Origin of the sequence: Mucilaginibacter sp. R-33, assembly GCF_049949235.1 — a bacterium.
Lineage (GTDB): Bacteria > Bacteroidota > Bacteroidia > Sphingobacteriales > Sphingobacteriaceae > Mucilaginibacter.
In genome coordinates, this window is the sequence record NZ_CP188089.1 from 4,729,065 (window position 1) to 4,844,407 (window position 115,343).

General features: G+C 43.9%; 89 protein-coding genes, 3 tRNA genes and 3 rRNA genes (2 of these 95 cut by a window edge). 26 read left to right on the forward strand and 69 right to left on the reverse strand.

Annotation, left to right across the window (positions count from 1 at the left end):
- From ACP26M_RS19390 to ACP26M_RS19400, 3 genes are all read right to left on the reverse strand, one after another.
- On the reverse strand, positions 1 to 1,020 hold the 5' portion of the coding sequence (locus ACP26M_RS19390) for an ATP-dependent DNA ligase (protein ID WP_426582441.1). The gene continues 597 nt to the left of window position 1, outside the view; only the first 1,020 of its 1,617 coding nucleotides appear in the window; its start codon is at positions 1,018 to 1,020; its stop codon lies off the left edge, out of view.
- A complete protein-coding gene (locus tag ACP26M_RS19395; RefSeq protein WP_426582443.1) occupies positions 1,017 to 2,114 on the reverse strand; it encodes a ligase-associated DNA damage response exonuclease in 1,098 nt (365 codons plus the stop codon). Before ACP26M_RS19395 ends, ACP26M_RS19390 begins: the two co-directional genes overlap by 4 nt.
- 270 nt (positions 2,115 to 2,384) lie before the next feature.
- Positions 2,385 to 3,287 carry a S66 peptidase family protein gene (locus ACP26M_RS19400; RefSeq protein WP_426582445.1) on the reverse strand — a complete coding sequence of 301 codons (903 nt, stop codon included), beginning with the start codon at positions 3,285 to 3,287 and terminating at the stop codon, positions 2,385 to 2,387.
- 137 nt (positions 3,288 to 3,424) lie between these two features.
- On the opposite strand from ACP26M_RS19400, the gene metG reads away from it, so the two are divergent.
- The 3 genes from metG to ACP26M_RS19415 all read left to right on the forward strand — a co-directional run bounded on the left by metG (position 3,425) and on the right by ACP26M_RS19415 (position 6,741).
- Complete coding sequence (gene metG, locus ACP26M_RS19405) at positions 3,425 to 5,494, forward strand: methionine--tRNA ligase (protein ID WP_426582447.1); 2,070 nt, start codon at positions 3,425 to 3,427, stop codon at positions 5,492 to 5,494.
- A 137-nt stretch (positions 5,495 to 5,631) separates the two neighbouring features.
- Positions 5,632 to 5,703, forward strand: a tRNA-Arg gene (locus ACP26M_RS19410).
- Between the two features lie 168 nt (positions 5,704 to 5,871).
- A complete protein-coding gene (locus ACP26M_RS19415; RefSeq protein WP_426582448.1) occupies positions 5,872 to 6,741 on the forward strand; it encodes a DUF7003 family protein in 870 nt (289 codons plus the stop codon).
- Positions 6,742 to 6,874: 133 nt separating this feature from the next.
- Here the strand turns inward: ACP26M_RS19415 and ACP26M_RS19420 are convergent, their stop codons facing one another.
- Both ACP26M_RS19420 and ACP26M_RS19425 read right to left on the reverse strand, forming a co-directional pair.
- Positions 6,875 to 8,509 carry an ABC-F family ATP-binding cassette domain-containing protein gene (locus ACP26M_RS19420; protein WP_426582450.1) on the reverse strand — a complete coding sequence of 545 codons (1,635 nt, stop codon included), beginning with the start codon at positions 8,507 to 8,509 and terminating at the stop codon, positions 6,875 to 6,877.
- 328 nt (positions 8,510 to 8,837) lie between these two features.
- On the reverse strand, positions 8,838 to 9,602 hold the full coding sequence (locus ACP26M_RS19425) for a DUF4382 domain-containing protein (RefSeq protein WP_090534736.1): 765 nt from the start codon (positions 9,600 to 9,602) through the stop codon (positions 8,838 to 8,840).
- A 349-nt stretch (positions 9,603 to 9,951) separates the two neighbouring features.
- Here ACP26M_RS19425 and ACP26M_RS19430 point away from each other — a divergent pair, with 349 nt between their 5' ends.
- The gene (locus ACP26M_RS19430; protein WP_426582452.1) at positions 9,952 to 10,992 is read left to right on the forward strand and encodes a methyltransferase; all 1,041 of its coding nucleotides are present in this window, start codon (positions 9,952 to 9,954) and stop codon (positions 10,990 to 10,992) included.
- Positions 10,993 to 11,048: 56 nt separating this feature from the next.
- Here ACP26M_RS19430 and ACP26M_RS19435 read toward each other — a convergent pair whose 3' ends face one another.
- Entirely contained in the window at positions 11,049 to 11,825 is a 777-nt protein-coding gene (locus tag ACP26M_RS19435) for an SDR family oxidoreductase (RefSeq protein ID WP_426582454.1), read from the reverse strand.
- A 363-nt stretch (positions 11,826 to 12,188) separates the two neighbouring features.
- On the opposite strand from ACP26M_RS19435, the gene ACP26M_RS19440 reads away from it, so the two are divergent.
- Both ACP26M_RS19440 and abc-f read left to right on the forward strand, forming a co-directional pair.
- Positions 12,189 to 12,803 carry a DUF1349 domain-containing protein gene (locus ACP26M_RS19440; protein WP_426582456.1) on the forward strand — a complete coding sequence of 205 codons (615 nt, stop codon included), beginning with the start codon at positions 12,189 to 12,191 and terminating at the stop codon, positions 12,801 to 12,803.
- A 240-nt stretch (positions 12,804 to 13,043) separates the two neighbouring features.
- Positions 13,044 to 14,633 carry a ribosomal protection-like ABC-F family protein gene (gene abc-f, locus ACP26M_RS19445; protein WP_426582458.1) on the forward strand — a complete coding sequence of 530 codons (1,590 nt, stop codon included), beginning with the start codon at positions 13,044 to 13,046 and terminating at the stop codon, positions 14,631 to 14,633.
- A gap of 69 nt (positions 14,634 to 14,702) precedes the next feature.
- Here the strand turns inward: abc-f and ACP26M_RS19450 are convergent, their stop codons facing one another.
- On the reverse strand, positions 14,703 to 17,321 hold the full coding sequence (locus ACP26M_RS19450; protein WP_426582460.1) for a ligase-associated DNA damage response DEXH box helicase: 2,619 nt from the start codon (positions 17,319 to 17,321) through the stop codon (positions 14,703 to 14,705).
- A gap of 123 nt (positions 17,322 to 17,444) precedes the next feature.
- Between ACP26M_RS19450 and ACP26M_RS19455 the strand changes: the two genes are divergently transcribed.
- Positions 17,445 to 18,116, forward strand: a complete 672-nt coding sequence (locus ACP26M_RS19455) for a hypothetical protein (RefSeq protein ID WP_426582462.1) — start codon at positions 17,445 to 17,447, stop codon at positions 18,114 to 18,116.
- A gap of 163 nt (positions 18,117 to 18,279) precedes the next feature.
- On the opposite strand, the gene ACP26M_RS19460 is transcribed toward ACP26M_RS19455, so the two are convergent.
- From ACP26M_RS19460 to nagB, 4 genes are all read right to left on the reverse strand, one after another.
- A complete protein-coding gene (locus tag ACP26M_RS19460; RefSeq protein WP_426582464.1) occupies positions 18,280 to 21,141 on the reverse strand; it encodes a M16 family metallopeptidase in 2,862 nt (953 codons plus the stop codon).
- A 71-nt stretch (positions 21,142 to 21,212) separates the two neighbouring features.
- On the reverse strand, positions 21,213 to 21,758 hold the full coding sequence (locus ACP26M_RS19465) for a DUF2059 domain-containing protein (protein ID WP_426582466.1): 546 nt from the start codon (positions 21,756 to 21,758) through the stop codon (positions 21,213 to 21,215).
- Position 21,759: 1 nt separating this feature from the next.
- Entirely contained in the window at positions 21,760 to 22,872 is a 1,113-nt protein-coding gene (locus ACP26M_RS19470) for an acyltransferase family protein (RefSeq protein ID WP_426582468.1), read from the reverse strand.
- A 201-nt stretch (positions 22,873 to 23,073) separates the two neighbouring features.
- Positions 23,074 to 24,993 carry a glucosamine-6-phosphate deaminase gene (nagB, locus tag ACP26M_RS19475; RefSeq protein WP_426582470.1) on the reverse strand — a complete coding sequence of 640 codons (1,920 nt, stop codon included), beginning with the start codon at positions 24,991 to 24,993 and terminating at the stop codon, positions 23,074 to 23,076.
- Positions 24,994 to 25,433: 440 nt separating this feature from the next.
- Here nagB and ACP26M_RS19480 point away from each other — a divergent pair, with 440 nt between their 5' ends.
- Complete coding sequence (locus ACP26M_RS19480; protein WP_426582472.1) at positions 25,434 to 26,627, forward strand: anhydro-N-acetylmuramic acid kinase; 1,194 nt, start codon at positions 25,434 to 25,436, stop codon at positions 26,625 to 26,627.
- An 82-nt stretch (positions 26,628 to 26,709) separates the two neighbouring features.
- Here the strand turns inward: ACP26M_RS19480 and ACP26M_RS19485 are convergent, their stop codons facing one another.
- The 10 genes from ACP26M_RS19485 to ACP26M_RS19530 all read right to left on the reverse strand — a co-directional run bounded on the left by ACP26M_RS19485 (position 26,710) and on the right by ACP26M_RS19530 (position 40,402).
- The gene (locus ACP26M_RS19485) at positions 26,710 to 27,612 is read right to left on the reverse strand and encodes a sugar transferase (RefSeq protein WP_426582474.1); all 903 of its coding nucleotides are present in this window, start codon (positions 27,610 to 27,612) and stop codon (positions 26,710 to 26,712) included.
- 120 nt (positions 27,613 to 27,732) lie between these two features.
- Positions 27,733 to 29,685 (reverse strand): OmpA family protein, encoded by a 1,953-nt coding sequence (locus ACP26M_RS19490; protein ID WP_426582476.1) that lies wholly within the window; start codon positions 29,683 to 29,685, stop codon positions 27,733 to 27,735.
- Between the two features lies 1 nt (position 29,686).
- On the reverse strand, positions 29,687 to 30,685 hold the full coding sequence (locus tag ACP26M_RS19495) for a PorP/SprF family type IX secretion system membrane protein (RefSeq protein ID WP_426582478.1): 999 nt from the start codon (positions 30,683 to 30,685) through the stop codon (positions 29,687 to 29,689).
- Positions 30,682 to 32,601 carry a gliding motility-associated C-terminal domain-containing protein gene (locus ACP26M_RS19500; protein ID WP_426582480.1) on the reverse strand — a complete coding sequence of 640 codons (1,920 nt, stop codon included), beginning with the start codon at positions 32,599 to 32,601 and terminating at the stop codon, positions 30,682 to 30,684. Before ACP26M_RS19500 ends, ACP26M_RS19495 begins: the two co-directional genes overlap by 4 nt.
- 648 nt (positions 32,602 to 33,249) lie before the next feature.
- Complete coding sequence (locus tag ACP26M_RS19505; RefSeq protein WP_426582482.1) at positions 33,250 to 34,734, reverse strand: lipopolysaccharide biosynthesis protein; 1,485 nt, start codon at positions 34,732 to 34,734, stop codon at positions 33,250 to 33,252.
- Complete coding sequence (locus tag ACP26M_RS19510; RefSeq protein WP_426582484.1) at positions 34,731 to 35,867, reverse strand: glycosyltransferase; 1,137 nt, start codon at positions 35,865 to 35,867, stop codon at positions 34,731 to 34,733. Before ACP26M_RS19510 ends, ACP26M_RS19505 begins: the two co-directional genes overlap by 4 nt.
- A gap of 1 nt (position 35,868) precedes the next feature.
- Positions 35,869 to 36,636: a class I SAM-dependent methyltransferase gene (locus ACP26M_RS19515; RefSeq protein ID WP_426582486.1), complete on the reverse strand. Its 768-nt coding sequence runs from the start codon at positions 36,634 to 36,636 to the stop codon at positions 35,869 to 35,871.
- Between the two features lie 275 nt (positions 36,637 to 36,911).
- On the reverse strand, positions 36,912 to 37,919 hold the full coding sequence (locus ACP26M_RS19520) for a LamG-like jellyroll fold domain-containing protein (protein ID WP_426582489.1): 1,008 nt from the start codon (positions 37,917 to 37,919) through the stop codon (positions 36,912 to 36,914).
- Between the two features lie 102 nt (positions 37,920 to 38,021).
- Complete coding sequence (locus ACP26M_RS19525) at positions 38,022 to 40,028, reverse strand: TonB family protein (protein WP_426582491.1); 2,007 nt, start codon at positions 40,026 to 40,028, stop codon at positions 38,022 to 38,024.
- Between the two features lie 2 nt (positions 40,029 to 40,030).
- Positions 40,031 to 40,402, reverse strand: coding sequence for a BlaI/MecI/CopY family transcriptional regulator (locus ACP26M_RS19530; RefSeq protein ID WP_426582493.1), 372 nt, complete (start codon positions 40,400 to 40,402; stop codon positions 40,031 to 40,033).
- 156 nt (positions 40,403 to 40,558) lie between these two features.
- Between ACP26M_RS19530 and ACP26M_RS19535 the strand changes: the two genes are divergently transcribed.
- A complete protein-coding gene (locus ACP26M_RS19535; RefSeq protein ID WP_426582495.1) occupies positions 40,559 to 41,962 on the forward strand; it encodes an MBL fold metallo-hydrolase RNA specificity domain-containing protein in 1,404 nt (467 codons plus the stop codon).
- Between the two features lie 124 nt (positions 41,963 to 42,086).
- Here the strand turns inward: ACP26M_RS19535 and ACP26M_RS19540 are convergent, their stop codons facing one another.
- From ACP26M_RS19540 to ACP26M_RS19595, 12 genes are all read right to left on the reverse strand, one after another.
- Entirely contained in the window at positions 42,087 to 42,953 is an 867-nt protein-coding gene (locus tag ACP26M_RS19540; RefSeq protein WP_426582497.1) for an NAD(P)-dependent oxidoreductase, read from the reverse strand.
- 82 nt (positions 42,954 to 43,035) lie between these two features.
- Positions 43,036 to 43,608, reverse strand: coding sequence for a Crp/Fnr family transcriptional regulator (locus ACP26M_RS19545; RefSeq protein ID WP_426582499.1), 573 nt, complete (start codon positions 43,606 to 43,608; stop codon positions 43,036 to 43,038).
- Positions 43,609 to 43,755: 147 nt separating this feature from the next.
- A complete protein-coding gene (locus ACP26M_RS19550; RefSeq protein ID WP_426582501.1) occupies positions 43,756 to 44,181 on the reverse strand; it encodes a hypothetical protein in 426 nt (141 codons plus the stop codon).
- Between the two features lie 105 nt (positions 44,182 to 44,286).
- Positions 44,287 to 45,039 carry an SDR family oxidoreductase gene (locus ACP26M_RS19555; protein WP_091175750.1) on the reverse strand — a complete coding sequence of 251 codons (753 nt, stop codon included), beginning with the start codon at positions 45,037 to 45,039 and terminating at the stop codon, positions 44,287 to 44,289.
- 154 nt (positions 45,040 to 45,193) lie between these two features.
- The gene (locus ACP26M_RS19560) at positions 45,194 to 45,934 is read right to left on the reverse strand and encodes an SDR family oxidoreductase (protein WP_426582504.1); all 741 of its coding nucleotides are present in this window, start codon (positions 45,932 to 45,934) and stop codon (positions 45,194 to 45,196) included.
- Between the two features lie 710 nt (positions 45,935 to 46,644).
- Positions 46,645 to 47,577, reverse strand: coding sequence for a helix-turn-helix domain-containing protein (locus tag ACP26M_RS19565; protein WP_426582506.1), 933 nt, complete (start codon positions 47,575 to 47,577; stop codon positions 46,645 to 46,647).
- 118 nt (positions 47,578 to 47,695) lie between these two features.
- On the reverse strand, positions 47,696 to 49,162 hold the full coding sequence (locus ACP26M_RS19570) for a hypothetical protein (RefSeq protein WP_426582508.1): 1,467 nt from the start codon (positions 49,160 to 49,162) through the stop codon (positions 47,696 to 47,698).
- A complete protein-coding gene (locus ACP26M_RS19575; RefSeq protein ID WP_426582510.1) occupies positions 49,143 to 49,718 on the reverse strand; it encodes a hypothetical protein in 576 nt (191 codons plus the stop codon). Before ACP26M_RS19575 ends, ACP26M_RS19570 begins: the two co-directional genes overlap by 20 nt.
- A complete protein-coding gene (locus ACP26M_RS19580) occupies positions 49,715 to 50,275 on the reverse strand; it encodes an RNA polymerase sigma factor (protein WP_091175659.1) in 561 nt (186 codons plus the stop codon). Before ACP26M_RS19580 ends, ACP26M_RS19575 begins: the two co-directional genes overlap by 4 nt.
- A gap of 253 nt (positions 50,276 to 50,528) precedes the next feature.
- On the reverse strand, positions 50,529 to 51,062 hold the full coding sequence (locus tag ACP26M_RS19585; protein ID WP_176628788.1) for an AAA family ATPase: 534 nt from the start codon (positions 51,060 to 51,062) through the stop codon (positions 50,529 to 50,531).
- 404 nt (positions 51,063 to 51,466) lie between these two features.
- Positions 51,467 to 52,774, reverse strand: a complete 1,308-nt coding sequence (locus ACP26M_RS19590) for a M28 family metallopeptidase (protein WP_426582513.1) — start codon at positions 52,772 to 52,774, stop codon at positions 51,467 to 51,469.
- A 2-nt stretch (positions 52,775 to 52,776) separates the two neighbouring features.
- Complete coding sequence (locus tag ACP26M_RS19595; protein WP_426582515.1) at positions 52,777 to 54,651, reverse strand: M61 family metallopeptidase; 1,875 nt, start codon at positions 54,649 to 54,651, stop codon at positions 52,777 to 52,779.
- Positions 54,652 to 54,775: 124 nt separating this feature from the next.
- Between ACP26M_RS19595 and ACP26M_RS19600 the strand changes: the two genes are divergently transcribed.
- Entirely contained in the window at positions 54,776 to 55,087 is a 312-nt protein-coding gene (locus tag ACP26M_RS19600) for a hypothetical protein (protein WP_426582517.1), read from the forward strand.
- Positions 55,088 to 55,184: 97 nt separating this feature from the next.
- Here ACP26M_RS19600 and radA read toward each other — a convergent pair whose 3' ends face one another.
- The gene (radA, locus tag ACP26M_RS19605; RefSeq protein ID WP_090534660.1) at positions 55,185 to 56,597 is read right to left on the reverse strand and encodes a DNA repair protein RadA; all 1,413 of its coding nucleotides are present in this window, start codon (positions 56,595 to 56,597) and stop codon (positions 55,185 to 55,187) included.
- A gap of 378 nt (positions 56,598 to 56,975) precedes the next feature.
- Here radA and ACP26M_RS19610 point away from each other — a divergent pair, with 378 nt between their 5' ends.
- The 3 genes from ACP26M_RS19610 (at position 56,976) to ACP26M_RS19620 (ending at position 60,889) form a co-directional block, all read left to right on the forward strand.
- Positions 56,976 to 57,212, forward strand: coding sequence for a Blp family class II bacteriocin (locus ACP26M_RS19610; RefSeq protein ID WP_426582519.1), 237 nt, complete (start codon positions 56,976 to 56,978; stop codon positions 57,210 to 57,212).
- A gap of 353 nt (positions 57,213 to 57,565) precedes the next feature.
- Positions 57,566 to 58,732, forward strand: a complete 1,167-nt coding sequence (locus ACP26M_RS19615) for an HlyD family secretion protein (protein WP_426582521.1) — start codon at positions 57,566 to 57,568, stop codon at positions 58,730 to 58,732.
- 3 nt (positions 58,733 to 58,735) lie between these two features.
- A complete protein-coding gene (locus ACP26M_RS19620) occupies positions 58,736 to 60,889 on the forward strand; it encodes a peptidase domain-containing ABC transporter (protein WP_426582523.1) in 2,154 nt (717 codons plus the stop codon).
- A 101-nt stretch (positions 60,890 to 60,990) separates the two neighbouring features.
- On the opposite strand, the gene ACP26M_RS19625 is transcribed toward ACP26M_RS19620, so the two are convergent.
- The 4 genes from ACP26M_RS19625 to ACP26M_RS19640 all read right to left on the reverse strand — a co-directional run bounded on the left by ACP26M_RS19625 (position 60,991) and on the right by ACP26M_RS19640 (position 65,115).
- Positions 60,991 to 63,276 carry a hypothetical protein gene (locus tag ACP26M_RS19625; RefSeq protein WP_426582525.1) on the reverse strand — a complete coding sequence of 762 codons (2,286 nt, stop codon included), beginning with the start codon at positions 63,274 to 63,276 and terminating at the stop codon, positions 60,991 to 60,993.
- Complete coding sequence (locus ACP26M_RS19630) at positions 63,206 to 64,231, reverse strand: hypothetical protein (RefSeq protein ID WP_426582527.1); 1,026 nt, start codon at positions 64,229 to 64,231, stop codon at positions 63,206 to 63,208. Before ACP26M_RS19630 ends, ACP26M_RS19625 begins: the two co-directional genes overlap by 71 nt.
- Positions 64,232 to 64,367: 136 nt before the next feature.
- Entirely contained in the window at positions 64,368 to 64,823 is a 456-nt protein-coding gene (locus ACP26M_RS19635; RefSeq protein WP_426582529.1) for a hypothetical protein, read from the reverse strand.
- A gap of 124 nt (positions 64,824 to 64,947) precedes the next feature.
- Positions 64,948 to 65,115, reverse strand: a complete 168-nt coding sequence (locus ACP26M_RS19640) for a hypothetical protein (RefSeq protein WP_354486956.1) — start codon at positions 65,113 to 65,115, stop codon at positions 64,948 to 64,950.
- 132 nt (positions 65,116 to 65,247) lie between these two features.
- Between ACP26M_RS19640 and ACP26M_RS19645 the strand changes: the two genes are divergently transcribed.
- The gene (locus tag ACP26M_RS19645; protein WP_176628780.1) at positions 65,248 to 65,487 is read left to right on the forward strand and encodes a hypothetical protein; all 240 of its coding nucleotides are present in this window, start codon (positions 65,248 to 65,250) and stop codon (positions 65,485 to 65,487) included.
- Positions 65,488 to 65,634: 147 nt separating this feature from the next.
- Here ACP26M_RS19645 and ACP26M_RS19650 read toward each other — a convergent pair whose 3' ends face one another.
- The 5 genes from ACP26M_RS19650 to ACP26M_RS19670 all read right to left on the reverse strand — a co-directional run bounded on the left by ACP26M_RS19650 (position 65,635) and on the right by ACP26M_RS19670 (position 70,071).
- Positions 65,635 to 65,874: a hypothetical protein gene (locus tag ACP26M_RS19650; RefSeq protein WP_176628779.1), complete on the reverse strand. Its 240-nt coding sequence runs from the start codon at positions 65,872 to 65,874 to the stop codon at positions 65,635 to 65,637.
- A 65-nt stretch (positions 65,875 to 65,939) separates the two neighbouring features.
- Complete coding sequence (locus ACP26M_RS19655) at positions 65,940 to 66,623, reverse strand: hypothetical protein (protein WP_426582532.1); 684 nt, start codon at positions 66,621 to 66,623, stop codon at positions 65,940 to 65,942.
- 430 nt (positions 66,624 to 67,053) lie between these two features.
- Positions 67,054 to 68,604, reverse strand: a complete 1,551-nt coding sequence (locus ACP26M_RS19660; protein ID WP_426582534.1) for an Rne/Rng family ribonuclease — start codon at positions 68,602 to 68,604, stop codon at positions 67,054 to 67,056.
- 303 nt (positions 68,605 to 68,907) lie between these two features.
- Complete coding sequence (locus tag ACP26M_RS19665; RefSeq protein WP_426582536.1) at positions 68,908 to 69,762, reverse strand: tetratricopeptide repeat protein; 855 nt, start codon at positions 69,760 to 69,762, stop codon at positions 68,908 to 68,910.
- A gap of 12 nt (positions 69,763 to 69,774) precedes the next feature.
- Complete coding sequence (locus ACP26M_RS19670) at positions 69,775 to 70,071, reverse strand: HU family DNA-binding protein (protein ID WP_090534644.1); 297 nt, start codon at positions 70,069 to 70,071, stop codon at positions 69,775 to 69,777.
- Positions 70,072 to 70,543: 472 nt separating this feature from the next.
- On the opposite strand from ACP26M_RS19670, the gene mutY reads away from it, so the two are divergent.
- Entirely contained in the window at positions 70,544 to 71,590 is a 1,047-nt protein-coding gene (gene mutY / locus ACP26M_RS19675; protein WP_426582539.1) for an A/G-specific adenine glycosylase, read from the forward strand.
- 24 nt (positions 71,591 to 71,614) lie between these two features.
- On the forward strand, positions 71,615 to 72,025 hold the full coding sequence (locus ACP26M_RS19680; RefSeq protein ID WP_426582541.1) for a single-stranded DNA-binding protein: 411 nt from the start codon (positions 71,615 to 71,617) through the stop codon (positions 72,023 to 72,025).
- A gap of 90 nt (positions 72,026 to 72,115) precedes the next feature.
- On the opposite strand, the gene ACP26M_RS19685 is transcribed toward ACP26M_RS19680, so the two are convergent.
- Both ACP26M_RS19685 and ACP26M_RS19690 read right to left on the reverse strand, forming a co-directional pair.
- Positions 72,116 to 72,610, reverse strand: a complete 495-nt coding sequence (locus ACP26M_RS19685; protein ID WP_426582543.1) for a hypothetical protein — start codon at positions 72,608 to 72,610, stop codon at positions 72,116 to 72,118.
- A gap of 112 nt (positions 72,611 to 72,722) precedes the next feature.
- On the reverse strand, positions 72,723 to 74,912 hold the full coding sequence (locus tag ACP26M_RS19690) for a S9 family peptidase (protein WP_426582545.1): 2,190 nt from the start codon (positions 74,910 to 74,912) through the stop codon (positions 72,723 to 72,725).
- A 102-nt stretch (positions 74,913 to 75,014) separates the two neighbouring features.
- Here ACP26M_RS19690 and ACP26M_RS19695 point away from each other — a divergent pair, with 102 nt between their 5' ends.
- Positions 75,015 to 76,547: a serine hydrolase gene (locus ACP26M_RS19695; protein ID WP_426582547.1), complete on the forward strand. Its 1,533-nt coding sequence runs from the start codon at positions 75,015 to 75,017 to the stop codon at positions 76,545 to 76,547.
- Between the two features lie 633 nt (positions 76,548 to 77,180).
- On the opposite strand, the gene ACP26M_RS19700 is transcribed toward ACP26M_RS19695, so the two are convergent.
- Positions 77,181 to 78,551, reverse strand: a complete 1,371-nt coding sequence (locus ACP26M_RS19700; protein WP_426582549.1) for an NHL repeat-containing protein — start codon at positions 78,549 to 78,551, stop codon at positions 77,181 to 77,183.
- Positions 78,552 to 78,774: 223 nt separating this feature from the next.
- Here ACP26M_RS19700 and ACP26M_RS19705 point away from each other — a divergent pair, with 223 nt between their 5' ends.
- Entirely contained in the window at positions 78,775 to 79,239 is a 465-nt protein-coding gene (locus ACP26M_RS19705) for a DUF4920 domain-containing protein (protein WP_426582551.1), read from the forward strand.
- Positions 79,240 to 79,262: 23 nt separating this feature from the next.
- On the opposite strand, the gene ACP26M_RS19710 is transcribed toward ACP26M_RS19705, so the two are convergent.
- Positions 79,263 to 79,910, reverse strand: coding sequence for a hypothetical protein (locus ACP26M_RS19710; protein ID WP_426582553.1), 648 nt, complete (start codon positions 79,908 to 79,910; stop codon positions 79,263 to 79,265).
- Between the two features lie 99 nt (positions 79,911 to 80,009).
- Positions 80,010 to 82,826, reverse strand: a complete 2,817-nt coding sequence (carB, locus tag ACP26M_RS19715) for a carbamoyl-phosphate synthase large subunit (protein ID WP_426582555.1) — start codon at positions 82,824 to 82,826, stop codon at positions 80,010 to 80,012.
- Positions 82,827 to 83,155: 329 nt separating this feature from the next.
- Between carB and ACP26M_RS19720 the strand changes: the two genes are divergently transcribed.
- A complete protein-coding gene (locus tag ACP26M_RS19720) occupies positions 83,156 to 83,683 on the forward strand; it encodes a hypothetical protein (RefSeq protein WP_426582557.1) in 528 nt (175 codons plus the stop codon).
- A 2-nt stretch (positions 83,684 to 83,685) separates the two neighbouring features.
- Here the strand turns inward: ACP26M_RS19720 and ACP26M_RS19725 are convergent, their stop codons facing one another.
- From ACP26M_RS19725 to panC, 3 genes are all read right to left on the reverse strand, one after another.
- Positions 83,686 to 84,657 (reverse strand): TonB family protein, encoded by a 972-nt coding sequence (locus ACP26M_RS19725; protein ID WP_426582559.1) that lies wholly within the window; start codon positions 84,655 to 84,657, stop codon positions 83,686 to 83,688.
- A gap of 25 nt (positions 84,658 to 84,682) precedes the next feature.
- Positions 84,683 to 85,033, reverse strand: a complete 351-nt coding sequence (gene panD, locus ACP26M_RS19730) for an aspartate 1-decarboxylase (protein WP_090534618.1) — start codon at positions 85,031 to 85,033, stop codon at positions 84,683 to 84,685.
- 128 nt (positions 85,034 to 85,161) lie between these two features.
- Positions 85,162 to 85,992 (reverse strand): pantoate--beta-alanine ligase, encoded by an 831-nt coding sequence (gene panC, locus ACP26M_RS19735; protein WP_426582562.1) that lies wholly within the window; start codon positions 85,990 to 85,992, stop codon positions 85,162 to 85,164.
- 153 nt (positions 85,993 to 86,145) lie between these two features.
- Here panC and ACP26M_RS19740 point away from each other — a divergent pair, with 153 nt between their 5' ends.
- The 4 genes from ACP26M_RS19740 to ACP26M_RS19755 all read left to right on the forward strand — a co-directional run bounded on the left by ACP26M_RS19740 (position 86,146) and on the right by ACP26M_RS19755 (position 91,270).
- Entirely contained in the window at positions 86,146 to 86,970 is an 825-nt protein-coding gene (locus ACP26M_RS19740; protein WP_176628769.1) for a glycogen/starch synthase, read from the forward strand.
- A 66-nt stretch (positions 86,971 to 87,036) separates the two neighbouring features.
- Positions 87,037 to 88,389, forward strand: coding sequence for a DUF4270 domain-containing protein (locus ACP26M_RS19745; protein ID WP_426582565.1), 1,353 nt, complete (start codon positions 87,037 to 87,039; stop codon positions 88,387 to 88,389).
- A 190-nt stretch (positions 88,390 to 88,579) separates the two neighbouring features.
- A complete protein-coding gene (gene glmS, locus ACP26M_RS19750; RefSeq protein ID WP_426582567.1) occupies positions 88,580 to 90,415 on the forward strand; it encodes a glutamine--fructose-6-phosphate transaminase (isomerizing) in 1,836 nt (611 codons plus the stop codon).
- A gap of 84 nt (positions 90,416 to 90,499) precedes the next feature.
- A complete protein-coding gene (locus tag ACP26M_RS19755; RefSeq protein WP_426582569.1) occupies positions 90,500 to 91,270 on the forward strand; it encodes a TerC family protein in 771 nt (256 codons plus the stop codon).
- A gap of 710 nt (positions 91,271 to 91,980) precedes the next feature.
- Here ACP26M_RS19755 and ACP26M_RS19760 read toward each other — a convergent pair.
- The 6 genes from ACP26M_RS19760 to ACP26M_RS19785 form a co-directional block, all read right to left on the reverse strand.
- Positions 91,981 to 94,398, reverse strand: coding sequence for a TIM-barrel domain-containing protein (locus ACP26M_RS19760; RefSeq protein ID WP_426582571.1), 2,418 nt, complete (start codon positions 94,396 to 94,398; stop codon positions 91,981 to 91,983).
- Between the two features lie 537 nt (positions 94,399 to 94,935).
- Positions 94,936 to 95,047: ribosomal RNA gene (gene rrf / locus ACP26M_RS19765) — 5S ribosomal RNA — on the reverse strand.
- A 276-nt stretch (positions 95,048 to 95,323) separates the two neighbouring features.
- A 23S ribosomal RNA gene (locus tag ACP26M_RS19770) occupies positions 95,324 to 98,203 on the reverse strand.
- 269 nt (positions 98,204 to 98,472) lie between these two features.
- A tRNA-Ala gene (locus ACP26M_RS19775) sits at positions 98,473 to 98,546 on the reverse strand.
- An 82-nt stretch (positions 98,547 to 98,628) separates the two neighbouring features.
- Positions 98,629 to 98,703 (reverse strand) — tRNA-Ile (locus ACP26M_RS19780).
- A gap of 211 nt (positions 98,704 to 98,914) precedes the next feature.
- Positions 98,915 to 100,435, reverse strand: a 16S ribosomal RNA gene (locus tag ACP26M_RS19785).
- The 16S, 23S and 5S rRNA genes sit together here with 2 tRNA genes alongside, the layout of an rRNA operon.
- 1,022 nt (positions 100,436 to 101,457) lie before the next feature.
- Here ACP26M_RS19785 and ACP26M_RS19790 point away from each other — a divergent pair.
- Both ACP26M_RS19790 and ACP26M_RS19795 read left to right on the forward strand, forming a co-directional pair.
- Positions 101,458 to 103,173: an IlvD/Edd family dehydratase gene (locus tag ACP26M_RS19790; RefSeq protein WP_426582573.1), complete on the forward strand. Its 1,716-nt coding sequence runs from the start codon at positions 101,458 to 101,460 to the stop codon at positions 103,171 to 103,173.
- Positions 103,174 to 103,322: 149 nt separating this feature from the next.
- Positions 103,323 to 104,090 (forward strand): SDR family NAD(P)-dependent oxidoreductase, encoded by a 768-nt coding sequence (locus ACP26M_RS19795; RefSeq protein ID WP_426582575.1) that lies wholly within the window; start codon positions 103,323 to 103,325, stop codon positions 104,088 to 104,090.
- A 68-nt stretch (positions 104,091 to 104,158) separates the two neighbouring features.
- Here ACP26M_RS19795 and ACP26M_RS19800 read toward each other — a convergent pair whose 3' ends face one another.
- The 10 genes from ACP26M_RS19800 to ACP26M_RS19845 all read right to left on the reverse strand — a co-directional run bounded on the left by ACP26M_RS19800 (position 104,159) and on the right by ACP26M_RS19845 (position 114,238).
- On the reverse strand, positions 104,159 to 105,013 hold the full coding sequence (locus tag ACP26M_RS19800) for an NAD-dependent epimerase/dehydratase family protein (protein WP_426582577.1): 855 nt from the start codon (positions 105,011 to 105,013) through the stop codon (positions 104,159 to 104,161).
- Between the two features lie 3 nt (positions 105,014 to 105,016).
- Entirely contained in the window at positions 105,017 to 105,316 is a 300-nt protein-coding gene (locus ACP26M_RS19805; protein ID WP_090534590.1) for a GNAT family N-acetyltransferase, read from the reverse strand.
- Positions 105,317 to 105,373: 57 nt separating this feature from the next.
- Positions 105,374 to 106,861 carry an alpha-amylase gene (locus ACP26M_RS19810; protein WP_426582580.1) on the reverse strand — a complete coding sequence of 496 codons (1,488 nt, stop codon included), beginning with the start codon at positions 106,859 to 106,861 and terminating at the stop codon, positions 105,374 to 105,376.
- Positions 106,862 to 106,896: 35 nt separating this feature from the next.
- Positions 106,897 to 107,043 carry a hypothetical protein gene (locus ACP26M_RS19815; protein WP_426582582.1) on the reverse strand — a complete coding sequence of 49 codons (147 nt, stop codon included), beginning with the start codon at positions 107,041 to 107,043 and terminating at the stop codon, positions 106,897 to 106,899.
- A gap of 64 nt (positions 107,044 to 107,107) precedes the next feature.
- A complete protein-coding gene (locus ACP26M_RS19820) occupies positions 107,108 to 107,941 on the reverse strand; it encodes a universal stress protein (protein ID WP_426582584.1) in 834 nt (277 codons plus the stop codon).
- An 86-nt stretch (positions 107,942 to 108,027) separates the two neighbouring features.
- Entirely contained in the window at positions 108,028 to 108,987 is a 960-nt protein-coding gene (locus tag ACP26M_RS19825) for a zinc-dependent alcohol dehydrogenase family protein (RefSeq protein ID WP_426582586.1), read from the reverse strand.
- Positions 108,988 to 109,128: 141 nt separating this feature from the next.
- Positions 109,129 to 111,576 carry a TonB-dependent receptor domain-containing protein gene (locus ACP26M_RS19830; protein ID WP_426582588.1) on the reverse strand — a complete coding sequence of 816 codons (2,448 nt, stop codon included), beginning with the start codon at positions 111,574 to 111,576 and terminating at the stop codon, positions 109,129 to 109,131.
- A gap of 422 nt (positions 111,577 to 111,998) precedes the next feature.
- Complete coding sequence (locus ACP26M_RS19835) at positions 111,999 to 112,877, reverse strand: sulfotransferase (protein ID WP_426582590.1); 879 nt, start codon at positions 112,875 to 112,877, stop codon at positions 111,999 to 112,001.
- Positions 112,878 to 112,884: 7 nt separating this feature from the next.
- Entirely contained in the window at positions 112,885 to 113,448 is a 564-nt protein-coding gene (locus ACP26M_RS19840; protein ID WP_426582592.1) for an adenylyl-sulfate kinase, read from the reverse strand.
- 175 nt (positions 113,449 to 113,623) lie between these two features.
- Positions 113,624 to 114,238, reverse strand: a complete 615-nt coding sequence (locus ACP26M_RS19845; RefSeq protein ID WP_426582594.1) for a class I SAM-dependent methyltransferase — start codon at positions 114,236 to 114,238, stop codon at positions 113,624 to 113,626.
- 104 nt (positions 114,239 to 114,342) lie between these two features.
- Between ACP26M_RS19845 and ACP26M_RS19850 the strand changes: the two genes are divergently transcribed.
- Entirely contained in the window at positions 114,343 to 114,669 is a 327-nt protein-coding gene (locus ACP26M_RS19850; RefSeq protein ID WP_426582596.1) for an MmcQ/YjbR family DNA-binding protein, read from the forward strand.
- A 29-nt stretch (positions 114,670 to 114,698) separates the two neighbouring features.
- Here the strand turns inward: ACP26M_RS19850 and ACP26M_RS19855 are convergent, their stop codons facing one another.
- Both ACP26M_RS19855 and tsaD read right to left on the reverse strand, forming a co-directional pair.
- Positions 114,699 to 114,884 (reverse strand): hypothetical protein, encoded by a 186-nt coding sequence (locus ACP26M_RS19855; protein WP_091176516.1) that lies wholly within the window; start codon positions 114,882 to 114,884, stop codon positions 114,699 to 114,701.
- A 77-nt stretch (positions 114,885 to 114,961) separates the two neighbouring features.
- A protein-coding gene (gene tsaD / locus ACP26M_RS19860) for a tRNA (adenosine(37)-N6)-threonylcarbamoyltransferase complex transferase subunit TsaD (protein ID WP_426582599.1) crosses the window boundary here: on the reverse strand, positions 114,962 to 115,343 show its 3' portion. It continues 620 nt past the right edge of the window; only the last 382 of its 1,002 coding nucleotides appear in the window; its start codon lies beyond the right edge, outside the window; it ends in the stop codon at positions 114,962 to 114,964.

A 115,343-nucleotide genomic window follows, 5' to 3' on the forward strand; every position in this document is an offset into this window, starting at 1 on the left:
TTGGGATTTATAGCGGATATCTTCGCCTTTATGTTCCAGACAATCATAAGCAATAACGGCTACCGGGCTTTCTTCCAGAATTTTTTTGCTGAGGTTTTTTCTGCCAATACGCGTTTGCAGCACGTTAAACGGCATAGGCAAGCCATTTTGGAAACTGAGGATCTCACCGTCAATCACCGTACCATCGGGCAGGGCATTTAAAAAGAGATGCAGCTCAGGAAACTTTTCAGTAGCCAAATCTTCTCCACGGCTCCAGATAAAAATCTCGCCGCCGCGCTTTATCATTTGCGCACGGATCCCATCCCACTTCCACTCAGCCTGCCAATCGGATGCATCACCGAGGGTGATCCCTACTTCAGCGGGAGTTTTTTGTTTTTCGGACGTTTCCTGGATAGGATAAGCCAGGAAAAAAGGATAAGGCCGGGAGATATTAGCTTCGGCATCCTGCTCTGCCATCAATTGCGAAAACTGATGGGTTTCGGGCAGCCAGCTCCCCATAATGCGATGGGTAAGTACTGCGGGTTCGAGTCCGGAAATATCCGCCAGCGCCTTGATTACCAAATTTTGTGATACGCCAACCCTGAAACTGCCGGTTAGCAGTTTATTAAACACAAAGCGTTCCTGGCTATCCAGCATGGCCCATGAATCCATCAGCCATTCTTTTTTTTGCTCTTCAGTTTTATCGTTAAGGGCATTAATCTCGGCTATCCATTCGGTAAGCGTTTTGCTGCTGCTTGCGTCACTTTGAGGCATAAGTAGCGCCATAGTTTCGGCGAGGTCACCTACTACATGATAGCTTTCCTCAAAAAGCCAGGCCGGGATGTGTGATGCCTCGATGGCCCAGTTTCGTACCAGCGTTGAATTGATCTGCCGTTTTGGCCGGCGACCGGTAAACAAAGCAAGCATGTGCATTTTATCGGTATCGGGCACCGTATTAAAATAGTCTTTTAATACTTTAACCTTTTCGTTGGTTTTATTGGTTTCGTCAAGCGAAAGAAAGAGTTGGGCGAAGGCTTTCATGAATCGGCCCCTCCAACCTCACCTAAATCCTCTCCAAAGGAGAGGACTTCCTTTTCTGGTTCTCCCGCGCTTGGAGCCTCCCCTTCGGGGAGGTTGGACGGGTCCTCTTCTCCTCCATACAATGTATGCACCTCCCGGGCATTAAAACCAATCTCATTTAAATATCTCGAAAACGTGGCTGTGTATCCATGGGTTAGATAAACGCATTCACAGCCAGTAGCGTCGATAGCACTAATCAAACCGTCCCAATCAGCATGATCGGACAGAACAAAACCCCTGTCGGCAGCGCGACGGCGTTTAGCCCCGCGGATCGCCATCCAACCGGAGCAATAACCAAAACTATAAGGATGAAACTTCCGCATCCAGGGCGTACCTACCGATGAGGGTGGCGCTATAATAATACCCTTGCGTACCTCTTCTTTTGAACTTTCGGCGGTTATCCGCTCGGTTGGGTTTAACAATACACCATTACGGCGCAGGGCTTCATTGGTATTTTCGATAACACCATGAGTATAAACCTTGCCATTAAACAGATCGAGGTTTTGCAATATTCGTTGTGCTTTTCCTAAAGAATAACCCACCAATACGGTGGCCAGTCCGTTATCAAGGTTATTACGCCACCAGCTATTGATTTCGTTAAAAATTTGTACCTGCGGCTTCCATTGGTAAACCGGCATGCCAAAAGTACATTCAGAAATAAAATGATGGCATTTAACCGGCTCAAAAGGTGTGGAGATCCCATCGTTTTCTACTTTGTAATCGCCGGAAACTACCCAAACTTCGCCCTTGTATTCAACACGGATCTGTGCTGATCCAATTACGTGACCTGCCGGATACAAAGAAATACTTACACCATTCTTAAGCACCGTTTCACCGTATTCAACAGTTTGCAGATTAATCTCGCCCAAGCGATACAATAAAACCTCGCGCGAAAGGTGATGGGCAAGGTAATGTTTATGGCCCCAATAAGCATGGTCGGCATGGGCGTGGGTTATTACAGCATCATCAACCGGCTTCCAGGGATCGATATAAAATTTGCCTTGCGCGCAGTAAATTCCTCTATCAGTAAACTCAAGCAACGGTTTTTTAGTCATGATATATAAACTACTGATACGCGAATTGGTTTGCCCCGCCCCCCCAAGCCCCCTAAAGGGGGAGCTTTAAAAGCAGGGGAATGTGCGATTCCCCTCTTGAGAGCATAGCCGTCAATTTAAGGAATTAAAAAGCGGGGACCGTGCGATTCCCCTCTTGAGAGGGGCGAAGGGGTGTGTTTATGCAAAGCGCTGATGAACGCAGCCGAAACACACCCCTTCTATCGCTCATTCCTCCGCACCCCCTCTCAAGAGGGGAACTTTTTAAAACCTTTATTTAAACCACAATTTAGCCTGCTTTTCATCAACCAGCAATCCTACCTCTCGCCCCAACACCAAACTATTATTATCCGGAATATGCCCGGCCGGGAAATCGAAACACACGGGATAATTATATCCTTTTACAATATCCATCACTATTTGCGATACGGTTTGGCCAAAGGGGATATCATTATCTTTAATATCCGTAAAACCACCTACTACCAAACCTGATAGGCTTTTTAGCTTCCCTGCCCTGTCCAACATCCGCAGCATTCTATCTACCGAATACAGATATTCGCCAACGTCTTCAATAAACAGGATTTTCTCCGTATAATCTAAATCAGATACTGAACCTGCAGAAGCCACCAGCAGCGATAAATTGCCGCCTACAATAATACCCGTAGCTTCGCCGGGCTTGTTGGTATCGTGTGTTGCAAATTCATAACTTAAGTCTTCGCCAAATAACGCCCGCCTTAATGTATCTATAGAATGTTTCGATGCATCAGGAATATTAACAGGCATTTGCCCATGTATGGTTTGCGCACCATAATTAGTGAACAGGTGAGTGTGTAATAGCGTTATATCACTAAAGCCGATGAGCCATTTTGGATTTTGTGCAAAACGGCTAAAGTCAACCTTGTCAATCATCCTCACGGTTCCATAGCCCCCGCGGGCGGCAATGATGGCTTTGATACTGTCATCGTCAATAAAACGCTGCATATCGGCTGCCCTAAAATCATCATCGCCGGCAAATTGATGAAATGAGGCTTCTACAGTATCTCCCAAAACAACTTCCAGTCCCCAGCTCTGCAGAAGCGCGATAGCATCTGTCATGGGGTTGGGCAGTTTTTTGGCAGGGCAGGTGATGGCTATTTTGTCGCCTTTTTTGAGGTATGGGGGTTGAGTTTGAACCATGATTTTAAAGATTGAACGATTACCTTGATAATAAGAGAAAAAAATCAGGAAATCCTTAAATCATGAGCCTCATGGTTCAGGCATTTTTCCCACTTAAATCAATTATCTTTGCACACTATTTACCAAGGCGATATTTAATGTCACAACTCAACAAATATAAACGATTCACCATTACATCGGCCCTGCCTTATGCCAACGGCCCCTTACATATCGGTCACCTTGCTGGTGCTTACCTGCCGGCAGATATTTTTGTGCGGTATTTAAGGCTGAAAAAGAAGGACGTGGTGTACATATGCGGCTCGGATGAGCACGGTGCTGCTATTACCATCAAAGCCAAAAAAGAAGATACTACCCCGCAGGCCATTATCGACAAATACCACAAACAGATAAAAGATAGTTTTGAAGAGTTCGGTATCGCATTTGATATTTATCACCGTACCTCGTCGCCTATTCATCATGAGCTGAGCCAGGAGTTTTTTCTGAACCTGTATGAAAAGGACGAGTTTATTGAAAAATTCTCCGATCAGTATTTTGATGAAGATTATCAGCAGTTTCTGGCCGACCGTTATATCATTGGAACCTGCCCTAATTGCGGTAACGAAAATGCCTACGGCGACCAGTGCGAGCGCTGCGGTACCTCCCTTAGCCCTACCGACCTCATCAACCCAATCTCAACCCTGAGTGGCAAAACGCCCGTGCTTAAATCAACCAAACACTGGTACCTGCCTTTAGATAAATACCAGCCATGGCTGGAGCAATGGATAGATGCCAAAGAAGGCAGCTGGAAAGTGAATGTTTTTGGCCAGTGCAAATCATGGCTAAAATCGGGCTTGCAGCCACGCTCCATGACCCGCGACCTTGACTGGGGTATTGACGTTCCATTAGCCGAAGCCAAAGGCAAAAAGCTTTACGTGTGGATGGATGCGCCTATCGGTTATATTTCGGCCACCAAACAATGGGCTATTGATAATAAAAAAGACTGGAAACTATACTGGAAAAAACAAGCCGACGAGCAGGATGATGCTTGCTTATTGCATTTTATCGGTAAGGATAATATCGTATTCCATTGTATTATTTTTCCATCGATACTGCATGCGCACGGCGAATATATTTTGCCGCAAAACGTACCGGCCAACGAGTTTTTGAATTTAGAGGGTGATAAACTTTCCACTTCACGTAACCACGCGGTTTGGCTGCATGAGTACCTGGAAGAGTTTCCGGGCAAACAGGATGAATTACGCTATGTACTAACCTCCATCCTACCCGAAACCAGCGACAGCGAGTTTACCTGGAAAGATTACCAGGCCCGGGTAAATAACGAGCTGGTAGCCATATTAGGTAACTTTGTGAACCGCGTAATGATTTTGATGCACAAATTTTACGATGGTAAAATTGAGGCTGATACTGAAAAGATAGAATTTACCGACGTAACCCTGAGCAACGGCATAGGCGAGTATTACGATGAGATAGAGAAAAACCTTGAAGCTTACCGCTACCGCCAGGCTTTACAGGCAGTAATGGATATGGCCCGCTTAGGTAACCGCTATCTTACCGAAAAGGAGCCATGGAAAACCATTAAAACGGATCCTGCCGCTGCCAAAGAAGCGCTGCACAACTGTTTGGTATTGATCGGTCATCTGGCTACAGCCGCACAGGCCTTTTTACCTGCAACGGCTAAAAAGATCATTACCATGCTTAACCTGCCCAATGAGCCTATAGCTTATGATCAGGAAATGTATTTCAACAACGGGCACCAGTTGAACCCGGCTGCGTTGTTGTTTGAAAAGGTAGAGGACGATGTGATAGAAGCCCAGCTTAAAAAACTTGCAGATAAAAAGGTTGTAGCTCCACCAAAATCAGCAGATGTGCTGCCTGCAAAGGAAAACGTTAATTACGAAACCTTTGCCACCATGGATATTCGCACCGGTACCATTTTAGCAGCCGAAAAGGTTGCCAAAACCAAAAAGCTGTTGAAACTGACCATTGATACAGGAATTGACGAGCGCACCGTAGTATCCGGCATTGCCGAATATTATGAGCCGGAAAACATCATAGGCCAAAAAGTAAGCATACTGGTAAACCTGGAGCCGAGAGAGATCAAAGGCATCGTATCGCAAGGCATGATACTGATGGCCGAAAATAGCGAAGGCAAGCTGAGCTTTGTTGCCCCTACTGAAGATTTCCACAATGGCGCAGTAATCCGTTAAATGTGCAGATTTAAGATGCGAAGATGCGCAAATGAGCAGTTTTTAAATTTTGAATTTTAGGGTGTGATTTTTCATTGAAAAATTGCACCTTTGCAAACTAAATAAAAGATCGGCCTTTTTGAGGCTGATTTTTAAACGGTCCCGTAGTTCAACGGATAGAATAGGAGTTTCCTAAACTCTAGATATGAGTTCGATTCTCGTCGGGACCACATCCTAAGACAAAAGCCTTTAGACGGAAGTCTCAAGGCTTTTGTCGTTATTGGAACGTTAAAGTAGTTCGGTGATAACACCGAAAGCGAGAAAAAATAATATGAGAAGCTTTAGATGAAAGTTCAAAAGCTTTCGTAATTCTTACTGAATAAATTAACTTTAGTATCATGAAACCGATTCTTATCATTGGATTATTGACACTTGCTTTATTGTTTTCAGGCGTCACTAATACTTCTTTTAAAACAAGCTTCACCGAAAAAGAAATACTTACTCAGTTGGATCTTGCCTTTAAAGGTATTCCGAGCGAATATTACCCGGCTGGGAAGAAAGATGATATTAAATACAATTTCTTTTTTGACCTTGAACATGGCTATTTTGCTACAGCGGGTAATCGTATCCATCTTTATGCGGATGCAAGTCGTTGGGCAATTGTTTTTGAAAAAAACGGTTACGCAAACCGTGGTGGTGATGCCGAGATCGAATTGGACTATATAGGAAACTGCATTAATTATCCTATAGATAAGTACCCTGAACGGAATTATATTACCAATGCAAGTCGTATAATATTAATTACTAGAGAAGAATACGAGCGAATACAAAACAAAAGCGGGTCGGAAATGGAACAGTTCGAGTTAGTTGATCCAAACGCTAACTATGTTATTGTGAGAGGTCATAAAGTTAAGATTGAACACATTGAAAAAAAACATACTCATTTTGGGATTAAGCCAAGGGCCTTCGATAACCCGAAGCGCCTAATAAATTTTGAGGGGTTAGTACGATACCTCAGCGAAACTCACCCCTTAATTATGAATGCAACCGAAGACGATATCAAAGCACATTTGCCAAGTGACCTGCCTGAAATATCGATTATAGATAAGTTTCATTTTGAGAGTGTTTATCAAAAACACATTTTGCCAAGTAACCAGGAAACCTATCAGTTGATTGCAAAAGTGCTTGTAACTGGAAATCCTGGTTTTTGGAAACCGAAAAACAAACCAAACAACCATTGGTCAAACTGGGAGTCGGGGAATTTATGATGGCTCCCTCACACTGCTTTTAAAACTTTCGTTAAGTATTCAACTCACGTATCGACTACTCAAAACAATATTGTAAAAGGAAAGCCTGCAAATATTTGCAGGCTTTCCTTTTACAGCAAAAATGCACTAATTTTTACCCCTGCTCAATCTGCTTCAAACTATCCATCTTTTTATAGGCCAAAAACCCTTTGATATCCTCAAAATGTTCACGAACGCGTTTGTTGCCAAACTCGAATACTTTTTGCACCAGCCCGTCAAGAAAATCACGGTCGTGAGATACCAGGATCAGTGTTCCGTCGAAATCTCTTAGGGCATCTTTGATGATATCCTTGGTTCTCATATCCAAGTGGTTGGTTGGCTCATCCAGGATCAATACGTTTACAGGTTCCAGCAACAGTTTGATCATTGCTAAACGTGTTTTCTCACCGCCCGAAAGTACCTTAACCTTTTTGGTAGTATCATCGCCGCTGAACATAAATGCACCCAAAAGATCTTTGATCTTTACTGTGCCATCGCTTAGGGGGATCTGGTCGATAGTATCAAACACAGTCAAATTCTCGTCTAACAAAGCTGCTTGGTTTTGGGCAAAGTAGCCGATCTTGGCGTTGTGACCTACTTTTAAGGAACCTTCAAAATCAATCTCGCCCATAATAGCTTTAATCATGGTCGACTTACCTTCACCATTTTTACCAACAAAAGCCACTTTTTCTCCCCGCTCAATCACCATGGCTGCCTTTTGGAACACCACATGATCGCCATAGGTTTTTGTCAGGTCTTCAACCATTACCGGGTACTGACCAGAACGTGGCGACGGCGGAAATTTCAAGCGCAATGCCGAAGTATCCACTTCGTCGATCTCAATAACCTCAAGCTTTTCGAGCATTTTTACGCGGGATTGTACCTGCAATGTTTTGGAGTACGTGCCTCTGAACCGGTCAATAAATTCCTGGTTATCGGCTATAAAACGCTGTTGTTCTTCGTATGCTTTTAATTGATGTACCCGGCGGTCAGCACGCAACTGGAGATAATGGGTGTACTTGGCTTTGTAATCGTAGATCCTACCCATGGTAACCTCGATGGTACGGTTGGTGATGTTATCCACAAAGGTACGGTCGTGGGAGATAACCATCACTGCCTTTGCCGAGTTTACCAGGAAATCTTCCAGCCATTGTATACTCTCAATATCCATGTGGTTGGTAGGCTCATCCAGCAAGATCAGGTCTGGTTTCTTTAATAGAATTTTGGCCAGCTCGATCCGCATGCGCCATCCGCCCGAAAACTCGGAAGTTTGGCGGGTGAAATCCTTGCGCTCAAAACCCAAGCCCTTCAATACCTTTTCAACCTCTGCATCATAATTCACCTCCTCCTGCGAATAAACTTTCTCGCTCAGCTCCGATACCCGCTCAATCAGCTTCATGTAGTCGTCACTGTCGTAATCGGTACGAATATTAAGTTGCTCATTCACTTCGTCCAGCTCTTTCTGCATCTGATTAGCCTCGTCAAAAGCTTTCATCGTTTCCTCAAAAACGGTAACGTTATCCTGGGTAAGCAAATGTTGCGGCAAATACGCTATTACCGCGTCCTTTGGTCCGGTTACGTTGCCTGTAGTAGGTTTGGCTGCGCCGGCGATGATCTTGAGGATGGTCGACTTGCCTGCGCCATTCTTACCCATCAGGGCTATCTTATCGTTCTCGTTGATGGAGAAGGTTACGTCACTAAATAAGGTGGTTCCGCCAAATGAAACGGAGATGTTGTTGACATTGATCACTGTATGCTAAAATTGAATTGCGCGCAAAGATAAGCGAAAGACATAGAATTATAGCAGGAAGTATGAAGAGACCCTATCGAACCGCGATTGACTATACCGATGTTGAAGATTTGCAGTCCACCTATATCAAAAAAATAAATAGCAAATAGCCCAATTTAGGAAACGCTGCAAGCTATGAGCTTAGAAATATCCTCACTGAGGCCAAATTTCAACTAAAAAGCCTTTAATCTGAAGATCAAAGGCTTTTTACAAGATATAGGTTAACGGTGCGGAGATCATCTAACCATCCGCTGAATCTCCGCTGTTTCCTTTTAATGATAGAGCAGGGTTACTGGGTAATGTTCACCGTTCCCATATCAGTGACGGTGCCGTTTGTTACCGAAATGTTGGTTACTGTTTTGATGGCATAGGGGCTAACCGGCACAAATTTCACCTGGTAACTGCCCGCTGCCAGGCCAGGGAAATAATATTTACCGGTGGCATCTGTAGTTGAGCCAATGGTGTCGGCACCCGTAATAGCATATACCTTCGGTGAGGATGCGGCAGGACTAACTACACCGGTCAGTGCACCTGAAGCGGCAGTGGCAATTGCGCGGATCACTGGTTTGAGGATGTACTTGCCGTTACCGGTAAGTACTACGGATTGCGCGGCGTCAAAGTCCAAACGCATAGTATAGGCAATACCGGCGGTAAGCTTATCATGAACGTTCAGCTTCACACCTGAGGTCTGACCGCTTGGCGTGGTCAGGTCATATGACACACCGGCTACAATCACGCGGTTACCACTGTCGTTCAACACCAGGCGCACCTGCTGGATGGTCCCTGCTGGGATATCCTGGTCGGCCAGCACAGTATCACGGCCCGAACGGAACCGCAGAATATCAACGGCGCCTCCATCCACATTGAGCGTTTGTTCACCCTTATCGGTTACAATGATCACACTTTTGATATTCAGGATCACGGCATCAAAAGCGCCGGGTGCATCAGTCATTTTCACGGTCACGTGGGCGGTACCCCCGTTATTTGTGCTATCCTTTTTACAGGAAAAGAGCATAAGGCTTAGGGCTGCGGTAAATAAAAATAGCTTTTTCATAATTTAAAAAGTTTGTTTATTGAGGGAACAAATCCGCGTATTTTTTGTGCCAATGTGACGATGAATGATGTGATTGTGTCGACGAATAGGCTCATAGCAGTTTGCAGCAATGCTTTATCACCTTTTGCCGGAAGCACAGCTCATTCTCTTCGCAAAAAATTATCATGCCATCTCCCCATTCGGCCCGAACAGAAAAAGGTATAATCAATTAACATAAATACATTCTTCATAATTATCAATTCCTCTTTCTTCTTAAATTAAATACCTGTATTTTAGATAATTAATTTCTCCCGCCCGGGTAGAATTCGCCGAAAGGCATCACCAGTTTTAAACCGATAATTACTAAAAAATGGAACAGCAACCTAACCAGCCATCACCCGAAAACATTATGAAAATTGGCACAGGATTTTGGGCCTCAAAAATCCTTTTAACCGCCGTAAGTTTTCAATTGTTCACCCGACTTGCCGAAAAGAAAACCATGAAAGCCAGCGACATCAAAAACATTTTAGGGCTTAAATGTACCGACAGGAATGTTTACGATTTTTTAGATGCGTTAACCATTTTTGGTTTTTTAAAGCGTGAAGGTATTTTGGATACGGCTATTTATTCAAATTCTCTCGACACAGATACATTTTTAGATAAAAATAAGCCATCATACATTGGCGGCATCCTTGAAATGATGAACAATCGTTTATATACATTTTGGGGTAGCCTGGGCGAAGGGCTGCTTACCGGGCTTCCGCAAAACGAAATAAAAAAGAGCGAGGATTTTTTTGGCCTAATATATTCAGATCCTGAAAAATTGAAAGGGTTTATTAATGCAATGAGTGGCATTCAAATGGGGAACTTTATGGCCTTTGCTCAAAAATTTGATTTTACCAAATATAAAACGCTGATTGATGTAGGCGGTTCGGCCGGGCTGCTTTCATTGATGATTGCCAGGCATAATGCCCATATGCGTTGCACCAGTTTTGACCTCCCGCCGGTTGAACCCGTTGCAAACGCAACTATACAGCAATTCGGGCTATCCGACCAGGTAAACACAGCAAGCGGCGACTTCTTCACTATGCCGATACCCAATGCAGATGTTGTTGTAATGGGAAATATCCTGCATGATTGGGACGAGAAAAATAAAATATCATTAATGAAAAAAGCTTATGACGCGCTCCCCGCCAACGGAGCATTTGTAGCTATCGAAAACATAATAGATAGCGAGCGAAAACAAAATGTTTTTGGAATGATGATGAGCTTGAATATGCTTATTGAAACAGGTACCGGATTTGATTACACATTTGCCGACTTTAACAGGTGGGCAAATATTGTCGGGTTTAAATCAACTTCAATCATTCCATTAACCGGGCCATCAAGCGCGGCAGTTGCATACAAGTAGATGAGTGGTTCGATGTTACTGAGAGTGAAAGAAATACAGGCAACAGTTCGACCTTATTAAAAAATAGCACGGCTGGCACCTCCGTCTACCTGTATGGTTGTCCCGCTGATGTATGCCGCCTGGGCAGATGAAAGGAATGCTACCAGGGCTGCAAACTCTTCTGGCTTACCAATGCGCCCGAGCGGAATGCTTTTAGCTTTTTCCCTAATTGCCTCTTCGGGGTCCACGTCCTGAGGCAGTGTGTGCCTGATCCGATCTGTCAGAATAAGGCCCGGCGCAATGTTATTGACGGTAATTCCGTAAGCGCCTAATTCGTCGGCAAGCATTTTTGCCGTACCAACTACGCCCATACGCATTGCGGTAGACAGCACTGAGTTGGTCAATACGGACTTGACGGAACCGCTAACGATATTGATAATACGACCGCTGCCTGCCGTTTTCATGAACGGCAATACCAACCGGGATGTGCGAACGAAACTGAGCATGTTTTGTTCATAGGCCTGCTGCCATTGTGTGTCGTCAAAGCTCTCAAACTTCCCAAACGGTGGTCCGCCGGCATTATTAACCAATATATCTATCCGTCCATATAAGCTGCCCGCCCGATTTATAAACGAAGTCAATTGCTCGCTATCGCAGACGTCTACCGGGAAGCAGGACACTTCATTACCCGTTTTTGAGCTAATGTCTTCCGCGGCTTCGTTAAGTTCTGCCGCGTTCCGCGAACCGATGATGACTTTAGCGCCTTCTGCTGATAACGCCATTGCCGAGGCTTTTCCTAATCCTTTACTTGCAGCCAGCACTACAGCTACCTTTTGATCTAATCCGAGGTTCATAGGCAAATCTTTTAAGAAGCAAATCTCCTGAATTTTTAACTATAAGGACTGCTGTTCCGAAAAATTGACGGTTAGCCCACAGTCAAGCAACTATTCAGTTTTTTGCGAAAGATTACAAGTACTCCGTGTAGTTATTACTTTGATTTGGCTGATTTTTCTTTCAGCCATTTGCCTGCTCAGTTTCCGTCTAAACCTTGAGGCTAAAGATTCCAAATCACGTTTCTGGATGTCTTCAGGCCTATTTTAACAATTAGTAATATCACATCCTCTGTGGCCTTATAAGGCGTGGCGTGACCCGACCAACGAAGTAAAAGTTTATAAACTTAAACGACCTTCATTCTTTATTATCATAAATTTACCTCCATGAAAAAACTAACCTTTTTAATCTTATTTGCCCTGCTCAGCAAATTTGGTTTCGCACAAAACTTAAACAGTATGCAGTGGTACAGTAAACCTCAAAAATCATTAATAGAAGGCAGTACGCTGCACATGACCGTTGACCCCGCAACCGATTACTGGCGGGTAACACATTATGGCTTTATCAGGGATAACGGTCCATTTTATTTTACCGAACAGGAAGGTGATTTTGAAGCCAGCGTAAAAATTACCGGGGCCTACAAAGAGCTGTTTCACCAGGCCGGGTTAATGGTAAGGATAGATAACAAAAACTGGATCAAAACCGGAATTGAATATGTTGACGGCGTACAAAACGTAAGCGCTGTAGTTACCCGCGAAGTTTCGGACTGGTCGGTAGTGCCGAGGCATGACAGTCCCAAATCGGTTTGGCTGAAACTGCTGCGCAAAGGCGATTTCGTAGAAATCAAATATTCGTTCGATGGTGAAAAATATGATATGCTCCGCCTGGCTTATTTTCCGCCCAATGTAAAAGCGATGATAGGAATGGTGGCGGCGGCGCCCGGCAAACAAAGCTTTGATGTAAAGTTTGAAGATTTTAAAGTACAGAAGATCGGCAAATAATTTTGTCGGAAGATTGATATAGAATTAAGCCTTTGAACTGACGTTCGAAGGCTTTTTTGAGCTGATTTCTGGTAGAAAGAGGATGGAATATCTCCCTCATTGCATTTCAACCATTTTTATTATTTTTGCCGCGGTAAACAACCATTCCCTTTATGTGATAAATAATTTCTTTCAGAACAAATAAACAGCGCCGTCACCACAACACACGCTGTAATTATTCACGCTTTAAAGAAAGAAATTATGCTTATTCTGCACGATATCACTTATATACACCCTAACCGTGATCTTTTATTTGCCGGTATAGATCTCGTAGTTAATAAAAACGATAAAATAGCCCTCATAGGCAACAACGGCACCGGGAAATCAACCCTGCTTAAAATATTGGCCGGAAACTTACAGCCCGCAAGCGGCGTGGTAAAAACCGGTGCGAAACCATATTATGTGCCCCAGATTTTTGGACAGTACAATGCGTTTAGCGTTGCCGAAGCCCTGCAAATAGCGGATAAACTAAATGCCTTAAAGCAGATCCTTGAGGGCAATGTTACCGATGAAAATATGGCCCTGCTCAATGACGACTGGGCCATTGAGGAGCGCTGCCGGGAAGCGTTTATCCATTGGCAGCTTAAGGATATTGATCTTTCGCAAAAAATGGGCACGCTTAGCGGCGGGCAAAAAACAAAAGTATTTTTAGCAGGCATCGTCATTCATCGCCCCGAAATAGTTTTGCTGGATGAGCCGAGCAACCATTTGGATAACACAAGCCGGGAACTGTTGTATAATTATATCCAATCAACCAATAATACGCTGGTGGTGGTTAGTCACGACCGTACCTTACTCAACTTACTTACTACGGTTTGCGAACTTAGCAAGCGAGGTATAACCGTTTACGGCGGAGATTACGATTTTTATGCCGAACAAAAAATGATGGAGGGCGATGCCCTGAACCAGGATGTAAAAAGCAAGGAGAAAGCGCTCCGCAAGGCTAAGGAAACAGAAAGGGAATCAATTGAACGGCAGCAAAAGCTGGATGCCCGCGGTAAAAAGAAACAGGAAAAAGCCGGTGTGCCAACCATCATGATGAAAACGCTTAAAAACAGCGCCGAAAAAAGCACCTCGAAGATGAAGGGTGTCCATGCCGAAAAAACTGATGCTATCGCACAGGAACTAAGCCAGCTGCGTACACGGTTGCCGGATATTGATAAAATGAAGATGGGTTTTGACAATTCGACACTTCATAAAGGGAAGGTACTGATTACCGCTAAGGACCTTAACTTTGGATACGAAGATCAGCAGCTTTGGACCCCGTCGTTAAGTTTTCAAATCGCCAGCGGCGAAAGACTGGTGATCAAAGGGGCAAACGGCTCGGGCAAAACAACGCTGATAAAGATGCTGCTGGACTCACTGAAACCACAATCCGGCACAATTGAACTTGCGGCGGTCAAAGCCATTTATATCGACCAGGATTATTCACTCATCAATAATAAGCTCAGTGTTTATGAACAGGCGGAAGAATATAATTCGGGCGTATTGCAGGAACATGACATCAAAATTCGCCTCAACAGGTTTTTGTTTACTAAGGAGTATTGGGATAAACCATGCAGCGCCCTGAGCGGCGGCGAAAAAATGCGGCTGATGCTCTGTTCATTAACCATCAGCAACCAGGCACCAGATATGATCATCCTGGATGAGCCCACCAATAACCTCGATATTCAAAACATCGAAATTTTAACAGCAGCTATTAACGATTACCGGGGAACGCTCATCGTTGTATCGCACGATGAATATTTTTTAAAGGAGATCAACGTAGAACAGGAGATTTTGTTAGGGTAAAAAGATAGAAAAAAGAGGGGGCTACCTGTTTGCTTTGCATACAGCTGGCCTGCTTTTGTTTTTCATTATTTAAAACCCTTTCTTCCTTGTAATTCCCGGCTTCCTGCTTTTGCGTTCTGCTGGTTCCGGAACACCTTCGGCACCATAGCTGCGGGCCATCTTGGCTATGCGCTCTTCCATGGTCTCGGTAGTCAGTCTTTCCCGGCCAAGGCTGTCAACCATGATCGGAAAGGCGAAAGGTGTTGGTCGCTCAATCACTTTCAAAATGATATTTTGTGTTTGGATCCGTTGCAAAGCAGCCCTTAGCCTGAACTCTTCCAATTGAAAGGCCAAAGCCTCGTTATAGGCCTGGCGTACCAGTAAGTTATCCGGCTCATACTCGCTGAAAACTTCAAACAGTAATGAAGTTGATGCCTGCAAATGCTTATTCTTAACCTGCTGACCGGGATAACCCGTAAACACTAAACCTCCAATATGTGCTATATCCCTGAAACGGCGGCGGGCCATTTCATTGGCATTTAAACTGTGCTGAATATCATCTATCAGGTTATCTATCGAAAAAAAACCGGCATCTTCCAGTGCTTCTTCAATAGGTATATCTTCGTCGGTAAGCAATTCAAAACCGTAATCATTCATGGCGATAGAAAAACTTGCAGGCCTTATTTTACTGATGCGATAAGCCAGCAGCGATGCCATACCTTCGTGAACCAACCGCCCTTCAAAAGGATAAAACAACAAATGGTGCCCTTCTCTCGATTTAAATGACTCGATCAAAAATTCATGGCTTTGCGGTAAGTGCGATAATTGCTGCTGCAAATCAAAAAGCGGTTTCAAAGCTTTAACTTCTACATCTTTTTCAATTCCATGCGCCACCTCATCCAGCTTAAGCCTGAACACGGCAGCCAGTTGCGATGACAGCGGCATGCGTCCCCCGTTCCAACTCGGAATGATGCCTTTGGTTGAGTTGGATTTTTTAACGTAGGCTGTCATTTCCTTCACGCGTACAAACTCCAAACTCCTGCCTGCAAACCAAAAAGTATTACCGGGTTTTAACTTCGATACAAAGGACTCTTCAATAGTACCGAGACTACCGCCGCTGAGCCATTTTACTCGGATGCTTAATTCACTGGTAATAGTACCAATACTCAGCCGGTGCCGCATGGCTACTCTGCGGCTATTTACTTTATACAATCCGTTTTCAACCTCAACTTTTAGAAATTCATCATATTGGGCAAGCGTTTTGCCGCCGCTGGTGATAAAATCAAGTAGCTGACCAAATTCGTTCCTGCTCAGATCAGCAAAGGCATAGGTGGTTTTAACCTCCTCAAACAATTCTTCGGCACGAAAACCGTCCGAAACAGCTAATGTAACCATGTACTGGATCAGCACATCCATGGTGAGCAGCATTGGGTCGCGGCTTTCAAAAATCTTATCCTTAATAGCTTCCTTTAGCGCTGCCCCCTCCAATAATTCGAGCGAATGCGTAGGCACAAAATAGGCCAGAGATGTGGCTCCCGGATGGTGCCCGCTTCGCCCCGCGCGCTGCATAAATCGTGCTACTCCTTTCGGGCTTCCTACCTGCACTACGGTATCTACCGGCCTAAAATCCACCCCCAAATCCAAACTTGAGGTGCATACTACCAGTTTTAGCGCTTCGGCATGCAGGGCGGCTTCTACCCAGTTGCGCAGCTCGTTATCCAATGAGCCATGGTGCATAGCCATGATGCCCGCATACTCGGGGTAATTATCCAAAATGGCATGGTACCAGATCTCCGATTGAGAGCGGGTATTGGTAAATATCAGTGTGGTTTTACTTTTGGCAACTATTTCCATCACCTCGGGCAGCAGCTTTAACCCGATATGCCCCGCCCAGGAGTAATTTTCAATATTCTGTGGAATAATAGACCGGATATCCAGCTTCTTCTCCAGGTTAGCGCGCACCATTTTAACCTGTTCCGACGGAAAATCATTCCCTAATAAAACTTCGGCGGCCTGTTCAAGATTACCGATAGTTGCGGAGATGCCCCAGATTTTGAGTTGACAGTTTTGAGTTGGAAGTTGGCAGTTTTTGGTTCCGTTTACACTCTCGTTTGGCACCCTATTCCCTGCAAACGGCAAACTGTCCACTGCAAACTGATTATTACTGCCTACTGCAAACTGCTCACTGAAAACTGTAGCGAGGGCCTTAAGGCGGGATAGGCCCAGCTCCACCTGCACTCCCCTCTTCGTACCCAACAACTCGTGCCATTCATCAATTACAACCACCTGCAGCTGACTGAACAGTTTAGGATATTCCTTTTGGGCAAGCATGAGGTGCAAGCTTTCGGGGGTAGTAAGCAGCACTTCGGGCAGCTTTTTTTTGAGGGCCTGTTTTTCGGCAGCGGGGGTATCTCCGGTTCGGGTAGCTATGCGCCATGGTAAACCTATCTCATCGCAGGCTTCCTGCATGGCTTTACGGATATCGTTGGTAAGCGCCCGTAATGGCGTTATCCAAAGCATCAGCAAACCGTTATTTTGTTTTGTTTTATAGGTATCGGGATGTGTGTTGATGAACCCCGCTAAAAAAGGCAGGAACAGGGCAAAAGTTTTACCGCTGCCAGTGGGAGCATTCAACAAGCCTGAATAGCCGCCAAGGTACGCCTCCATCATTTCGGCCTGGAAAGGGAACTGCTCCCAATTTTTTTCCATGTACCATTGCTGTATAACCTGTTGGCCTTTGCTTGTCATTATCCTGTTAACAAAATTTTTGTTGTTTGGTTATTGCACAAATAATCGAACCAACAAAATAACTATTAAATTGGTTATGGTTATATGACGATCAGAAATAGCTTAATAATCATTTCGATAGCCATCTGCCTTTTGGCCTGCGGCAACAATTCAAAAAAAGAAACAACTTTAGCCGATACCAATCACATACCCAGGGATACCACAGGCCAGCATTCAGGCAATAAAAACGATACCTCCGTCCACCATACCATGGCACTCGATACTAACACGGCCAACACCGTTCACTCGGACTGGCTGATAACTCCCGGCAAAAGCATCGGGCATATTATTTTAAATGATGATGTGCAAAATGTGATAAAGCAATTGGGCAAGCCTGATAGCTCCGACGCGGCCATGGGCAGTTCATTGATGGTCTGGTTTGCCAAACATGATATTACCCGTTATCGTACCGCAGTTTTTTCGCACCGCAACATGGGCGGTAAGGATGAATTAATAAGTCATATACAAAAGATCCTCATAACATCGCCGCGGTTTAAAACCCGCGAGGGCGTAGGTGTAGGTTCACCCAAACAGGATATTCAAAAATATTATTCATTAAAGCCAACCTCTACCTACACCAACAATGGCGATAAGGTGCAGATTTATACTGATTTGGCTAAAGGGATCTCTTTTGAAATAGGTGGTAGCGGCCGTTGCGTTGGCGTGGTAGTGCATAAAGCCAATAACACTGCAGTGGCTTATTTGAATATGCATTGATTGTTTTCGACGTAGAAACACATAGTTGCGTCCTGGGCATACAAATCACGATAATTAAGCAAAGCCGCTTGTCCTCCGGAAGACGCAAATGTGATGCGTCTCTACAAATAAAGAAGGCCTTCCCAAAACGGAAAGGCCTTCTTTATTATGATATCGACTATCCTTATTTCTTTTCGGGCATCAATATCAGTTTAATCAAATTTTTACCGCTCAGGTATTTATTGGCGGCATCTTTGGTGCTTTGAGGGGTTATTTGTTCAAGGCTGCTTACATGCCCCAGGATCTGATCAGGATTTTCGCCGTTCTGCGATGTAGAGGCAAGATATCCTGCCCAGAAAACGTTTTGCTTTAGCTGCTGCTGGGTTGAACGGGCTTCTTCGGCAACAAATTTCTGGATATCTGCCGGTAAGGCGCCGTTCTGTTTAATTTTGGCTATCTCCTCCATGGTAGCGTTGATCAGCTTATCCACATTTTCGGGTGCGCAACCAAAAGATATGGTAAAAGTGTAACGGCCTCCCGGAATTTTATGATAGCCGGCCCTTACCCCGGGAGCATATACACCGCTTTCCTGCTCACGTAGCCGTTCAATCAGTTTAATGTTCAGTACTTCTTCCAGCGCATCTACCTGGATATTGTTAGCTTCATTGTAATCATAATCGCCGCTAAAAACCAATTGTACTGTGCTTTTTTCACCTACCCCTTTATTCACCGTTTTGGTGATCAATCCTGCAGGCGGCTCAATATTCATGTTTTTGTAAGTTTCCTTGCTGTTGGTTGAGGGCAAACCGCCAAGGTAATGCTCAAGGTATGGCTTAATTGTTTCTATGTTAAAATTACCCACCAGTGTAAAGGTAAAACCACTGGCATCGGCAAAGCGTTTTTTGTAAAAATCGTAAGCTTTATCAAGTGTTGCCGCATTTAACCTTGGTAAGGTAGTTACCATACCACGGAAATTATAGTTACTTAATACAGCCGATACCGTATCCTGGTAAACACTTCCAGGATCAAGCCCGCGGGTACTCAATATAGACCTGGTTTGATCGATGTTGGCATCCCAGATGTCTTTGTCTTTACGCGGCTGGGTAAAGTACAGGTAAATCAACTGAAGGGCTTTTTCAAAATCGGCTGGTGAGGTATTTCCCGAAATACCCTGTGCGAACTCACTGATATACGGCGAAATACTCAGGTTTTTGCCGGCCAGTTTTTTATCAAGCATACCCTGGTTAAATTGCGCTATACCGCTACCGCTGATGATAGATGAAGCCAGGTTTGCCGACGTAAATTCATCGTCACTTGCCAGTGATGTACCGCCAAAAGCATAACCGTTTATCAGGATCTGATCGTTACGGTATTCAGTAGGTTTTAAGATCACCTTTAAACCATTGCCTAAAGTAAGCGTGGTTGTACCAAGGGCCTCATCTGTTTCTTCTTTAGCAACTTTAGTACCTTCAGGAACTTTGGCCAGCAGTGGGTCACTTGATACATTATCAATATAGGCAGTTACATTTTGGCCGCCTGTGGCAATCCAGTTGAGCAAGGTTTTTTCATCGGGCAAATTAGCTTTTTCTTTATCCGGGGCCTGTACTACCACCACACGGTTTTGATCGCTGATAAATTTACCGGCCATAGCATTCATATCGGCCAGGCTTACTTTATAGATATTGCCTATATAAAAATTGTATTCATAGCTAATACCCGGGATAGCTTCGCCGGTCAAAAAGTTAGCCTGGTATTCACGTACAAAATTTGCCGAAGGGGTTTTATCCCTCTCCCTGTAAGCATTCCCAATACCAACCAGTGCATCCTGCTTGGCGCGTTCCAGTTCGGTAAGGGTAAAACCAAATTTGCGGGCGCGTTCAGATTCGGCCACTACGGCTTTAACCGCTTTTTCAAGTTCGCCAGGTTTGGCGACAACCAGTGAAGTATACGCATCCTGGTCGCCAATAAAATTACCATAGCTGGTACGGCCATATAAAAACGGTGGATTAGGTTTTTGCAGCAACTCGTTTATGCGCGAGTTAAGCATCTGGTTAAACAACTGTATCCTTACCTGCTGCATGTAGTCGCCGGTAGTTTTAGTAACCGTGCCGGGATGTTTTACAATTATCTGTGCAACAGTGTATGGATACTCGGGATCCGTAACAATTTTTACCGTGGTACCCGGTGTTGCAGGTACGGAATATTTTGTCCTCGGCTTTTCGGCGGCCGGGTTTTTAAGCTGTGAAAAGTTTTGTTTAATGAGCGCCTCAACACGTTTTGGGTCAAAATCGCCCACGGCAACAACAGCCTGCAAATCCGGGCGATACCAATCCTGGTAAAAAGCTTTGATGGTTTCCGGCTTAAAGTTTTTCAGGATGTCTTCTTTACCTATAGGCAAGCGCAGCGCATACCTTGAGTTGTTAAGCAGCACGGGCAATGTTTGCTGTTGCAGGCGTTCCTGGGCATTTTTGCCACGAAGACGTTCTTCTTCCAAAACAACGCCCCGCTCTTTATCAATTTCGGCAGGATCAAAGCTTACATAACCGGCCCAGTTAGCCAGTATATTAAAGCCTTTTTCAAACACGCTGACGGTATCAGTTGGCAGAGGTAATTGATATACAGTTTCGTTAAATGAAGTGTAAGCGTTTAAATCGGCGCCGAATTTTACGCCTGCTTTTTGCAGGTAGTCAACCATCTGATTTTTTGGAAAATCGCGTGTACCGTTAAAAGCCATGTGCTCGGTAAAGTGGGCCAGGCCCTGCTGATCGTCATTTTCCAAAACAGAACCGGCTTTATTAACCAGGTAAAGTTCGGCCCTGCTTTTAGGCTCAACATTGGCACGGATATAATAAGTTAAGCCATTGGGTAATTTACCAATGATCACATCCTTGTCAACCGGTAATATATCGCTCTTGGCAGCAATGGCCTGGGTGCCGGGTTTATTTTTAGGCGACGGAACAGGTTTCTTTTTTACTTGTGCAAAAGCACTTCCGCCCGAAAGTGTTAAAGCCAATAGGGCCAGCGGAACGTATTTGTTCAGGTTCATTATAAAGTTTAAATAGTCAGGGTACTAAGATGCAAAACGAAAGTCTTAGTTACAAAGTATTGTTATGAAAATTAATGTTTTGTAGCTGATTTTGAGGCTGGTTTTTTAGCGGGAGCCTGATTAGCCGGAGCCTGGTTAGAAGAACCAAAAGCATCCTGCATCATTTGTGTTAGCTCATCTTTATGTTCTGCAACGGCATTCTGGCCAACCATCATCCCCCTTTGCATTAACGCAGGCAATTTTGAGCTTACTTTTTGTCCTATCGGTGAGCTATAAAACACAGAAATCTGATTAAGTTCATCTTCAGTAAATTCTTCAGCATAAATAGCTGCCATCTTATCTTTAAGCAAATCCCAGGTAAAGTATTTGTTCATAAAGGTTTTCATCACATCAATGAATTTGGCACGCTGCTCTGCAGGCATTTGACTACTTGAAGTGCTAATGATATTATCCATCATTCCGCCAAACTGTTTATCTATACCAATAGAAACTAACAATTGCTCAACGGCCTTTAAATGTGATTGGGTAATAGTTTGAGTGGTTGTTTGCGCTTTTAAGCTTGAAAAAGAAAACAGGATGATTCCTGTTAATGCGATAAGTTTAAGTTTTAGGTTCATATTAAATTTTGATAAAGATCTTTTTGATGTAGAGCACCCACATCACTACCCATAAAATGAGTACCGTAAATATAGCGCTAATCAACGAAGCATTTACAGGTGAAAAATAAGGAGCAAAAAAAGTTTGATAAATAGATGAGCCGTTTATTTTAATCATCCCCATATAATGCGGAATAAAGCCCGACAGCACATAAGCTGTTATGGCATTTGCACCAAATACCACAAAGGGATAAGTAAAGCGTTTGCACCCTTGTACGTCAATAAGCCAGTAGCATAAAGCCAGCCCAATGGTTGCCAGGCCGCCGGTATAAAGCACAAAGGAACTTGTCCACAAGGCTTTGTTAATAGGAAAAAACAAATCCCAGAACAAGCCTGCTATAACCGCGATTATTCCGTAAACAAACATCCAGTTAGTTTTGATGTTGTCATCGCGGTCCCTACGTTTTAGCCAGCTGCCCACCCTAATGCCAAACAGGGCTGTGGCAACGGCGGGAATAGTTCCCAGCAAACCTTCCGGGTCCCAGGTATGCGATTCGCGCCAGAGGTGATCGGGCGTAAATACCAGCCTGTCTATCCATGCCCCCAAATTGGTTTCGGGCTCCAGGTTGGCATAACCCACGCCCGGTACCGGGATAAAGGTCATGATGATAAAATAACCTATAAGCGCTCCGGCAAAAATCCAGTCGCGCGTTTTTTGTGATGTCTTGAGATAAAGTACCGTGCTGATGAAATATACCAGGGCTATGCGCGGCAACACACCTGGCAAACGTAAATGAGCCAATCCGCCATCCGGGTGAAATATCAGTTGAGTTATCCAGGGGATCAGCAGCAGGATCACGGTACGGCGCATCGCCTTCAGGATGAGGCTACTATGCGATACCGTAGCCTTTTTACTTTCCATGGCATATATAACCGATACGCCAACCATAAACAAAAAGAAAGGAAAAACCAGGTCGGTAGGTGTACAACCGTTCCATTTAGAATGTTCAAGCGGTGCATAAATATGTCCCCAATCGCCAGGATCATTAACGAGGATCATCATGGCGATGGTAATGCCCCGGAATACATCAAGGGAAAGAAGCCGTTTTGGTTTTTCGGTTATGGTTGAGGTCATAGGCTACATTAAAGAAATTCCCTCCCTTGGGAGGGGTGCGTTTGGAATGTGCATTGGCAGGGAGGGGTTTATACACCCTGTCAAAAACAAGGCTAATCGATGAAACCCCTCCCTACACCCTCCCAAGGGAGGAAATCGCACATGGCCTTCAATTATTACCCCATTGCCTGCTTCCACAAGACAATGAGGTTCTATAAATCCTTAAAACATATATCGTTTAAACGCTTCCATGGCCTCATATTCCGCAAGGCCAAGACGATCATAACGCTGGGCGGTGTCGCGGGTGCGGTCTTCTGCACGTACCCAAAACTCCCTTGCATCATCGCCCGGGAACACAGGCCTGTCCTTTTGCGACTGGTGTTTGAAGATAGCATTACGTTTCCTGATCACCTCCTGCGGCGACAATGGTACCGCCATCTCTATCTCATGTGTTTCAAACTCATGCCATGCACCACGGTACATCCACAGCCAGCAGTCTTCTACCCAGGCTTCTTTACCTTTCAATCTTTCCAGTGCAGCTAAGATGATTTTGAAGCATACTAAGTGCGTACCATTAGGATCGGCAAAATCACCGGCAGCAAAGATCTGCTGTGGTTTTACTTTTTGAAGCAGGTCGATGGTTAATTGAATATCTTCCTCACCTACCGAGTTCTTTTTGGTCTTACCGGTTTCGTAAAACGGCAAGGCCATGAAGTGGATATGATCATCCTGTAAACCGGCATACCTTGCACCTGAAATCGCTTCTGTTTTCCTGATGAAGCCTTTTACGTTGCGGATCTCCTGCGTATCGATCTCGTTTGGTTGTTTGGTTGGGAAGAAGGCACGCATATCTTCATATGATTTTTGAAGATGCGTGGTGTCTTCGCCGATGCTCTTCGTAAAGTCGATAGCAAATTCCATGTACCTCAGCACATCATCATCCCACACCGCGGTATTGCCCGAGGTTTGGTAGGCTACGTGTACATCATGTCCCTGGTCTACCAAACGGATAAATGTACCGCCCATCGAAATTACGTCATCATCCGGGTGTGGTGAAAAAATGATACTTCTCTTTTTGGCAGGCAGTGCCCTTTCCGGCCTTTGCGAATCGTCGGCATCTGGTTTGCCACCCGGCCAGCCGGTAATGGTATGCTGAATCTGGTTAAAGATATCAATGTTGATATTGTATACAGGGCCCTGCTCTACTGCAAGTTGGGCCATGCCGTGGTTATTGTAATCTTCTTCCGTTAGTTTCAGTACCGGTTTGTTAACCTCATTCGCCAACCAGATCACAGCCTTTTTCTTTAACTGGTTATCCCACACGCAATCTTTCACCAGCCATGGGGTATCAAACCGGGTCAGTTCTGATGCAGCATCTGCATCCAGTACAAACTCCACATGTTGTGATAGTTGCAGGTAAGTTGCAGGTACTTCACCCGAGATCTCCCCTTCTACGGCTTTCTTGATGATCGGCGCTTTCTTCTTGTTCCAGGCCATCAGGATGATTTCCCTGGCTTTGAAAATAGTACCGATCCCCATCGTGATCGCTTTGGTTGGCACATTCGCCTTACCACCAAAATCCCTTGAAGCATCACTCCTGGTCAGATCGTCAAGCGTTACCATCCTGGTTCCTGAATTTGGTGCAGATCCCGGCTCGTTGAAGCCGATGTGGCCTGTACGACCGATACCCAGGATCTGAAGGTCTAAGCCACCCAATTCTTCTATCTGCTTTTCATAAGCCAGGCAGTAGCCTGCTACGGCTTCTTTATCCAGCGTGCCATCCGGGATGTGCACATTGGCTTTATCTATATCAATATGGCTGAACAGGTTTTCATACATAAAAGTCACATAGCTTTGCGCTGCTGTGGGCTTCATCGGGTAGTACTCATCCAGGTTGAAAGTGATCACATTCTTAAAGCTCAAGCCTGCTTCTTTGTGCTGCCTTACCAGTTCGGCATATACTCCTATCGGGGTTACACCGGTGGCAAGTCCCAATACCGCTTTTTCGCCTTTAGCTTGTTTTGTGCGGATCAGATCTGCTATCCGGTTCGCTACCGCTACCGAGGCTTCCTGCTGGTTGTTGTATACGCTTACCGGTAACTTCTCGTAACGTGTCTCTTCCAATAAATTTAATCGTGCCATGAATCTTAGGAAATGAAAATGAGGTTAGTTGTTCAAAACAAATATATCAGATATTTACATAGTGCCGTTATTATTTTAACTTTTGCGGTAATGTAAACCCATCCAAATGGGGTTAACACGGGTTAACACATTTCAAATATTTAAAATACAAATCATTAGTAATCAATAGCTTAAACACAACTATGGGTTACACTAAACTGATATTTTCGAGCAATTAACACATCCAAACGTTTACCCCTGTTATTGACAAAAACAAGTGCTGATGAAACCTGGCCCTTTTAACCGGCATCAGGCCATAAAACAAGTATTATTTGATACTGATAGTTGCCAATATCATTATCTTAATTCGTTGCTATATTAACAACAAATCATCGTCACTAAAATATTAAATGCATTGCCCCAACTTTTGCGGGTTGCCGCACAAATAGTAATTTAAGCCCATGATAGCATTGAACCATAACCTGCAGCACCTGTTTAGCATCGCTCAAAAACCATCAAAAACGGGCATCGGCCTAATGTCTGGCACCTCATTGGACGGGCTTGACATTGCCCTGTGCAAATTTACCGGTAATGGTTTAAGCACTCATTTTGAGCTGGTACAATTTATCACAATCCCCTATCCGGATGACTTTAAGCTGCAAGTTCAGCAGGTATTTGCCCGGCGTAATGCAGATTTGGAAAAGGTAACTTTACTTAACGCTTATATCGGCAGCTATCACGCCGAACTGATATTGCAGGCACTTGGTCAATGGAAAGTCGACCCGCAAGAGGTTGATTTTATAGCCAGTCACGGTCAAACTATTTACCATGCCCCCCAGCGTTTACATCAGCATAAAAACTGTTCTAACGCCACTCTGCAAATTGGCGACGGCGACCATATCGCCGTAAAAACCGGCATACTAACCATCAGCGATTTCAGGCAGAAGCATATTGCTGCCGGAGGAGAAGGCGCTCCGCTGGCTTTATATGGTGATGTATTATTGGGCAATAAAACCGGCCAAAACCGGGTGCTGTTAAACATAGGAGGCATTGCTAATTTAACCTGGCTTCCTGGTGACGGTGATTTTAATCGTGTGCTCTGCACAGATATTGGCCCCGGCAATACACTCATCGATGCTGCCTGCCGAAAATATTTTGATAAGCCTTTTGATGAGGATTCAGCCATAGCTTACAGAGGGCAGGTAAATGATGATCTATTAACGGCGCTCCTCTCCCATCCATTTTTTGACGAAAAAGCCCCTAAAACCACCGGACCAGAACTGTTCAACCTTGCCATGGTTGCTGAAGCACAGCAACGGTCAGGTATCAGGCAAATTAGTAGTGAAGACCTTATTTGTACCCTAAGCGCCTTCACCGCGGCATCCATAGCCGGATTTGTTAAGGAAAATATCGCAGGGGATCATATTAAAATTTTTACCAGCGGCGGCGGGGCACGAAATCCATTTGTTATTGGGGAATTAAAAAAACTATTGCCCCAAGCGGCAATAGAGGATAGCAGTTTACTTGGGATCAACCCCGATGCCAAAGAAGCTATATTATTTGCTTTATTAGGCAATGAAGCCTTATGCGGTGAGCCGATCAGGATCGGTGTTAACCCGGCAGTATTGATGGGAAAATTCTGTTTTCCGGTTTAACGGGAAGTTCAAATTGATTATTTCCAACGCAGAGAAACATCACATACGTCTATACATTTGCGCTGTAAACGTCTTAAATAGCTTATCGTCCCATCTGCTGCTTCACGAACCTTCTGATCCGCTGCAGCAAGGTGCCCTTTCTGTTTGCCAGGAAATTTTTGATAGCTTTATAAGCCTCTTCATTCTCCTCTATGGTGTCGGGAAATTGCGTTACCTGTTTGCGTGCTATTTGCACATGGTACATATCCTCTTTATTGGAGTGTACGCCAGTACCATCATGACCTATGTTTTGAATAAGCGACTGTGAAGGGTTCAGCGTCAACCCGTTCTTCAAAAAAATAGAGGCATACCAGCGAATGGCCCATGAATTATTTTTACCGGCCTTAAACTGCTCTATCTGCTTCCAGAAATTCATTTTGCCTTCTATCGAAAACCGGGCTATTTTCAGCGTATCAAACTGATCAATCAGCTTATCAACATCGGGTTCAAAGTTTTTCCAGGCGCGTGCCCAGGTTGCCCAGCCCCAGCTGGTGGCTGCCCGATAAAAGAATGTTTCGGGCAGTTTTTTGTCATGCAAATTGTACATATAGGCGCCGATATGCATTACCTGTTCCTGGTATGCATATTTTGTTAATGCGTCATTAAAATACTGCAAGGTATATGGAGAAGATAACAGATCGTCTTCAAACACAATCACTTTGCCATATTCATACACCAACTGTGTTACCCCGCTGATGATGGATTCGGCCAGACCGAGATTATGATTACGCAAAATAACTTTTACCGATTTAAAACCGCTTATATCGTTTACCAGTTGCCTCACCTGTTCAACCTTTGGCTTATCGGCATCAGTTTTGGCTGCATCGCAAAAAATGTACAGGCGCGATTCATCGGCCAGTAAATTTTGCTGCAAATAACTGATGGTACGGCGGGTATGGTCGGGCCGGTTATAAACAAAAAGAGCTATCGGGGCAAGATTTTGCATGGTATGATTTCAGCAGATCAGGTATTGAAATTAAATACCTTGCATTAAGTGGGGCATTTAATTTGCAAGGCAAAATTATACCATAACCTTCCGATTGCAAACAAATAAAATAATTTGTTTTTATTCTGCCGATTTTACCGTAAATGTGGTGCGCCGGTTAAGCTGTCTGCCTGCAGGGTTATCCTTGCCATTTGGTAATTTGTTTGGGGCAACGGGCATTCTTTTCCCGTACCCGCGGGCTGTAATGCGTGCAGACTTAATACCTTGCAATAACAGGTAATCAACACAAGCCTCCGCGCGGGCCTGCGATAATTTCATGTTAGCGGCGTCGGTGCCTATCCCATCGGTATGCGAGCCAAGCTCGATCTTAATTTTAGGGTTATCGTTCATGATGGCAACCAGCTTATCCAGCGTATCAAATGATTCGGACCGGAGATGGGCGTTACCAAAATCAAAATAAATATTTTCGATAGTTATCTGAACATCGATCTTATAATTCTGCAGGCAAATTTCGGGGTTAATGAGCGTATCAATACCCGGCTTTACTATTGGCGCAGGAATAACTTTGGTAAAGTACCCCTTTTGCGAAATCTCCAGCTTATATCTTGGCAGTTTTTCCTTTACCTGGAAAACATAATCGCCTTTGGCATCGGTTACTTTAACAGCCCAACCCATTTTTACGTCCGGATCTTTAAGGATCACCCTTGCCCCTGCCATACCACCGTTAGTGCGGCAATCAATTACACGGCCACTGATATATAAAAATTTATACTGCCCGGTAAACAGGCTTAAGCAGCAGTCAGAGCCGCGTGCCGAACTCAGGTAGAATTTATTTGGATTGGTTGGATCAAGGCTGTAGTACAAGTCGTCTTTAGATGAGTTAACCGGGTAACCTAAATTAACCGGGGCCGACCAACGACCAAAATCTCCTTCGCTGCGGTAAACATCAAAGCCGCCCATACCGGTAAAACCATTCGAGCTAAAAAACAACACTTTATCGGCCTGGTCATAATATGGCGACTGTTCATCATATGCCGTGTTTACCGCATCGCCCAGGTTGCTTACAGTTTTCGGCTGCCCGGCATCATCAAGGTTACTTTCCCAAATGTCGTCACCGCCTTCACCGCCGGGCCTGTCGGATGAGAAAAACAATCGCCGGCCATCAGCGCTAACAAAAGGGTGTTTGGAATTATAGCCTTCGGCATTAACAGTATTATTCAGCCTTACCGGCTGCTGCCATATGCTGTTTACCAGTTGACTAAAATAAATGGCAGATACTGTTTTCCCGTTCTTTTTATACCAGCGGGTAAGGTACATCCTGGTGCCGGTACCATCAAGCGCAGGTGTAGCATATTCAATTTGTCCTTCTTTATCAAATGCGTTAAAGTTTGTGGCAAGCGCTTTAGTTGAATCGAGGATGGCCGAACTGTAAACCCTGTTGGTATAAAACTTATCCTTATCAACCAGGCGTGATGAGGTAAACCAATACCTGCCCAGGTTAACGGTAAGGGCGTAGTCACCCTGGTCTTTATTTAAGAACACCAAAGCCGATACATCAACAGCGCGCGGGTGTTCCAATTGCTTCAAGGCATATTCGCACGAGATTATTTCTTTTTTAGCGAGAGCGGCATACTGCGGATCGGGGGCGTTGCCTGCAAACTGCTTTAACTGGACCAAAGCTTCATTATACTTTCCGTTTGCCTGCAGGCAGATGCCGTACCAAAGCGGTATTAACGGATATTGGGCAGTTGGTGCTTCCTTAGCCAATTGGGCATACCATATAGTAGCATCAGTATAGTCTTTATACAGACGATATGATTCGGCCAGGCGATAAATGATGTATTGATTAGTCTCAGCCTTTTTTGAACTGATTTTTTTTACAGCTGATGAACGCGGCACATTGCTTTTTGGCTCATCGGTTGTACCATCGGCAATATGCTTGTAATAATAGGCGGCAGTATAGTACTCGTGCCTGTTAAAGGCAGTATCGGCCAGTGCCCTGTAGTTTTTCGCCTGTCCAAATGAAACCAACGGAAAAAACAATAGTAAGAAATAGGGTAATAGTTTTTTCATATTATATCCTTGGGCAAATTGGGGCCGGGGAATCAGTGTAGCGACTAAATATATAGCTTATTGATAGTTCAAAACCGCCGCGGCCGGATGTAACCGCGCGAAGCCCTGAAGTATTAAAATCATAACTGACACCAATCACCATCCTGCGTATATGGTAACCAACGTTGGCAATTGCAGCATCCTGTACCCGGACCATACCACCGAGTACCAGGCCGTTATCATCGGCAAACTTAAGTTCAGAATATAGTCCGAAAGCTTTGATCTCGCCTTTGCCTTGTTTAACGTAAACTGCGTTTGGGATCAGGTCAAAAAAATCAGACGCTTTTATACGGACGCCGCCATGCGCAGTAAACCGCATAGGCAATTTGCTGGCTATACCACCCGCGGCAAATGGATCTGTTACATCATTGATATGGTTAATACTAAGTCCGCCAAACAAATTGGCTTTATTCATTGGGTCTGCATTGTAATAATAGATACCGGCGCCTGCATCAAATACCGTTTTTGACGAATAGCCAAAATTTTCGAAATTGGGCAATGTAGGGTCGAAGCCGCTGTTCGGGTCGTACTGGTTATCAGACTGGAGTTTACCCGGATCAAAACTACGGCTGATAATACCCGCCTGCAAGCCGAAATGCAGCCGCTGATTACCATCACCTGACAGCGTTATGCCATAACCGAATGAACCATAAGCTGTAAAGTAATTGTACCCGGCAGTGCCTGCTTTTTGATCAAGGATATTAAGGCCGATGCCCACTTTATCGGTTGGCTTGAAATCGGCCGATACCCCTGCTGTGCGGTAGCCATTGCTGATGTTTGCCCACTGGTCCCTGTAGTTGGCAGATAAGCGTGCGTCGCCGTCAAAAACGCCCGTAAGCGCCGGGTTAAGCCAAAGCGGGTAAGCGTAGTATTGTGAAAAATGCGGATCAACCTGCGCCTTCACCTTTCCTGCAACTGCAAACTGCAGCGCTATCGTAATAATGAGTAGTAGTTTCTTCATCTTAATAGCGTAATTGTTCCTTTTTTATTCAATTGCGCCCCGTTATTCATTGTAGCTTTTAAATAGTATACATATACACCTACGGGCATCAATGAGCCTTTATAATAACCATCCCATCCTTTGTTAACATCAGTTGATGTAAAAACCAATTGTCCCCATTGATCATACACATAAAAGGAAAGTGTTTTTATATTTTTTCCATGTGCATAAATAATGTCGTTATTTCCGTCGCCATTGGGGGTAAAGTTGTTGGCTACATATATTACATTGTTATTATCGATGGTGGCGGCAGTAACCGCGGCCGATGCCCCGCTAAGCGTACATGACGATGCTCCCAAAGCCTTCACTGTAATGGTAACAGACTCGTTTAGGCCAAGGCCGCTCACTTTATGCATTAAACCGTTACTGCCCGAACTTGGCGCAGTATAGGTTAAACCATTGTTGGTACTTACCAGGTAACTGGTAGCGCCGCTTACCGCGCTCCACTCAAAAGCTACGCTCGATGACGTAACTTCGCCAACCGTTACTACAGGCGTATCAAGCGGCTTGGTCATCTGTACCTGCACTGTAACTCTTCCGCTGCTGTTGCACCCGGTGTTGTTGGTCGCTTCCAGATAATAATTTTTTGCCGATGTTAAGTTAGCCGTAACATATGTATTGCCCTGAGCAAGCAGGTTTCCACCGGTCAGTGCATCATACCAGGAAATAACTGCCCCGCCTGATGCGGACGCGGTTAATGTGGCACTGGTGCCCGGGCAAACAGAAGTGCCCGAACTGCTTACTGTAACCACCGGCAACGGAATGATAGCTACACTAACCGTCCCCCGGGCCGAAGAACCGCACCCTGCAGCGTTAACAGCCTGTACATAATAGGTTGTTGCCGCTGTTACGTTGCTGATTGTATAACTGGTTCCGGTATGTAAAATGTTAGCATCGGTGGCGCTGCCGTACCAGTTATAAATAACACTACTTTGCGCGTTTTGTATGGTAATTGTCGTTGTGGAGCCGGAGCAAACGCTAATAGTGCTTTGCGTAAATTGCGGTACCGCCGGTAATGGCGAAACAGTTACCTGTATTGTTGTTAAAGGACTGCTGCAGGTGCTATTAGATGCCTCAACATAATAACTTTTGCCTGCGTTTAAAACAGGAGTAGTGTATGACGTACCTGTAGCAAGCACCGTGGTTTTAGCCGACGAATCATACCAGTTGTATGTAAATCCGGCCTGCGGCGAGGCAACCGTCAATGTAGCCGGGGTTCCCTGGCAAATGGTTATCGTTGACGCTGCAGGCGATGGAGGAGGTGGTGGTGTTGAAACCTTAATGAGCACCACATTACTAAGCGCCGGAGTTGTACATGCCCCGGAAGAAACCATACGGCGATAATAAGTATCATTGTTTAGCACCGGCGGGTCATAGTTTTTTGATACAGCACCCGAAATATCATTAAATGTTGCGTTATCTGTGGATGATTGCCATTGATATGAAAAAGCTCCATCGCCCCCTCCGGGCACACTACCGGTAATAGCCGCCGGATTGCCTGTTGAACAAAATTGGGTAACAGCCGGCGCTACTATTGTATTGTTATTGACTGCTGCTATCGGCCTTACGGTAACATCATAATAAGAATCATAATCCACTACGCCGGCGGTAGAGATCCTGCGGCGCAGGCTGTATACAATACTTGAAGCAGATGTATTTGTTAACGAAGATGTGATATAATCTTTTTGAGTATTTGCCGACGGTGCATTTACCCAGTTTCCGTTGTTATTTATTTGCCATAGATAACTGTCGGGCACAGGGCTTTTTATATCGCCGTTAAGTACAGCCGCAGCAGCGGAGCAAATGGTAATTGCCTGCAGGGGGGCGACCCTAACATGGTATGGAGTAAACCTTGGTTCAACAGACCGCGGCTCCACGTTAACAGGTAATGGGGTTTCAAATGCTCGGCTAAACCCAGCGAACGGGAGAAAAGACAGGCAAAACATTGCCCATAATACTATTTTATATAGAGGTGCAGGTTTAGGGCGCATAGTTTAAATTAACGGATAATGATAATAATTATCTTTCATATTACTAAATTTTCAAAATATTTTAATCATTAACGAAACGATTTCAAAGCCAATCCGCGTTGAGTTAGCCCAATCAGTTATGTTAATTAATTATTTTTGTTAATTCAGGTTTATTAATAACGTTATATTACAACGGTATCCTAAGCCCTTCTACGATATAATTAATTATAATGTTCACATTATCAAAAAATTTCAAACTAAGCTTTACTGCAATTGAAGCTATTACAAATTTTACCTTTTAAAGGTGAGTGCAAACCCGTATCAGTTTAGTGTATGATGTGAAAAACTATGAATTAGTAATAGCCCCAATTTACAGGAAACACATTGGATAAGGGCCCGATGAAGGGGCGGCCTGCGGCGCTACTGATTTTATTTAATTAACCATAAAGGGTAAATGCAGCCCGGCTAATAACATAAACGGCAATATTATTGTGAGCTGTTGGCAATAAAACTATATAAAGGCCAGGAATATTATAGCAATTATTACAACCCAACTCATACCTTTTTCAGGATGCGATCAAATATTATATTAATATCTTCTGAAATTTTTAAAATATATGCCAAAAACACGTAAACCACGCCCACGATAACCGATCTGTAAATCATATCTGCAAATACATTCTTTAATGACGGAAGATAAAGCCCGATAAGCAGGCAAACCGTAAAGATCAATAATATATATACGTGTGCCATTGCAAGAGGCTGCAGGTTAAACTTAATTTTAACAAATAACCAATAAGCAAAGTTTAGTACAAACATGGTGATCAGGTATGATAAGGCAGCACCCATCATGCCTAACATAGGTATCAGGACCAAATTTGACAGCACACAAAAAACCACCCCCGAAACAATAAAAACAGTGGTAAGCTTGTAATATTTGGATACATTCATGATGTAGCCATTTAACCCTCCTGTCATATCAACCAGAAAGGCCACGCCCACTATAATAAATACATTGAAATAATTGGCGTACTCAGGTTTATGTAACAACATTATAATAAACGACCTGTTAATAACCAAGCCTATGAAAAGCAGGCAGCCGATAAGCATTTGTACTACTGATGTTTTGTAATAAATTTTACCAATCTTGGCCAAATCATTAGTAACCCATGACTGGGCTATGATCTGCAGTGAGGTGCGGCTCAATGCCCTGGCCGGTAAACTTATCACTACCGCAATGGCGAAAAACGTACCATAAATACCTACATAACTAAATGACTCTTTGGTAAGCATGCTCAGCATCAGGGTATCAAGGTTCTGGATCATTACAAAGGAGCTGCCACTTAATACTGTAAAAATGCCATAGCTCAAAAACGTTTTTCTTTCGCTTAGCAGCTGAGCACCAACAGTCGAAAACTTAAAGTGCCGGCCTTTGCTAATATAGGCAAGCAACACCAATACAGCCACCAGGTTAGCCGTTATATATATCATCAAAAAAACATGGTAATCAACCAGCTTAATGGCTATGAGCAAAACGCCCGCGGTTGTGAACAAACGTAACCCTACTTCGCGCAAAAAGGAAGAAAGTACATTTTTAAATACCGTAAGCGCCAGGTTTTCCAGAACAGAAAATACAAGCGTAAAAAATGACAAAGGAATAAGGTAATAGAAATACCTGATTAGTAGCGGAGCTCCATTCTTATTCTTATAGTAACTAATAATAAAATCCTTAAAAACTACAAAAAGCACCGTGAAGATCGCAAAACCTATCAGGCTCCAAACAGTAACAAAAGATGCGAAACCGCCATGTTTTTTATCGTCGCTGCGATAGTAAGGGAAATATTTAAGAATGATATTACCAATACCTAATCCCGCAAGCTGTGCATAAAGCAGCGATATGGTCCCCATCAAAATAAAAAAACCGATCTCTTCTGTGGTAAGGATCCGCTGAAAAAGAATGATAAGATTAAAGAAACCTAAAGCAACACCTGCATACAATATGAGGCTGTTAAAAAATCCCTGTTTTTGTAATAGGTTCATCTAATTTTGTTATTGCTGATGCTGCTTTGGATAATATGATCAAGCAAAGCGATGCGCTTATTTATATCATAGTTTTTGACAATATGATCATGAGCAGCTAATCCCATTTTTGCGGCTAATTCCACGTCGTCCGCAATACGCCTCATTTTAGCTGCCATATTATCGATATCATGTTCAGCAACCAGAAAACCTGTTACACTGTCAATAACAGCCTCTTTTATACCGGCGTGAGCTGTACTTACGATGGCCAAACCTGCAGAAGCTGCTTCAAGAATGGTATTGGGAGTTCCTTCCATATCACCATCGGCGGCCGTTACCGAATGCTGTACAAAGCAACGTACTTTTCCCATAAGTGCGCGGATCTCGGCAGACGTCATTACACCGGTCAACGTTACACTATCTGTAAGGCCAAGTTCTGATATTAGCTGCTTTGTATTATCAAAAAGAGGCCCGTCGCCTACCATCCATAAATGAGCTTCCGGAAAACCCAAATGTACCTGCATGAAGGCCCGGATGACCGATTGAGGCGATTTCTTTTCAACAAACCGGCCAACCGACAAAAAAGAAGGACCGGAGTTTAATATATCCGTCAGTGGAAACTTAGCTCCATCAACGCCATAAGGATTGAGATGTATTTTCGATGCCGGGGCACCCATTTTTTTTAAAGCCGTAACCATATCGTTCGATACCGCAACAATTGCAGAAGCATAATCAAAGGCAACACGATAAAGTGGCAAATATTTTGCTATCGTGGGCTTATGATGCGCATCTGCACCATGAAAATGAATAATCAGTGGTACACCGGCCATTTTACAAGCTGATGCAATCATTGCACCTACCATACCATATTCGGCAAGTACAACATCGGTCTTATTTTCCTTGAGATAAGCAGAAAGAGCCCTTATGCGAACTCCTATTTCCTTTTTTTTAAAAATTCTTTTTTGAACGAGATAAGCTAACAGCGAGACCTTTGAGCGGATAAGAAATTTCCCTTCATGGTCATAAAGCGGAAAGTCGCCGCCATAAAGTACTTTTTTGTTCCCCTCCAACCTATCAATATGAGCTTGTATAAAGGTTTCAGAAAAGGTGGATTTATTTGGCTTAACTATACACAAGTTGAACGTATCTTTCATATCAACCAAGTTTTCTCTTCACGTAAAACCTACGAAATACGCTGCTAAACTTATTAATGGCTTTGTTTATAATACGCTTTGCACGTTGTGAAGATGTAACGGGCTTGGGATAAAAGAAAGCGGCCTCAAAGTCGTCATTTTTTTCCAGTACAATGTGGGCATAATCACCTACATTCCAAACACTTTTGGATTCATACAGTATTACTTCTGCACCTATATCGGCAGCCAGTTTGCCAACGGTTTCAAAAGATATATGCTCATCAACCGGCTGCATGGTTTCCGGCTTGTTTACCAATGACCATTTAAGGTTATGCGGTGTGGGCACGGTTAAAACTATCCGCCCCTTATTACTTAATATTTTTGCAAGAGCCGCGTGTACCTCCGGCCTGTCAACAATTGCAATATGCTCATAAACATCCATAAAGATGATCAAATCAAATTGCTCATCAAACGTATCTTTAGTAAGTATACTTTCCCTAAAATCCAGTTTATTATCTGCAAAAAGCTTTTGGGCAACCTGTATAGATAAAGTGCTGATATCAATACCTGTTATAACCGCATCCGGCCAATATTTATGCATCCGTGAACAGATATTGCCCATGCCACAGCCAACTTCCAATATCCTGTTTGGTTTTGTTATTGTAAATCGTTTTATGGTTTCCCAGCCAAGCTCTATGCGGGGATTAACTACGATGTAGTCGTTAAGCTTATTTTTAACGTGTTCGTCGTAGTATGACACTACATTTTCGCGGTTTGGATTTTCGGTCATTACAGATACAGAGTAATATGGCTTTGCTTTGCAGGCACAAAGTTAATAAATAATATTAAAGGGGCTTTGGAGCCACGATGACATAGATAACCCTATTGCATTGTGCCTGTGTTTATTCTGTTATTACCTTTCACATATAGCTAATTACCAGTTTTAAATAACAAATAAACCCAGACTGGAACAACCTGAAAAGTTGCAATACCCGGTTGTATTAAAAAATAAGAGGACCGGAATATCATTAACCGGTCCTCTTATTTTAATTATCCGTGTAGCTCTTAATATTTCTTTGATATAAATAATTTATGAATTTCATAGGCACTCAACGCCCTGCGATAAATCCTTACTTCATCCATAGCACCACGTACAAGGTACCCGTCCGATGAAACACCCGGGTTATCACGCCCAATATACAGGTCGGCATCTGTGTTCATGTTAGGCACCGGCATATTGTTTGTTATGGTATCAAGCGTGCCGTCAACATAGATGCTTAGCTGATGTTTGGACAAATCGTAAACATTGGTAACTAAGTGCCATTGATTCAGACTAATTACCTGGGTTCCTCGGGCTGCGGCACTGCCACCGCCTGTGCCGTAAGTTACAATACCCAATGTTGAAAATCCATAACCTGTGATACCCCAGGCCCATCCGTTTTCAATGCCTGAATAATGCTTAGTTAATAGATTGACACCGTACGAGTAATTGTACTGATCTAACTTAACCCATGTACTTAATGTAATATTTGTATTGCTTAAGCGTAATGCCTGATTATCTTTTACAACAATATAACTGCTGAATCCATTAAAATAGAAAGCACTGTTTGCGTTTCCGAACCTATCAGTTGTTGACGATATGTCATTAGCTTTGCCATTATTTTTATAAGGCGAAAAATCGTTAAGGTTATTATTAAAAGGATAGTACGCCAACAAGCCAATACTTAAACTGTCCTTAACCGTTACTAAGCAGGTGGCTGTTTTGATTTTGGCAGAATCAGTAACTGATATCTTTGAAATACCTTCGTTCTTAACAGTGATCTTTCCTGTTTTAGAAACAGAAACAATCGATGTATCAGAAGATTGCCATGAAAATTTTGAGGTATCAAATGAAACAGGATCTACTTTCAAATCCATTTGCAATACATTACCGATGTAAGCGGTTAAAGTATCAGTGATGCTTATACTTTGAAGCTTTATAGGCTTGGGGCCAGGATTATTTTGTTCTTTGTGACAGGAAGAGTAAATGGCAATGACAATCAAAGCCAATAAAAGTGGTATTCTTTTTTTCATGTAATAAGGTGTTGGGGCTCAAAGGTATAAATATTTACATAAACAAGCCAAATACTATTTCTAAAACCGCCGAAAACCGAATAACAATAAATTATTGTGGAATCAATTATTTTTCGCAGGACTACCCCCAGCGGCCTTTTTCTTCGCGGCCGTCTTTGTAGTAACCAGCACTACACCATTTACAGCTCTTTCGCCATAAATAGCGACAGCAGTTTTATCTTTTAACACGTTTATCTGTTCAATATCGTTCGGATTAATTTTATTTAAAGATGATCCCTGGGCCAGGGCTACCCCATCGATAATAATCAAGGGCGCTAATTTGCTATTATACCCGTCTCCAATAATGATATGGGATTTCGTAGTATCAGTAACCGCTCTGCCTGTGTAAATAACCTGATTGGCCCCGGATGGATTTTCAACTGCACCAGTTTTATTTTCGCCGGGTCTCGCCGGCTTACTATCGGCCAGCGCAAAACTTATCGGAACGGAATATTGAACTTTTACCGCCTTTCCATTTTGAATACCCGGTTTCCATGCCGGTGATATGCTAAGCACCCTTACAGCTTCTTCATCGCAGCCTGAGCCTATCCCCCTCACCACCTTCATATTTGATAATGAACCATCTTTTTCAACAACAAAAGTTATGATCACCCGGCCCTGAACATTATTATCACGGGCGGCTTTAGGGTACCTGATGTTTGTTGCTAAAAACTTGCTAAATGCCTCAATACCTCCCGGGAATTCGGGCACCTGCTCAACCGATGTAAATACAGGTTCAGTACCTGATTGGGCCGAAGCTATTGAGAATTTTGCCGGCGTAACAGTTTTGGTGGTATCTGCATCAGGAGCCAGTGCAAAATTAATAGGTACTGAATACTGCACCCTCACTGTGCGATTGCCCTGCATCCCAGGCTTCCACTGCGGCGATAATTTCATCACCCTTAAGGCCTCATCGTCAAGGTCGCCGGTAATGCCCCTTACCACCCTTTGGTTTGAAAGCGAGCCGTCCCTTTCAACAACAAAAGTTATGATCACCCGGCCCTGGATCTTTTTCTCGCGGGCGGCAGCCGGATATTTGATATTAGTTGCCAGAAATTTGCCAAAAGCTTCCAACCCGCCCGGAAACTCGGGCACACGCTCAACCGAGGTATAAACCGGCGTAGTATCGGGAGCTGCAACTGGCCTTTCATCAGTTTGGGCCGGCCCGTCAATAGTTATCTCGGTTACTTTGCTAGCCGGGGTTGAAAATACTTTATCGGCCCTGGTATTTATTACCGTAATGGTATCACTATTATTGATTGTTGCCGATGAAAGGATCATCATCAAAATAAACAGCGGCGCAGACAATCCGTATTTAATAAGTGCCATACGGTGCGATTTATTTTTTTGCAGCATAACAATACGCTCTTTCAACAAACTTTTATTAAAAAATGAATTAACCAGGTTATGCGAAGGCGTATGGAATGTCTGGCTTAAAAGCAACATCGCATAATCGGCCTTGTCGGTACCGGCTTCAACAGCGTGCCTGTCGGCAATAAACTCGTGAATATGTTTTATTGCCCGGCGATAGAAATATACTATCGGGTTAAACCAGTTAATGATCATCACCAGCTCAATCAGCAGCACATCGGCCGAATGCCATTGTTTGGCATGCACATCCTCATGCGTGGCAATTGCTTCATTGGCCTCCCCATCGGCATTTAATTTCACGGTTTTGAAAAAGGAATAGGATACCTGTGATTGCGGCTGACTAATCACCTTTTTTAGCTTAAACAACTGCCAGATCAATCTGAGCGATAAAAAAACGATACCCGCCGCATATATAATAAACAACACCTCCCCTATACTAATAGGCGATTTTTCAATAGGTTTAAAGCGATAAACCAATACCGGGCTACTGTACAGGGTATACTTTACCTGCTGGGTAATAAATAGATTTTGCACCCAATCGGCCTGGATAACGGGTATCATAAATGATAGTAAAGCGGCACTTACCAGGTAAAGCCTGTTAAGCTGAAAAAAGGTTTCTTTACGAAGCAAAAGCACATAAAACCCGTAAAACAGCAACAGGTATATGTTTACCAGTAATAAATATTGCCACCAGTTCATAATTATTTTTCTTTTAGTTTTTCAATCAGTTTCATGATCTCATCGGCCTCCTTCAGGTCGATCTTTTCCTTCTTTACAAAAAATGAAAGCATACGGTTAACAGAGTTGTCAAAATAACCGCTCAGTAATTTGTCTGCAGCAAAATTCTGGTATTGCTCCTTGCTGATTACCGGGTGATACTCATGGCTTTTACCAAACGCTTCATGCCCAACAAAACCTTTTGTTTCCAGGATCCGGATAATTGTCGATACCGTATTGTAAGCTGGCTTGGGCTCGGGCAATTGTTCAATAACTTCTTTAACATACCCTTTTTTTAACTGCCAAAGCACTTGCATTATCTGCTCTTCGGCGCGGGTTAACTCTTTAATTTCCATGTGCGTACTTTAAATATTAATACCTCGTGTATTAATGTGTTTAATTGGTTAAACTAAGGTAAGGGATGTATTTTAAATTTGCAACTAAATTTTTAGTTATTAATTTATTAAACTTTTAATCACCATCTTCGTTAAGTTGATCACATCTAATTATACATGAACATAACCTTCCATGGTGCTGCCCGTAACGTAACCGGCAGCAAGCATTTACTCCGCTTAAACGACGGTACCAGCATATTATTAGACTGCGGCATGTTCCAGGGACTGGGCGAGCAAACCGAAGAAATGAACGAACATTTTGGCTTTAATCCTAAAGGTGTAACGCACATGATCCTTTCGCACGCGCATATTGACCATTGCGGTTTAATTCCGCGGCTCGTTGCCGAAGGATTTGAGGGATACGTTTATTGCACCCCGGCCACAATGGACCTTACACGCATCCTGCTGCTCGATTCGGCAAAGATCCAGGTACAGGACACCGAGTATAGTAACAAACACCGCATCCGCAAAGGCTTGCCGCTGCTTAATCCTTTGTACACCGAAGAGGATGTCATAGAGGCCTTGCGCCTGTTCAAAATTGTTGAATATGGCGAAGAGTTTGAAATTACCCCATCCGTAAAATTCAACTTTACCGATGCCGGGCATGTTTTAGGCAGCGCGGCAGTGCATATTACCGTTACAGAAAACGGCAGGGATACCCACATTACTTTTAGCGGCGATGTTGGCCGCTATGACGATCTGCTGTTGAAAAACCCGCAAACATTTGAGCAGGCTGATTATATTTTACTGGAATCAACCTATGGCGATTCGCTGCATAAAGAATTGGGGCCTATTGAAGAGTCTCTGCTGGAGATCATTAAACAAACCTGCGAAGTAAAAAATGGCAAGGTGATCATCCCGGCATTCAGCGTTGGCCGCACGCAGGAATTACTGTACGCCTTAAACGGCCTGGAACTGAAAGGCATCCTGCCGGATGTTCCATATTATGTAGATAGCCCGCTATCGGAAAAAGCAACCGAAGTATTGATGAACCACACCGAGGTTTATAATAAAAATGTGCAGGAAGTTTTAAAAACCGATGCCAATCCTTTTGGGTTTAAGGGTTTGCGCTTTATTGAAAGTGTAGAAGAATCAAAGGCGCTGAATAACGATCCGCGGCCCTGTGTCATCATCTCCTCATCGGGCATGGCAGAGGCCGGGCGGGTAAAGCACCACATTAAAAACAATATTAATAATCAAAAGAACACTATTTTAATGGTAGGCTATGCTGAGCCAAATTCATTGGGCGGCCGGTTATTGAGAGGTGATCATGAGGTACATATTTTTGGTGAAATGTATGAGGTAAAAGCCGAGGTCCGCTGCATCAAATCCATGAGCGCCCACGGCGATTATGACGACCTACTCCATTTCCTGGCCTGCCAGGACCCAGCACTGGTAAAAACCGTATTTCTGGTTCACGGCGAGTACGAAGTGCAGCAGCATTTTGCCGGGAAAATAAAAGCGCACGGGTTCCATCACGTTGAGATCCCGTATCAGCATCAGAAGATAGTTTTGGAGTAGGAAAATTAAAAAAGGCGTCATTGCGAGGCACGAAGCAATCCCCATGAAACAGAGCAGCTATGCAAGTTTATCCTGTACAGTCGGGGATTGCTTCGTACCTCGCAATGACGGCTGTAGAAGTCGTTCATTGATTTTCACCTTTTCCCACCTGCTTCATCACCGCGATAATATCCTCTTCGCCAAAAGCAGCTTCGGCGGCCTGGTAGGTTTGATAAGCAGTTTCGCCAAGCGGGGTAGCTAAACCGAGGTCTTTAGCCAGGCGCAGATCTTTGGCGATATGTTTTAAGGCGAAAGCTGCCTGGTAATTATTGTTAATAATGGCATCCCCTTTTATTTTGATGAACGGACTGCCCAGAGCACTGTTACTGATCAACGTAATTAGTGCTTCGGCTTCAATACCGTTTTGCTGCGCCAGTGTCACTGTTTCGGCAAGGCCTTGCGCAACAATACCAAGCAAAGTATTAATGGCCAGCTTAGCCGCGTTGCCTGCACCGGTATCTCCAACCAGCATCACCAGTTTGCCCATTTTTTCAAGGATAGGTTTTGCCTTTTCAAACGGCTCGATCTCACCACCTACCATAATAACCAGCATGGCGTCTTCAGCTTGCTTTACACTTCCGGATACCGGCGCATCCAGGTAATGATTGCCCTGTGCCTTGCAGGCCAGTGCCATTTCCTTACTGATAGCCGGCGATACAGTACTCATATTGATGATGACTTTGCCACTTGTTTTTGCAGCCAGCACGCCTTCTTCACCATTAAAAATATCGCTGATGGCTTTATCATCAGATACCATGACAAAAACAAGATCGGTATCATTTAATAACAACGCTGGTGATGCGGCTGTACCGATACCCTGTGTTTTGAATCCCTCTTCTTTATCCTTACTGCGATTATAAACGCTGAGCGGGTACCCGGCCCTGATCAATTGCTGCGACATGGGGATGCCCATTTTACCTAACCCTATCCATCCTATTTTAACTGTATTCATGGTAGCTATTTTATTTTTGTTTTACATAGATTTTATTGATATCAATTCCTCACTGCGGCATCTAACAAATGGCAAGTAACAATTAACGAATATTTTTACGGATCCTGCTTAATGACTGGGGTGTTACACCGAGGTATGATGCTATATCCGTTAACGAAACTCTCCTGGCCACTTCGGGCTGCCGCTCCAAAAACATCCGGTACCTTTCTGATGAGTCATAACCAAGATAGGTGTTCCGTGTTTTTATCTTCTCCATAAGCGTGTACTGCGAAATCTGATCGATCATTCCTTTGAGATAAGGCAGCTTTTCAAATAAAGCCAGCAGGTTGTTTTTGCTAATAACCAATAGTTCTGTATCGCAGGCGGCCTGAATACTTTCATCAGCGATCACGTTGTTATTAAAGCTATACAGAATGGTGCAAAACTGATTGTCCTTTAAAAAGAAATAAGTAACCTCATTCCCCTTGTCGTTTCGCGCCATAATACGCAGTATGCCGTTGGTAATAAAAAAGAGCTGTCTTGCTACATGCCCCAGCTGCAACAGCATATCCCCTTCTTTAAATTTCATTGGCTCAAAGGCTTTTAGTATGAGCTCCTGATCATCAACCGGGATAGGTTTTAACTGCTGTAACCTGGCTATAAGTTGCTGTTGCATGATACAAAGATCAGGTAAAATTGAAGTAAAAGCATCAATAAAAAAGTCCTTGCTGAACGAAGCAACAAGCCCCCTCCAAATCTCCCCGGGGGAAACTTTATTTATCTCATTTTAAGGCCCTCCCTTCCGGGGAGGGTTTGGGCAGGGCTAACCCGCCTGCCCTATTTCCAATTTACTGATCTTATTGCCAGCACCAATGGTAAACTTAAAATAGGTTTTGAAATCGCCCCACTGGTCGCTGTGAAATTTGCCGTATAGGTGCAGCCCGCCTTGCTCCACCTTATCGATACTGGTAAAACGTTCATGGCCTAAAGCTTTTTCAAAAAAACTTTTAAAGTCCATTTTATTACCATCATCAAAAAGTTGGGCATCATTGATGAACAAAGCAAACCAAGCTTGCTTATCTCCGCTTTGCAGGGCATCGATGGCTTGTTTCACTACCGGGTTAGTTAACTTTTCGGCATTCATGGCATTGACGTTTTGGATAGTTGAAGTAGTTGCTTTTACAGATTGAGCATTTACAGCAGAAGTAATTAGCGTGCTGTATATGATATAATGATTAAGCGTTTTCATGACATGGTAGATGTATAATCAAATAATGCTACTTTTTGAATTAAATACAGGTAGCAGCTTATAACTAAGACTATAAGCTGCCACCTTATGTTACTAAACTGATCATTAATTTGTTGCGCCGCCGTTTACCAACAGGTGTTGTCCGTTCACAAATGATGAAAGATCGCTGGCGAAAAACTCGGCCACATTGGCCACATCTTCAACTTCGGCCAGGCGGCCCATCGGACAACTGTCAAGCAATTGTTTTCTTAACGCGGGGTAACTATCAGCTTCGGCAAAGATACCTGAATGATCAACAGCGAATGGTATGATAGAGTTAACTGTTACACCACGGTGACCAATTTCTTTCGAAAGGATATCAACCAGATACCTTGGCGTAGTTTTGCTGCCGCCATACACTGCCATTCCGGGTACAGGGAATGAGGTTGTGCTTGAGGCTATGTAAATAATGCGGCCGTTATCCTCAACATTTTTGGCTGCCTGCTGCATAGTAAAATAAGTCCCTTTAGTATTAATACCAAATACGCGGTCGAACTGTTCTTCGGTAAAATCAGTTACCGGGGTTTCCACCAGTTCGATACCGGCGTTAGCTACTACGATATCTATTTTACCAAACGCTTCTTTAGCTTCTTTAAAAAGCCTTTCAATATCAGCTACTTTACTTACATCGGCCTGCACAGCAATTACGTTCGCCCCCATCGCTTTGATGTTGCTGACCACTTCATCGGCCGATGCTTTATCGCGCGAATAGTTGATCACGATATCAGCGCCTAACGCTGCATAACGTTCTGCAATTGCTTTACCTAAACCACGGGCCGAGCCGGTTATTACTGCTACTTTATTATTTAATGAGTTCATGATTTCTATGTTTTTATTTTGATGATTGTTTTGATTTTGTTGATTACACTGATTTTGCATTGAATCTTAATTCTTGCTGTCCTGCCTCTCGACTTCCTGCGTCTTGACTCTTGCCGTCTTACTTCTATCATTCCCCCTTCAGGAGGTTAGGGGCTTACGCCATTGCGCCATTAGCACCGATATTTTGTGCTGAAATCCATTTAGCATCGTCGCTTGCCAGGAAGGTTACTATTTTGGCGATATCTTCAGGCTCACCGATGCGGTTAAAAGCTGATAATGATGCCAGACGGTCAATCAGCTCCTGGGGTTTGCCTTTGGTGAACAATTCGGTATTTGTTGGGCCGGGAGATACAGTATTTACATTGATGCCCCTTACGCCAACTTCTTTGGCAAATACACGGGTCAGTTGCTCAACTGCGCCTTTGGTGGCTACATAGGTAGCATAAGTTGGCATCATAACGCGGGTAGTGGTTGATGAAAAATTGATGATACTGCCACCATTGGCCAGTTTAGTCGCGGCTTCACGCATGGTATTAAATGTTCCGCGAACGTTGATCTCAAACTGGCGGGTAAAATCCTCGTCGGTAGTGTCTTTTATTAATTTGGTGATCATGATGCCGGCATTGTTTACCAGCACATCTATTTTGCCGTAATAGGCAATTGCTGCGTCAAACATAGCTGCCACTTCATCGGCTTTGCTTACATCGGCCTGTAGGGCAATGGCATCGCCGCCTTGCTGTTTGATAGAGTTTACGGTTTGGTCAGCAGCTTCTTTGCCGCCTGCGTAGTTGATAATTACTTTAGCGCCTTCGGCTGCTAATTTGTGGGCTACTGCTGCACCGATGCCCCTTGAGGCACCGGTTACTAATACTACTTTTGATGCTAATGTGTTCATGGTTTCCTTTGTTGTTTATGGTTTCCTTTGTTGTTTATGTTTTGTTGTCGTTGATTGACAATACAAAGGTGGCAAGAGCAAGGCCCCTGAATGATACACATATCAAAGCATTCCATACGAATATCTAAGATTGAGGATTGGGCAGATTAATCATGAATGTAGAGACGCATAATTGCGTCTACCCATGATAAGAAAAAAAATGTGGTTTTTCGCAGCAGATCAGCTTCGGGTGAAACGAGCAGAACGATGCTGGGCGGTGCGGCTGCACGGGCATAGCAAGTTTTTGCAGAATCGGAGGCATTGCATGCGAATCGGGGCAAAATAATTGCAGCCCGTGGTTCTGTTCGTTTTGCAGGGTGAAGGCCGCGCCGATGGCTATGGGCCAGGTTGTGCGCAAAGAAGCCTCTCTGCTGCAAGCCTTTTTGGTTACTTTTGTGGCGACAAAAGTAACTGGCCCCGCGTGGCCAAGAGCGCGACGATGTAAGTCAAATACTAATGAAGCCCGTTACCAGCCTGTCGGGGATTGCTTCATTCCTTACAGCAATGACGTGACGCAGATGTCATTTCACCTTCAGAGGCCGGCGAATTTTTATACTCAGCAGGACTGCGACCTTTACATTAAATTGCATATGGAAGACGCAATTATGCGTCTCTACAAAAACAACCTGTTCTGATGAGATTATAAAAACAGGAATTCCCGGTGATATTAGCTATATCCCCGCATGCTCCTTCCTGAACAACACCGGCGACATATCCGTATGCTTTTTAAAATAATTACTGAAATGGGTAGCTTCAGAAAAGCCCAGACGATAAGCAATTTCTTTAATAGAGAGTTTTGAGTTCTGCAACAGAGCCTTGGCCTCAGCTATAGTTTTTTCGGCAATCCAGGTGCTGATGGTTTTGCCTGTTTTTATTTTGATAACATTACTCAGGTAGTTGGGATGAAGGCTTTGCGCATCGGCATAGTCCTGCACCCTGAAAGCCTGTTCGGCTGTACCATTGCTCAGGTCGCGGTAATGTTTTTCAAGCAGGCGTTTAAAGTTTTTTACAATTTCCGAGCTTCGGTTACCTTCATATATCGGATTATAATCTTTCCAGAAATATTCTTTGAATTTTAACAGCACCACCACAAACAGGTTACCGATGATCCGGTAACGATATGGGCTATCTGAATTATACTCTTTCAGGATCTGGTGATATAAAATATCAAACTCCTCAAAAACTTCGGGCGTAAGTACGCGGGCCGGGAACGTTTCGGCCAACAGAAAAGGAAATTCATCAAAAATATTGGCGTGTACGTTTTCCTTTAAAAACGATTCGCTTAGCGTAAACAGGTATACATCGCCAATACGCTCCCAGTTAAACGAACGGAAATGGCCCGGGTTGGTAAAGTAAATAGCACGGGGCTGCAGTTTATGATTTTGCTCATCAATAGTATAATCACCACTCCCATCTTTAATAAAAGCGAAAACAAAAAAGTTAAGCCTGCTCAAGGGCGATCTAAACGGCATTGGCTGATTGATATCTTTCAGATTAAAAACCGTAAAATCGGTATGTTTTATGAGCTCAAGCGGCAAGCCCAGGTGCTTGTATTGATCATAAAGGGTATTGAAGATCTGTTTTTCACTATCCTGGTGATACATGACGAGATGTTTGCATCAAAGCTATGAGGGATACGGGAGATTTGCAACAAGGGCTAAGCAATAAAAAAAGGCGCATCAGTTACGATACGCCGTTTTTTATTTTATTGTCTAATATATTTTAATCAAAGCTTACGCTGCCATAACTGGTGCTGATGGTAATGGTTTTATCGCTGCCGCCTTTCCCTAAATGGCCCTTATAAGTTTTAGTCGGACTAAAACCACGTTCACCATCGGCAGGGGTTTTGCTGGTGATGTTAACATCATGGCCGCTATAGTTAAAACTACCGTAGTGCACAGTGATATCAAAATCAGCATTCTGGCCGTCGCTCACTCCCAGTTTTACACTTGAATATGATGAATTAACCGAAAGATTTTTCACATTTTTATCAACCTCTTCAATCTTTAACGCCCCACTGAATTTAACGTTTATATTACCCGAAGTAGTAATACGGCCAATTTTAGCCGAGCCGTAGCTTACATCAGCATTGAGTTTATCACAATCGCCAAGATTAAGGCTGCCATAAGCTACATCCAAATCGCTGCCGGTAAGGTTGCCGATAGTTGCACTGCCATATTTAACCCTGATCTGGCAAGCTGGGTTGCTTAAGGATTTGGCATTAAGGCTGCCATATGAGTTATTGATATTCAGTTTACCGCTCAGGTCGGGCAACTCGGTATTGCCATATTTGTTGTTAATGGTAAGTGGGTTTCTGGCTGGCATATACACGGTATAATTAATCTCCATTTTGCGGAATGCGTTTCTTTTGCCAAACAATGATCCCCAGATGCCGCCCTCATTATCACCGTCGCCCTGATTAATGGATGTCCTGAATGAAACACCGGAACCATCTTTGCTATCCTTGATGCTTACGGCATCCAGCATCTTTTGCACCTTATCTTCGTCGTTGGCGCCAACTACGATCTGCACGTCAACTTTCACCTCACTTTTTGCCCAGGTAAACACCGTTACCTTACCATATTTATTATCAATGTTAATCACGTCATTGCCATCAACATTATAGCTTTTACTGTAGTTTTTGGTCTTCTCAATGATGTCTCCGTTTTGTACCTGCTTTTCATAGCTCTCGTCGCCATCATAGCTATAGCTAAAATTTTGATCGAAGTTTTTAAAACCAAAGTTTACGTTAGGACTAAGCTTCTCAAACTTCTCGGCAAACTTCATGCTGTCAAATCCCTTAAACTTCATTTTAAGTTTTAGCGTGTCGAGCTTTTTTAGTTTAAGGCTATCCTTGAATTTGAAAGCAAGCTGTTTGTTCAGCTTTAGCATATTTTGCATTTTAAGGTGCAATTGCTTTTGCTGCTGTACGTGCAGGTTGCTCATTTCCTTTTGCAGTTCGCGCATTTTGACGTTCAGCTCCTTCATTTTTTGCAGATACTCCTTGCTGTCGGTTACCGAAGTCCAGCCATCCCCGTTCAATTCAGCGGCGGGAGGCGGTGTAGGAGGCAATTTTGGCATTACCGGCGCAGGCGGGGCAGCAGGACTCACCTGTGCAAAGTTTGCTGTACTTATGGTTAACAGGACAATAAGCGTAAGCAGGGCCGGACTAAATATTTTTGGTTTCATTGTTTTGTTCCTTTTTCATCTGGTTAAACTGTTCAATTACATTTAATTGTTGAGTTAGCACCTCGGTTTGTATTTGCAGGTTCCGGATCATTGCACGTAAAACACGTTCCTGGTTAGGGCTGGTGGCTAAATCACTGTTTAGTTTTTTATAGGTGGAATCCATCTTTGCTATCTCGGCGCTGAACTCCTTGTATAGCTGAGGATCATTTTTAGATGCTGACTTAAGTTCGGTAAGCTTGGTTTCAACAAGCGATGCATAGCGCACCTGCTGTTGTGCGTACTCGGGGTTAATGGCGGCAAGGTCAACGCCTTTTGCTCCTTTTTGGCTTTGTATATATATGCCGAAGCCTATGCCCATTATGATGATCACCGATGCGGCCACTTTTAGCACGAAGCCCAGCGAAAAAGTCTTTGCTTCCCGCTTTTTTGGCTGCTCCTGCTCCTGGTCCAAAAAATTGAGCTGAGCCTCAATTTTACCCCACAAATCTGCCGATGGTTCTATTTCGTTAAATTCCTCGTTATTGTCGTGCATGAAATCTTCAAATCGCTTGCTCATGATACTTGTCCTTTCCTGTTTAAAATTTCAATTAACTTCCTTTTAGCTCTCAAAAACTGGGTTCTTGATGTGTTTTCTGATATATTCAATATTTGTCCTATTTCTTCATGGTCATATCCTTCAAGCAGATATAATGATATCACCACGCGATAGCCATCGGGCAACTGGTTCATGCCTTCTTTTACCCTGGCAACCTGGTACTGCAGGTCTTCATCGTCCCAGCTCTCGTCATCGGCAATATTTTCAAGATGGCCATCTTCCAGCTCAACCAGTTCCAGCTTGCGTTTGCGCAGCAGGTTGATCGACCGGTTTACAACAATCTGCTTAAGCCAGAGGCCAAATGTGGTATCCTGCCTAAAATCCTTCAGCTTGGCAAATGCATCCACAAAAGCTTCCTGCAGCACATCTTCTGCTTCGGCAATATCGCCCACTATCCGAAAGGCCACGTTCAGCATAGCTTTCGAATACAAACGGTAAAGCTCATAACAGGCTTTTTTGCTCCCCTGTTTGCACTCAATTACCAGGTTGTAATGTTTATCAATATATATTGCTTCCAAATTCGTGACCGGCTTCAGGTTAATAGACGCAGGGCATTTTGCAACGTTGCACGTATGTGAAAAATATTTTTTTAATAAAGGATAATTTTTTTGACAGTTTTAAGTTAACGGGGGGGGGGGGGGCAAGTAAGCATATCACCTAAAAATTCTTAACGGAGAGCGTCATTGCGAGGAACGAAGCAATCCCAAACTATACAGAGAAACTTGCATAGCCACTCTGCCTCATGGGGATTGCTTCGTGCAATGACGCTCTTTATTTTGAAATAGTGTCTAAAAAGCCATTAACTGCTTTGACTGCATTATCGTATCGTTGTTCACTCAGCCCGGATACGACCTTATAGTTAGCGTTAAGCGCCTGGAGTTCGCGGTGCCAAACATTCATAAAATATTCGCGCTTGGTTGGGAAATTACGCAAGGGATCATCCTGCCAGGGTAAATCGATATCCAGCAGTAAATAAAAATCATAGGGGTGATGAGGCAATTCGTCAAGCACCTCCTGCGGGGCGTTGCCAAACATTTCCTCGCTCCAGATCTTTACCGTTAAAAAAGTGGTATCACAAATCAATATCCCGTTAGCCTGCGGCAGCAGCTCCTTTTCGAGTGCCATCTGCCCGTGAAACATGTTCACCTCATCCTGCCAGGTGCAATCGCCCTTAAGGTTTGCACAATACTCGCGCGAATACTCCGGCACAGCTATCGTATTATAATGCGCCGCCAGGTATTCAGACATAGTTGACTTCCCCGTTGATTCGGGACCTACAACTGCTATTTTGAGTATTTTGTTCATGAACTATAAAGGTAAAGCAATGGCCGCGTGTGATTCCTCTCTTGAGAACATAACCGTCAACTTAAGGAATAAAAAGCGGGGAAACGAGCGATTCCCCTCTTGAGAGGGGCGGAGGTGTGTGTTTCTGCTTTGATAAGTATAACGCAGAAACACACACCTGCTACCGCTCATTCCTCCGCGCCCCCTCTCAAGAGGGAGTTTTAAAATCTTTTTCATTGTGGGCGTTGCCTGCGGCCGGGCTATCCGCTCATACTGCACCGGCCTTAGCCACGTGGCCGGTATCCGCTGCTATCCCTAACGCAAAAATTGTCTGAACTCGAATTTATTGAATTAAAGAATTATTGGAACTAAAATGGGAACTTCTGTACATTCCTTAATTCAGTAAATTCCGGTTCAGACCTCCTCTATTCCGTTTTCTTCGGAACCCTTGTTGGTGTATCCTGGCCCGAAACTATAGTGCGCGAGCTCAGGGCTATCGCGCGGATGGCCGAAGTGATATTATTCACATCCAACGAACTAAATTCATCGCCAACAGTATGGTATAATTTGTCAATATCAATCTGGTCGGTCGAGATGGTGTGGGCCGGTACGCCAACTTCGGCCAGCGAAGCGTTATCACTCCTGTAAAACAGGTCCTGATCCGGATAAGGGTCCGGGTAAAACTTAAAGGCCGTACCTTTCAGATTCTTCTGCAGGATCTTGCCAAAATCAGATCTTTCAAACCCGGTGATAAATGCCGAGTTAGTGCCGAATTTGGAGGCCTTACCAATCATTTCGATGTTGAACATGGCAACAACCTTATCTGCATCTATTTGCTTAGCAAAATACTGCGACCCGTATTCGCCAATCTCTTCGGCAGTAAAGGCTACGAAAATAAGTGTGCGGGCGTTGTTGTTGAGCTTTTTATAATATTTAGCCAGGCTCAATACAGCAGTTGTGCCCGAAGCGTCATCATCCGCGCCATTGGCAATGCTGTCTGTTACACCGGGTTTATCAGGTTTGATAATCCCTAAGTGGTCATAGTGTCCCGAAAATACCACATATTCATTCGGTTTGGTTTTCCCGGGGATGATACCGGCAACATTAAACAGTGGCAATTCTTCGTTTTTGATATCACAGTTAACATCAAATGACGCTGTGTTATCGAACTTGCCCAACACAAATACCAAAGGCTGCTTTACTGTGCCTTTAAAACTTGTGCTGCCTGCCCCCAGGTACGACTTAACCCGGCTAAACAAGTCTTTAAATTTAGGGTCGATCAGCAAAAGCGTTTTTTTGCCGCTTTGTGAAGCTGCCCGGTACTCGGTCCTGAAATTTTTATCCGCACCAACGGCAACTACCTGTACATCTTTATCACTTGCCCATTTAAACGAATCCGTACTGCTTGCAAACGCGCTGTCGGCAGCAATAGCCTTACCATTGATGCTTACAGTCAAGCTAACAGGGGTCGACCGTACCATCGTAAAGTTTTGACGGTAACCGGTATTGCCGGCCATAGGTTTAAGGCTGGCCTTTTTATATTCGCCTTCAATAAATGTAGCGGCCTTTTCAATGCCCGGCGTAAAAGTGGCCCTGCCCTGCATATCATCGGCCGACAGGGTTTTGATAATCCGGGTTACATCATCTTTACTAATGAGTTTATTAACATCCTGCGCAAAGCTATAAGCCGAAACGCTTAACAATGCCGCTGTTATTATCGAGATCTTTTTCATAGTTATTTGACTTTTGACTGTAGCCAATTGTTACGGAAAGTTTCCTGCTCTTTGCTCAATTGTTTACCTGCCTTTTCAAAGGTTACCACTTCAAAGTTGGGGTTTTCCTCAAGTGTGATAGTGGTTTCATGTGGGCCGGTGCGGTTTTTGTAATTTACGGTAATTTTATCGCCCGGCTTTTTATCGGCAATAATATCGCTGAACCCTTTCTGGTCTTTCACCTCTTTTCCATCAACTTTCAAAATAACATCACCGGCATCGATGCCTGCTTTGTAAACCGGGGTACCTATAGTCGTGCTCGACAATATTGGCAAACCTTCGGCATCGGCAGCACGTACCTGCCCGGCGCGGCCACGGCCTGGCGTAACCGCCAGCGGACCAGCCCAACCTTTGCCCGGCTGCACTTTACGCAGTACCAGGCCTGCTTTAGCCAATAGTTCTTCGTAATTGTTTTTGTCGGTTCCGTTGATGTAACGCTTAAAGAAATCGGCCGCAAACTTAGGGTTATTGGTTACTTTACCTAAATCGGTTTGCAAATCGGGAATGGTATACGGTTTCATTACTTTACCGCGTGTAAGCCAAACAGCACGCATATAATCATCAAGCGTCATGTTAAAATCGCTGCGGAGGCGAAGGTCGAGCGCTAATGCGATGGCGCCGCCATAAGTGTAATAACTGGTAAAATCGTTAACGTTGTTGTTAGGATCTATAGATACACCGGCATCAGCAAAAACCGAATAGCGGCTCATTTGGGCGGCCGAATATTTGGCAGCAGCAGGTGTGTTTAAGATCTGGTTCACCAAACCGGCAATGGTTTTGGTATAATCATCAACCGTTACAAAGCCCGCACGGGCAAGTAATAATTCGCCATAATATTGCGTAAAACCTTCGGCAAACCAAAGTTCGCTGCTCATGTTGGCATGTTCAAAGTTAAAGGGCTCCAATGATTTTGGACGGATGCGTTTTACATTCCAGCTATGGAAGTATTCATGTGCATAAACACCCATGAGGTAACTTTCATTCCCTTCAACTTTTGGTGCCGGGATAGTTATGGAGGTTGAATTACGGTGCTCCATACCGTCGCCTGATACCGCTGGGTTTACATCGCTTACAAAAGTGTACTCGCCAAAATCATAAGTGGGCAGTTCGCCAAATACGGCTTTTTCTTCCAGCACCAGCTTCTGGATCATCTTGCCGAAGTTATCGACCACCGCCTGGCTATCATCCGAGTGCATAGTCAGGTTTATTTTTTCCTTTTTGCCATCGGTATTTACTACTTCCCAGCTGCTAACGTTGTAATTGGACAGTTCGGTAGGACTATCCATCATATATTGCAGATTGGGTGCGCTGTACACATTTGAGCCTTCATGTTTAAGTTGTGAAGCTACTTTCCAGCCGTATTTATCGATGTCGTTAAACTCAAAGGTAAGGGGGCGTTTATCCTGCCCTACCACCCACATAAACGTGGCGGGCATATTCAGGTGGGCATGACTCGGATCGATAGAAGCATAAGTACCATCGGTCCAGTTGCCAAAAAGTGTATAGCTTACTTTTACCGCTGCCGGGTGTTCTCCCACTTCGTAAACATCGCCTTCAATTTGGGTCAAAGGCAGCTCCTTACCTTCAACGTCGGTAGCTTTAACGTTGTAAATATTTTTACCAAACTCATGGGTTGCATACCGGCCGGCAGATGAGCGGCTCATCCGTACCCTGAAAGCCCCTGATGGTGCCTGCGGAATGGTCATGCTTATCTCAGCCTCATGATGGGTGGCGTTTGGGAATGATATGGAATAGTAAATAGCTTTTTGTGGTTCCTGCTGTGCCATAGCACTGCACGCAAGTACCGAGGCGGCGGTAAAGAGTAGTAATTTTTTCATCAACTTAAATTATCTGCGCTGAAATTACTATTAAATCACGAAAAAATAATATCAATGTTATTACGCAAGAAATAGTTCTTAAAACATATGACACGAGTCTTATTCCGGCCGCGTTCATTTTATTATGCGTACATTTAAAGAAATTCACAGGCTTATGATCCTTTTTTCAAAAAGAAATCTATACTATACCGATTACCAATGGACTACTTACATCCCGAATGATCCGCGTGTAAATGGCAGGCCCGATCATACTGCGTTCAATAAAAATGAAGGGAACGAGATGGTATACCTGATCAACAAGTTAATGATGATATGGGATTATCGTTTTGCCAACACCGGCAATAAAATGGAAAAACTGATCCACGATAAGCTACCGGCCGAAATCTCCAGCCAGGAAGAGGTGCAGAATTGGCTTAAATTAAACCTGAAGTTTTAGGCAAAAAAAGCTAAAAGCGGAATGCTTAAAGCATAGATAACAGGAAGCATAAGTTAATTACTCTTCGTTCCGGGCCTTCAACTTTAAGCTTCCGGCCCTATCCAAATAACAAACTGAACACCTCTTCAATACTGCTCACAATCTTAATGTCGATATCATAGCGTGACAGATCCATCCGCTTTTTATCCTGACCGCTGGCAGGGAGGTTGTATTTAGAGATAAAGATCTGGTTAAAGCCAAGTTTCTGCGCTTCGGCAATACGCTGCTCCACCCGGTTCACCGCCCTGATCTCACCAGAAAGACCGAGCTCCCCAGCAAAGCAGGTTTTGAACGGAATGGGCATATCCTCGTGCGATGAAATAATGGCAGCCGCCAAACCAAGGTCAATAGCCGGATCCTCAACCCTGATGCCGCCGGTAATATTCAGGAATACATCTTTTGCACCCAACCTAAAACCGCAGCGTTTTTCCAATACAGCCAACAACATGCTCATGCGTTTGGTATCGAAGCCTGTAGCAGTACGTTGCGGCGTTCCATAGGCCGACGCACTAACCAATGCCTGGGTTTCAATCAGCATTGGTCGCATACCTTCTAAGGTAGCCGAAATAGTGATGCCGCTTAATGGAGTTTCCCGGTGCGAAAGCAGGATCTCCGACGGGTTGGACACTTCCCTCAATCCTTCGCCCATCATTTCGTAAATACCCAGCTCTGATGCCGAGCCGAAACGGTTTTTGATGGTACGCAATATGCGGTAAACGTGGTGCCTGTCGCCCTCAAACTGCAGCACGGTATCAACCATATGCTCCAGTATCTTAGGGCCTGCAATCATGCCATCCTTAGTAATATGGCCTATCAAAAATACCGGCGTCGAAGTCTCTTTGGCGAAACGTAATAGCTCGGCGGTACATTCCCTAACCTGCGATACACTGCCAGGCGTTGATTCAATATGTGCCGAATGCAGGGTTTGGATCGAGTCGATCACCACCATATCCGGCTCTAATGATTCTATCTGTTTAAATATGTTTTGGGTTGAAGTTTCTGTCAGTATATAAGCGCCTTCGCCTATGACTCCCCCTTCGGGCGAAGCTAACCTTTCGGCCCGCATTTTTATCTGCCTTTCACTTTCCTCGCCCGATACATACAAAACTTTTTGGTTTGGCATATTGAGCGCAAGTTGCAGCATCAGGGTTGATTTGCCTATGCCCGGCTCACCGCCGATGAGCACCAATGAGCCGGGTACAATTCCGCCTCCCAAAACGCGGTTAAACTCTTTATCGGGAGTTGGCACACGGTGCTCTTCGGTATAAGTGATCTCCGTTACGGCCACGGGTTTATTGGCCCGCTGCTGACTGGTTGACGCAGGCTTCCAGGCAGGTACCGCAGCGTTGCCTTTTTCAATCACCTCCTCAACAAAAGTGTTCCATTGCTGGCATGACGGGCATTTACCCAGCCACTTGGGCGATTCAAAGCCACAGCTTTGACAAAAGTACGCGATCTTGGATTTGGCCATTATTAATCAGATGTGCAGATTACAGATGTGCAAAGATGCAGATTATTTTGATTTTTACTAAATTATTTAGCAATTACAACAATTGAGTCATTCAAATTAGTTAGAGAAAAGTACCGTGCCATCAAAATCTGTATCATTCTTTTCTCCTGTAGTTTTTCAGATATTAAATCTTGGATGGCTCTAAATTGAGGCTCATACATATCACAGGAGCCTGTCCTTTTTAAAATGAAGATTTGATGAAGATATTTGACAAATCATTTATTTATTTTCTGGAATAATAATTATATAATACCTTGAGATATTGTTTGGCCAACATAGGGAATGCCGAAAACCTTTATCAGAGTAGGCACAAAACAAATTAAATCTTATACAAATCTTATGGAAAATCTATTGAATCTAAACGATTATGGCATGACGGCCATTGACGCCAATGAATTACTCGACATCGACGGAGGCAGCTGGGCCCATATTATTGGCGGAGCAATTGTTGGTGCGCTTGCCGGTGCAGAGGCAGGTGCATCTGTTGGTACAATTATACCGGGAGTGGGTAATGTAGCTGGCGCAGTTGGCGGTGCCATTCTTGGAGCCATCGGCGGCGGTTTACTCGCCAGTTAATTTTCTTAAACAGGCTTTAAACAAATCATATGGAAACGAAAAAACTCAGACATGTAGGTGGCTTGCTAATAAGCTTTTTTATGTTTGCTATTGGCATTATTGGAATAATAAATTCGTTGGAAACAGGAGATAACAGTAAGTTGATTAAAAGCATATTCGGCACAGTTATCTTTTTGATATTTATTATCATAGGGCTTATAAATCGGCATAGAATGGCTGGCAATAGCGCGTCTTAGACCGTTATCAATCACTCTTTTTGAATTCACATTTTCGCATCAATGAGATTGTGCCTTTTCCAGGTCCTTTGTTTATATGAGGGGCCTGGAATTATATTATATCCTAATAATAATATCTTGTTTACATCTATCGATCAACTTTCAGATACTACTATAAGCTATTTGCCGGCATTTCGTAAGCGCAACTATATACTCTACTGGTTCATTTTAGCAATTATTATCATCGGTTTAATTGCCTTACCAATAGCACAAACAAGCATAGCAGTAACCGCGCCGGGAATAACTCGTCCTTCAAGCGAGCGTACTGCTGTAAACACAGCTATAGGGGGTATAATTGATACAATATATTACCATGAAGGTGATGCAATTAAAAAGGGAGCAATACTTTTGCGAATAAAAGACCCGACTTCAAAAAGCAAGCAGATATTAAATCGCTTTGAAACCACCCAGCATGAAGAAGCCTTACATGATCTTAGTTTACTCACTTCAGGCAATCTTTCAGAAAACCTTTTAAAAAAACTCTTAACTCCTTTATATAAGGAACAACTTATCCATTACTTGCATCAAAAGGCAGATCAGGACGCAACGCTGAAACAGGTTACTAATGAATATAATATAGATGCAGCTTTATTAAAGGGTAAAGTAATAACTAATAAAGAGTATTTTGATATTAGTATCGCTTTCGATAAAGCCAAAGCTAATAATAAAGCTTTTGAAGTTGAGCAACAAAATAGCTGGCAGCAGGATATGATGCGTTACAAACTGGAGTTGTCCCAGTATAAAGATGAACGGACCCAGGTAAGCAACAATGCTGCTTATTATGAAATAAAAGCCCCTGTATCCGGCACATTACAAGATTTGAATACGCTTTATGCCGGAGGGGTGCTGCAGCCCAATCAAGTTATTTGTACAGTATCTCCGGGAGGCAGCCTGATTGCTGAATGTTACGTATCTCCAAAAGATATAGGATTGTTGAAAATAGGGCAAAATGTACGTTTCCAGGTAGATGCCTTTAATTATAATTATTTTGGAATAGTAACCGGCAAAATCAAAACAATAGATGACGACTACACAGTTATAAACAACAGTTCGGTATTTAAAATACGCTGCCAGTTTGATCAGCTACAGGTACATTTAAAAAATGGCTTTACCGGTCATTTAAAAAAAGGCTTAACATTTCAGGCACGTTTTATAATAGGCAACCGCACACTTTGGCAATTACTGTGGGATAATGTAAATGACTGGTTAAACCCCTCTGCTCCTCAAAGCGACAATAAATTATAACAAATGCGGAAAGGAATAAAAATAAAACAGCGGGACATTACCGACTGCGGAGCCGCCTGCCTGGCTTCGATAGCAGCCCACTACCAATTACAATTACCTGTAAGCCGCATACGCCAGTATGCCGGTACTGATAAAAAGGGAACTAATTTAACAGGACTCATTGAGGCTGCAGGCCGTTTAGGGTTTCAGGCTAAAGGAGCTAAGGGGACTATTGAAAGCCTGGTTAAGATCCCTTTACCGGCTATCGTCCATTTAGTGTTGAAAAACGGATTGCAACATTATGTGGTTATTTATAAAGTTACCGACAAGCAGGTTGTTTATATGGACCCAACCGGTGGTGTTATAGTAAAAAAAAATATCGAAGAGTTTAAAAGCGAGTGGACTGGTGTAGTTGTACTGTTATTGCCCGATCAGCATTTTACAAAGGGAAATGAAAAAGAATCAAATATAAGGCGTTTTTGGCATCTGCTGGCCCCGCACAAAACCATGATGGTGCAGGCAGTTATCGGCGCTGTAATTTATACGCTGTTGGGCCTGAGCATGGCTGTATATGTTCAAAAGATAATTGACTTTGTACTTGTTGACGGAAACTCACGATTGCTGAATATGATGAGCGTGGGGATGATTGTCATCCTTGTTTTTCAAATCATCATCAACTACTTTAAAACATTGATCAGTATGCGCACCGGTCAAATGATTGATGCACATTTGATACTTGGTTATTATAAACATTTACTGCAATTACCGCAGCGTTTTTTTGATACCATGCGTGTGGGCGAAATTATTAGCAGGGTGAACGACGCAGTAAAGATTCGTGTTTTTATCAACGACATTGCTATGAATATGCTGGTAAACACGTTGATAATTGGATTTTCAATAGCTATTATGTTTTTGTATTACTGGAAACTGGCTATTATCATGCTTGCAATAGTCCCGGTTTATTTAGTAATTTATTGGATAAGTAACCGGGTTAATAAAAAGTGGCAGCGGGAGTTAATGGAAAACAGTGCCGAACTTGAGGCGCAGCTTGTTGAAAGTATCAATGCCGCCGGAACTATAAAACGGTTTGGATTGGAGGGATATGCCAGCTTAAAAACCGAAAACAGGTTTGTTGAGCTGTTAAGATCTATTTATAGCAGCGGCATAAAAAGTTTTCACCTGAGTAATGCAGCCGACTTTTTTACACGCCTGTTCACAATAAGCATTTTATGGGCAGGTAGTTATTTTGTTATCCGGCGTGAACTTTCACCAGGCGAATTACTTTCTTTTTACGCCCTGATCGGATACTTTACAGGCCCTGCAGCAGCACTTATCAATGCCAATAAAAATATCCAGGACGCCCTGATAGCTGCCGATCGTTTGTTTGAAATTATTGACCTGGAAATTGAAGCTTCTAACGATGACAAAGTGGCCTTAACGCCCGAAATGATCGGGGATATTCAATTTAATAATGTGCAGTTCAGATACGGTACCCGCACAACCGTTTTTGATAAGCTAAACCTCAATATTTCCAAACACAAGAGCACGGCAATTGTAGGAGAAAGTGGTAGCGGCAAGTCAACCTTACTTTCCTTAATGCAAAATCTTTATCCTTTAAATGAAGGGAATATTACTATTGGCGGCCTCGATATAAAATACATAAGCAACAGCAGTTTACGCAAAGCAATTGGTGTAGTACCCCAGCAAACCGACCTGTTTGCCGGAACCATTATTGAAAATATTGCCATCGGTTATTATGAACCAAAGATAGAAAGGGTAATTGGGCTATGCAATTTGTTGGGGATAAATGAATTTATAGAAAAATTACCAGGAAATTATTACACGGTAATTGATGAACAGGGTACAAATTTATCAGGCGGTCAAAAACAGCGCATAGCTGTTGCGCGCGCGCTCTATCGGGACCCCGAAATATTAATATTGGACGAAGCTACATCATCGCTTGACCCGGTAAGCGAACAGAAAGTATTAGATGCACTGCGATGGTTTAAACAACAGGGTAAATCCATTATCATTATAGCACACCGGCTTTCTACCATTAAAAATTGCGATGAAATACTGGTACTTCAAAATGGGCGCCTAATTGAGCAGGGATCGCATGAAACACTTATTACTGAAGAAACACACTATTCCTCATTATGGAAATACCATAGTGCATAGCCATGTTATTAAAATGGCTTTTCGTTCCAAAAACTATTATTTAGAAGTTACTTTATGTCTTAATCCCCCCTGCAAAGCTATTCATTTAGCACTTCAGCAAATTACTTCCTATCCACATAATCCCTGAAATAACCGCACTCTTTCAATGCTTCTTTGTAGTACGCCGTGTTGTTGTATTTGCCCTTTAACTCAGCAAAGTATTTGTAATACGCGTCCGTAACCTGCTGACTGGCCTTTATATTAGCAAACTTATCGGCACCTTTAAATTCCGGATCATTATATATTTCATTCAGGGCACATTTACTCAGCATAAATGTACAGCGGGCTCGCTGTTCATCTGTAGTGGCGTTTGTGCGGGCCAGTTGATAGTACTTCATCGCAATTTGCATCGATGTCAATTTATCATCCATGCGCTGTTCGCCTTCGTAATAATAGCGGCCGGTTGGCCCGGTAGCTACCACATCCGATTCGTAAAACAACCGGGCGTTACCGTAATACGTGATATTGTAATAGGCATTCGCAATGGCATAAGCATTACTGTATACGTTTTTGCCTTGCTTAATTTCTGTATTTATAGTATTAAGCGTTTGCAGAAAACTTAGCGGCGTATATTTTTGCTTTTGCGGGGCTGCATGATCACAGTCATGGCAGTCAACTAATCTACCGGTAAAGGGGTTGCCTGCAAGCACAAAATCTTCGGGCTTCATTTTTTTGAGTTGAGCAATAGCTTCAGGTAACTTTTGCTGATAGGCTAATGCGACAGCCTGATGGTAGTATAAATTATTGAGCGTTATTGGGTAGTAACGCAGCATTGTTTGCTCAAAAGCGGTTTTATCCGGCTTATTCAGCAAATCTATCATATGCTGTACCCGGGCACTATCTGTATAAAAATCCTGCGCACTGTTGTTAAAACATACCTCCTTGATTAGGTTGCCTTGCTTTTTATAAAGCCGCGATATGGCAAGGTTACAAACCGAAATGGCATTATCAAACCGCAGATCTTTGATCTTAATCTTACTATCACGCAGGTTGGCAAGCCAGTTAAGGGGCTCCGTTAATTTTGCCTCCGCAGTGGCATCCATTTTTTTAAGGTTTTTGATATATAACATCAGGTCGAGCAACTTGCCCTGCGCTACGATCATTTTATCGCCGGCAGGGAACTGGCTTTTTGCCGTAGTATAAAACTTACCGGCTGCGGTGTAGTTGCTATCCAAAAAGTTAAGGTAACCTGCCGCGAGGTTCCAATAGTAAGACTTGGCTGTATTATTTTTAAGGGCAATGTTTTCAACAAGCCGTTTACCATCGTTATCGGATTTTATTACTGAATCGGCTGGTTTGCCGCCTCCTGTTGTGGCCTCCCTGATATTGATCAGACGGCTTAGCAGCAGGTCCAGTTTTTCGGATTTTGGGTTGATAGCCGCGATAGTTTTTATAGCCCTTGCAGCGTCATATTGTACCCCCATAATATGCCATAGGGTTATTTTTTCTTCCGGTGTTTTGGCAAGCCTGAGTGTGGCATTCCAATCACTTTCATTTTGCGGGTGGAAGCTCCAGAAACTCGGAATCTTTAATTTATAAGTGTAATCATAACAAAGGCTGTACAGGTAGTTTGATAGGGCGTAGTTTTTTTGCCTGTAATAATATCCGGCTACATAGCCCATTGTACGGTAGTAAATGAGGTTTTTAGGAAAATGTTCTTTGAACTGATTAAACAATTTAACAGTTATTGCCGACGACGAATTATCCAGGAAGTAATAATAACGAACGGCTTGAAACCATAAACGCTCCTTGATAAAAGGATCTGTTTCGGCATCGAAGGCACTAATCAGCGTTGAAGCCAGCTTTACCGGCGAATGATTGGGCTTTACCTTATCCCACGAATAATATTGATCATTTACCGAATAAGCCTCACTGCTTTTGGCCAGCTTCAGGTAGCTATAAAAAGCTTTGAGCATTTTTGCTGATACAGTACCGGTACTCATAACGGGGTATTTAGCGGGCAATACTTTGAGCGCGCCGGCTGATTTTCGGGAGATAGAATCAACAGCGCCGGCACTGGCTTTAATAAGCAGGTACTGAAGTGATGCTTTGCTGAATTGATGGTTAAAATGATCGTACCATTCGTCAACAATAATATCGTTATACCAGGTATTGCTCCCATCCGTATAGCCTAAGCCATAGTAAACCTCGTTGCCGGTGTAAAAGAATGGGGAGTATTGCTTGTTGACAAAATACTCGGGAGTGAAAACGGAATATTCTTCCTCGTACGAGTCGGCACAGGCCCAGATCACTCCGGCTATGGCCAGCGTGCATAGGCTAAAAACGAGCAGAAATTTGCGTAATGGTTTCCTCGTTAAATTTTGAAAGGTCGATATTGGCCAGTTCATAGTAAATGATAGTTGTATGTTTTTGTTTAGGCAGATGCTGTGTTAATTGTTGGGCAGCAGCGTTCAATGTATTGCTGTCCGTTTCTTCAAGTTTAAAAATATCATTTTGTTTGATATAAATTCCATCAAGAAAAAAGCTTGTTTTGGCCCGGTAATCTGTCTGCCCCTCAATTGGTTCAAAATGAACCTGATCAGTAAGTTGCCTTCGCCCTATTTTTCCATATACCTGGATCACGCGCCCCTCCCTGATATGAATGGCCCAGGAAAATAAAGGCAAGGCAATATCCAGCTTCAGAGGATAGCTGCCTAAGTAAGCGATATACTTATCCGCATCATCGCTATTGTATATTGAATTGGGCTGCTGCAGATCGGCATTGAGCTTGCCCATATTGTAAAACATCAGTACGCCTGCATCAACGGGTGGTATACCTGTACGGTCTTTAAATTTAACCTGGTGCAGGCGGATTGTAGCCTCCAGGCGTTTTTGGTTTAGCTTTTTAAATGCTTTAAGGAAGCTGAAGTATTTGTCCCGTGTACTTAATGACCAGTCGCAGTCAACCTGTACTTTGGTATAGTTGATCTTCCTTTCCACGGCAAGTTCATTGATCAACTTATTACAATGTGCCGCAAGGCTGACTACAGCAGTATCTGCAGTGTTTTCAAAAGTTTTGTTTGTGATGTAGATAACCGGAGTAATATTTAAGCCTACCGGGAACTCATTGAGTTGCACAACGGCATTTGGATATGAGCGTTGTTCTTTATCGTTCCAGCTTACATCAAAAAAACGGATGTAGGCATTGTTACCGGTTTGTTTTAGTAAGGCCGCTTGCTGTTCATTGAGCTTGAAGCCGGTTTTCCAGTAATAGAATGCAGTTGAGGCATTGCCGGGTTTTTTACAGGAGGTTAACGGAAATAGCAAAACTACAACCGCAAGCCAACCAAGAGATTTAAACATAATAAAGCAGCAGACTATTTTATGGGGAGTAAAGTACGGGATTTTTCGATAGATTGCTGAAGGGAAATAACTGCACTGGTCGATGTTAAGCCACAGCGTAACTTCAACCGGTAGCGCAGGCTTTAAACGGATTCCCTCATCTTTTACTTATTACTAACATGAACATAGCTGCCTGAACGTTGCCCCTCCGAGTATCAGCTATCCTGACCTCAAATTTTTCTATGTCGTTTTTCCAAATTGACTCTCCTTTTTCTCTTTTTAGGCCTGAGTTGGGAGCATTAAACTTTTTGATTAGGGGGGCTTTGTAGTTATTGGATTTATAAGCTATAAAATATCTAAAACACTTGTCATCTTGCAGATCAAAGGTCATTTGATAAATCCCTTTTTCTTCTTTTTGTATTTTATTAAAGGAATAAACTAACGAGCGAAAGGGTTTATCTCCTATGCCTGTAATGATTTTATCAAAAACTAAATTTGCATTTTGTTTTTTTGTATAGGTATTTATAAATTCTTTGTTCTTATTTAATAGGTCTTGCGATTGTCCCTTTATAGGTATGAGAAAAACAAATGCAAGAATGATCACTATCTTCATCTTATAGATCAATTATAAGATGTAAATTACATAAAAAATAATAACAACACTTTACTCATTTGTCATCCAATTGGTCGAAATTTAGCAACAGCTTAACTTCGACCAGTACAAGACCATTAATACCTTACTTATTCAATTTCTTTTCAATTGCACTTCGTTGGTTGGAGCCTGCTGATTTCTTTGCCGCTTCTACCTTTTTTGCGGTTGTTCCTTCTTTGCGTGCTTCGTAGTTCAATTCATGTGGCTGCTCTGATACAGAGTTCCTTTCCACTTTTACGCCTCTTTTTGACATAGCTTTTTTATTAGATGTAACTGATTAACAACGGCGTACTTTAATGGTTTTAACCACCGGGTAAATAATTGTCTTTTTAAATTAATTACAACTAAATGAAACGTAGCTTGTTCAGCTATAAAGAAAAAAGCTATGAAATACCTATTTGCACAAAAAAACAATACCGGACTATGGATCACAGCCGGCATAACAGGAGTTTTGGCAGCAGGCGCGGGGATCTGGTTTTACTTGCGTGGTAAAAAATCAGATGAAACAGCCGGCCCACAAAAAGAACACGTCCAGGACTATCTTGAAGCCAAGCACCCCAAAAAGAAAAAACATAAAACCGATGTGGACGAGTTGGCAGACCTGGTACATCATCAGGCAACCTGAAAAGATTGTATGGCCCTAACTGGTCGGAGTTAAGCAGCCGGCAAACTCCGACCAGCAGGGTTGTCGGCACGAACCAACTGGAAACAGCACAACCACCATTATAAATGTTATATATGAGAGGGAAACGTACCGGTACTTAAACAAGATCTACTCTTCTGATGTCAGCATTACGGCGCACAGCGCCCTTATTGTTTCAGCTAACTTACCTTCGGCGTTTAACGCTACAAGTTCAGTCTCCCTAAAAACCCGTTTATGTGATTTCCCCTCGTGCTTTGCCTCAATGGTAATAAAGGCTTCGGCGTTTAAGCTATCCGGGCCAGATCTCGTTACCTTCAAAACTTCGAAGTTAGGCTCGAAAATCTCTTTTATTTTATCAATTATCTCCATATCTCAAAAATAAATGTATTGGTTTTAAAAACATCAGATCCAACGGGGCTATTTTTCACATTTACTTATATCTTGTTTTTAATAACCAACATTTGATTACCTCCTTTTTGAAATTCGTAGTTTACTTTTTGTATATCAATATTAAAATCGCGGCCAAGCACGTCAAGTAATTCGTCAAAAAACACAGGAGCCCCGGCATTGAGGTTCAATATTGGGAAGATCCGCAATTCGGGGCATATGCGCATGATCTCCCGTATCGCTTCTGTATGAAACTTTAACCCCAGATTATCATACAGCAATAAAAAATGAGAGCTTAGGCCCAACTCAAATGCATTATCAGCGAAAGAGGTTTTAGCGGGCATGGCATGTTTAATATATCTTTGCCGAAAGCAGTCCTGGTCAAAATCCCGCAGAAAATGGTTCATCGCAGTCATTCTTATTTCCTGCAGTTCTTCCACATCTTTAATGTTGTTCCAAACAAACTTATCGGCGTTAGCCCTCACCTGGCCTATCACTTCTACACAGGTTTCATCAATCCGTTTTCGGATATCATCAGTCGAAAATTGATATAAAGGATCGATGGAGATAACCCGCTCACCCATTGCGTGCATCTCCGCATTAAAACTTGCCGGACCATCACCTATACTGACGATCTTTTTGATAACATCACCGGCGCTAAGGTTAAACATTTGCTGATATTCGGTAAACGTGCGGCCCCAGGGCACAACGCTATTTAATTCAAAAGCCATTATTATAATTTTGTTATGGATAAAAAAAAACGGACCTGTATAATGATACTGCCGGAAGGATATTGAAAAAAGGACTAATACCCGATAGTCATTATGATACCGGCTGCACAAAGCTGTGACGCCACCAATTGAGTTTGGTTATGTGAGAATTGATCATTGATGAGCAAGATATGATTAAAGACTGGCAATAGCAAGGTTTGTTACTTATTCCAAATGCTAACCAACATAAGACCGACGTAATCCCTGCTACCGTAAGGCTATGGCCCCTGATACATATGCCGAACACAGCGACGGCCACGACAGGTAACACTGTTTTGAATTGGATTTAAAGTACCCTAAAAACAAAAAAGAGCAGATGCTCATCCAAACACCTGCTCTTTTTAAAGATCTTTAATTTGTGCCATTTTCAAACAGTTGCACTTCTGAATTTTTACAGTTTAATTTCTTCGTCTTTTGATGAGAAGAAATGGAATTCCGTGATCTGGTACGATGGGTTATTTTTAACCTTTATCCATTGGCCATATTTGATAAACCACTTCATTTGGCGGTTATAAATGCCCTTTTTAATAAAAGCCTCTATATATGGGTGTACGCACAGAGTTATGCCTTTTTCGTTTTGCTCGGTAAGGATGTAATTGAAGTTGTTCTCAATATCATCCATCAGCAAAATGGTTGGCCTAATAGTACCTGTACCATTACAGGTAGGGCAAACCTCGCTGGTAACGATGTTCATTTCGGGCCTTACCCGCTGACGGGTGATCTGCACCAATCCAAATTTGCTTGGTGGCAAAATGGTGTGCTTGGCCCGGTCGTACTGCATTTCGGCACGCAGAAAATCAAAAAGCTCTTTACGGTTCTGCGGTTTGTGCATGTCGATAAAATCAATCACCACAATGCCGCCCATATCGCGCAGGCGTAACTGCCTTGCAATTTCTTTGGCAGCTTCCTTGTTTACCTGGTAAGCGTTTTCTTCCTGGTTTTCTTTGCTGGCTGTGCGGTTACCGCTGTTTACGTCAATAACGTGCAGGGCTTCGGTATGCTCAATTACCAGGTAAGCGCCACCGGCAAGGTTAACGGTTTTTCCAAACGCGCCTTTGATCTGTTTCTCGATACCGAAGTGCTCAAATATAGGCTCCTTGTGCTTGTGCAGTCGGACTATACTTTCCATATCGGGCGATATTTCATGAACGTATGACCGAATTTCTTCGAACATACTATTGTCATTGGTATAAATATGCTGAAAATCAGGGTTCAAGATATCCCTGAGGATAGTTGATGTGCGCCCTATTTCGCCCAATACCTTTTTTGAAGGCTCAACAGAAGGCAGCTTGGTAATAAACTGTTCCCATTTCGAGATCAGGTCAAGCAAATCTTTCTGCAGCTCATCAACCCCTTTACCTTCGGAAACTGTACGGATAATAACGCCAAAATGTTTTGGCTTAATACTTTCAACTACTTTGCGAAGCCGCGTACGCTCGGTGTTGCTTTTTATCTTTTTCGAAATAGAAATTGCTTCCGAAAAGGGTACTAAAACAACATACCGCCCTGCTATCGACAGGTCGGAACTTAAACGCGGCCCCTTAGTTGATATGGGTTCTTTAGCTATCTGTACCGGGATAAGCTGGTTTTTGGTTAATATCTCAGAGATCTTTCCTCCCTTATTGATATCGGCCTCAAGCTTAAACCCATCCAATAGCTTTGACTGATATCCCCCGCTACGTACTTGCTTGGTTAGCTTAAGCAGGCTTTGTACCTGCGGACCAAGATCAAGATAATGCAAAAAGGCATCCTTCTCATAGCCAACGTCAACAAAGGCGGCATTTAGGCTGGGCATGATCTTTTTGATACGGCCCAGATAAATATCGCCAACTGTATAGTTGTTGCTTACCTGTTCTTTGTGAAGCTCTACGAGTTGTTTATCCTGTAATAATGCAATGGTAGCCCCGTTGGGGGATGAATCGATAATTAATTCTTTTATCAATTGCTACTCCATTTCTTATAACGGTAAAAACCGTGTGTTAATAAGTGGGTAAAAAACACTAATAATAAAAAGTACCCGCCCCGTATTTGAGGCAGGTAAAACATTAACGTTTAGTCTTAAGTCGTTAGTCTTAAGCACAAAGTCTTTGACTTTAAACTTAAGACTAAGTACTACCGACTTAACACAAATGCTTATTTCTTTTTATGTCTGTTTTTTCTTAAACGTTTTTTACGTTTGTGGGTAGCCATTTTGTGTCTTTTACGTTTTTTACCGCTCGGCATAATAATAATTTTTAAATGTGTGTTAGTTATTTAATTCCTTAATATATCCATCAATGCGCTGACTGAAAACAGGGTCAGGCATCATTTCTTTGCATTTCTGGTAAGCGTCGATAGCTTCCTTTTTCATACCTAATTGCTTATAGCTTTCGGCTAAATAAAAAGTAGGTTCCAGTTCCTGCTTTTGCGCAAGCAGTGTTTTAAACCTGCTTACCGCTTTTTCATACTGACCCGATTTCATGGCGAACATACCTAAGTTAAGGTTAGCGTTCCAGTTCTTCGGGTCTTTTTTAACAACCTCAAGCAACAGCGCAATACCCTGCATAGGGCCGGCTGCGCCGTTAACATAAGCTATGCCCAACCCGGTTTTGCCTTCAAGGCTTTCGGGTTGTAATTTCAAAGCATTTTGAAATGCTTCGGCAGCATCATTCACAAACGCAGGTTGAAATAAAGTATCCTGTGTAAGTTTATATGCATCATTAAAACGGTTACCTGCGCTTATCCAGTCTTGTACCTTGTTTTCTTTGCGGGCTAATGCCTGGTAGTAAAACGCTGCTGGTGCAGGCTGGTTAACATCATCCCAGTGCTTGGCAAGCTGCGCTTGCAAAGCTGGCGCATCTGCGTCTGATGCTTTTTTTAACTGGGCTTCAAGGTCATTTATCTTAGCCGCCAATGCATCCCCAATAGCTGCTTTGGCAGGGGCCGATACCATATCAACGGTAACATTAGCTGCCGGTTTAGCGGCGCCTGCAGAGGCGGCCATGGCCGGTTTGCCGTTTTTATCGTCTTTTGGTTTTACCAAACCTTTTACGGGCAACCAATACAAATAGCCCATAATAACAACTACGGCTGCACTAACGACTATTTGTTTTTTATTCATGATGGCGTATAATTATTTTTTGCTGGTTTTGTTACCTGACTTTACTTTCTCAACAAAAGTTTTGGCCGGTTTAAAGCTTGGCACAAAGTGCTCAGGGATAATGATGGCAGTATTTTTTGAAATGTTACGTGCTGTTTTCTTAGCTCTTTTTTTAACCACAAAGCTACCGAATCCTCTTACATATACGTTTTCGCCGCCAACCATTGAGCTTTTAACAACTTTGAAAAACGCCTCAACAGTTTCCTGCACGTCTACTTTCTCTATACCTGTTTTTGATGAGATTTCAGTTATAATTTCTGCCTTAGTCATATCTTATTTACTTAATTTAATTTTATAAATACTTAACTGTTTTGGGGTTGCAAAAGTATTGCTTTATCCGTTAACAGCGAAATATTTATCCGTTTTTTTTTGCCAGCGGCGTAAAACCTACATTTTCGTTACAATTTTGAGTATGAGAGGCTTATAAATTACTGGTTAAACATCAATTTGCCGGTGTAAAGAAGTGTGAAAAAAAGTGTGAAAATCTATCAATCCAACTGGTAGCAAAGGCCTTGTACTTTCACAGGTTAGTCGCCATTCTTTTATCTTTTATTTTAAAATTTCAGATCCCCGGCCTCCTGGCTTTTCCCTGGTTCGCGACTCTTTGATTTCTTATCTCCCGATTACCCTCTCGATTCTTGTTTCTTGACTCTTCCTCTGTCTCTTGCCTTCCTCTCCTCTTGATTCCTGATTCTTGCCTTCTTGTTTCCTGCCTTCTTGTTTCTTAATTACTTTTACAACAATGAATTTTACCGACGAACTGGTACAATGGTACTTAAACAACAAACGAAACCTGCCCTGGCGCAATACTACCGATCCTTATGTGATCTGGCTATCTGAGATCATATTGCAGCAAACCCGGGTAGAACAGGGCATGCCATATTTTTATCGTTTCCTGGAAAAATATCCTGATGTAAGCAGTTTTGCCGCTGCTCATGAAGATGAAATCCTGAAGCTGTGGCAGGGACTGGGTTACTACTCCAGGGGGCGCAACATGCTAAAAACGGCCCGGTTGGTACAGGAGCTCCATAACGGCCGTTTCCCGGATAGCTATAACGAACTGATAAAACTAAAAGGTATTGGCGAATATACGGCTGCCGCCATCGCTTCGTTTGCGGCTAATGAAGCCAAAGCCGTGGTAGACGGTAACGTTTATCGTGTACTGGCGCGATACCTGGGTATCTATGAACCAATCAACTCAACCGGGGGTAAAAAAACATTTCAACAGGCTGCCAATGATTTTCTTAATAAGAAAATGCCGGGACTGCACAATCAGGCCATGATGGAGTTTGGTGCCATGTTGTGCAAACCTAAAAATCCAGCCTGTGGTATTTGCCCTGTCCGAATGGGTTGCGTGGCCTTTAACACCAATGCTGTTGCCGCTCTCCCGGTAAAATTAAAAACTGTAAAAGTACGTGAGCGCTTTTTTAATTATTTCCTGGTAACCAACGGCGATACCGTTTTGATGAACAAAAGGGGCGATAAAGACATCTGGGCCAATATGTTTGATTTGCCTATGGTAGAAACAAGCTCACTTTTAACCCTGACAACGCTATTGAAACAACCCGAAGTTTTAGCTGTTTTTGGTGATGATATTAAAGCTGCTGAAATTTCGCCGGTGCATAAACACATCCTTACACATCAGCGGCTTTTTGTAAGGCTGATAAAAATTGAAAACCAACCCCTCAAAACGCACGAAAACTGGGTTAAAATCAACGTTCAGAACCTGCCGGAGTTAGCTTTACCAAAAATCATTTTTATATTATTAAAAAATATTTTTAATTTGTAAAATAATTTTGCGTTAATTTATGGCATGTCTGGAATAAACAAAGTAATACTCGTTGGTCACTTAGGCAAAGACCCTGAAGTACGGAATTTAGAAGGTGGCGTATCTGTTACGAGTTTCCCTTTAGCTACTTCCGAAACTTTTAATAAAGATGGCCGCAAGGTTGAACAAACCGAATGGCATAATATTGTAATGTGGCGCGGACTGGCAGAAGTAGCGGCCAGGTTTCTTTCAAAAGGAAAGCTGGTTTACATCGAGGGCAAACTCCGCACCCGCTCATTTGAGGATAAGGAAGGTATAAAAAAATACACTACCGAAATTGTGGCCGAAAACTTCACTATGCTTGGCCGCAAGAGTGATTTTGATGCCGAGCCGTTAAAATCACCCTCAAAAAACGGGGACTCGTTTATAGATCATTTAAATGCCGAAGACTATTAAATTACCGATACTTACTAAAACATCCCAAAGAAAAAATGCCGGTAACACTTGTCACTGGCATTTTTCATATCCCGTAGAATTATAAATCGGTTATTGCTTAAAATAGTTCACACCCTGCGGCGCGGTACAATCGTCGGCCGGTCCGCATATATATGTCAGCGTAAGTACATTCCCTCCGGCATTTAAAACCATAGTGTAGTTGGCCGTTACCGCAATGACGTTGCTAACCGCCGCCAGTTCGGAAACCGGGCCAAAAGCATTGTTTTTGTTTTGATAATCGGTTATATCATACAAGGTTAATACCGAATTTTGGATCTTATATTTTCCAACCCGTTTTGACGCTGTTCCGATAAGCTTTTTGGAAACCGAGTCGATACTGGTCACCGTGCCTTCAAATGTGTGGTCGGTTTTAAAATCGTATTCATATTGTGTCCCTTGTTTTGAAAAAGCAGCAGGAACAATCCATTTTCCGGATATGTTTAGCTCGCTGTTTGTTACCGTCTCTTTATGACAGCCCCAAAAAGCCGTTACTAAAACAATGGCTAACAAGCCTAACACTTTTGCAGGATTCGTAATTTGCTTCATATCAATGATTACGCTAAAAAAAGCGTAATGATACAGCAGCATATTCTTTTTCCCGGCAAAAGCAAAAGCCCTCATATAATGAACTATATGAGGGCTTTGCCTGTTAATATATTTATCTTCCTCCAGGAGGGCATTTAGCTTTCAAATACTGTGTAAACAACGTGCGCAAATGCTGTGTTGTACCTTCGCCTTCCGATATCGAATGCGTACGGTTAGGGTATGACATCAGCTGGAACTGCCTGTTGTATTTCACCAGTTCATCAATCAGCAACTCGGCATTTTTGTAATGCACATTATCATCGCCCGTACCATGAATGTAAAGCAAGTTGCCTTTCAAATTCTTAGCATAAGTAACCGGCGAACCTTTGATAAACACTGCACGGCCGGCATCATCGCTTGGTACGCCCATGTAGCGCTCCTGGTAAATGTTATCATAAGTAAGCTGGTTGCCTACTGCTGCTACTGCTATCCCTGTTTTATAAATATCTCCATACTGAAACATCAGGTTAAGGGTAGATGAACCGCCGCCGCTCCAGCCGTGTACTGCTATACGGGTTGAGTCGACAAATGGCCATTTAATGATCTCTCTGGCTGCCATAGCCTGGTCGCGGATGTTGATAATACCTATGTTCTTGTAAATAGCCTTGCGCCAGGCTGTGCCTTTAGGGGCAGGCGCACCACGACCTTCAACCGACATGTAAATATACCCGTCATCTGCCATGCTGCCTTCATACAGCCTGTTACGGCCAGTACCCCAGGTATCTGTTACGGTTTGCCCAGCCGGTTCGCCATAAACGGTAAACAGTACCGGGTATTTTTTATTCGGGTCGAAATTGGTTGGTTTTACCATCCAGCCGTCCATTTCAATGCCATCAACAGTTTTTACTTTGAAAAACTCGGGTTTATTTTTAGCGTTTTTATCAACCGTTATTACAGTACCGCCAATATGCTTATGAGCTGGCAAACTGATCACCTCGCTTTGCGGGTGGGTATAGCTGTTGCTGAAATTGTGCAGCGCAACCTTGCCGTTAGGCGAAATATCATAGCTATGCGTTCCTGGCTCACCAGCAGGCGAAACACGCTCGGCCGTGCCGCCGCTTAATTTTATTTTGTAAAGATATTTCTGTGTAGCATTATCCGGCGAAGCAATGAAGTATACATAACCCAGAGCTTCGTCGATCATGTCGATACCAATCACATCATAGTTGCCTTTAGTGATCAGGCTTTCTTTGCCTTCGCGGGTTATTTTATACAAATGGCGCCAGCCGTCCTTTTCGCTCAGCCATAAAAAACTTTTGCCTTTTTCAATCCAGCCCCAGCCTACCGGGTCGCCGCCGGCCACACGCGCTTTAACGTCAATCCATGAATCATTATGCTCTTCGCGGATCACACGGGTGGTACCGTTTGACACGTTGCCTATAAATACCCGGCTTTCATTTTGCGCACGGTTCAGTTGTTCAAGAATAACTTCGCTCGAGTTATCGGCCCATTCCATATTAGGGATGTAATGCTGTACGGCATCGCCGGGCACATTGATCCACGTGGTTTTACCGGTAACGGTATTAACAACGCCCACTTTGCATGAGCTTGGATCTTCGCCCGCAACAGGGTACTCAACCGGCACAACATAAGGATAAACCGAATCAGTAGTGTTCAGCATCAAATAGGTTTTGATCTTGCTGGCGTCTAATTGCCAGTACGCTATTGATTTACTATCCGGCGACCAGCGGAAACCATCGCGGCAGCCAAACTCTTCCTCATAAGCCCAGTCAAAAGTACCGTTGATAAGCGTTTGGGTACCGTCAGTAGTTAATTGTTTTAACGAACCATCGGCCAAATCTTCCATGTAAATGTTATGCCCGCTTACGTAAGCAGCTTTACTGCCATCGGGCGAAAATTTGGCGAACATCAGTGATGAAGCCGGCAGGCTTTTACCCAACTGCCAAAGCTTTTTGGTATTAGAATCATACACCCAGTAGTCGCCACGGGTGTCATAGCGCCATACTTTTTTGGTATTGGTATTGATAAGGACTTTTTTGTTATCATCGCTCACCGCAAACCTTTTTACACTGATAGGCGCTTTGCCTGCAGGCGTCAATTCTTCTTTGGTGATAAAAACAGTTTTTTTTGAGGTATCACGGGCATCAATCATGATAATTTGCCCGCCGGTTATGCGGTAATACTGATAGCCGTCTTTTGTCCAGTTAACGGCGGTCCGTTGCGCCCGGGCCGTATTTTGCAGTAAGATTAACAATAGCGTAGTAAGGAAAAAAAATCCCGAACGGTAAAATTTCATATACATTTAGTTTGAATTAATAGAGCGGCGATATTTTTATTTATTAAATAACGTCACTGTAAATTTTGCGTTAAATTAGCACAATAAAGAAATCTAAAGCCCTCTGTAATGAAAAAAATACCTCTATTGCTCGCTGCCTGCATGTTATTTTTCACATCGGTAAACGCCCAGCGAGCCGACAGGAGCAAGTTCATTAAAGACAGTTTAGACCTCTATATCAGCAAGGCCTTAACCAACTGGCGCGTGCCCGGCATAGCTGTTTGTATTGTGAAAGATAACAAAGTTGTGCTGATGAAAGGTTATGGCATTAAAGAGCTTGGCCTCATGAACAAGGTAGATGAAAACACCTTGTTCATGATAGGCAGCAATACCAAAGCTTTCACGGCAACTGCGCTTGCTATGCTGGAGGCAAACAAAAAACTGTCGTTAGATGACAAGGTAACCAAATACATACCGGAATTTAAGCTGGAAGACAAAAACGCAAGCGACCAGGTAATAGTGCGCGACCTCCTTTGCCACCGCCTCGGCTTCCGAACCTTCCAGGGCGATTTTACTTTTTACAATACCAACCTTACCCGCCAGGAGGTAATTCAGCGTTTGGGCAAGCTTAAAGCAACTTATCCGTTCCGTACACGCTGGGGATATACCAACGCCGCATTTTTAACGGCCGGCGAGATCATTCCGAAGGTTACCAACGGACACTCATGGGAAGCTTACTTAAAGGAAGCCATTTTTGCACCACTGGGCATGGGCAATACTTTGGCCCTAAGCAAGGATTTACCGACATCCTTAAACCGCACGGTGCCGCATACTATTGTCGACGGCAGGCTTACCCCAATCCCTTATTGCCAGATAGATGGCCTGGCGCCTGCCGGGGCTATCAGTTCGTCGGTAAATGATATGAGCAAATGGGCACTTGCTTTACTGAACGATGGTAAGGTTGGGCAGCGCCAGGTGATCCCTTCCTCAGCCATCCAGGCAACACGTGTGCCGCAGGATATTGTGAGCAGTGTCCATCATATGAACGGCGAAAATAACTTTGAGCTGTATGGTTTAGGCTGGTTTATCCAGGATTACTCGGGCCACAGGCTGGTGATGCATGATGGCGGGGTTAACGGCTATTTGTCGTCAGTAACGCTTTCGCCGCAGGATAACCTGGGTATCATCATATTAACCAATACTGATCAGAACCTGTTGTTTGAGGCCCTGCGCTGGGATATTTTAGATGCTTACTTCAAACAACCTTTCCGCAACTACAGCGAGGGTTATTTAAAACAATACAAAGCTAATATCGCAACCGAACAGGCCGAAGATAAAAAGCTGAGGGATTCTGTACTGTTAAACCCCAAACCAATGTTGCTGCCAAACAAATACATTGGCAAATACAGCAACGATTTTTATGGCAGCATGGAGGTTACCCAGGGCGAGGGCAACAATCTCGAAATGCGCTTTGAGCATCATCCTAAAATGTATGCCTTGCTAAAACCACTGGGCGGTAACCGCTTTTATGTAACTTTTTCTGATCCTACCCTGGGGAAAGCTGTATTTCCGTTCATGGTACAAAACGGCGAGGTTACGGGAGTACGCGTAAAAGTGGCTGATTTTGTAGAGCGGGGCGCGTATGATTTTAAAAAGAATTAGGGAGTGACATTGCCGCCAACCTCGTTGTTAAGTGTTTAAAACCGGCGGCCTCTGAAGGTTAGATGACAAAGAGGGCTTGTCAGTCTGAGCCCGTCGAAGACTCGTGTGCAGAGGCCTGCCCACCATGCTTCGAGAGCCTACCCATGACAAGATAAAAAATGTGGTTTTTCGCAGCAGATCAGCTTCGGGTGAAAACGAGCAGAACGATGCTGGGCGGTGCGGCTGCAGGGGCATAGCAAGTTTTTGCAGAAGCGGAGGCATTGCGTGCGAGTCGGGGCAAAATAATTGCAGCTCGTGGTTCTGTTCGTTTTGCAGGGTGAAGGCCGCGCCGAGGGCTATGGGGCCAGGTTGTGCGCAAAGAAGCCTCTCTGCTGCAAGCCTTTTTGGTTACTTTTGTGGCGACAAAAGTAACTGGCCCCGCGCGGCCAAGAGCGCGACGATGTAAGTCAAATACTAATGAAGCCCGTTACCTTTTTAAGTTGTCATGGGTAACTTACCGTATTTTAAGTCATGGTAAGGACGAAACCGTCCTATGGTAAAAATAAAGCTTGCTACTTCCTGAATACCCCTTCAAAAAACAGCGCCATAACATAAAATGCCATGGCGCTGAAAAAATATCTAAACAATTAAATCTTATTGCAGCACAATCTTACGGATACGGTTGTTATAATAGTCGGCTACGTAAACATTGTTGCCGGCATCAACTGCAATACCCTGCGGCGAGTTAAAGATCCCTGCAGTGCCAACACCTTCCGCAAAACTGCTTGTTCCGTTACCGGCAATTACTTTTAATACTTTATCCTTGGTAATCTCCAGGATCCTGCCATTCTGATCGGCTATGAAGAGATTCCAGCTTTTATCAAACGCAATGGCCGACGGGTTGCCAACAACTCCGGTCCGTTTATTACCGCCAACAAAAGTAGTAACAACACCCGCCGGGGTTATTTTACGAATGGCATGATTAAGCGTTTCGGCTACATATATATTATTATTGGCATCAATAGCTATGCCGTTGGGCTTATTGAAAGTAGCGCTGGTTGCGGTTGCATTATCCAGGTAACTTGCCCCCCTGCTGCCTGCAAATGTGGTAACAACACCAGCCGGGGTTATTTTGCGGATCAGGTTATTGCCCAGATCGGCCACAAAAATATTTCCGGAGCCATCAATTGCTAACCCGCGCGGACTGTTAAACGTTGCTTTGGTACCTGTTCCATCGGCATATCCGGCATCGCCGCTGCCTGCAAAAGTGCTTACCACACCGGCCGGGGTAATTTTGCGGATATTATTATTGCCGTAATCGGCTACATAAATATTGCCCGTTGCATCAGTAACCAAACTTTGCGGAGCATAAAACTGCGCGGCGGCTATGGGGCCGTCAACATAGCCAATGCTACCATTGCCCGAAAGTGTAGTAACATCTCCTGCCGTTGTAACCTTGCGTATAGCACTGTTAAATGAATCGGCTACATAAATATTGCCGTCGGTACCTACAGCTATCCCCTGCGGGCTGTTAAAAAGAGCGGCGCCGCCCAAACCGTCAACAAAGTCGGCCGCGGTATTACCCGCCAATGTGCTAACTGTGCCACCAGTGGATGTTGTACCATCGCCGGTGGTAAACTGTACCACTTTACCGTAGCCAGTACCCGCGCTGTTTACAGCATATGCGCGTGCATAATAAGTTGTTTTAGGGCTTAAACCGGTAAGTTTTGTAGTATAAGCGTACAGAATTACCGTATCGGTGGTTTTCTTATCGGCAGTAGTAGGAGTTTGATTGGTGGCGCTGTAACAAATACCGTAGCTGCTCAGGCTTACGTCAGTCGATCCATTAAATAAACCGCCTGTATAGGCTATGGTTCCACTTTCGGTAGTAACCACATCCATTGTGGTTAAATCAGGCACGGTTACAGGCGTAACGTTTCCTTTTTTACCACAGCTTGTGCCGGCCAAAGCAACGGCAAATAAAAACGCGGCAAATAAAATTGTTTTGGTAAAGCTTTTTTTCACGAGTTAGTTTAAAAGTTATATGTAGTAAGTAAGCAAAATTAACTTATCAATACGTAGCAAATTACTTTAAAGTAACATTTTAACAAATATTAACATACTTATTACTTACCAAAAGGCTCCGCCGCCCTGCAAACGCAAATAAAAACGATTAACTGTTTTTATACGGGGGCAAAACCATCAAATCCCGGCAACATTTTTGGTGTATGCCTGTTATTAATTTACTATGAAACTCATAACGCTGTTCATATCCATTTTGATAGCCAATACAGTTATTGCACAAAAACACGTGCCGCTGCCCCACGGAATGATATTTGGCGAAAAGCCCGACACAATAGCCTTAATGCCCGCCTCTAAACTGGAAGCTTTTATGGAAAAAAAAACGCGGATCACTACGGCCGTTAGCGGCAGGGTTATTAAAGTAACCAAAGAAAAAGGTGGCTGGTTTGAAATGGATGCGGGTAACAACCGGGTTATAACAGCCCATTTTACCAATGCAGGGATAAACCTCCCCAGGCAATTGGCGGGCCGTACGGTAATCATTTCGGGAATAGCAGCTAAACAATTTATTGCCGATGACCTGCAGCATATGGCCGGCGATACGGTTAGCGGCAAAAAACAGCATAAGGTAAATGCCAACCCCGGCCGAAAGGTCAGCTTTGAAGTAAAAGGATTAATGGTAGATAAATAAAGCTATTCAAGCGGGATAAATACCTACCCGTTTGTTACAATGAGCCGCCTTAACTTTTCAGAAACCTCGTTTTTGTTTACTGCAGATGCTTCGCGTTTGCATTTCATATAATGTTCACGGGCAATTTTTTCGGCCAGGTCGCCGATAGTTTTCACATGCATCTCTTTGCCAAAACGTCCGGCCAGCCTTAAACCTATCCCGGCTATTACCATACCGGCAATACCTATGGCCAGGTAATAAAAGGCCAAAACAAAGCTAACCACCAATACCATGGAAAACAGGTTAATTATCCACTGCTTCGGCTGAAGCAAACGGATCTGGAAACCCATTTCTTCTTCAATGGCGGCCACAGCCTCAATACGGCTATCGCGCGGAAAAAGATCAGCGAGTTTGGTTTGGGGCTTTATGATATCCTTATCATACCCCGACGATGCATTGATGGCATTACGGAGTTTGTAAAACGCCTGCTGTGTAGTACAGCCATCATTTGTTTTTTTTACTTTTTCAACAACAACGTCGCAAAGTTTACCAAAGTTTTGCACATCGTTTACCGATGTATCGTTTAAACTGATGTTAAATGATTTTTCAATTTTCATTAAAACACCATCCATATCTTCAGGATCAACACTCTTCAGGTTGATTTCCTGACCATTAGCCGTATTAACTTTCAATCTATAGCAACTAAATACAACAATAGTGAACCTGCAATTAGGGTTGCAGGTTCACGTTATTAGCAATTAAACTACAAAGGCTGCAATTTAATGTTTTAATTATTTACTCAAATACATCGATTTCTCTTTGTACAGGTGTCTGAAGTATGGGTCCTGCAGGTTAGGGATAAAGCGGATAGCCTCACCTGTTGATTTCATTTCAGGTCCAAGCTCCTTGGTAACTTCAGGGAACTTATCAAACGAGAACACCGGTTCTTTGATGGCATAACCCCAAAGCTTGCGTTCGATGGTAAAGTCGCTCAGCTTATTGGCCTCAAGCATAACTTTTGTGGCTATGTTGATGTATGGCACATCATAAGCTTTGGCGATGAAAGGCACGGTACGTGAAGCACGCGGGTTGGCCTCAATTACATACACCTTATCATCCTTAACCGCGAATTGTATGTTAAGCAAACCGCGTACGTTAAGCGCTTTAGCTATCTTTTTGGTATATTCTTCTATCTGGTGGATTACATTGTCCGACAGATCAAACGGAGGCAATACAGCGAATGAATCGCCCGAATGGATCCCCGCAGGCTCAATGTGTTCCATGATCCCAACAATGTGTACATCCTCACCATCGCTGATCGAGTCAGATTCGGCCTCGGCGGCACGGTCAAGGAAGTGGTCGATCAGCACGCGGTTGCCCGGCAGGTTGCGCAGCAGGCTTACCACAGCTTTCTCCAGGTCTTCGTCATTGATCACAATGCTCATACCCTGGCCGCCTAATACGTAGCTTGGGCGTACAAGTACCGGGTAACCAACCTTGTGGGCAACTTCAAGCGCTTCTTCCGCACTTTCGGCTACACCGTATTTAGGGTATGGGATGTCAAGATCTTTCAGCAGGTCGGAGAAACGGCCGCGGTCTTCGGCAATATCCATATCATTGAATGATGTACCAATGATCCGGATGCCGTGCTCGTGCATTTTCTCGGCCATTTTAAGCGCAGTTTGGCCACCCAGCTGAACAATTACCCCATAAGGTTTTTCAAGCTCGATGATCTCGCGTACATGCTCCCAGTAAACCGGCTCAAAGTACAGCTTATCGGCCATGTTAAAGTCGGTTGATACTGTTTCAGGGTTACAGTTAACCATGATGGCTTCAAAGCCTGCTTCTTTAGCAGCAAGTAAACCGTGAACACAACTGTAGTCGAACTCGATACCCTGGCCTATACGGTTAGGGCCTGAGCCTAATACAATGATCTTTTTCCTGTCAGATGCTACCGACTCATTTTCGCCTTCGTAGCTCGAATAGTAGTATGGAGTTTTAGCAGGGAACTCGGCAGCGCAGGTATCAACCATTTTGTAAACGCGGTGCATGCCCAGGGCTTTGCGGCGCTGGTAAACATCTTCCTCGGTTACGTTACCTAAAATGTGTGCTATCTGCACATCAGAGAAACCTTTTTGTTTTAGCGTATACAGAAACTCCTCAGGAACGTTGTTCAATGAATAACGGCGAAGCTCTGTTTCCAGGTTAACCAGCTCCTGGATCTGGTTCAGGAACCAGCGGTCGATCTTGGTTACTTTACGTACCGATTCGATTGGCACACCAAGGCTCAGGGCATCATAGATGTGGAACAACCTGTCCCAGCTCGGGTACTCAAGGCTGGCCATGATCTCTTCGAGGTTACGGCTCTGGCGGCCATCGGCACCTAAACCGGCACGACCGATCTCGAGGCTTTGGCAGGCTTTCTGCAAGGCTTCTGTAAAGCTGCGGCCAATGCCCATCACCTCACCTACCGATTTCATCTGCAGGCCAAGTTCTTTATTAGCGCCTTTGAATTTATCAAAGTTCCAGCGAGGTATTTTAACGATCACATAATCCAAAGTAGGCTCAAAATAAGCCGAGGTTGTTTTGGTGATCTGGTTTTCAATTTCATCAAGATTATAACCTATGGCCAGCTTGGCAGCAATTTTAGCAATTGGATAACCGGTAGCTTTTGATGCAAGGGCTGAAGAGCGTGACACACGTGGGTTGATCTCGATAGCGATGATCGCTTCATCTGCAGGGTTTACCGAAAACTGCACGTTACAACCGCCGGCAAAGTTACCGATGGCGCGCATCATTTTGATAGCCTGGTTACGCATTTCCTGGTAGCAGCGGTCGCTCAGGGTCATGGCCGGGGCTACAGTGATCGAGTCGCCGGTGTGGATACCCATCGGATCAAAGTTCTCGATAGAGCAGATAATGATTACGTTATCGTTGCTATCGCGCAGCAACTCCAATTCGTATTCTTTCCAGCCTAACACAGCCTGCTCAACCAATACCTCGTGGGTTGGTGAAGCCTGTAAGCCACGGTTAAGGGCGGCATCAAAATCTTCCTTTCTGTGAACAAAACCTGCACCTTTACCACCCAGTGTGTAGCTTGGGCGAATAACCAGCGGGAAGCCAATTTCCTGCGCGCCTTCTTTACCTTCAAGGAAAGAGTTGGCGATTTTTGATTTGGCAACCCCTACGCCGATGTCAACCATCAGCTGGCGGAAAGCCTCACGGTTTTCGGTTTTTTCAATGGCGGCAATATCTACACCGATAACTTTAACGCCATATTTTTCCCAAATGCCGCGTTCAGACGCTTCGATACAAAGGTTCAACGCGGTTTGACCGCCCATGGTAGGCAGCACAGCGTCTATCTGCTGTTCGGTTAAAATTTTCTCAATGCTTTCGCAGGTGAGCGGCAGAAGGTAAACATGATCGCTGATAACTTTATCCGTCATGATAGTTGCCGGATTGCTGTTAATAATAGAAACGGAGATGCCTTCTTCTTTTAACGAGAGAGCGGCTTGTGAGCCGGAATAATCAAATTCGCAAGCCTGGCCGATAATGATTGGGCCGGAGCCAATGATCAGAACGGATTTGATGGAGGTGTCTTTGGGCATAGGGCTTTTTTTAAGTCAAAAGTTCTAAGTCAAAAGTCAAAGGCTGTTAAGCCTTTAAACGGTTTTTCCTATGCGCTGAAAGCCAAGAAATCCCGACTTCAGCGTCGGGGTGCAAAGATAGAGTTTTAACAAACACCATTCATGTTTTTTTTCAGATTTAATATTGTCGCCATAACACCGGGCCTTTTTTAAGTTTCGGAGCACATTTTCTTAAAACAATAGGCTTACTATTTCCGTAAAATCTCACTATATTTACTTACAGCCCGGCCTGTAATTTCCAATTGAACCTGTAATTGCGCCAGGGCGCAAATACGTTATATTTAAGGACTATGATAAAGAAGTCTGTTTTTCCGTTGCTTGCGGCTATTTTATTTTGGGGCAGCTGTGCTATGCTGCAATCAGTTGTTAAATCAACATTCCCGTATACCGCTACTATGGTTATCCCGGCGTCGGCCAAAGTTGATGAACCTCAAACCGCAGTAAGCACGGGCAATAGCTTTGACCAGGATTTTACTAAAGATGGCAACAATGCCAGCAGGATAAGCGAGGTGCGCATCATATCAGCCAAACTGCAGTCGAGCGATCCGTCAGATTATAACATTGGCAATATAGCGTCATTAAGGGTTTACATGGCCAAAAACGATGGCAGTGAAGAGGTAATGGTGGCCATACGTAAAGATATCCAACCCAACGCCGGCAACAGCATAGTACTTGACATTGACAACTCACACTTTTTAGACGAACTGGTGCGCCAGCCAAGCGTGCGCATCCGGATGGTTTACCGCCTGCGTAAAGCTACGGCAACTGATGCCAGCCTGAAAGTATCATTAGGAATTGGATCGTACCCGGCTAATTAAGCTTACCTGCCTATCGCAAAAGAAACCGGAACGCTGTATCTAACTTTAACCGGAACGCCAAATTGTGTTCCCGGAACCCATTTTGGCGAGTTATTGAGCACCCGCACAGCTTCATCATCAATAATGGGAGCAACAGATTTACTCACTTTAATATCTGTTAATGTTCCATCCTTTTCCACAACGAAAGAAAGTACCACAGTACCTTCAATACCCTTACGCAGGGCATCATCGGGATATTTGATATTATTTGATAAAAACCTGCCGAACCGCTCAAGTCCGCCTTTAAATTGCGGAGGTACCCCACGAGATTTCAGGTAAGTATTAACTTTTCCCTCTTTAGTTGTAGCTATGCCTGATATCAACACCCCGTTATCATAAATTTCGGTAAAAGTAGTTTTGAAGTCTTGAAAATCACCTTTCCACTGTCCATCGCGTTTACCGCCTTTTACAGGGCCTTCTTCTTCAACATAACCAAATTTGTTATCGTAACCTTTAAAGTAGCCATTACCTTCAGAAACCTGGTCGTTTCCCAATGAATCTTTATTGGCTATAATGAGGTAATTGCCAGACCTATCGGCTGTACGGTCTTTATTATCTTCGGGATACGACAACTGCGCGTATAACCTGCCATTAGGATAAAATTCCATATCCTCACCTGCCTTTACTCCGTTTTTATAACTGATAACGGATTGCCTTTTGCCATTAGCATAGTAGGTAACACATTGCCCTTCAAATTGCGGCGGATCGATCTTTACAGATTTTCCGATGAGTTTTTGAGAACCGCTGGGATAAAATTCAAAAACATTATATAGCGTTGAAGCCGAGTCTGGCTCACGCACCACACGGATATAGTCGGCACTATCACGTATACCAACATACTTACCGTTATTTTTTATAAAGTAAACGTTTTGGCGCTGGGCATAGGCCCCGGTTGCAATAAGAAGAAAAAGGGTGATTGTAAAAAGCGGTTTCATAAATTGCGGCTTAGGCGCCGCTAATTTACTTAATCAATTTATTATCTGAATCGGGAAATATCAAAATTGGCTCATAATTGCGGGCTTCTTCAACCTCCATGTAGGCGTATGACATAATGATCACGATATCGCCAACCTGTGCCAGGCGGGCGGTAGCGCCGTTAAGGCATACAGTGCCTGTTCCGCGTTCGCCTTTGATAACATAGGTTTCAAAGCGGGCGCCGTTATTATTGTTCACTATCTGAACCTTTTCGTTGGGGATGATATTTGCAGCCTCAATCAGGTCTTCATCAATAGTGATACTGCCCACATAATTCAACTCCGCCTGCGTTACCTTAACCCGGTGAATTTTGGACTTTAATATTTCAATTATCATGGCGCAAAGTTAGGAATAAATTTAGTCGATAGTCCATAGTCGATAGTCCATAGATTGTAAAAGATTTTTCATCGGCCGGATAACCAGTCTACTGAAGCGTCCATGGACTATCGACTATGGGCTATTGACTAAGAAATCAACACATTATCAATCAATCTTGTTTTACCTACGCGTGCTGCAACAAGGGCAACAATAGTTTCGGATGCTGGGGTGGCATGATGCAGTGTTTTGCCATCGGCTATTTCAAAATACTCCAGCTCAACGCCGGGTTCGTTGCTGATCATTTGGGCTGCCTGCTGCTGCAGGGTGTCAATTTTGTTGATATCGAAGTTTTCCTTAGTCCAGTTAAGTGCTTTGGAGAGAATGAGCGAGTGTTCCCTGTCATACGGGGTCAGGTGGATATTCCTTGAGCTCATGGCCAGGCCATCGGGCTCACGCTCAATCGGGCACATCACCAGCTTAACGGGCATCTCCAGCACCTCAACCATTTTACTGATCACCATAAACTGCTGATAATCCTTCTGCCCAAAAAAAGCGATATCGGGCTTCACAATATTGAACAGCTTATTTACTACCTGAGTAACTCCCTGATAATGCCCCGGCCTGAATTTTCCTTCCAGCAGGTATTCCAAATCGCCCATGTCAAAATGCCATTTTTCATTATCAGCATACATCTCGGTAACCTGCGGATTAAACAAAATATCGCAGTTAACTTCCTCAAGGCGGCGGATATCGTCAGTAATAGGGCGGGGGTATTTTTCAAGGTCCTTAGGGTCGTTAAACTGGGTGGGGTTTACAAAAATGCTGCAAACAACCTGCGTGCTTTGCTGCTTTGCCAGTTCAATTAAACCCAGGTGCCCTTTATGCAATGCGCCCATGGTTGGTACAAAGCCAATTACTTTTACCGGCTTACGGTTAAAATAATCGGTTATCTCATTTTTAGTGCTGAATATTTTCAACGTAATAGGTGTTACAAAATTTGGCAAAGGTGTACAATTGATTAAAAATAACCAAAAGTTACTTGCATAATTCGTTGGCAGTTTATATAATAATAGTTATATTTGCAAACTCAAATTTTTTGACTTCTTTACATTTTAAATACTGATTTAGTGATGGGTAAATCTAAGCTTTTGTTTATAACTCATGAAATGTCCCCTTTCCTTGAACTCACAAAAATTGCTGAAATAACACGCCAACTTCCGCAGGCCATGCAGGAGAAAGGTTACGAGATCCGTATCCTTATGCCGCGTTTCGGCAATATCAATGAGCGCAGGAACAGGCTTCATGAAGTGATCAGGTTGTCGGGTATGAATATTATTATCGACGATAATGATAACCCGCTGATCATCAAAGTAGCATCTATCCCGGCGGCGCGTATGCAGGTGTATTTTTTGGATAATGAAGAATATTTTCAGCGTAAGCATGTATTTGCAGACAAAGATGGTAAGTTTTATGCCGACAATGACGAGCGTATGATTTTCTTTTGCAAAGGTGCATTGGAAACTGTTAAGAAATTAGGCTGGGCACCGGATGTGATCCATTGTCACGGCTGGATGAGCGCGCTTGTGCCTGCTTATCTGAAAACAACCTACAAAGACGATCCTACATTTAAGCACTCAAAAATCATTTACTCTATTTATGAAAATGATTTTAAAGAGCAATTGCACAATGATTTTGCTACAAAAGCCATCATGAGCAATATGAACGAGCAGCATGTGGAGCCGTACAAAGGCGGCACCAATTCGGCCTTGTATGCCGGTGCAATCCACTACTCAGACGGTATCGTTTTGGGCAGCCCTGATATTGATGCAGATGTGTTAAATAATGTTAAAAACAGCAATAAATCGGTTTTAGAATTTGATTCTACCGCAGATTTCGAAAATTATTACAATTTTTACGACGAAATTACCAACGACGAATTGGTGGATGTTGCATAAGACTTAATATTATATATGAAATTTTTCCGATTAGACTTATTGACCCTGTTAATAAGTCTTTTTATTTTGAACAGTTGTAAACGCCAGGATGGTATTGGTTTGGGCGTCAATGATCAAAACGAGATCAATGGCAACCTGATAGTTGATACTAACATCGTTATTAACACTGTTGTTGATGATACTGTGGCTACCTCGGGTCAAACCCGGACACCACTTGCCAACTTTACCGATCCTGTATTCGGCACAACAAAAAGTATTGTTGCTTTAGGTGTTAACCTGCCTAATGGCGCCGCTTACACTGTTCCTGCAGGCACTCTGACAATTGACTCGGCTGTACTTGTGCTTAGATATTCTGACGGTTTTTATGGCGATTCGCTGGCTTCACGCTATAAAATAAACGTGTATCAGCTTCAACAAAAGGTAGAAAGCAAAACCTACTACAGTAATAACCACTGGGATGCCGATCTGGGCACTTTGCTTGGCTCTAAGACCTTCACAGCCCGTACGCACGATAGCATCACCATAGCCCGCATCCGTACCGATACATTAGATACCGTTCAGCGCGTAGCACCTCAGTTACGTGTGCCGCTTAGTAAAGCCTTTATCTATAACAACCTGTTTAATGCAAGCGGTGCTGTACTTGCATCACCAACAACTTTTCAAAGTACCATAAAAGGCCTTTACCTTTCATTAGACAAGACACAGGCCAGCGATGCGGGCGGTATTATCCAGCTTAATCTCGCATCATCACACATTGATGTGTTTTATAAGGTTGTTACAGCCTCCACCAGTACAACATCAAGCACCATTGATACGGCATCGGTAGCCCTGCCGTTCTTTAACCGTGCTGCCGAAATTACGCATACCTACAGTACTACTATCCAGGCAGCACTAAATAATACAACAACATCGCAAAATACGGTTTACCTCCAGGGGCTTGCAGGCTTAAGGGCTAAGCTTAGTTTCCCGGGCCTCGACAAGCTTGTTGACTCATCGATAGTATTAAACCGTGCCGAAATTGTAATAACACCACGTGCCGGTTCAGGTGTACCTTATGCGCCTTTACCTAAGCTTACCATGTACAAGCTGGATATAGCCAAACAACGGGCACTGATACAGGATGCCTCGGCAAGTGACCCGCGTTCGCAAACAAGTTTATTTGGCGGCAGGTATGACCGTACCAAAAAAGAATACCACTTCCTGGTTACGGCTTTTGTTCAGGACCTGATCCGTAAAAAAACAGTTGATTACGGTACCTACATTGCCCCGGTTGATACTACACTTATTAACACCACAACTGGTATTGACGTGGCACCGTCAACACAAACGGCAGCCCGTACGGTGATAGTAGGGAGTGATAAGTCAACCCCGGGTTACAGCATCCGCATGAACATCATTTATACCAAGGTTCGCAAGTAAGATATCTCTCAATAAACAAAAGAATCCCCGCTTAGGGGATTTTTTTGTTTAAGGCAAATACACTTTTTAAAATACTTTTTTAAGTATTTTAAAACTTCCTCATTTTCGAAAAAAATCAAAATAATTATTGCAGATATGTGTTATATAGCTGTTTATTTTGCGGCGTTTAACATTTATACTTGATTATTTTATGTGCGGAATTGTTGGTTATATAGGATTCAGGGATGCTTATCCCATCGTTATAAAAGGGCTTCACAGGCTCGAATACCGGGGCTATGACAGTGCCGGTGTTGCCCTGCTTGATCATGACCTTAAAGTTTATAAAAAGGCCGGCAAGGTTGAGGACCTTGAAAATTTTGTGAAGGGGATTGACCTGAAGGGGACAATTGGAATGGGCCATACCCGCTGGGCCACCCACGGCGAACCGAGCGACCGTAACTCGCACCCCCATTCATCGGGCGACAGGAGGCTTACCATTATCCACAACGGTATTATTGAAAACTATGGCGTGATCAAGGAAACCCTTGCGGCAAAAGGCCATGTTTTTAAAAGCGATACAGATACCGAAGTTTTAATACACCTGATTGAGGATATCCAAAAAGCAACCGGCCTTGATTTGAAAGACGCCGTGCGCGTGGCATTAAACAAAGTAATAGGCGCATATGCCATTGTGATCATGAGTGCCGATGAGCCCGATCTGCTTATTGCAGCCCGTAAAGGCAGCCCCATGGTAATTGGCGTAGGCAAAGGCGAATACTTCATAGCTTCAGACGCTACACCTATTGTGGAGTACACTAAAAATGTGATCTATCTGAATGATAACGAAATTGCCTATGTACACCGTGAAAACCTGCTGGTAAAAAACATAGACAATTCGGTACAAACTCCCTATATCCAGGAACTGGACTTAAAGCTGGAAATGCTGGAGAAAGGCGGCTACGATCATTTCATGATGAAGGAGATCTATGAGCAGCCCCGTTCCATCCGCGATTGCCTGAGAGGCCGTATTTACCCTCAGCAGGGCAAAGTTCAGTTGGGTGGTATAAAAGAATACACCGAGAAGCTCAAAAACGTCGACAGGATCATTATCGTAGCCTGCGGCACCTCCTGGCACGCAGGTTTGGTAGGCGAATATTTGATTGAAGAATACGCGCGCGTGCCGGTAGAAGTTGAATATGCCTCCGAGTTCAGGTACCGCAACCCAATCATTACCGAAAAAGACCTGGTGATAGCCATTTCCCAATCGGGCGAAACAGCAGATACCATGGCCGCCATTGAACTGGCTAAAGAAAAAGGCGCTACCATTTTCGGCATTTGTAATGTGGTCGGCGCATCTATCCCGCGTTTAACGCATGCGGGCGTTTATACCCATGCCGGGCCCGAAATTGGTGTAGCATCCACCAAAGCCTTCACCGCCCAGGTAAGCGTGCTAACGCTGATAGCTTTTTACATAGCCCAGCAGCGGGGTAAAATTACCCAAAGCAAAATGGTTGAATATTTAACCGGCTTAAACGAGATTCCGAACCTGGTACAGGAGGCGCTGAAATCAAACGAACATATCCGGCAAATTGCAGCCCGGTTTAAAGATTCGACCAATTGCCTGTTCCTGGGCAGGGGCAGTTCATTCCCTGTAGCCCTGGAAGGCGCTTTAAAGCTCAAGGAGATCTCCTACATCCATGCCGAAGGTTATCCCGCCGCCGAGATGAAACATGGCCCTATCGCTTTAATTGACGACGAAATGCCTGTAGTGTTCATCGCCACTAAACATTCATCGTACGAAAAGGTGATCAGTAATATACAGGAAGTAAAAGCCCGCAAAGGCCACGTCATTGCCATTGTATCCGAAGGCGATACCGAAGTAAAAGGCATGGCCGATTATGTGATAGAGATCCCGCAAACCAATGAGGCGTTTGTACCATTAGTTGCAACCATCCCGCTGCAGTTACTGGCTTATCACATAGCTGTAATGCGCAGCTGTAACGTTGATCAGCCCCGTAACCTGGCCAAGTCGGTTACCGTTGAATAAGGAATAAAATCAGATTTTTACCAGCCCCTGCCAGTAACGGCAGGGGTTTTGTTATTTTTGGGAAGAAACAAATACCTGCTACCTATGAGTTTTGAAATGTTTACCCAGGCCGAGTCCTGGATTTCCCTGATCACACTTACGCTTTTGGAGATCGTTTTAGGGATCGATAACGTGATATTTATTTCCATCCTGTCTGATAAATTGCCTGCCGCCCAGCAGAGCAAGGGCAGGCGGATTGGTTTGGGCATGGCCATGATCACCCGTATCCTGCTGCTATTATCCATTAGCTGGGTAATGACGCTTACCGCCCCCTTGTTTAACCTAAGTTCGGTTTTGGGTATTACCAGCCCGGAATGGGTTGAAAAATTGGCTATCTCCGGCCGCGACCTGATCCTGATCATCGGCGGCCTGTTCCTGATCTATAAAAGTACTGCCGAGATCCACCATAAAATTGAAGGTGAAGAAGAAAACGAAGGCGCAGTAAAAAAGCATTCGTTCTGGGGCACAATCATCCAGATCATGCTGCTGGACATCGTCTTCTCGCTCGATTCGGTGATCACCGCCGTAGGAATGGCCAGCCACGTGGAGATCATGATCCTGGCCGTTGTTATAGCCGTAGGCATTATGATGTGGGCATCAAACGGGGTAGCCTCATTTGTAAACAAGCACCCTACTGTAAAAATGCTGGCCCTGTCATTCCTGCTGCTGATTGGCGTTTCGCTTTTGGCCGAAGCTTTTGAACAGCATATCCCTAAAGGCTACATCTATTTCGCCATGGCGTTCTCTGTTTTGGTAGAGATGCTGAATTTAAAAATGAAAGCGAATAAGGGAAAGAAGGTGGTGAAGAAAGGATAATAAAAAACATCTCAATGTGAGTATTTAAATCCGGTTACCTCTGAAGGAGAAATGACAAAAGGGGCCTGTCAGTCTGAGCCCGTCGAAGACTCGCGCGCAGAGGCCTGCCCACCATGCTTCGAGAACCTACCCATGACAAGATAAAAAATGTGGTTTTTCGCAGCAGATCAGCTTCGGGTGAAAACGAACAGAACGATGCTGGGCGGTGCGGCTGCAGGGGCATAGCAAGTTTTTGCAGAAGCGGAGGCATTGCGTGCGAATCGGGGCAAAATAATTGCAGCCCGTGGTTCTGTTCGTTTTGCAGGGTGAAGGCCGCGCCGAGGGCTGTGGGTCAGGTTGTGCGCAAAGAAGCCTCTCTGCTGCAAGCCTTTTTGGTTACTTTTGTGGCGACAAAAGTAACTGGCCCCGCGCGGCCAGGAGCGCGACGATGTAAGTTTATAGAATAAAGTCTTTTATCTGCCTGCAGGGGATCGCTTCGTAACTCAGCAATGACGTGGTGGATATGTCATTTTACCTTCAGAGGCCTCCGGATTTAAACACTCAGCATGACACCTCTTCTTTTATTATGTCATGGATAGATAACGCGTTAGCCCCTTTAAGTCTCCCCAAAAAAGGGAGACTTAAAAAGCGGCATTTCTTAAAGTCCTTTCCTTTGGAGAGGGTTTGGGTGCGGCTAACTCGATGAATGACTTAATGACCCAATGACAAATCTATAGCGCCACTACCATCGCTTTACCTGCATATTTAACAACCTTGTCAGCCTTGGCAGTTAAAGCTACATCCGAGCCATGAGCGCCTTTAACCATCACAATATTAAACGTGCGGCTTTTCAGCTGGCCCGGAAAATGACCTTTAGTATCGGATATGCTAAGTTTACGTGTTTTATCGTTCCAGCTCAATGTAAACGTAGCTGACTGTCCTTTTTCGTAATTGTAGTTATCGTTTTCATCCTCATAAAACTTAAATGAGGCGTTAGCGCCGGGGTAAATCCGAAGCTCGATATTGCTGTTTGGTTTTTCGGTAGCATATTCAACATCCGGGCCCATTGGTATAATTGAGCCTGCTTTTACATATAATGGCAAAATCTCGATAGGTGCCGCGGCGCTGATGGTTTGGCCGCCGTCAAGCAGTTCGCCAGTCCAGAAGTTATACCATTTGCTGGCGGCAGGCAGGTAAACCTGGCGGGCCTTGGCTTTTTTATCTGCATCACTTGAAGTATATAGTTGCTCGGTTACCGGGTTAACCATAAAGGCCGGCCCAAACATATACTGGTCAGGAATGCCGTAAACCTTGCTGTCGCCGCGGTAATCAAATGCCAGCGAACGCATAATGGTATAGTTATCGTTAGTTACACGGCCTGCCAGTGAGTAAATGTATGGCATCAAACGGTAACGGAGTTTATCAAAGTTAAGCAGGATCGATCTTGTATTTTCATCCCAGTTTTTGCTGAAGATAGCGCGCTCACCTTTACCGTGGATGCGGAAAATAGGGCAAAACGTACCGAACTGGAACCAGCGGGTAAATAACTCGCGCTTATCCGGCTGCGACCAATCGGCAGGTTTCCAGTGATAGTGATAACCGCCGATATCTGACGTCCAGTAAGGGATGCCAGAGGTACAGGCATTAATACCTTGTGGTACCTGGTCTTTAAAATCATGAAAAGTACATTCAATATCGCTCGACCATAATGTAGACGCGTTGCGCTGCTCGCCGGCAAAGGACTGCCTTACCAAAAAGAAAGCACGCTTACCCGGAATATCCCTGCGCCAGCCTTCGTATACGCCTTTAGTATGCTGTAATGAATAAGTGTTAAAATAGTCGATGCCTTTGCCAATGGCAAAATTACTTTGACGGCGGGCGTCAAGCAACGCCCCATTATCCGGCTCGCATTGATCAATCCACCAGGCATCCCAGCCATAACGTTTAATGAGGCTGTCGCGGGCCTGGTCCCAGTAAAGCTCACGGGCTTTAGGGTTGTGGGCATCGTAATAAGTATCAAAAGTATGGGTAACCACGTTATCCCAGGTGATATCAGTTAAACCACCCATTTTGTTCAGCGCGTCATAGTTAGGAGTGCCTTTGCCAAACACCGGCCAGATAGAGATCATGGCATGGATATTGGCTGCGTGTAAAGCATCAACCAATTTTTGCGGATGCGGGTAACGTTCCGGTTTCATTACATGTGAGCCTATTGGCAATGGGTCCCAGTAGTACCAATCCTGCACAATCACATCAACCGGGATATGGTTATTGCGGTAATTATCCTTTACGGTAAGGATTTCGTCTTCGCTCAGGTACCTGTCTTGCGATTGAAACAAGCCATAAGCCCATTTACCAAACATTGGCGCTTTACCGGTAGCGGTTCGATAAAGATCGATGATATGGTCAAAGCCCGGCCCATAAAAAAAGAAATAATCAACCTGTTTACCGCTTTCGGATACATATTTAAATTTAGTGTTGTCCGCTTCGGCACCATAAAAATTACTGGCCGAATAGTTATCCCACATTAAGCCATAGCCTTTTGTTGATAACAGCACCGGGATAGCACCTGTAAGATATTTAATAGCCAGGTCCTGGTTACGGCCTTTGTAATTGATCGACATAGAATCTAAGGGATGGCAGCCTAAACCAAACAAGGCCTCATCCTTCGGCGATGCAAATTGTGTAGTAACGTTATAAGTGCTGATCCCCGCGATGGTTGCCGGAGTAATGGATTTATTGTCGCTGTCCTCGGCAGTGATCACGTTACCCTTCAAATCGGTATAGGTGATGGCATTGGTGGCCTTATTGATCTTTACTTTCAGCTTTGCCGTAGTAATAACCACCTCGGTTTTCCCATCAGTAACCTGGTACGCTGAATGCTGAACCCATTTATTATTCACAACCAATGATGGCTTGGTCTCAAAAGCATCAAAGATGGTATATTTTACTTCAACGATATCGTCCCTGCGGATAAGCACTTTCATCAAACCTTTGTCGAGCGTGAAAGTAACGCCATCAGCCGCCTTTTTGAAAGATTTAATAACTGCCGTAGCCGGCATGGCGGACAAGCCAACCAAAAGAAAAATAAACCACGCAATCGATTGCCTAACTTTTGCGCCTTTATGAAATACCTGTTTAAACATCATGACTATCACTGATTTGGTTTATACTGAGTGTGAGATTAACACTTAATTTGACACCGTGAATATAGCGTACTTTTTTTAATTGGAGTAATTTTTTTAATGTCGAATTATCAGTTAGCTACTAAAAGCCCCGAATATTGAGTATATCTTAAAAGTGATACAATTACCACGCCTTTTAATCAAAGTGGTGATACTATATTGTCAGTGTTCCAATGTTAAAAACAGGGTGTTCTACTAATGGAACGATGTTTTATAACTTACTGATTACCAATAACAATCTATTCATACCGGCTGAAAGGAGGTTTTGGCCCGTTCATAACAATCTGCTTATTAAGTATCATTATTGCGCTAAATTAACAAGTGTTCAGCCGTATAAAAATGGAACAGTGTTTTTTACCGGTGACGATGCCTTCGCCGGGCCACCGGGTAAATAGTTGATTGGCGGGATTGAGGCAGGCTTATCAAAAAAGTCTACAAACGCAAAAAGCCTTAGTGATTAGCTAAGGCTTTTGCGTTTGTTACACTATTGAAAGTGATAAAGGGTGGCACCGACCTACTCTCCCACGTTTTACCGCAGTACCATCGGCTCTGGCGGGCTTGACTTCTCTGTTCGGAATGGGAAGAGGTAGACACCGCCGATATAGGCACCTGAATATTTTTAAGTGTGTGGTTGATTATGTGAGCCGTGAGTGGTTCTTGTCTGATTGCTTATATCATGGTAGTTTTGCAACTACTCACCTAATCAACCATTCACCATTCACTATTTTTCACTTGCCACAAACATGACATATTATTGAAAGAAGTGATTGAAGTTAAGAGAAAACAACAGCATTGTTGTTCATTATCTGTTTTGTTTCGGATGAGTGATCAATATCTTGTTCATAGTCTTGCAACTACTCTCTCAATCAACCACTCACCTTAATCCTTCACGAAGAAAGCTTCGGGCAATTAGTATTACTCGGCTATGATGTCACCACCTTTATACCTGTAACCTATCAACGTAGTAGTCTCCTACGACCCTCAATGGAAGTCTCATCTTGTGGCTAGTTTCGCACTTAGATGCTTTCAGCGCTTATCTATTCCCAACGTAGCTACTCTGCAGTACACCTGGCGGCATAACAGATTCACCAGAGGTTAGTCCAACCCGGTCCTCTCGTACTAAGGTCAGCCCCACTCAAACTTCCTACGCCCACAACAGATAGGGACCGAACTGTCTCGCGACGTTCTGAACCCAGCTCGCGTGCCACTTTAATGAGCGAACAGCTCAACCCTTGGGACCTTCTCCAGCCCCAGGATGTGACGAGCCGACATCGAGGTGCCAAACCTCCCCGTCGATATGAGCTCTTGGGGGAGATCAGCCTGTTATCCCCAGCGTACCTTTTATCCTTTGAGCGATGGCCCTTCCATGCAGAACCACCGGATCACTATATCCGTCTTTCGACCCAGCTCGACTTGTCTGTCTCACTGTCAAGCAAGCTTATGCTATTGCACTCCGCGTACGGTTACCAAGCGTACTGAGCTTACCTTTGAAAGCCTCCGTTACCTTTTTGGAGGCGACCACCCCAGTCAAACTACCCGCCAAACAATGTTCTCCACATTGCAGAGTTAGACACCAAATACAGAAAGGGTGGTATTTCAACGTTGACTAACCAACTCCTAGCGAAGCTGGATCACAGTCTCCCACCTATCCTACACATCCTGTATCCGATATCAATGTTAAGCTATAGTGAAGGTGCATGGGGTCTTTCCGTCCCGTTGCGGGTAACCGGCGTCTTCACCGATACCACAATTTCACCGAGCTCATGGCTGAGACAGCGCCCAGATCGTTACACCATTCGTGCAGGTCGGAACTTACCCGACAAGGAATTTCGCTACCTTAGGACCGTTATAGTTACGGCCGCCGTTTACTGGGGCTTCGATTCAATGCTTCGCCTTGCGACTAACATCCCCTCTTAACCTTCCAGCACCGGGCAGGTGTCAGGCCTTATACGTCATCTTGCGATTTTGCAAAGCCATGTGTTTTTGTTAAACAGTCGCCTGGGCCTTTTCACTGCGGCTGACATTGCTGCCAGCGCCCCTTCTCCCGAAGTTACAGGGCCATTTTGCCGAGTTCCTTAGCCATGATTCACTCGAGCACCTTAGGATTCTCTCCTCGACTACCTGTGTCGGTTTACGGTACGGGTTTTTATTACCTGAAGCTTAGCGGGTTTTCTTGGAAGTCTGATTACCTGAACTATCACATCCCCCGAAGGTTCTGTGTACTATCAGCTTTCAGCAAAGTCTGCGTACTTAACTACAAACTCTATACCTACAGCCTTTAACGAACTATTCCGTCAGTTCGCGTCAGTGTCACTACTCCGTCACCGCATCGCAGTAATAAAAAGTACTGGAATATTAACCAGTTGTCCATCGGCTACGCCTGTCGGCTTCACCTTAGGCCCCGACTAACCCTGATCCGATTAGCGTTGATCAGGAAACCTTAGTCTTTCGGTGGGCGGGTTTCTCTCCCGCCTTATCGTTACTTATGCCTACATTTGCTTTTCTATTCCCTCCACAGTCAGTTACCTTCCTGCTTCGCCGGATAATAGAATGCTCCCCTACCAGTCATATTAATATGAATCCATAGCTTCGGTATACTGCTTGATGCCCGTTTATTATCCATGCCCGATCGCTCGACTAGTGAGCTGTTACGCACTCTTTAAATGAATGGCTGCTTCCAAGCCAACATCCTAGCTGTCTGTGCAATCGGACCTCGTTAGTTCAACTTAGCAATAATTTAGGGACCTTAGCTGATGGTCTGGGTTCTTTCCCTCTCGGCCATGGACCTTAGCACCCATAGCCTCACTCCAGCGTATATTATAAAGCATTCGGAGTTTATCTGGATTTGGTAGGATTTGACTCCCCCGCACCCAATTAGTAGCTCTACCTCTTTATAACTCAACCGCCAGGCTGTTCCTAAAAACATTTCGGGGAGTACGAGCTATTTCCCAGTTTGATTAGCCTTTCACCCCTACCCACAAGTCATCCGGAAACTTTTCAACGTTTATCGGTTCGGTCCTCCAGTACCTGTTACGGCACCTTCAACCTGCCCATGGGTAGATCACAAGGTTTCGCGTCTACCTCCCCTGACTATACGCCCTTTTCAGACTCGCTTTCGCTTCGGATCCGTGTCTTAAACACTTAACCTTGCCAGGGAAGAGTAACTCGTAGGCTCATTATGCAAAAGGCACGCCGTCACGGTGTTAACCGCTCCGACCGCTTGTAAGTACACGGTTTCAGGTTCTATTTCACTCCCCTGTTCGGGGTTCTTTTCACCTTTCCCTCACGGTACTGGTTCACTATCGGTCTCTCAGGAGTATTTAGCCTTACCGGATGGTGCCGGCAAATTCCCACAAGGCGTCTCCGACCTCGCGGTACTCAGGATACCACTATCCTATCATTCATTACCCGTACGCAGCTCTCATGCTCTATGGCAGGGTTTCCCACCCCCTTCCGGTTCTTCTTGATATTCATGTTGTGGTCCTACAACCCCTGCTATGCCGTAACATAACAGGTTTGGGCTTCTTCCATTTCGCTCGCCACTACTCTGGAAATCACTATTGTTTTCTCTTCCTCTGCTTACTTAGATGTTTCAGTTCGGCAGGTTAGCGCATTTATGCAATTAGTCTTCAACTAATTAGGTTTCCCCATTCGGAAATCTGCGGATCAATTCATATTTGCTAATCCCCGCAGCTTATCGCAGCTTATCACGTCCTTCTTCGCCTCTGAGAGCCAAGGCATCCCCCGTGTACCCTTTCTTACTTTCTTCTACTCATGCGCCTTTTGCGCCGCATGGTATGTCTTTATTTTAGTCCGTCGTTCGACAGAGTCAAGAGTTCAGGAGTCAGGAAGCAAGATTACTCTTGTTTCTTTATTCTTGTAATCTTGGTTCTCAATCAAACAACTTCCTATCTGTTGTTTTCTCTTGTTTTCAATTACTTCTTCCAATATGTCAAAGAACGTTAGTTGTTAGTGGCAGTCTTTAGTTGCAGCGGCAGTTTCCTGCTTCTGCTACTTATTACTGTTACTTACAAAGTGTGGAGAATAACGGATTCGAACCGTTGACCCCCTGCGTGCAAGGCAGGTGCTCTAGCCAGCTGAGCTAATCCCCCTTTCAGATGAGTGGGCAGTGGTTAGTTTACAGTGGCAGTTAATTACTGCTGCTGCTACTTCTTACTGCTACTTCCCCTTGTGTAGTCCCGAGCAGATTTGAACTGCTGACCCCTACATTATCAGTGTAGTGCTCTAACCAAGCTGAGCTACAGGACTATTTGTTTTTAATTGCAGTTATCAGTTGCAGTTTGCAGGACTTTTCTGCCTACTGCTGCTGCCACTGCTTACTGCCACTTGTCCTGTGCTTACTTGCGTTTGCACATTCCACAGATGGCTTCATCTTCTGGGTTTCCTTTTGTCTTTTTTTTGTGTTTTAAGAAATATCATGTAGGTAACAGTCCCGAGTCAATCAGAGATCCTGCTCCAGAAAGGAGGTATTCCAGCCACACCTTCCGGTACGGCTACCTTGTTACGACTTAGCCCCAGTTACCGACTTTACCCTAGGACGCTCCTTGCGGTTACGCACTTCAGGCACTTCCAGCTTCCATGGCTTGACGGGCGGTGTGTACAAGGCCCGGGAACGTATTCACCGCGTCATTGCTGATACGCGATTACTAGCGAATCCAACTTCACGGGGTCGAGTTGCAGACCCCGATCCGAACTGTGAATGGCTTTAAGAGATTGGCATCCTGTTGCCAGGTAGCTGCCCTCTGTACCATCCATTGTAGCACGTGTGTAGCCCCGGACGTAAGGGCCATGATGACTTGACGTCGTCCCCTCCTTCCTCTCTATTTGCATAGGCAGTCTGTTTAGAGTCCCCACCTTAAATGCTGGCAACTAAACATAGGGGTTGCGCTCGTTGCGGGACTTAACCCAACACCTCACGGCACGAGCTGACGACAGCCATGCAGCACCTAGTTTCGTGTTCCGAAGAACTGTGACGTCTCTGTCACATTCACTAACTTTCAAGCCCGGGTAAGGTTCCTCGCGTATCATCGAATTAAACCACATGCTCCTCCGCTTGTGCGGGCCCCCGTCAATTCCTTTGAGTTTCACCCTTGCGGGCGTACTCCCCAGGTGGAACACTTAACGCTTTCGCTTAGACGCTGACCGTATATCGCCAACATCGAGTGTTCATCGTTTAGGGCGTGGACTACCAGGGTATCTAATCCTGTTTGATCCCCACGCTTTCGTGCCTCAGCGTCAATCATACTTTAGTAAGCTGCCTTCGCAATTGGTGTTCTGTGACATATCTATGCATTTCACCGCTACTTGTCACATTCCGCCTACCTCAAGTACATTCAAGCTCTTCAGTATCAAGGGCACTGCGATAGTTGAGCTACCGTCTTTCACCCCTGACTTAAAAAGCCGCCTACGCACCCTTTAAACCCAATAAATCCGGATAACGCTTGGATCCTCCGTATTACCGCGGCTGCTGGCACGGAGTTAGCCGATCCTTATTCTCAAGGTACATTCAACCCGGTTCACGAACCGGGGTTTATTCCCCTGCAAAAGCAGTTTACAACCCGTAGGGCCGTCTTCCTGCACGCGGCATGGCTGGTTCAGACTTCCGTCCATTGACCAATATTCCTTACTGCTGCCTCCCGTAGGAGTCTGGTCCGTGTCTCAGTACCAGTGTGGGGGGTCATCCTCTCAGATCCCCTAAACATCGTCGCCTTGGTATGCCGTTACCACACCAACTAGCTAATGTTGCGCATGCCCATCTTGATCCTATAAATATTTGATTATAATACGATGCCATATCATAATGTTATGCGGTCTTAATCTCTCTTTCGAGAGGCTATCCCCCTGATCAAGGTAGGTTACATACGTGTTACGCACCCGTGCGCCACTCTCATTAGGAGCAAGCTCCCAAATCCCGTCCGACTTGCATGTATTAGGCCTGCCGCTAGCGTTCATCCTGAGCCAGGATCAAACTCTCCATTGTAAAATGTTTTGTTTAACCACTGACCCTATTATTAATTAATAGAATCTGTATTATTATATCTTTATACAGTCTCTCTTCTTTTTCTAACTCTTCAATCTTCCTCAGCCTTAGCTTTGGTTAATCTCCCGTTACGCTACATGATTTCCATTTCTTAAAAGAACTTGATCGCTTCATCATCCGAATCAGCTATTATGTCGTCGCAATTCGCATTGCTTAACTTGTCAGTTTGTTTCCCCGAAAATCGCTTCCGGCTCTTTTGTTTTACTCATTAACCATCGTTAACTTTCTTCCTTCTTTTATTGACTGAACTCGCTCAGCCTCAACTTCTTTCGCTCTCTCAAGCACCCTTCCGTTTGGGTCTGCAAAGGTAGAAAACCTTTTCTTATTTCCAAAACTTTTTTATTTTTTATTTTTAAAGTTTTGCAGTGCTTCTCTCTCTTCTCTTTCCCTCGTTTGCGGGCTGCAAAGGTGTGGATTTTTTTTCATTCCCACAAAAAAGATTTTAATCTTTTTTTTCCTGTACTTTTCTATCCTTTTAATGTACTAACCCCGCTAACTCACTTCCTCGTTTGCGGGCTGCAAAGGTAGCCACTTTTACGCCTTCTCCAAATTATTTCTACCTATTTTCCTTAATGTTTCCTTAACATACTATACATCAGGCAAAAAAGTTTATACAAGCCTCGAAAACCAGCGTTAGGGATAGCAGCGGGTACCGGCCAACGAGCGTAATGCCTGCAGGCGTATGAGCGAATAGCCCGGTCAGAGGCAACGCCCTCATTCAGCTTGCTGTTTTGAGCTCACGGTTAACACTTACAAAAATCACGGGGCATCAACATCCGGGACTATAGATAACTTATCCATTTGCAATCTCTAGATAGATAACCGCGGAAAACTCACCCCACGATGACTTGCATACCCCCGGGCACACTATTTCCCTAACTTTTCATTTACAATGCCTAAAACGATTTATAGAAATCTATATTTGTTAAACAACCAATTCAAAACACAATACATCTTATATAATGGAGGAAAAACCGCTACGGAGCCGGCAATGGTTTGGTAAAAAGGGCAAGGATGGCTTTATATATCGCGCCTGGATGAAAAATCAGGGCATCCCGGCACATCAGTTGCAGGGGAAGCCGGTGATTGGCATCTGCAATACATGGTCGGAGCTTACACCCTGTAATGCCCATTTCCGGGAATTAGCCCAATCTATAAAAAACGGCATTTATGAAGCCGGTGGATATCCCGTTGAATTCCCGGTGATGTCATTAGGCGAAACTTTGGTTAAACCTACTGCCATGCTTTACCGAAACCTGGTAAGTATGGATGTTGAAGAAAGTATCCGCGCCAATCCGCTTGATGGCGTGGTGCTGCTTTGCGGCTGCGATAAAACCACGCCGGCACTGGTAATGGGAGCCTGCAGCGTAAATATTCCAACCATTGTAGTATCGGGCGGGGCCATGTTAACAGGGAAATACCGGGGCAGGGATATCGGCACATCGGATATCTGGCGTTTTTTCGCTGATCATCAAACCGGGCAAATGAACGACGAAGACCTTTATACTGCTGAAGCCTGCATGGCCCGGAGCCAGGGGCATTGCGCGGTAATGGGAACGGCATCAACCATGGCTTGTATGGTCGAATCGCTGGGGCTTTCACTGGCAGAGAACGCGGCTATCCCCGCGGCCGACTCTCGTCGCAAAGTATTGGCACACCTGTCGGGCAACCGCATTGTTGATATGGTGCGTGAGGACCTGAAACCTTCAGATATCCTTACCAAGCCGGCTTTTGAAAACGCAATAACAGTTAACGCTGCTATTGGCGGCTCTACTAATTTCATTATTCACCTGTTGGCTATAGCAGGCCGCATAGGGATTGATTTAAGTATTGATGATTTCAATACTTCGGCCAGGAAGATTCCCTTACTGGCTAATCTGCAACCTTCGGGTAAATATTTTATGGAGGATTTTTATTATGCAGGAGGTTTGCCTGCTTTAATGAAAGAGCTCCACGAACACTTAAACAGCGATACCATAACCGTAAGCGGGCACCCTATATTACGTAATTATGAAAATAGCGAATGTTTTAACCGCGAACTGATAGCGCCGGTTGATAATCCTTTTAACCCAACAGCGGGTATAACGGTACTTAAGGGTAACCTTTGCGAAAACGGGGCTGTGATGAAACCGTCGGCGGCAAGCCCGGGCTTAATGCAGCATACCGGTAAGGCTGTGGTATTTGAAAATATAGAGGATTTTAATCATCGCATCAATGACCTGGCATTGGATGTGGATAAAAACAGCGTTCTGGTATTGAAAAATGCAGGCCCAAAAGGCTACCTCGGTATGCCTGAAGTAGGCAATATGCTGATCCCCAAAAAACTGGCCGACCAGGGCATTACCGATATGGTACGCATCTCCGACGGGCGGATGAGCGGTACGGGCTTTGGCACGGTAGTGCTGCACGTCTCGCCCGAGGCGGCAATCGGCGGAACGCTGGCCGTAGTGCAGGATGGCGACATGATTAAACTTGATGTACCCGCCGGTACACTGCACCTTGAGGTTAGTAATGAAGAAATTGCCGAAAGAAAATCAAAGCTGGCATTAAATAACAATATCAGCAAACGGGGATACACTTATTTATATCAAACGCATGTAGAGCAAGCCCATCTTGGGGCTGATCTTGACTTTTTAAGAGGGGGCTCGGGGAGTGAGGTTTTAAGGGATTCGCATTGAGAGAGACAAAATAACAAATAAGCTTTGAGCGAGGGCCGGTCAGTCTGAGCCTGTCGAAGACTCGCGCGCAGCGGCCCGCCCACCATGCTTCGACATGCTACCCATGACAGCCAGCAATTAGTTTAGTTAACCAACCATCAACCTAAAAAATGATAACTGATAAATTTAGCGAACAGGTAGCTATTGTAACCGGTGCCGGGCAAGGGATAGGTTTTGAAATAGCAAAACAGCTAAGTCTTGCCGGTGCGGCTGTATTATTGAACGATTTGAGTAAGGAACTGGCTGCTCAGGCATCCGATACCATTAACGGGCTCGGCGGTAATTGTTACCCGATAGCCGGCGATGCTTCGGACATTGATTTTATACAGCAAATGGTTGATGAAGCGGTACTGCGTTATGGCAAACTTACCATTGCCGTTGCCAATGCGGGGATCACTTTGTTTGGCGATTTTTTGAACTACCCCGCCCAATCACTGCAAAGTGTAATGAATGTTAACCTGCAGGGCAGTTTCTTTTTGGCGCAAAGGGCAGCCAGGCAAATTGTGCAACAAAAAAGCGGGGGAAGCATCCTGTTCATGTCCTCGGTTACGGGGCACCAGGCCCATCAGGACCTTGCCGCTTACGGTATGACTAAAGCAGCCCTCGAAATGCTGGCCAAAAGCCTGGTGGTTGAACTATCACAACATCAAATTACCGTAAACACTGTTGCTCCCGGCGCTACCCTAACCGAACGCACGATGGAAGATGCCGGATATCAAAAAACCTGGGCCCGCATTACCCCTATGGGTCGCGCCGCAACTGTTGAAGATGTGGCAAACGCGGTGTTGTTTTTGGTTTCGCCAGATGCAAGGCACATTACCGGTCAAAATTTGGTAGTTGATGGGGGGTGGACGGCGGTTAGTACTTCTCCATATTAGTGTAGTGAATGGTTGATTAGGTTGATAAGTGAGTGGTTTCCTTTCTTTGGATTAAAACTTGCGAAGTTTTAACGAGCTATAAGGTTATTCAACAGATAATCAAATGTAAACTTTGGTTCGTAACCAAAATACCGTTTAGCCTTTTCGCTCACATAAACCCGGTCGATACTTTTTGGGAACTCCCAGCCTTTTGATAGATAAACAGTTTCAGCCTGAGGATAATGCTTTCTTATTGCTTCCGCCGGGTTATGCTTTAATTGTACAAGCTCATCTTTTTTAAAGGGTGAACTACCGGTGATATTAAAGATCTCGAAATCAGGGAAAGTTTGCTCCAAAGCTAATCGAAGGCCTTCGGCGCCATCGCGTTCATCGAGGCCGCGGTACAGGCGGTGATTTAGTTTGAGGTTATCCGTTTCGGGCAGGAAACGGCCAACTCTAAACACCGATGCCTGCAAACCTTCGCGGTAAAAAAAATCTTTACAAAGCTGCTCGGCCGTTTGCTTGGTGATATCGTAAATATCACGTGGTTTAATGGGCAGTTCTTCATCAACCCAAACAGCCTGGTTAGCATCCACCATCGCATCACCATAAATAGATGTAGTACTGGTATACAGCATTTTTTGAACACCATTAGCAATACAGGCATTAAGCAAACTGAGCGTACCGTAAATATTTACATCGATGAAGGCTTCCCTGGGGTAGCTGAGTTCATAATGTTTACCGTGAATAGCCGCAGTATGAATAATTGCATCGATATTTCGAGTGACTATTAAAACAGCATCTTTATTTAATATATCAATCAGTTCATCGGTAGTTTCGGCCGGGATGATATCAATGCCGGTAACCTGGTGCCCATTTATCCGAAGATGGTTAACTGTAACCGCGCCCAATCTTCCTGATGATCCTGTTACTAAAACGCGCATAAGTTAATGACCGGGCGCAATAGCCAATATCCGGGACCACTCGGGGTGGCGTTTCAGGTACGATGCCACGTAAACACAAAGCGGCACCAGTTTCAGGTTATTCTGTTCGATATAGTTGAATGTTTTTTCAACAATGGCCGATGCCACGCCTTTGCCTTCCAGCTCAACCGGCACTTCGGTATGGATGAGGTAAATTTTATCGTCCTTTTTTTTGTAGTCGATAAAAGCACGGTAGCCTTCAACAGTCAATTCAAAATTGTGGATGGCCTCATTATTTACCAGGGGGATTTCTTCGTATTTCATAGCGTATATATTACGGGGTGAACAAATGTATAAAATGTTCACCCCGTTTAACAGAAATTACTTCTTAATTCCCCAAACCGATACCGATCCGGCCTTCACTTTAAACTCGGCCCAGCCATCAGCAGTGATCACTACCTCTTCTCCATCGTGTTTATCAAGGTAATCAACAAACACTTTGCCTGCATGCCCCGCTCCAATTTCCATCTCCTTGTAGCCATCCTCACTGTTTGAAATCACTACGGCACAACCTGAACCTTCGTGATCTGTATCGCCTTCACGCGTCCAGCCTACGCAATTTGGATGATCAAAATAATCGCGCTGGGTTCCGTAGGCCATGTTTTTCCTTACATAAAGCATGGTTTCAAGCTCCGTTACTACAGGCAGTTCTATTTCATGATCTTCGCCATCACCACCTTTGTCGGTATATTTTGAGCCATACATATCGGCATAAAAAACACAGGGATAACCGGCCTCACGCAGCAGGATCAGCGCATAGGCCAAAGGCTTAAACCACTGATCGATTGGTTGCTCCAACGACTGCAACGGCTGGGTGTCATGATTTTCGACAAGTGTAACTGCCAGTTCGGGTTTTACGCTCACAAGTGTATTATCAAAAATAGTGGTGAGATCATAATCCTTCCCGGCCCTCGAGGCATGATGAAAGTTATCATGCAGCAGGGTATCAAAAAGCGACATGCGCCCTTCGGTAGCCTCAATGTATTTTAACAATTTAGGCAAATCAAACGCCCAGTACTCGCCAACAGTAAAAAACTCGTGCTTAAACTCATTGCGCATAAAATCAAGCCATTCGTTGTAAAAGCCATGATCCATATGTTTTATGGCATCAAGCCTGAAGCCATTAAATTTTGCGGTTTTAAAATACCACTTGCCCCACTTTTTCAGTTCATCCCGTACGCTTGGGTTACGGGTGTCGATATCTGAAAGCATAAGGTAATCAAAATTGCCGTTTTCGTCGTCAAGCACATCTTTCCAACCCTCGCCATATTGGTTCTGGATGCTGAATATGGCCGTTTCCTTTTTATAGGCGTCGTAATCAATACCCGAAAAACACTGCCAGTCCCATATAAATTTGGAGTATTTCCCCTTGCGGCCCGGGAAAGTGAATTTGGTATACGCGCCTATTTCGTAAACCTCGCTTATAAACTCGTTACGGTTGGCGGGGTCAACCTTGCGGGCGTTCACCTTTTCAATTTCGTCGGCACCGCCCATGTGGTTAAGTACCACATCAACATAAACCTTTAACTGGGCTTTTTGCGCCGCAGCTATCGCATCGAGATATTCTTGTTTGGTGCCGTATTTTGTTGCGATTGTACCTTTCTGGTCAAACTCGCCAAGATCATAAATATCGTAAACATCGTACCCGGCCGAGAGCCCTCCGCTTGCCGCTTTATAAGCCGGCGGAAGCCATACCGAATCGATCCCTTTTTTCTTCAGATTTTCTGCATCATTTTTTAACTGATTCCACAATCTGCCTCCGGCGGGGTAATACCATTCAAAAAACTGCAGCATTGTAAAATTTTCCATGCTTTTAATTAAGTAAGCTAATTATAAATGACTACTTAACTAAATATAAACAGAAAGGTTTTATCCCGGCTTAACCGCGATGTTAAATCATTATAAACCTGTTTACCGGCATGAACCTGGTGGATGTTTTGTGTGGTACTATCAGGCAATGGCTCATTACAGCCGCTTTCGTCAATAAGCACGACTATACGGTCACTGTAATATTCCCGTTTTAACGCGATTGGAGCTATTTCCTGATTAGAAATCTTATTTAAGGATCAATACCGGATGCCTGGCATTTAAAGACAAAGCTTCGGTTATGCTGCTGTGGCTTAAATTATAAAAAAAGCTGTGTTTGCCCGGTAGGGCAATGATCAATTGTACTTGCTGTTCTGTAGCAAAATTGAGTATGCCCCGTACAATATTTTTATCCTCCGAATAATGAAGCTTACATTCATAACAATTAACCAGTTGTTTTACCGACGCTTCAAATTCGGCCTCCCGGCCAATATGTTTTTTCTTTGGATCGACATACAGCAGCATCAGCTTTGGGTTAAGCCAGCTGTGCGACGTGTTAAGGCCCTTTAAAACGCCGAGCCGGGCTACGGCTTCCAGATCACAGGGTACCAGTGCCTGCTCTATTTTCTGATAATTACAATCGGGCGGAATAACCAATACTTTTACCGGGCTGCTTTTTGCTATTTCAATGATCTGTTCGCCAATCATACTTAACTCGTGCCCCATATCGCCGCCAACTATCATCAGGTCGGGGTGCTGATCTTCAACTACATTGTGTATAGCCCTAACGATAGGCTCAGTGCTGACTACCGTTTCTATCTCAATATTTTCGTGACATCGATTTTTCAGCTTTTTCATCAGCTCCTTAAGCTGAGCTTCTATTTTTTGCCGCTCATTTTCAATATCATCAGCGCTTATCAGTAAAAAATCGGGCGAAGGAAGGATTTGTTCATATACCGATGTATAATAACTTTTGAGCAGTATAATTTTCTTTACCGGCATATCACAACCCATGTCGGCTGCATATTTTATAGCATTGGTATTGGTGTCGGAAAAATCTACCGGTATTAATATAGTTTTCATAACAAACAATTTAGGTACGTACGAGACCCGTGCGCTTAATGCTAAATTTACGATTTGTTTAACTATTTAATACAACTATTTTATAGCTAAAACGCTAATAAAACCTTCCCCCCTTTATCATAAGCAAAAGCCTGCGCAAACTCATCAACTGTATAAGTTGCCGATGCCGCAAGTTGAAATTCGGTCCTGCCAATGGAATGTACTAAATGACTGATCATCTGAGTTTTTTCTTCGAGCGAAAGCCCTGCCACGTATCCCCTCACACCAAAACCTTTAATGACCAGGTTTTTAAAAACGACTTCGGCGTTGAGGTAGGCAGCCGGCTGTGGATCAAGCAAACCATAAACAATAAGGTGTCCTCCGGGCGATAATGAGGATATTATTTCAGTAGCCAGCTCCCCGCCTACCGCGTCAAGTGCGGCTTTGATGCCCTTGCCTTTGGTAATTTCATCAATAACCTGTTTAAGCTTACCGGGTTCAGGAACTATTACTTCCTCGGCTTTTAAAGCTAATAACTCTTGCTTTTGCGCCTCATCGCGTACTGTGGCTATAACACAAATACCTTTTTCGGCGGCAAGCTGTATCACTATGCGCGATACTGTGGAATGGCCCGCGGTAAGCAGCAGCCAATCGCCGCTTTTAACTTTTGCTTCCTCTATTAAACCATATGCGGTGTACGAATTGAGTAATAATTGCGCGGCTTTTGCTAAGGGGAAGGTATCGGGCAATAATACCACGTCCTGCTCGTCAACTACCACATATTGCGCCCATGCCCCTATTTTGCTAAAAGCTACCAGGCTGCCTTTGGGGATAATGCTGTCATGCCCGGCTTCTTCAACATAACCAGCGCCTTCCAGTCCCGCTATTTGGGGCAGCACTGGCTGATAGCGGTATTTTCCTGCAATAAAAAGCAGGTCGGCCGGGTGTACAGGGCAGGCCTTCACCCTGATGAGCAACTGGCCGGAAGCCGGTTTGGGGTAGGCTAAATGTTTCAGTTGTATCACATCAGCGGCATTGCCTGCCTGCTCAAAAACCAATGCTTTCATAGTTGAAATACAAATTTCGGCTATGAAAGTTTTAATTTGGCTGTTTAGCCAATTCTACTATTACTATTGAGAATCGAAAAATTCACAAAAAGGGGCAACCTCTATATTAAGGGTAAGCTCTTTTTTTCTAAGCCATCACATTTAAAACTTAATGCTCATGCTTAATGTACCACGAGTTGGGTTTTGTGGCGCCAAACGGAACGACCAGTATTTTTCATTGGTCAGGTTATCCAGCTTAAAGCCTATGCGGTATTTAGGCTGATCATAAAACACAGTGGCATCAACCGTGGTATATGACGGTATGGTGAATTTAAACGCGGCGGTATTGGTTTGGAATGAATCACTTCCGTAGTTGCCACCCACTCCAAAACCCAAACCCTGAATTTTACCATGGGTAATGCGATAGCTCATCCATAAGTTGGCCAACCTTGCCGGGCCTGAGTTGGCAGGACGTAAGCCCAGAATACTGGCAGCACCGGGGGCTGCATTAGTAATTTTACTGTCGTTATAAGCAAAACCAGCGACGATATTGAAGCCACTCAAAGGATTGGCGATCACTTCGGCCTCAATGCCCCTGCTTAACTGGGTGCCTGCCTGTGTGATAAATCCAGTATGTGCCGGATCATCCATTATGGTATTAGTCACAGAAATATTATAGTAACTAACTGTCGAGCTGATTTTATGATCCCAGATGTCGGCCTTTATACCACCTTCCCATTGGTTGGCATATTGGGGTTTAAAAGTTGAGTTATCAAAGCTTGTGGCTGTAGGAGTAGCATTATTAAAACCATTCATATAATTACCAAATAATGATACCTGATCTTTAACTACCTGGTAAACCAAACCAAATTTGGGCGACCATGCCGTTTGACTGAAATTGCCGGTGGTTTTGCCATCGGCGGGTGTGTAAGCGCCTTTGTTAACAAACCTGTCGATACGGATGCTGGCCATGGCATTCAGGCGTTCGGTAATATTAAACACATCCGATACATAGGCAGCGTAAGAGCTTTGGTTGTTTTGAACATAATCGCCGGGCTTGGGAGCGGCGGCGGCTACAAGTGCCGAAACTTTGTCTGCCGTAAAACTATTATAAGCTGCTCCCGGGTCAAGATAACTTATTGCCGGTGTGCTTACGGTAACGTTGGTATTATTGCTTTTTTGATTGTAATACTCCAAACCTGCAACAATGCGGTTACGGAACTGACCGATTTTAAAATCGCCTATAAAATTTTGCTGTACGTTGGTGATATAATAAGGATAATCTTCCTGGGTAACCTGCCGTTTTATCTGCTTGCTACTATCGACAAGGGTAAATGCGGTCACCATGCCCTTTGTAGTCGAAAAAGTTTTATTGAACATGGTTTGCGATTTCCAGTGATCCGAAATTTTGTAATTGATCAATGAATAAAGATCAATTTGCCTGCTCAGGTAATCAACGCTATTGTTACCGAAAGAACGTTTATAGTCGATGCCGAGATCCTTAACATTATAGGTCTTTCCTTTGATATCCGGGGCAAGCCTGTAGGCCGAAGTGGCGTTCGAGTTACCTATTTCGGCGTCAACATCAACCGATAAACGATCATTAACGATGTAGGTTATGCTGGGGGCTACAAAAAAACCGCGGTTAAAGCCCGCATCCTGAAAACTGTGCTCATTGTGCAGCGCCGCGTTAACGCGGAACAATACGGTTTTATCCTTATTTAAAGGCATGTTAACATCGGCCGTAAGGCGATTGAGATCAAAGCTGCCTGTTTGGTAAGCAATTTCGGTACGCGGCGTTTCATTAGGTTGTTTGGTAACACGATTAAACAAACCGCCGAATGAAGCCAGGCTGCTATTGAACAGTGTACCGGTAGGGCCTTTTATAGCTTCTATCTTTTCAATATCGGCAGGATCGATACTATTAAAATTATACCCCGCTACGCTGTTACGGATAAAGTTGCCGGTAACAAAACCTCTTGATAACAAGGTAGTACGCCCATTATTATATACTAATGGCACACCCGTACCCGGGATATTTTTAAAACCGTCTGCATAACTGGTTACAATCTGCTCTTTCATCAGTTCGCTGGTAACCACACTGTATACCTGCGGGTTTTCAAGGTTTTTCAGTGGCAGGCGGGCAACATCTTCAGTTTCTTTCTTCAGGAATTTGTTGTGCCTGGCGCTTTTAACGTACACCTCTTGCAGGTCTTTTGCCCCTTCGGTTAAAACAAAACCTACTGTGGTGGTTTCACCTGCACTAACAGTAATCTCTTTGGTTTGAGATGCCAGGCCAATAAAGCTTGCAACAACAGTGTATGTACCTGCGGGAACATTTTTTATAGTAAAATGGCCGCTTTGTCCGGCAGTAGTACCAAACTTAGTATTGGTTAAAACAATGTTGACATACTCAGCAGCCTTACCATCAGCGGTTTTCACGGTACCTTTTATAGTTCCTGTGCCAGTTTGTGCAGTTGCATTACGATTTACAAACAGTATCGCCAGTATAATACTAAAAGCTATTTTGAATACTACTTTGAGATTTGAAGAGATATTTGTTACGGCCGGCTTACCGGAAGCAAGAATAGAAGTAAGTGTAAAATGCATATTTACTAAATAAAATAAAGGATCAGCATTATTGATCCGGAGCTAAAGTGTACCAGATACCCGGAACCGGCGCAAATTTATATTTATTTAGATTAATTACAAATAAGGTTTTATAATAGATTTTATCATGCTCATTATGAGCCATGACCGCCAGTACAAAAGTTACTAAGATGTTTACATCGCTTAGCTCATCAATCATGGCGGGGCGGGACGTGTATAATTAATTCTGAAGCCATTTGCAAGCGCAGCAATTTGCCCCATTCCCGCGGGTATGCGTATCGCCAGTTATATTGTCCACGTAAAGCAAACTATAATGTTTTAAAACAGTGAGTTTTATCTGGGGCTTGAAAGTAATGAGTAATTGAGGTACTGAAATGGTGTTATTAACGAGGTCTGGCAATTTAAAATCTATCCCTTAAAAACTACTCCTCCCTCCCCGGAAAACTTTCACTGCCCCGCATATAGCTGCCCAAACGTTTAAGCAGGTAGGTTGCTTTTATCAGCAGTGTTTTATCGGTAACAAATTCGCTGATATCGTCTGCTTTGTTCATTAACTCCTGTTTGTACACGTCCTTAAAATCGAAATAATTGAGTGCAAATTTCCATTTGCCGGTTAAAAACGAAAAAACTTCGCTGTCGTTTTCAAGCAACTGCGAATAGTTAATTACCAGGTAATCATCGGGCTGCAGCTTTTTAAGCATTTTCAATATTGCTTCATTGTAATTTATCCATACTTTTAAATAGCTTTCGGCATGGTCGTGGTAAAAAGCCTTCAACCTGCGTGGCCGTCTGAAATGAGTCCACACCTGGCGCTGAATATAATTACGGGCCATATACTTTTGATCAACGGATACAAAATCGCGCCTGAGTAATGAACTAACCACCGATTGGTAATTACGCAAAACTACCAGGTACCTGGCGCCTGGCAACAGCTTGGCATAAGTATCCAAAAAAAGGCAGGTGCGCGGGTCTTTCCAGGCCCATTGCTCATAAAGCTGCTGTTTAATGCCAATTACCGCCCTCATCTTTTCAAGTTGGTAAAGCGGCACCTCAATATTCCGGGTATCTGTTAACCCCGATACTTCCAAACTGTTACGATCAAGGATCTCTTCATGGAGCTTCAAAAACTCCAGATCTTCAAAGTGGCCATCAACATTGCCAGTACCGCTGCCGCATAAGCGTTCGCCGATTTGCAGGCCGCAGCGGTTTAACCAGTTGGTTATAAGCGATGTGCCCGAACGGTGCATCCCCGCCATAATTAACGTTTGCCGGGGTATGAATTTAACTGTTGTATTGATCATAGCTTGGTTAATAGCGGCCGGCTGGCTGTAATTGCTTAATTTGCACCTGCTGATAGTTATCAAGAATAAAACCTGCCAACATTTCGGTTGCCTCAGTCCGCCTGGTAATATGGGTGTTGATATACAAATCAGGCGATGACGGGATCTGGAAAGGATCATTAACACCGCTTAGGTTAGTTACTTTATCGGGATGTCCTTCGGGCAGTAACGCACGTTTGTATAAACCCTTGGTGTCCCTTTGAATTAATGTTTTCACCGGGCAATCAATATATATCAGCTTCACATCAGGATAAGTAGCTATCAGTTCACGGCGGATCACATCGTACGGGTTTATAGCGCTGATAATAGTCACCACGCCATGCCCGGATAATTTACCGGCGATAAACCCCAGCCTGCGGATGTTTTCAAAGCGATCTTCCTTAGTGTAACCCAGGTTAGGGAACAGCTTTTGACGGTATACATCAGCATCAATAATTTCAATAGGGATATCATTATCAGATAACCTCATTTTAACATTTTGAGCAAGGGTGGTTTTACCTGATCCGGATAACCCGCAAAGCAGAATAATCATAAGGTGGTGTGTTAAGCATTAATAATAATTGTTGTGTAAACCGTTATTGAAAGCTTAACGCAAATATTTCGGACAAAATTGCTGTTAACACTTACTGTGTCGATACATGGCAACATTGTATCGATGAACAGCAAAATGATGTAGACGGAGAGAAAACTTCAGCAATTAATTATGGTTACTGCTTCTGCATGCACCAGGTTGTCATACAGCGCAGGTTTTGCACATTGGTGGTTTTTATAGGCTCATAAAGCTGCGCGCCCAGTTCACGGGTATATTCAAGCAGGATCTCTTCGTTTACCAAAAAACGTTCTGAACCATCGGGCAGCAGGTAGCGGTAATTACCCAGGGGCCGTACTAAAGTTTCTATACCGATATCAGATGCCAGCCTTGCAAAAAAATAACCGCCGGGTTTTAGTACCCTCCACAATGAACGCAACATGCTGTCAAAATGTTCGGCATCATTGGCAAAGTGTAAAACGGCACTGCAAATTACCAGGTCAAACTGCTCGTCTTCGAAAGGCAGATTTTCGACAGCGGCCAGTTTAAAGTTATCAGGCGACTGATCGGGACACAGCTCGGCCGATAAGCGTTTAGAAAGTTCAACAGCATGTTCGCTTTGATCAATACCATAAACGCTGAAACCGTTTTGCAAAAAATAAGGTATGTTTCGCCCGTTGCCGCAGCCTGCGTCAAGTATAGTACGGCAATCATCAAAACGCCCTTTCAATAACTGATCGAACAAATAGATATCGATATTGCCGTATAATTTCCGGAGGTTACTGCTGTTCATGGCCAATACTGTTTTGCACCCGAAATTACTGTTTTATTGGATGCCATGGAGAAAACTTATTAACTTTAAGTATGGCTACCGATATGCAAATATTTCTGCAGTTTATGAAAAGCACATTGCTTCCGCTCCCGGGCGTTACCACCAAAATGCACTTTGAGCATCCTGCGTTTTATGTTAATGATAAGATCTTCGCCAACATACATGAAAAGCATGAGCAACTGGCCATTTATACCACCGAGCGCGAAAAATGGATAACGCTTGATCCGCATACCTTTTTCATCACGCCGCATTATCAAAATTACAAATACATGCTGGTGCGCCTCGAAACCGTATCACCCGGCGACCTGAAGCAACTGTTAATAACAGCGTACCTTGCAAGGGCTACCAAAAAACTGATCAGGGAATATGAAAAGACGGTAGCAAATGGGTAGCTGGATATCAACAAACAGGCTTATCCTCCTTAGGGCCTTACTCCGTTCAAAGCGTCGCGGTTAAGATAAACGTAAATCAAAACCCCTACTACTAAAACCGCCAGCACTACAAGTCCGATCTTCCCTTTTTTCTTGTCCTGGCGCATAAGCCAAACCATCGCAGCTATTAGCGGAATAACAAAAACAATGTAAAAAATATATCCTGATGCGTTCATATCGTTATTCTGGGATCATAGTTCATGGATCATAGCAAATAGCTATTAACTATGATCCATGAACTATGATCTATTATCTAAAAAGCCATCCTCGCCATCGGGGCAACCTCCTGCCCTATAAACTCGCCTTTAAGGTATTTGTGATACCCGGCTATGGCAATCATGGCGGCGTTATCCGTACAGTATTCCATTTTAGGGATAAAGCTGTTCCACCCGTTTTTTTCGGCCATTGCCTGCAGGCCTAACCTCAAGCCTGTATTGGCCGATACGCCACCCGCCAAAGCTATATCTTTTATGCCATATGCCTGCGCTGCTTTTTGCAGTTTGTTAAGCAAGATAGTAGCGATCCGTTTTTCTACAGATGCACAGATATCGGCCATGTTCTGGTTAACAAAATCAGTGTTTTGAGCTACGTTATCACGGATAAAATACAGGATGGAGGTTTTCAGCCCGCTAAAG

Bases quoted from the DNA above. Each gene is read 5' to 3' on its own strand.
- ACP26M_RS19395 (WP_426582443.1), bottom strand. From the start codon at position 2,114: ATGACTAAAAAACCGTTGCTTGAGTTTACTGATAGAGGAATTTACTGC.
- ACP26M_RS19400 (WP_426582445.1), bottom strand. From the start codon at position 3,287: ATGGTTCAAACTCAACCCCCATACCTCAAAAAAGGCGACAAAATAGCC.
- metG (WP_426582447.1), top strand. From the start codon at position 3,425: ATGTCACAACTCAACAAATATAAACGATTCACCATTACATCGGCCCTG.
- ACP26M_RS19415 (WP_426582448.1), top strand. From the start codon at position 5,872: ATGAAACCGATTCTTATCATTGGATTATTGACACTTGCTTTATTGTTT.
- ACP26M_RS19425 (WP_090534736.1), bottom strand. From the start codon at position 9,602: ATGAAAAAGCTATTTTTATTTACCGCAGCCCTAAGCCTTATGCTCTTT.
- ACP26M_RS19430 (WP_426582452.1), top strand. From the start codon at position 9,952: ATGGAACAGCAACCTAACCAGCCATCACCCGAAAACATTATGAAAATT.
- ACP26M_RS19435 (WP_426582454.1), bottom strand. From the start codon at position 11,825: ATGAACCTCGGATTAGATCAAAAGGTAGCTGTAGTGCTGGCTGCAAGT.
- ACP26M_RS19440 (WP_426582456.1), top strand. From the start codon at position 12,189: ATGAAAAAACTAACCTTTTTAATCTTATTTGCCCTGCTCAGCAAATTT.
- abc-f (WP_426582458.1), top strand. From the start codon at position 13,044: ATGCTTATTCTGCACGATATCACTTATATACACCCTAACCGTGATCTT.
- ACP26M_RS19450 (WP_426582460.1), bottom strand. From the start codon at position 17,321: ATGGAAAAAAATTGGGAGCAGTTCCCTTTCCAGGCCGAAATGATGGAG.
- ACP26M_RS19455 (WP_426582462.1), top strand. From the start codon at position 17,445: ATGACGATCAGAAATAGCTTAATAATCATTTCGATAGCCATCTGCCTT.
- ACP26M_RS19460 (WP_426582464.1), bottom strand. From the start codon at position 21,141: ATGAACCTGAACAAATACGTTCCGCTGGCCCTATTGGCTTTAACACTT.
- ACP26M_RS19465 (WP_426582466.1), bottom strand. From the start codon at position 21,758: ATGAACCTAAAACTTAAACTTATCGCATTAACAGGAATCATCCTGTTT.
- ACP26M_RS19470 (WP_426582468.1), bottom strand. From the start codon at position 22,872: ATGACCTCAACCATAACCGAAAAACCAAAACGGCTTCTTTCCCTTGAT.
- nagB (WP_426582470.1), bottom strand. From the start codon at position 24,993: ATGGCACGATTAAATTTATTGGAAGAGACACGTTACGAGAAGTTACCG.
- ACP26M_RS19480 (WP_426582472.1), top strand. From the start codon at position 25,434: ATGATAGCATTGAACCATAACCTGCAGCACCTGTTTAGCATCGCTCAA.
- ACP26M_RS19485 (WP_426582474.1), bottom strand. From the start codon at position 27,612: ATGCAAAATCTTGCCCCGATAGCTCTTTTTGTTTATAACCGGCCCGAC.
- ACP26M_RS19490 (WP_426582476.1), bottom strand. From the start codon at position 29,685: ATGAAAAAACTATTACCCTATTTCTTACTATTGTTTTTTCCGTTGGTT.
- ACP26M_RS19495 (WP_426582478.1), bottom strand. From the start codon at position 30,685: ATGAAGAAACTACTACTCATTATTACGATAGCGCTGCAGTTTGCAGTT.
- ACP26M_RS19505 (WP_426582482.1), bottom strand. From the start codon at position 34,734: ATGAACCTATTACAAAAACAGGGATTTTTTAACAGCCTCATATTGTAT.
- ACP26M_RS19510 (WP_426582484.1), bottom strand. From the start codon at position 35,867: ATGAAAGATACGTTCAACTTGTGTATAGTTAAGCCAAATAAATCCACC.
- ACP26M_RS19515 (WP_426582486.1), bottom strand. From the start codon at position 36,636: ATGACCGAAAATCCAAACCGCGAAAATGTAGTGTCATACTACGACGAA.
- ACP26M_RS19520 (WP_426582489.1), bottom strand. From the start codon at position 37,919: ATGAAAAAAAGAATACCACTTTTATTGGCTTTGATTGTCATTGCCATT.
- ACP26M_RS19525 (WP_426582491.1), bottom strand. From the start codon at position 40,028: ATGAACTGGTGGCAATATTTATTACTGGTAAACATATACCTGTTGCTG.
- ACP26M_RS19530 (WP_426582493.1), bottom strand. From the start codon at position 40,402: ATGGAAATTAAAGAGTTAACCCGCGCCGAAGAGCAGATAATGCAAGTG.
- ACP26M_RS19535 (WP_426582495.1), top strand. From the start codon at position 40,559: ATGAACATAACCTTCCATGGTGCTGCCCGTAACGTAACCGGCAGCAAG.
- ACP26M_RS19540 (WP_426582497.1), bottom strand. From the start codon at position 42,953: ATGAATACAGTTAAAATAGGATGGATAGGGTTAGGTAAAATGGGCATC.
- ACP26M_RS19545 (WP_426582499.1), bottom strand. From the start codon at position 43,608: ATGCAACAGCAACTTATAGCCAGGTTACAGCAGTTAAAACCTATCCCG.
- ACP26M_RS19550 (WP_426582501.1), bottom strand. From the start codon at position 44,181: ATGAAAACGCTTAATCATTATATCATATACAGCACGCTAATTACTTCT.
- ACP26M_RS19555 (WP_091175750.1), bottom strand. From the start codon at position 45,039: ATGAACTCATTAAATAATAAAGTAGCAGTAATAACCGGCTCGGCCCGT.
- ACP26M_RS19560 (WP_426582504.1), bottom strand. From the start codon at position 45,934: ATGAACACATTAGCATCAAAAGTAGTATTAGTAACCGGTGCCTCAAGG.
- ACP26M_RS19565 (WP_426582506.1), bottom strand. From the start codon at position 47,577: ATGTATCACCAGGATAGTGAAAAACAGATCTTCAATACCCTTTATGAT.
- ACP26M_RS19570 (WP_426582508.1), bottom strand. From the start codon at position 49,162: ATGAAACCAAAAATATTTAGTCCGGCCCTGCTTACGCTTATTGTCCTG.
- ACP26M_RS19575 (WP_426582510.1), bottom strand. From the start codon at position 49,718: ATGAGCAAGCGATTTGAAGATTTCATGCACGACAATAACGAGGAATTT.
- ACP26M_RS19585 (WP_176628788.1), bottom strand. From the start codon at position 51,062: ATGAACAAAATACTCAAAATAGCAGTTGTAGGTCCCGAATCAACGGGG.
- ACP26M_RS19590 (WP_426582513.1), bottom strand. From the start codon at position 52,774: ATGAAAAAGATCTCGATAATAACAGCGGCATTGTTAAGCGTTTCGGCT.
- ACP26M_RS19595 (WP_426582515.1), bottom strand. From the start codon at position 54,651: ATGAAAAAATTACTACTCTTTACCGCCGCCTCGGTACTTGCGTGCAGT.
- ACP26M_RS19600 (WP_426582517.1), top strand. From the start codon at position 54,776: ATGCGTACATTTAAAGAAATTCACAGGCTTATGATCCTTTTTTCAAAA.
- radA (WP_090534660.1), bottom strand. From the start codon at position 56,597: ATGGCCAAATCCAAGATCGCGTACTTTTGTCAAAGCTGTGGCTTTGAA.
- ACP26M_RS19610 (WP_426582519.1), top strand. From the start codon at position 56,976: ATGGAAAATCTATTGAATCTAAACGATTATGGCATGACGGCCATTGAC.
- ACP26M_RS19620 (WP_426582523.1), top strand. From the start codon at position 58,736: ATGCGGAAAGGAATAAAAATAAAACAGCGGGACATTACCGACTGCGGA.
- ACP26M_RS19625 (WP_426582525.1), bottom strand. From the start codon at position 63,276: ATGAACTGGCCAATATCGACCTTTCAAAATTTAACGAGGAAACCATTA.
- ACP26M_RS19630 (WP_426582527.1), bottom strand. From the start codon at position 64,231: ATGTTTAAATCTCTTGGTTGGCTTGCGGTTGTAGTTTTGCTATTTCCG.
- ACP26M_RS19635 (WP_426582529.1), bottom strand. From the start codon at position 64,823: ATGAAGATAGTGATCATTCTTGCATTTGTTTTTCTCATACCTATAAAG.
- ACP26M_RS19640 (WP_354486956.1), bottom strand. From the start codon at position 65,115: ATGTCAAAAAGAGGCGTAAAAGTGGAAAGGAACTCTGTATCAGAGCAG.
- ACP26M_RS19645 (WP_176628780.1), top strand. From the start codon at position 65,248: ATGAAATACCTATTTGCACAAAAAAACAATACCGGACTATGGATCACA.
- ACP26M_RS19650 (WP_176628779.1), bottom strand. From the start codon at position 65,874: ATGGAGATAATTGATAAAATAAAAGAGATTTTCGAGCCTAACTTCGAA.
- ACP26M_RS19655 (WP_426582532.1), bottom strand. From the start codon at position 66,623: ATGGCTTTTGAATTAAATAGCGTTGTGCCCTGGGGCCGCACGTTTACC.
- ACP26M_RS19665 (WP_426582536.1), bottom strand. From the start codon at position 69,762: ATGAATAAAAAACAAATAGTCGTTAGTGCAGCCGTAGTTGTTATTATG.
- ACP26M_RS19670 (WP_090534644.1), bottom strand. From the start codon at position 70,071: ATGACTAAGGCAGAAATTATAACTGAAATCTCATCAAAAACAGGTATA.
- mutY (WP_426582539.1), top strand. From the start codon at position 70,544: ATGAATTTTACCGACGAACTGGTACAATGGTACTTAAACAACAAACGA.
- ACP26M_RS19680 (WP_426582541.1), top strand. From the start codon at position 71,615: ATGTCTGGAATAAACAAAGTAATACTCGTTGGTCACTTAGGCAAAGAC.
- ACP26M_RS19685 (WP_426582543.1), bottom strand. From the start codon at position 72,610: ATGAAGCAAATTACGAATCCTGCAAAAGTGTTAGGCTTGTTAGCCATT.
- ACP26M_RS19690 (WP_426582545.1), bottom strand. From the start codon at position 74,912: ATGTATATGAAATTTTACCGTTCGGGATTTTTTTTCCTTACTACGCTA.
- ACP26M_RS19695 (WP_426582547.1), top strand. From the start codon at position 75,015: ATGAAAAAAATACCTCTATTGCTCGCTGCCTGCATGTTATTTTTCACA.
- ACP26M_RS19705 (WP_426582551.1), top strand. From the start codon at position 78,775: ATGAAACTCATAACGCTGTTCATATCCATTTTGATAGCCAATACAGTT.
- carB (WP_426582555.1), bottom strand. From the start codon at position 82,826: ATGCCCAAAGACACCTCCATCAAATCCGTTCTGATCATTGGCTCCGGC.
- ACP26M_RS19720 (WP_426582557.1), top strand. From the start codon at position 83,156: ATGATAAAGAAGTCTGTTTTTCCGTTGCTTGCGGCTATTTTATTTTGG.
- ACP26M_RS19725 (WP_426582559.1), bottom strand. From the start codon at position 84,657: ATGAAACCGCTTTTTACAATCACCCTTTTTCTTCTTATTGCAACCGGG.
- panD (WP_090534618.1), bottom strand. From the start codon at position 85,033: ATGATAATTGAAATATTAAAGTCCAAAATTCACCGGGTTAAGGTAACG.
- ACP26M_RS19740 (WP_176628769.1), top strand. From the start codon at position 86,146: ATGGGTAAATCTAAGCTTTTGTTTATAACTCATGAAATGTCCCCTTTC.
- glmS (WP_426582567.1), top strand. From the start codon at position 88,580: ATGTGCGGAATTGTTGGTTATATAGGATTCAGGGATGCTTATCCCATC.
- ACP26M_RS19755 (WP_426582569.1), top strand. From the start codon at position 90,500: ATGAGTTTTGAAATGTTTACCCAGGCCGAGTCCTGGATTTCCCTGATC.
- ACP26M_RS19760 (WP_426582571.1), bottom strand. From the start codon at position 94,398: ATGATGTTTAAACAGGTATTTCATAAAGGCGCAAAAGTTAGGCAATCG.
- ACP26M_RS19790 (WP_426582573.1), top strand. From the start codon at position 101,458: ATGGAGGAAAAACCGCTACGGAGCCGGCAATGGTTTGGTAAAAAGGGC.
- ACP26M_RS19795 (WP_426582575.1), top strand. From the start codon at position 103,323: ATGATAACTGATAAATTTAGCGAACAGGTAGCTATTGTAACCGGTGCC.
- ACP26M_RS19800 (WP_426582577.1), bottom strand. From the start codon at position 105,013: ATGCGCGTTTTAGTAACAGGATCATCAGGAAGATTGGGCGCGGTTACA.
- ACP26M_RS19805 (WP_090534590.1), bottom strand. From the start codon at position 105,316: ATGAAATACGAAGAAATCCCCCTGGTAAATAATGAGGCCATCCACAAT.
- ACP26M_RS19810 (WP_426582580.1), bottom strand. From the start codon at position 106,861: ATGGAAAATTTTACAATGCTGCAGTTTTTTGAATGGTATTACCCCGCC.
- ACP26M_RS19820 (WP_426582584.1), bottom strand. From the start codon at position 107,941: ATGAAAACTATATTAATACCGGTAGATTTTTCCGACACCAATACCAAT.
- ACP26M_RS19825 (WP_426582586.1), bottom strand. From the start codon at position 108,987: ATGAAAGCATTGGTTTTTGAGCAGGCAGGCAATGCCGCTGATGTGATA.
- ACP26M_RS19830 (WP_426582588.1), bottom strand. From the start codon at position 111,576: ATGCATTTTACACTTACTTCTATTCTTGCTTCCGGTAAGCCGGCCGTA.
- ACP26M_RS19835 (WP_426582590.1), bottom strand. From the start codon at position 112,877: ATGATCAATACAACAGTTAAATTCATACCCCGGCAAACGTTAATTATG.
- ACP26M_RS19840 (WP_426582592.1), bottom strand. From the start codon at position 113,448: ATGATTATTCTGCTTTGCGGGTTATCCGGATCAGGTAAAACCACCCTT.
- ACP26M_RS19845 (WP_426582594.1), bottom strand. From the start codon at position 114,238: ATGAACAGCAGTAACCTCCGGAAATTATACGGCAATATCGATATCTAT.
- ACP26M_RS19850 (WP_426582596.1), top strand. From the start codon at position 114,343: ATGAAAAGCACATTGCTTCCGCTCCCGGGCGTTACCACCAAAATGCAC.
- ACP26M_RS19855 (WP_091176516.1), bottom strand. From the start codon at position 114,884: ATGAACGCATCAGGATATATTTTTTACATTGTTTTTGTTATTCCGCTA.